The following is a 115,343-nucleotide window of genomic DNA, read 5'->3' as shown; positions in this document are numbered from 1 at the left end:
AATTAAAATGATTTTATTTTATAGCTGAAATATTGATTATTAACCTTTTTTCGCAATTAATTATATCGTTTTTAATTACTAACACAAGTCTGAATTTACTGAAGTTTCAATAAGTTCAGAATATATCTTCAATATCTAAAATTGTAATTTATGCAGTCTCATCATTATATCAGTTCAGCCATTTTAGATTTAGAAACTATTGAAGATATACTGGTAAATGATAAAAAATTAGCGCTTAGTGAAGAAGCTGAATCTAATATCCAGAAATCCAGAAAATACTTAAACAAAAAAATTACCGAAAGTAATACTCCAGTTTATGGAATAAATACCGGTTTTGGAGCTTTATGTAATGTAAAGATAAGTCCGGGTAAATTAACCGAACTTCAGGAAAACCTGGTGAAATCACACGCCTGTGGAACCGGCGATAAGGTGAATAAAGAGATTGTAAAATTGATGCTTCTGTTGAAAATTCAATCTTTAAGCTACGGGAATTCCGGCATTGCCCTGGAAACCGTTTTAAGGCTTATAGATTTTTACAACCAGGATATTTTGCCCATAGTTTATGAACAGGGTTCTTTAGGAGCTTCCGGAGATCTTGCGCCGCTTGCTCACCTGGCACTTCCTTTAATTGGGGAAGGAGAAGTTTGTATTGAAGGAGAAATTATTAGCGGTGCAGACTTGCTAAAACGCCAAAATTGGGAAGCTTTAAAACTGCAATCTAAAGAAGGTTTGGCTTTGCTTAATGGTACTCAATTTATGAGTGCCCACGCAGTTTACGCACTACTAAAATCTTATAAATTGTCTTACCTGGCCGATCTTATTGGTTCGGTTTCTATAGATGCTTTTGATTGTAATTTATCTCCTTTTGATGAACTGGTGCATATGGCAAGGCCACATCGCGGGCAGATAAAAACTGCTGAACGCATTCGTAGATTTTTAGATGATAGCCAGATTGCCCAAAGTGAGAAAGAAAATGTACAAGATCCTTATAGTTTTAGATGTATACCCCAGGTTCACGGCGCGAGTAAAGACACCTTGAGTTTTGTAAGAAAAACAATTAAAACTGAAATTAATTCGGTAACCGATAATCCCAATATTTTTATTGAAGAAGATAAGATCATTTCCGGGGGGAATTTTCACGGACAGCCTCTGGCTTTAGCAGTAGATTATTTAGCAATTGCGTTGGCAGAACTTGCTAATATTTCAGAAAGAAGAACTTATCAATTGGTTTCCGGGCTTCGCGGGTTGCCGGCATTTTTGGTTGAAAATCCCGGTTTAAATAGCGGTTTTATGATTCCGCAGTACACCGCAGCCAGTATTGTGAGCCAGAATAAACAACTTGCGGTTCCCGCTTCAGTAGATTCTATAGTTTCTTCCAATGGGCAGGAAGATCACGTGAGCATGGGCGCTAACGGCGCAACAAAACTTTTAAAAGTAGTAGAAAACTTAAATAGTGTTCTTGCTATCGAGTTATTTAATGCATCGCAGGCCATGCACTTTAGAGAGCCGGCAAAAACTTCGGCAATGTTAAATGATGTTTTAACCGAATTTAGAGAGGTAGTACCTATCTTACATAACGATGAGACAATGGCGCCACACATAAAAGCGGCAAAATCTTATTTGGCAAACTTTAGTTTTAAAGAAAATATTTTTGATTAAATTTTATATTTAATCCAATTTATTGCCTGGTCTAAATTGTCAAAAACCTCAAAAGAATTTGGGGCTTTATAAAACTGGCGTTCTACTTTATGTGCATTTAACCGAATAAGCTCATTTTCGCTTACCACTGCAATAGCTTTCAAATTTTGGGCCCGGGCAGATTCCCTATAAACCATAGGATCTACGGCATAAGAATTTTGACGCAAAGAAATGTAACCATAGGCTCTATCCTTAAACACCTCTTTTCCAATAGCTAATAATTCTTGATTATCTTCTGATGTGAACAGGACGCCTTCATTCAATTCGGCAATTAGGATATTTTGAAAAATGCGCACCCGCCCAAATTTCAATTCCATTTTATCAGTAGTCATTAATGTAGGGATTAATTCTTTGCAAACTTAATATATTTCAGGGAATATATTAAAAAAAGGCTATTTGAAATGAATCTTTCAAATAGCCTTTTATATTACTAATAATCCTTTAAAACTCTAAGATTCGGTTTCTTTAACCGCTTTATCGATTTTTATCGTTAATTCATTTTTTTCTTCATCGAGATCCATAAAAATCTTATCACCTTCAGCTAGTTTTGAAGTGATAATTTCTTCAGCCAACGCATCTTCAATATATTTCTGAATTGCTCTATTTAGTGGCCTTGCACCATATTGTTTATCAAATCCTTTTTCAGCAATAAAATCCTTGGCTTTATCACTTAAGGTCAAGTTGTAACCAAGACTTCCAATTCTACTAAATAATTTCACTAATTCAATATCAATAATCTTATGAATGTCTTCACGTTCAAGACTGTTAAAGATTACTACATCATCAATCCTGTTCAAGAACTCAGGGGCAAATGCTTTTTTAAGCGCGTTTTCAATTACACTTCTTGCATTTTCATCTACTTGAGAACGCTGTGAAGCGGTACCAAATCCAACTCCCTGTCCGAAATCTTTAAGTTTTCTTGCTCCTATATTGGAGGTCATGATGATAATCGTATTTCTAAAATCTATCTTTCTTCCTAAGCTATCGGTTAAATACCCATCATCCAGTACCTGAAGCAGCATATTGAAAACATCTGGATGCGCTTTTTCTACCTCATCGAGGAGAATAACCGCGTAAGGTTTTCTACGCACTTTTTCGGTAAGCTGGCCACCTTCTTCGTAACCAACATATCCCGGAGGCGCTCCAACCAATCTTGAGATGGCAAACTTCTCCATATATTCACTCATATCTATTCGAATAAGTGAATCGTCATTATCAAATAACTCACGGGCAAGTACTTTAGCCAGCTGTGTTTTTCCAACACCGGTTTGACCTAGAAATATAAATGACCCAATGGGTTTGTTGGGATCTTTAAGTCCGGCACGGTTTCTTTGAATGGCTTTTACTACTTTGCCTACTGCATCGTCCTGGCCAATTACTTTCCCTTTTATTTTATTAGGAAGTTCAACCAGTTTATTGCTTTCAGTTTGTGCAATTCTATTTACGGGTACCCCGGTCATCATAGAAACAACATCGGCAACACTATCTTCATCAACCGTTTCTTTATGTTTCTTAGATTCCTCTTCCCATTTTTCCTGGGCTATTTGCAATTCTTTTTCAAGGTTTTTCTCGTCATCCCTAAGTTTTGCAGCTTCTTCGTATTTCTGTTTTTTAACTACGGAATTTTTCTTTTCGCGTACTTCTTCCAATCTACGCTCCAAATCTAAAATTTGTTTTGGTACGTCTATGTTGGTGATATGTACACGGGCACCTGCTTCATCCAACGCATCAATTGCTTTATCTGGAAGAAAACGATCGGTTAAATACCTGTTGGTTAAATTCACACAGGCTTCAATCGCATCATCGGTGTAAGAAACATTATGGTGATCTTCGTATTTATCTTTAATATTATTCAAAATCTCAATAGTTTCCTCTACCGTAGTAGGTTCAACAATCACCTTTTGGAACCTTCTTTCTAAAGCACCATCTTTTTCAATATACTGCCTGTATTCATCTAAAGTAGTAGCACCAATACATTGAATTTCACCTCTGGCTAAGGCTGGTTTGAACATATTACTGGCATCCAGACTTCCTGTGGCGCCACCGGCACCTACAATGGTATGAATTTCATCTATAAAAAGAATAATATCATCATTCTTTTCAAGCTCATTCATTACAGCCTTCATACGTTCTTCAAACTGGCCGCGGTATTTTGTTCCTGCTACTAAACTCGCAAGATCCAAAGTAACCACGCGTTTATCAAACAGTATTCTTGAAACTTTACGCTGTATAATTCTAAGTGCTAAACCTTCAGCAATAGCCGATTTACCAACTCCGGGTTCACCGATTAGCAATGGGTTGTTTTTCTTTCTTCTACTCAGAATTTGCGAAACTCTTTCAATCTCTTTCTCACGTCCAACAACGGGATCCAGTTTATCATTCTCAGCCATCGCGGTTAGATCCCTTCCGAAGTTATCTAAAACAGGGGTTTTAGACTTTTTGGAAGTTTTTCCCGGGCCGCTACCACCTCCGCTAAACGGATTATCTTTAGTAGCGTCATCGGTACTGCTATCGTCGTCAGAAAATGATTCGGCCGTAGGACTATCCTGAAAATCAGTTTCGTCGCTGGCAATCATATATTTAAACTGGTCTTTAACCCCATCATAATCTATCTTAAGTTTATTAAGTAGTTTCGTAGTGGGATCGTTTTCATTTCGTAAAATACATAGCAATAGGTGCGCAGTATTTATATTAGAACTTTGAAAAAGCTTGGCTTCTAAAAAAGTTGTTTTTAAGGCCCGCTCTGCCTGGCGGGTAAGGTGCAAGTTTCTTTTTTCGTTAGAAACCGCAGTAGATTCGGGATTGGCCGGGCTAAGTATTTCTACTTTACGTCTTAAATGACTTAAATCTATATCTAATGCATTTAAAATATCTATGGCTTTACCATCTCCATCTCGCAGCAAACCAAGCATAAGGTGTTCAGTTCCAATAAAATCGTGACCTAAACGCAATGCTTCTTCTTTGCTATATGCAATTACATCTTTTACTCTTGGTGAAAAATTATCATCCATCTTTATCTTCCTTTCTCTCTTATTTATTCAGTACAAAACTTTCAAAAATTATACCTAATCCTATGATATTAGCTAATTGACAAAATTACTTTCAATATTCAAAGGGTAAAATAAGGAACTTATTAACGATAACCCACTAAATATTTGTTAATAAAATTTGGGCACAACCATCCGAAAGTTGAAAAATAAAATAGCCTGAGAATCCCTTATTTTTGTTTTGGACAAAAAAAATAATTTTTATGGGACTCTTCAGGCGCACTAAAAATACAAACAAACCTCTTCTTCGACAAATAATTGACCTATGTCCTCGCTGGATGCTCACGCGTTGTGCCGATGAGCACAATGGCGACAAGGGGTGCAGCAGATATAAGACCTACGATCAATTCGTTGCCCAAACTTTCGGACAGCTGAATAAATGCTACACTCTTAGTGACATTTCCACTGGTATCGGGGTCAGCGAAACATTTATTTCGGATTTGGGTCTTGAGCAGAGCCCAGCGCGTTCTACCATGAGCGATGGCAACAAAAAGAGGAGTTATAAAGTCTTCGAGAGCTTATATTACCGGTTGTTAGGGCACTATGGCCGACTATTGTCGAAGCACGGACAGTCTCATATAATCAAGGAAATCAAAGACCGTGACATAAAATTGATCGACAGCACCACGATCAGTCTATGTCTGTCCATGTTCGATTGGGCAAAGTTTCGGACAGCTAAAGGAGGTATAAAAATACATACCTGCTGGGACGATGCCATGATGATCCCCGATATGGTCAATATAACAGAGGCAAAGCTCCATGACAGCAAAGGACTGGCCCAATCCGTTTTCCGAAAGGGAACGGTCATCGTGGAGGACAGGGCGTACTTCGATTTTCTGTTGATGCGCCAGAGGATCGCGGCAGAAAATGTTTTTGTCACTCGCATCAAGATCAATACGGTCTATCAAACCTTGGAAGAACTGGAGCTCCCCGAAGGTAGCGATCAGGATATCCTAAAAGACGAGATCATCGTTTTACCAAGCAAGAAGGCCGTGGAAACAGGCATTGCGGAACACCCTCTCCGGTTGGTGCACGTTTATAAGCAGGACGAGAACAAAGTGATAGAAATAATCACCAACAACTTGGATTGGAGCGCCAGGACCATCGCGGACCTTTATAAAAAACGATGGGATATTGAACTTTTTTTTAAGGCGATAAAACAGAACCTCCAAATAAAGACCTTCCTTGGAACCAGTGAGAACGCCGTAAAATCACAAATATACATCGCGCTCATAACCTATTTGCTGCTCCAGATAATTGTGAGGACAATAGCCAAAAAAGAACATGCATTTTCCAATTTCGTGGAAAAGATCAGGATCTGTCTATGTTTTTATCTTACCCTCGATTATGCCTGCAATACCGTAGGAGAAGGGGCGAAAAGAATAAGGGGTCAGACCAAACTCCACTATAGGGTAGATCCAGACTTATTTTCTCCCATTAGCCCTAATTGAAGCCTGAAAATAGGGGTGGCCGAAGGTTTTAGGTTTAAAGTCAAAAACTTTCGGATGAGTGTGAAATTTGGGTAAACAATACGCCAAACAAGGCTTGAACATCTATAAAATACGTAAATTGGCACGTTAGATTAGAGAACTAAAATAAACTTTACAATATGGCTGAAGGAGAAAAGCTTATTCCTATAAATATTGAAGATGAAATGAAATCGGCTTACATTGATTATTCAATGTCGGTCATTGTGTCACGTGCTTTACCAGATGTTCGTGATGGCTTAAAACCGGTGCATCGCCGGGTATTATTTGGGATGTATGAACTTGGAGTACTCTCTAACCGGTCTTATAAAAAATCGGCCAGGATCGTAGGGGAAGTACTTGGTAAGTATCACCCTCACGGAGATTCTTCGGTTTACGATACCATGGTTAGGATGGCCCAACACTGGAGTATGCGTTATATGCTTGTAGACGGGCAGGGTAACTTTGGATCTGTAGATGGAGATAGTCCTGCGGCTATGCGTTATACCGAAGCCAGGATGCGAAAAATTAGTGAGGATATGCTCGCTGATATCGATAAGGAAACGGTAGATACCCAGCTAAACTTTGATGATTCTTTAAACGAGCCGGTAGTAATGCCAACTCGTATCCCAAACCTTTTGGTGAATGGTGCCAGCGGTATTGCCGTAGGTATGGCTACCAATATGGCACCTCACAATATATCTGAGGTAATAGACGGAACCATTGCCTATATTGAAAATAACGATATTGAGATAGAAGAATTGATGGAGCACATTAAAGCTCCCGATTTTCCTACCGGTGGAACTATTTATGGGTACGATGGGGTTCGTGAAGCTTTTAAAACCGGAAGAGGCCGTATTGTTATGCGCGCCAAATCTTCGTTAGAAGAGATTAACGGAAAAGAGTTTCTTGTCGTTACCGAAATTCCTTACCAGGTGAATAAGGCAGATATGATCAAGAAAACTGCCGATCTTGTTAACGAGAAGAAAATTGAAGGGATTAGTCTCATTAGGGATGAATCTGATAGAAACGGAATGCGTGTCGTTTACCAATTAAAACGTGACGCCATTCCAAACATAGTATTAAATACCTTATATAAACACACTGCTTTACAAACTTCCTTTAGTGTCAATAATATTGCGCTAGTAAAAGGAAGACCAGAGATGCTTAACCTAAAAGATATTATTTATCATTTTGTAGAGCACAGGCACGAAGTTGTGGTAAGAAGAACAGAATACGAACTTCGAAAAGCTGAAGATAGGGCTCATATCCTGGAAGGTTTAATTATCGCCTCAGATAATATAGATGAGGTTATTGCCTTAATTCGTTCTTCCAGCAATGCTGAAGAAGCCAGGAATAAATTAATTGAACGCTTTGAGTTAAGCGAGCTACAGGCCAAGGCCATTGTAGAAATGCGTTTACGCCAGCTTACTGGATTAGAGCAGGACAAACTGCGTGCAGAGTATGAAGAAATAATGAATACCATAGAAGACCTTAAAGACATTTTGGCGCGAAAAGAACGCCGTATGCAGGTTATTAAGGACGAGCTTCTAGAAATAAAAGAGAAATACGGAGACGAGAGACGTTCTACTATAGAATATGCCGGAGGTGATTTGAGTATTGAAGATATGATCCCCGATGAACGTGTGGTAATTACAATTTCTCACGCCGGATATATTAAAAGGACTTCCTTAACCGAATACAAAACTCAAAATAGGGGAGGAGTTGGCCAAAAAGGTTCTAATACAAGAAATGAAGATTTCCTTGAATATCTTTTCTCAGGAACCAATCACCAGTATATGTTGTTCTTTACCCAAAAAGGAAAATGTTTCTGGATGCGGGTTTACGAAATTCCGGAAGGCAGTAAAGCTTCAAAAGGAAGAGCTATTCAAAACCTTATTAATATTGATCCTGACGATCGCGTAAAAGCTTTTATCTGTACTCAGGATCTTAAGGATGAAGAGTATGTAAATAAGCATTACGTAATTATGGCCACTAAAAAAGGTCAGGTGAAGAAAACTTCACTAGAGCAGTATTCCAGACCCAGAACTAACGGGATAAATGCAATTACCATTAGAGAAGACGACGAACTACTGGAAGCAAAGTTAACCAATGGCGATAGCCAGGTAATGCTTGCGGTAAGAAGTGGTAAGGCAATTAGGTTTGAAGAGGGCAAAACCCGACCTATGGGTAGAAACGCTTCTGGTGTTAGAGGAATTACCCTAGCCGATGATAAAGATGAAGTTGTAGGGATGATTTCAGTAGAAGATTTCAATTCTGATATTCTTGTTGTTTCTGAAAATGGATACGGTAAAAGATCCAGTCTTGAAGACTATAGAATAACAAATAGGGGAGGAAAAGGAGTTAAAACAATTTCCATAACCGAAAAAACCGGTAGTCTTGTTACTATTAAAAATGTTTCAGATGATGAAGATATAATGATCATCAATAAATCTGGAATTGTAATTAGAATGGAAGTTGCAAATCTTCGAGTGATGGGACGTGCAACTCAGGGAGTTAGATTAATCAATCTTAAAGGGAATGATGCCATTGCCGCTGTTGCAAAAGTATTGCACGATGAAGACGATGTTGAATTGATGGAAGACCCTGAGAAGGCCGAAGACGCTGAAGAAAACCCGAATGGCACAACTATTGCAGACGATAGTGAAGAATAACTATAATAAAACCAAAACAAGATGAAAACTAATATTTTTACTGTTGCGTTGTCATTATTATCGGTGGCTGCCGTTGCACAAAAAGGTGAAATTAGAGATGCAGGCGATGCCGTAGAAGATGGCAACTATGCAGAAGCCAAAACTGAATTACAAACTGCCGAATCTATGCTTTCTGAAGCAAATGAGAAATGGACAGAGCGATTCTACCTTTATAAAGGTCAGGCATATTTAGGAAATGGAGAAAATGCTTCTCTGGAAGACCTGGAAGTAGCTGCCGAAGCTTTTAAGAAAGCCCAGGAAATGGGGAATGAGGATGAAGCAGTACAGGGTTTTGAACAGGTTAGAAACGCTTTGGTACAAAGTGCTATTAACGATCAAAATTCCGAAAATTATGAGAGCGCTTCAGATAAATTGCATTACAGCTACCAGTTAAATAAGCAGGATACACTTTATTTATACTATGCTGCTGCCAACTCATTAAACGCTCAGGATTATACTACCGCGTTGGGATACTATGAAGATCTAAAAGAATTAGGTTTTGACGGTTCTGGTGTAGAATATCTTGCCACCAATGTAGAAAGTGGTGAACAAGAAGTAATGCAGAAAGAGCAGCGGGATTTAATGATTAAAACCGGCGAGTACGAAGATCCTCAAGAACGTAAAATTCCTACTAAAAAAGGAGAGATTGCTAAAAATATTGCCTTAATCTATATCCAGGAAGGTGAAGATGAAAAAGCAATAGATGCTATTCAGGATGCTAAAGCTGAAAATCCTGACAATATTGCATTAATCCAGGCAGAAGCCGATGTTTATTACAGAATGGGTGATAAGGAAAAGTACAATGAACTGATGCAGGAAATTGTGAAGAAAAATCCTAATGATCCTAACGTTTATTATAATCTTGGCGTAACAGCTGCAGATTTAGGTAATAATGAACAGGCTATTGAGTATTATGAAAAAGCTCTTGAAATTGATCCTGAGATGACCAATGCAAGAATGAATATTGTGGTAGCCATCCTGGCAAAGGAACGTGACCTAATTGACCAGATGAATGAGCTTGGAATGAGTAAAGAAGATAACAAACGTTATGAGGAGCTTGAAGAAGAGCGTAAAGAGATTTATGAAGAAGCTGTTCCTTATCTTGAAAAGGTGATTGAAAATGATCCCGAGAATGTTAACGCGATAAGAACTACAATAAATATCTACACCCAATTAGGGGAAGAAGAGAAAGCTGCAGAGCTTAAAGCTCGCTTAGAGTAAATAAAGCTTCTTAATTTATAATTGAAACCACCGGAATTCCGGTGGTTTTTTTATGTCCTGTTTTTAAAATGAATTATCAAGAATAGAATTCAGGAAATTAAATTTCTGAATTTCCTTTAAAAGAATTTTGCAAACGTGGGGATTTTGAAATAATGATTTATTGCGATAATGTATTTTCTTCAATATGATTTTTTAAAAGAGATAAAAGCTCTAATTTATATTTAGTATTAATAATTTAATAACTTAGTTTTTAGCACAACTGTATTATCTCTAAACTACAACTTATAAAGCCTTGTAATATGCTATTAATCTTTACTATTAGCGCTTTAATTATTTTATCTGGCACCTTTTATAAAAAGCTGGAAAATCACTATATAACAGATTCTTTAATTGCATTAATTTTTGGGGTAGTACTTGGCCCCGAATTATTCAACTTCATATCGCTGGAGACTGGTAAATCTATGGATATTCTCAAAAAAGCTACAGAGTTTACAATGGCAGTTGCTCTTATGGCTACTGCATTACGAATTCCCACTAACTACTTCAGAAAGCATTTAAAAACACAGTCCATAGTTATTGTTTTAGGTATCCTTGCAATGTTTTTATGCAGTTCGATAATTTTATTTTGGTTGTTACCTTTGTCGCTGCTTGAAAGTTGCCTTATAGGAGCTATTATAACGCCTACAGATCCCGTAGTGGCATCTACCATTGTTTCTGGAGAGAATGCAAAGAAATTCTTACCGGCAAGAATACGAAATACAATTTCGCTTGAATCTGGTGTAAACGACGGGCTGGTTTATCCATTAATTCTCTTACTGCTTATTTTGATAACTAATGAACAAAATTTGCAAGATTGGTTTTTAAAAGATTTATTGTTTGCTACTGTTCTCTGTGGTTTTTTAGCATTCGGTTCAGGGAAATTATTCGGTAAACTTATGCATAAGGCTCACGTAAATGGGTGGATGACAACTAAAGCGGTGTTACCTTTTTCGTTGGCGCTCGCATTCTTACTCTTATCGGGTTTTAATGCTATAGGTATGAATGGAATTTTTAGTGTTTTTATAGGTGGTTTGGCATTTTCTTCTGAAATTTCTGAAAATGAAACAATTCAGGAAGAACGTATTCAGGAATCTATGGATCGTATTTTTACTATGCCTGTTTTCTTTATTTTTGGTTTACTCCTTCCCTGGAAAGAGTGGTTCGATTTAGGAATCTGGACTTCTTTAACCCTAATTCTGGCAATTATTTTATTCAGAAGGATTCCCGGTTTTCTATTGATTCTTAAAGCAGCTCCTCAATTTAAATCTAAATTTAAGGATCAGTTATTAATGGGCTGGTTTGGCCCCATTGGTGTGGCTGCACTCTATTATGCTGTATTAACTTTTGAAAAGACTAAAGATGAAAATGCATGGATTATTACCAGTTTGGTGGTAATGGCTTCTACAGTAATTCATGGCCTAAGCAGTTTAGCCTTTTCTAAATGGTATTATCAATTGGCTAACAATTCAGATGGAAAACAGCCTTAGTTTTTCACTGGCCGCCTAAAAATAGCTTAATATCTATAGCTGAAGAATAGCTTCAGATTTCCCGATTATTTGGCGGGTAATACCGTCTAATTCAGTAGCCGATTCATTTAAACCTGTAAATAAAAAATAGCGTTCATCCTGGTCTAACTCTTCCCATGAAGTTTCTTTTACAATACTAAGAATTTTAGCAACCGGCGCCCTAACTAAATGAGACTGGATCCAGGTTATATTTTTTAATTCTTCATTTTGCTTTTCAATGATTTGTTGGTGTGCAATTTCTTCAGTTATATCTGTGGCTACAATTATTGCAGCCCTCCGATTCATATAAGTGATTATTTTACTGTCAATTTTCACCTGAATCGCTGAACCATTTTGTTTTAAATGAGTAAAGATTCTATTTCCTTCTAACTTTTTTTCAGCTTTAAAATCTTTTAGAGAAGCCTCCATCATAGGAATTTCTTCTGGTGGACGTATATCTTTTATCGTCATATTTAAGAATTCTTCCTTAGAATATCCATAATGTTTTATAGCTTTCTCATTTACATCCAGAAACTTTAAAGTATCTAAATCGTAGACCCAGGTAGGCTGGGGATTAAACTCAAACAAATCGAAATATAGTTGCTGCGATTTTTTAATCAATAGAAGGTTTGCTTTTCGTTCAATACTGTAAATTATACTTTTATAGAGAATATCGGGGTTCAGGTTATCTTTAATTAAATAATCTGAAGCACCCAGGGAAATAGCATCTAACGCAAATTCTTCAAAAACTTCTCCTGTTAATACAATTATAGGAATTTCAGCGAATAGGTGGCATACTTTGTTTACCAGGTCGTTTCCTTTGTTATCGGGCAGGTTGAGATCAAGCAAAATGGCATCATATGGCACACTTAGTTCATTCTCTTTTAAATCTGAGAATTTACTATACCGGATGAGGGAATGCTGTGGTAATTTTTCTTTTAAGTAATCAGAGATTAAATAATAATCTCCATCATTATCCTCTATTAATAGGAAATGGTAGGGTTTATTCTTAAACATAGCTGGGGTAGGGATAGAGTTTCGATTTAATTTCCTGACAATTCACATGATTACTCGATAATCGAGATTTAAATGCTCCGAGGCTTGTCTCGAATCAAAATGTTTTTCTTATAAAATGCCTCGTGGGCTTGCCCCGAGGTAGTTTACTAATTATCAAATTTCCTTAAGCTTGTGATAGAAGTCAAATGACTTTCAAACCGGGAATATTTAAAATAGTAAGCCATTAAAAATAATAAATTTTAAATTAATGTATTCGTAATAGCGTCTAATTAAAAATGCGTTTGAATAATTTTGAATCCAGAAAAATGCTAAGGTCATAAAAATACTTTATGTCTACAAATTACTTACGTAAAAATACTTAGTTTTCTGTGTAATTTTATAAATTGTGTTTTCAAATAGAAGATTTTAGTTGAGAAAATTAATTCTTCAATTAGGATTTAGATTAATCGGAATATGATGAAAACACTAGTCAATATACCAAAATGTACAATTGTGGGTGCAGGTCCCGGAGATCCAGATTTACTAACTTTAAAAGCTGTAAAGGCATTAAATGAATGTGTCGTGGTTTTATATGACGCACTCATAAATCCTCAAATCCTGGAGCACGCTTCTCAGTCTGAGAAAATCTTTGTGGGGAAAAGAAAGGGTTGCCATGCTTATGCCCAGGATCAGATAAACGAACTTATCGTGAAATTTGCCCGGGAAAAAGGGCCTGTGGTGCGCTTAAAAGGCGGTGATCCATTTGTATTTGGACGCGGAAGTGAAGAGAAGAAATATGCTCGTGAGCACGGCGTAATAGTAGAAGTGGTGCCAGGGATTTCCTCGGCTATTTCGGTGCCGGCTTCGTTGGGAATTCCGGTTACCAAAAGACATATCGCCGAAAGTTTTTGGGTAATTACCGGGACTACTTCGGGACATAAACTTTCTAAGGATGTGGCCCTGGCTGCAAAAACATCTGCAACTGTCGTGATTTTAATGGGAATGGGTAAACTCGCTGAAATTGTAGCTTTATATAAGGAAGAAGCTAAGGAGAAATTACCCATTGCGATTATACAAAACGGTACCTGGAAAGAACAAAAGCTAATTGCCGGAAATATCAGTAATATCGAAAAACTGGTGCAAAAACACCAAATAGGAACACCGGCAGTTATCGTTATTGGAGAAGTGGTAAAAGAATGTGAGGCTTATAATGAAGACGTAAACACTGCAGAGATTGACGAATTTATCCTTCAGAATCTTAATTATTTCGATCTACCTATAACAGCATAATTATTCTCTTTAATACAATTTAAAACTAAGTAACATTCTCCTGAAGGCATTTTTTAAATTCTGACTTAGCAGCTTCACAAAGCGGGCAGACGTAGGTTGCCGGAAGATTTTCAAAGTGAGTTCCCGCAGGAATTTCCTGAGTAATGTCACCAAATTCTGCATCATAAATACTTAGACAGGCTTTACACTGCCAGATTTCTTTACTCAATTTTTCTTTTTTGGGTTCAGGCTCGGGCTTCTTTCTGGGCTTTTCTTTCTCTTTTCCCAATTGATTAAAGTACATTTTACTCAATTCCATAAGTAAACCTGGTAATTCAACTTTATCCACATCCTGCACGTGAATCACATAATCTTGTGTATTTGGATCAAAATTTTGAGCATAAAGTAGATTGTAAGTATCGCGTAGCGGAATCTCATTTAAGATTTTTTGTGTTTTATTTTTCTCAATTACCACGGCGGTAAAATAGTTGCTCCTTTTAGTTGAATCAAAAATTCCGAAAGTCAATCCATAGGTACTAATATCATTTTGGTCAAAATTGGAAACCAGGTATTTTTTTAGCTTCAATGCTTCTTCATTGTCTACCGGAATATGCCAGTTTAGCTCTAACATTGAGTGCCGCACGTTAATCCCTCTCTTTCCTAGAAATTTTTCCCACTCGAGTTTAGAGTTTGTAGGAATCCCTTTTATAATCAAAGATTTCCAGGGTGTAATTGAGATCTTCCCAATTTTAGATTCAGCGCATAAATCACACATTTCTTTGAGGAAGCTGGTGTAATATTTATTATTTCGCCAGTAAAGTCCCAGCCAATAACTATCCATCCCAATCTTATTCATTCCCTCGTAATACGGAAAAGGATGATATGGGATTTCAAGGGATTTGTCAATTGTTCTATTATTGGTTTCAATGGCGTCACTTAACAAATTAAAAATCATCTCTACCTCTTCGGGTTCTTCCTGAAGCATTTCTTCAATTCCATAGACAATATCGCCTACATCCCAGGTATAGATAAGCGCAGGATATACCTGCATTTTTTGCCATTCTGGTAGTCTGATGTACAGATACCAATAATCTTCGTGTTCTGATGCGATAAAATTTAGATGACCGGTAAATAAAGGAACCAAACGTTGTTTAGGATCTGTGATATTCACTTTTAAATTCGGGGGTAGCCTAAACTGTTCCAGTACATATAAATAACGGTCGCCGGTAAGCCAGTGCGTTCCCGGAAAAATATCTGCAGCCACATAAGAAGAAACAATATTTTCAGTCCCCTCAGTTTTGGGTGGAATTATTTGATATTTATTTTCAGCAGAAAAAGTTTCGGCATCAACTGCTTTGGTAATCAAAATATCCTGACGGGAGCCCAGCGAAATAGAATCTGAACCCGATGCTTCGGCCAGTTCTACAATTTCCTTTAATTCCGCAGGAGATAAAACGCCTCCTTTAATAATTATTCTTGAGAATGATTTTTCCATGATAATCTATTTAATTTAAACAGCAACCGTGAGCCGCGTGCAGACTACCCGGCAACCAAAAGCTCCCGAACTTCTGTTTTGCAACTTCCGCAACCCAAACCGGCTCCGGTTTCTTTACAGAGAGCTGTAAAATCTTTATTTCCATTTTTAATAGCTTCCTGTAAGTTTCCGGCACCTACCTGGCTGCAGGAGCAAACCAGTTTTCCCTTTACCGGTTTACTGTTTCCCGAACCGCGTAATAGGGTATCGCGCTTATCGGCCAGTTCCATTTTGCTTTCAATAAGAGTTTTAAATTGAGCAAATTCATTTTTATTACCCATTAAAATGGCCCCAACGAGCAGATCATTTTTTACAATGCATTTTTTATAATACCGCTTATTAACATCGGTAAAAATAATCTCTTCATAAGCAGGATCGTTGGCGGGAACATTAATATCTCCCACACTACAAAGGTCCAGGTTTTTAAATTTCAGGATGTTCATTAATATGGAGCCCTGGTAAATACTGCCTACATCGCCGGCCAAAAAGTTGGATAGCGTTTCGGCCTGTTCTTCGGCGGCAGAGGTGATGCCAAAAAGCTGACCTTTATATTCCGCAATTTCTCCAATTGCAAAAATATTAGGATTCGAGGTTTGTAAATGCTCGTTTACTTTTACACCTCTTCCACACGTGAGACCGCTTTCTTTAGCAATTTCAATATTTGGACGTGTCCCAATGGCATAAGCAATGGCGTGGGCGTTAAGGATTTTTCCACTTTTGAGACTAATATTTAGTTCTCCGGGATTTTCTTCATCATCAAAAACAGTACTTACTTCGTTATCAAAATAAATATTAATTCCCCGTTCCTGCACGTCCCTGGCCAGGAGCCTGCTGGAGAGGATATCAAGCTGGCGTTCCATAAGGCGGGATGAACGTTGTACTATGGTAATATTTACATTTTCTTTCTGTAGTGCCGCCGCAAGCTCTAAACCAAGCAGCCCGCCGCCTACAATCACCACGTGTTGTTCCGCGGGCGGAAGGCCAGTGTTTTCCAGGTAGGTTTTAAATTCATCTGCATCTGCTTTGCTTCTCATGGTAAATCTTCCCGGCGAATCCAGCTGGGCATCTTTAGGAACAAATGCCCGACTTCCAGTTGCAATAATCAATTTATTAAAATGATGTTTTCCACCCAGGTTGTCGGTTACCGATTTCTCTTTTTTATCTATTTTGGAAATAGAACAGCCTTTATGAAGCTGAAGATTTAATTTTCCCAATTCAACTTCCTTAATTTTTAAAAGTTTTTCCCAGCTGAGTTCTTCCGTAACATATTCCGGCAGTAAGACACGATTGTAAAAAGGATGTTCTTCTTCTGAAAATACGTGTAACTCATCATCCTTATTGTGCTCACGATAATTTTGAACAAACCGAAATGCTGCCGCTCCTGCACCGATAATTATTATTTTTTCTACCGGTTTTTTATATTTCGAAACCGAAACCCTGGTAAATTTGAAATCGGGTTCTTTTGATTGCGGATCAACGCGATTAAAGGTTAAGTTATTTGCCCGGTTAAGGTCACTTTGAAGTTGCTTTCCCCAGTGCATCGGTAAAAACAGAACGCCCGGCCTTACGTCTTTGGTGATTTTTGCGCGTATTCTAACATTTCCATTTTCACTTTTTACTTCCACGACTTCGCCGTTTTTAATAAAATTTTTAATCCCATCTACCGGACTAATCTCCAATACCGGTGAAGAATAATGGGTACGAAGCCGGGAAACTTTTCCGGTTTTTGTCATACTGTGCCATTGATCCCGAACCCTTCCCGTTGTTAGGATTAATGGAAAATCTTCATCGGGTTGCGTAGATGTATTATTAATTGATGCGGGTATATTGAAAATCGCTTTTTTAGAAGGTGTGTAAAACTGTTGGTTTTCAAACAACCTTTTAGTGCCGGGATGGCGATATTCAGGGACGGGCCATTGAATACTTCCTTCATTTTTGAGTCGGTCGTAATTTAGATGGGAAATATCAATATTGGTCCCTTTAGTCATTTCACAATATTCCGCATAAATCTCTTCTGTAGAATTATAGTTGAACTCAGGAAATCCCATTCTTTGGGCAAAATCACAAAAAATTTCCACATCGGCACGGGCTTCCCCAGGTGGGGTGAGCGCCTGTGGCAAATACGAAATTCGTCTTTCAGAATTAGTCATGGTCCCTTCCTTTTCCATCCATCCGGCAGCCGGTAAGACCAAATCGGCATGTTCCAGGGTGTCCGATTTATGTGAGATTTCCTGAACCACCACAAATTTGGCTTTTTTAAGTGCAGCTTCGGCTTTGCGGACATCGGGCATACTTACCAGCGGATTGGTACAGGCAATCCAAACCGCTTTTAATTTCCCGCTTTCCAGGGCATCAAACATCTCTGTAGCGGTATATCCCGGTTTTTCTGAAATTTTATCGACACCCCAAAAATCTGCAACTTCCTTTCTATGATCAGGGTTATTCAAGTTTTTATGAACTGCGAGTAAATTTGCCATTCCGCCAACTTCACGACCGCCCATTGCATTGGGCTGGCCGGTAAGCGAAAACGGGCCATTGCCGGGTTTTCCCACCCGTCCGGTTATTAGGGAAAGATTCAGCAACGCAAAATTTTTATCGGTACCCACAGCACTTTGATTGAGCCCCATAGCCCACATACTTATAAAGCCTTTGGAGCGGCCAATCATTTCAGCAGCTTCTTTAATTTCTTCTACAGGAACGCCACATTCTTTAGCTGCTTTTTTCAGGGAAAGTGAGTATGCCTGTTTTTTATAATCCGCAAAATTTTCAGTGTGTTCTTTTATAAAACTTTTATCGATATAAGCTCGTTCTATTAAACGGCGGCCAATAGCATTAAACAGAATAATATCGGTCCCCGGGATAAGTTGCAGATGCAGGTCTGCGAAGCGTGCAGAATCGGTTTTGCGAGGGTCTACCACAATTACTTTTACTTCTTCTGGATTTTCCTCTTTATGTTTTTCAAGTCTTCGGAAAAGGATAGGGTGGCACCAGGCCGGATTAGCACCAGCGATTAAAAAGCAATCGGCCATTTCAATATCATCATAAGAAACCGGTACTGAATCTTCCCCGAAAGTTTTTTTATAAGCTACTACTGCCGAGCTCATGCATAAACGGGAATTGGTATCGATATTATTTGTGCCAAGAAAGCCTTTGGTAAGTTTGTTAGCGATATAATACTCTTCAGTTAGGCATTGTCCCGAAACGTAGAAACCAACGCTATCGGGACCATGTTTTTGAATTAGGGTTTTAAAAACTCGGGCAGCACGATCAAGGCCCTGGTCCCAGCTTACCCGTTCCCTCGGGTGGGATTTGCTCCAACGCATTTCAGGATACAGGATCCTGTCAGATACATTATTCACTACATAATCAAGGTTCATGCCTTTAGAACAAAGCATTCCGCGGTTTACAGGATGCTCTTTATCACCTTTAACCGTGATTTTATTATCTGGGCTTTTTTGTGCTACGATACCACAGCCTACCCCACAATAGGAGCAGGTAGTTTTAATTTCTTCTTTTAGTATTTTCTTCATACAATCAGCGACAAAATATACTTAAACGCTGGTTATTAAGCGCTTATAATTTATTAAAAGAATGCGTTTTTTCTGCTAAATCCTTATAAAACTCAGGCGATTATTAAAGGATTTCTAAGCATTTTGGTGGCTTAATTCTAATGCAGCCTCTTTTTCATCTTCCTGGGAAAAACGAATTGCCAGGCTAACGAGGCCTGCGGCCAGAATACTGAAACCAATCCATAAAAATGCATCAGAAATTGCTGCAGAAGATGCCGAAGCCCTTGCTGCTTCAATAATTTCACTACTTCGCCCTTCGTTAGCAGCGATTGCTGCTTCTTCAGCAGCAACCGATTTAATTTTTAGGAATAAAGCTGCGAAAAATGCTCCTACATTTCCGCCAGCACCTACGATTCCTGAAATTGAACCTATAGCTTTTTTATTGATAAATGGGACTACGGCAAATGTTGCACCCTCTGCCATTTGTACTGCGAGACTGAATGCAGTGAGGAGTACAATGGCTATAATAAGGCTGCCGGCCATTGAGAATAGCGAAAGGATAACACCTTCAGCAATTAGAATTAAGGTAAGAAAGAATACGCGGCCCCTTAACCCGCCTTTTTCTCCCGATTTGTCTCCAAAATAACCGCCAAGGGTCCTGGCAAAAAGGTTCATAAGAGCGAAGGCCAAAATAATGTTTCCGGCCGTTACACGCTCCAGGTTAAAGGTGTTTTGCAGGTAGCTGTCCATTGTGCCATAAACGGTAAGTTCTATTCCAAAACAAACACCATAAACTACAAAGAGTATCCAGACCCGGTAATCTTTAATAGCGGTTAAAAATCCATTTTGATCCTTTTTAACAGGAATTCTTTTTCCCGATTTTTTTAAATCTGAAAAATTTCCTTCCGGGGTGTCCTGGGTGAAAAAATAATAAACAAAACCCATACTAAAACATACCAGCCCGGCTACTACCATGGCATACCGCCAAACTTCAGTTTCTGCCACGCCAAAAGCCACCAAACCGGCGGCGATTAAAGGCATTCCCAACCTATTTGCGCCACCACCCAGGTTGCCCCAACCGGCAGAGGTTGCGTTCGCCGTGCCTACTACGTTAGATGCAAACATTAAGGAAGTATGTACTTGCGTAATTACAAACGAAGCCCCGATAAAGCCCATAAATAAACGACAAAGCTGAAATTGCAATGGAGTTTGTACCAGCCCGCAAAGTATGGTGGGAATGGCCCCCAACATCAACAACCAGGTGTAGCAGAGCCTGGGGCCGTATTTATCGCATAATTTACCAATAAGAAGGCGGGCAAAAACGGTTCCCGATACTGCCAGTATTATAGCGTTCCATTTTTGGGAAGGGCTAAGTCCTAAATCTTTTTCTACCTGGGGCATAAATGGCACTATTCCAAACCAGGAAAAGAAACAGATAAAAAAGGCAATTGCCGAAATCCAAAATGTTCTTATTGGAATACTTCTAAAATTTCTTAAATCTAATTTTGTTGCTTTACCAGTGATCACATCTTTCATAATACTTAGTTTTATGTTTTAAAATTAAGTATAAATACTTAGAAAAATAAGTAAAAATGAATTAATGCGAAAATTAGAAAATAAGGCCTTTAGAATTCTAAATATTTAAATAACAGCAGGAATAAAATATTAATCTTCAGGTAAGAAAGGATTTCTGGTAGGAGGAGGGAAGTAAACTGTTTTAATTAAAGACCTGATTATAGGTGATTATGGGAGATTTTCTTAAATTAATTTTAGCTCAAGGGATTTATGGGTAAGTTCCATAAGATTTTTTACTTCTAATTTTTTCATCAAATTAAACCGGTGTGCTTCGGCAGTTCGTTTACTTATTTTAAGCCTATCGCCAATCTCCTGGTTATTTTTTCCTTCTAAAATAAGTTCTAAAATTTGTTTCTCTCTTTTGGTAAGTATGTTGAGCGCAGGATCTTGTTTTTGGGAGTTTTTATTAAGATGCTTTTCAGAATTTCCATTCACAAAATTGTTAACGATAATAGCAGAAATATCGCCACTAAAGTATTTTCCTCCGCCGGCAATCTTATTAATGGCTTTAAGAAATTCTTCCTTGCTGGATCCTTTTAGTAAATAACCATCTGCGCCTGCTTCTACGCATTGTACTACGTATTCGGTAGAATCGTGCATAGAAAGAACCAGTGTTTTTAAATCGGGAAAATCATTTTTTACTTTTTTTACTACTTCAATACCATTAAGCTTTGGCATTCTAATGTCTACAATAAGTAAATCGGGCTGGTCTTTTTCAATGATTTCAAGGGCTTCCATACCGTTGGCCGCTTCATTTACCACTGTAAGGTTTTCTTCGTTTTCCAGTAGGGCAATAATGCCATCACGAACTAATTCGTGGTCATCGGCTAAAAGAATTCTGGTTTGACCCATAATATTTCTGATTTTATACGTACGAAAATACGCATTTTTAAATAGAAGTTTAATCTTGTTGAAGTGGAAGATTCAGCGTTACCCTTGTGCCTTCCCCAGGAGAGGAATTAATAAACAATCGGCTGTCTATAAATTTCACACGCTCTTTCATAAAAGTAAGTCCCATCCCGCGATTACCGCTTTTTTCTGAAGCAATACTTTCTGGGTCAAAGCCTTGGCCATTATCTTCAATGCTAATACTTAAAATTTCCTTACTGTGGCTTACACTTACAATAATATGTGTAGAATCGGCATATTTTATCGCGTTGTTCACGGCTTCCTGAGTGATGCGATAAAGATTAATTTCAATAATATTTCCCAGGCGTTGGGAAAAACTGGTTTTATTAAATAAAATAATATTTTTTCCTGTTAATTTTGAAAGTTCTTCGGTTAGTTTCTGAAGCGCCGGTACTATCCCGTGATCAGTAAGTTCGGGCGGGGTTAGATTGAAGGTTGCGGCACGCACTCCCTTAATAATTTTTGTACTTAATTCCTTTAAACTTTCAATTTTGCTTTCAGCCTTTTCGGGATATTTAAAATCTATGCTCTCCAGGTTATATTTGAGCCCGGTGAGCATTTGGCCAATTCCGTCGTGAATATCTTTTGCAATTCGGTTTTGCTCGTTCTCCTGGTTTTCGATAATTTTTTTAGCAATCAAGCCCTGTTGCCGCATTTTTTCTTCGTAACTCCTTCTCGTAAGTTCTTCAATTGTTAGCTGGGCTTCTTTATTCTTGGTGATATCTACTCCAATAATAGTAAGTTCGGTTTTATCTTTTTCTGGTTGAAACGGAACTATGGATAGCTCCAGCCAAATATCTTTTTTATCTTTTGTAGAGGCTTTTACTTCGCCTTGCCAGCCCGATCTTTTATGGGCTGAAATGAGTTTTTCAATATTGAGTTGTTCATTTTTTTTGGGTGATAAGACTTCGGAGAATTTAGTCTCCATATTAAATTTTTTATACTGAAATAGCTTTGAAAATCGATCGCCTATATGCAAAATATCGCCATTTGGGGTAATTCGCGCAAAAAGTAAAATTTGATCCATTGCCTGGCCAAGTGCACGTAATTCTTTTACCGATTTTTCACGGGCTTCGCTTATGGCATCTGCATCACGTGCCATTTTTACGGCTCGGGATTCTGCGTGCATTAGGTTTTTAATATTGTTTTTAACCCCTCTAGCGGTTGGTAAGAAGATGAAGAAAAATTCCAGCAGTAGAATTGAAAGCGTAAAAATTGTTAAAAATAATTCCAGTTTTTGAAGTCGCTCTACCCGCGTATGGGCTTCCTCATCATATTGATTTACAATAGCATCCATAATTCCAAGAAAAGCGGCTTCATTTTCCTTGATTTGCATTATTTCAGCTGAAAAATCTTCTATAGGACGCCCTGGGTTTTCTTCTAATTTCAGCAATAAATTTTGTGATGCTTTCCTGATTTCATCAAAATAGGGCTGAATTTCATTGAATTTCTGCTTAATTTCATCACTTTGTGCTGAAGCGATATTTAAACTGTCGCTACCATTCTGTAAAACGTTGTGAGAATGCGTCCAACGTTTAAGGCTTGCTTCCAGGCTTTTTGCAATGTTTTGGCGTTCGTTTATATTTCCGGTTTCAGCTAGCAAAAGGCTCTCTTTGGTGATTTTCTGGCTTAGCATTCGCTGGCGCCCCGAGATATTGATAAGTTTTGAATCACCTTCCTGTTCTTCAAGAAACTTACCGATGAATAACTGACTTATAATTACCGAAAGCGCAATAGCTGTTAGCGCCAGAATATATAGCTTTCTAAGTTTTATAAATGTATGTTGGTCTAGAGAGCTATGCGACGCCATTATTTATTTTAAAGCTTCTTGTATTAAAGTTTCACTATGTGCGGAAAGGGGAAGTTTTAGGGCGGCTTTATGACCTTTGGGCGACATTTTAGCCCAGGTTTTCTTTACAATGTCTATTATTTTCTCATCATTATGTTTTGCCGCAAAAGCTTCAAAATAATGTTCAAGAAAAACCAGGCACACCACATCTTCCATAACTTGAGAACCTTCGTCTTTTTTAATCTGCTTTTTCTTGATTAAAAATGAAACTCGGTCACGAAAATCTTTATCATAGCCTACTTCTTCAAGAATTTCATCAGTGATTTCAGCGTGGGTTTTTTTAAGACCTTCGCGCCATTTTAAATATCCAATTCTATTTTTTGGATAGGTGTCTCGTGGAACTGTCCAGCGACAAATATGCTGCGCACGGACTGCAATTTGTAATTCTTCGGAAGCCTGCGGATGAAAATCCAGTAACTTATTTGTCATTCGTTGTGAATACAATAATTCTTTCGGAAATTCTTTTCCGTTTGCTATTTCCAAATTAGGATCTTGAGCATTTCTATTGTCTATTCGTTTTATGGCTTCCTGGAATTTACTCATTGGGAGGTGTCTTAATCTATAAAACCAATATAGACATTTTCTGCTTCAATTTTAACCGGATAGACTGCAATTTTGTAATCTTCACCATTAAGATTATTCCCGTCTTTTAAAGAAAAGGTTTTTTTGTGCATAGGGCAGGCCACTTTTGGAATTCCCTCTTTATCACCTATCATTCCCCGGGAGATAACCATTTCAAGTTTATGCGGACAAAGATTTTGGCAGGCATACCATGTTGCTTCGCGTGTGAAATTAAATACCGCAATTTGCTTGTTTTTATATTTTATACAGGCGCCACCATTTTTAGGAAAATCCTTAGCTTTCCCAACATTTATCCATTTAAGTACTTCTGGAGCCGTTACACTTTGGTATTGAGCTAATAATTCTTGCATTGTTTTTAAAGTTTGAAATTAGGAGTTGGTTTGAAAAAGGAAAACTTAGGTCCAGGCCTTAGGCATTTTTTGATCGCGAAGGGGTACATAACTAATATTATTGTCTCCTTCATCTGAATTGACAAAGTGTTTAAAACGCTTCATCATTTCAGGATCTTCAATTGCCTGTTTCCATTCACATTCGTAATTGGTAATTAAGCCCTGCATTTCTTTTTCCAGATCTTCGGCAATACCTAAAGAATCTTTAATCACTACTTTTTTAAGATGTTCAATACCACCGTCTAATTTCTCCAGCCAGGGCGCGGTACGCATTAATGGTGCAGCCGTACGGATATAATACATCAAAAATCTATCAAGGTATTTTATGGTGGTTTCATCGTCTAAACCTTCAGCGAGTAAAATGGCGTGTTTTGGGGTGGCGCCTCCATTTCCGCAGACGTATAGATTCCACCCAGATTCAACGGCAATGATACCAAAATCTTTTCCGCGGGCTTCAGCACATTCGCGAATGCAGCCAGAAACCCCACCTTTTAATTTATGCGGTGAACGCAGCCCTCGATAGCGTTCTTCAATTTGAATGGCAAAACTTACGCTTTCATGCATCCCAAAGCGGCACCAGGTAGAGCCCACGCAACTTTTAACTGTTCGTAGAGATTTTCCGTAAGCATGCCCACTTTCAAAGCCGGCATCAATTAATTCTTTCCAAATTAGGGGCAGTTGGTGTAGTTCGGCACCAAAAAGATCTATACGTTGCCCGCCGGTGATTTTAGTATAAAGGTCAAATTTCTTGGCGACGGCTCCTAAGGTCATTAATTTATCTGGGGTAATTTCACCGCCCGGTACACGTGGAACGATAGAATAAGTCCCGTTTCGTTGAATATTGGCCAAAAACCTGTCGTTACTATCCTGAATGGTAACCTGTTTATTGGCGGTTTCCATAGTAATACTTGCAAAAATTGAAGCCAAAACCGGCTTACATTTTTCACAACCATGACCTTTCCCAAAGAGGTTTAGCGCTTCATCAAAACCTTTGACTTTATTGATTTTCACCAAATCAAAAAGTTCCTGGCGGTTAAAATCAAAGTGTTCGCAAATCACCTCTTTTACTTCTTTTCCAAGGGATTTCATGGTAGTGTTAAAAAGATCTGTAACCATAGGTTTGCAACCACCACAACCCGTAGAGGCTTTTGTTCTGGCCACTACATCATCCATAGAGCAGCATTCCCCAGACTCTATGGGATTACAGATATCTCCTTTCGAAATGGCCTCACAAGAACAAATTTGTGCGGTATCTGGTAACTCGATTACTGAACCAACAGACGTATTTTCACCACCGCGACTGCCCAAAATAAGATCTTCAGGATTTTCAGGCAGTTTCATTTCGTTGATATATATCTGAAATAAATTCTGATAATCTGAAGCATCGCCCACAAGGATTCCACCAAGCAATTTTTTACCATCCAGGGATACGTTTATACGTTTATAAATCCCGCTTTGTTTATTTTCGTAGATAATAGCAGAAACTTCTTCATTTTCAATAAACGGATCGCCAAAACTAGCCACATCGGTGCCAATTAGTTTTAACTGGGTAGACATATCAATATGATCGGCCATAGTTTTATTTTCCCCACAAATTTGAGAAACGGCAACCTCGGCCATATTATATCCCGGGGCAACAAGACCGTAGATAGCGTTGTTGTAAAGCGCAGCCTCCCCAATGGCATAAACATCTTTTGCTGAAGTTTCCATCTTATTAGTAACGAATATTCCTCCACGCTCGCCAGTTTTAAGTCCGCCAGATTTTGCCAGTTCATCCCGAGGCCTAATTCCTGCAGAAATAATAAGCATATCGGTTTCGTGCCTGGAACCATCTGAAAATGTAAGCGCATCAATTTCCTCTTTACCACTTATTTCTGAAGTAGCTTTATTGGTCAAAATTTTTATACCTAAACTTTCAATTTTACGTATAAGGGTATTACTACCAGCTTCGTCTAACTGCCTTGGCATCAACCGTGGCGCGAATTCTACTACGCTGGTGTCCAAACCCAGTTCTTGGGCTGCATTGGCCGCTTCCAAGCCTAAAAGTCCGCCGCCCAGCACCGTGGCTTTTGATTTGTTTTTCTTCTGAAGTTTTTTCGCATAGGTTTTTATAGCATCCAGATCTTCTGTAGTACGATAAACAAAAACTCCTGTTTTTTCTGAACCTTTTATTGGTGGAATAAAAGCCGAAGAACCCGTTGCAAGTACAAGATAATCATAGATCACTTTTTCCCCTTTATAGGTAAGCACTTCTTTTTTATTTGTATTGATTTCTGAAATAAGAGAAGAAGTACGTAGTTTGATACCATGATCTTCATACCAACTTCTTGGAGCCAGGAGTAGATCGTTCTTTCCTTTCTCTGAGAAATATTCACTAAGGTGAACCCTATCGTAAGCTGGACTCGGTTCTTCTCCAAACACCTCTATTTGATAGTTTTCCCTATCTGGCCTGGCCATAAATTTCTCGCAGAATTTATAACCAACCATTCCATTTCCTACTACAACTACTTTTCTCATAACTACGTAAGTTTGATTCAAATTTAAGTAAAAATACGTATAAATACGTATGAAAATGAATTTTGTTCGTAGAAAAATGATATTGTGAAAAATAGAAGCTTATAAATAAAAAATCAGTATTTTTTGATAGCGAAAAAGAGTATTTTTTAAATTGACTTTTTTACTAGAAGATTTTATTTAGCCTTAAATCTAATTCTGGGAAATAAGAGAAAGGGCTTTTTTATACTTGAAAACAGCGATCTAAACGATTTTTTTTATACTTTAATAGCTCTTCAACTAAAACTAAAAAAGCATGGCGCAGTTTGATGTTAATATAAATGGCAAGAATCTATCGGTAGATGTAGAGCCAGATACCCCTTTACTATGGGTTTTGAGAGACAATTTAAAGCTTGTGGGCACAAAATATGGCTGTGGAATAGCACAATGTGGTGCCTGCACTGTTCATTTTAATGGCTCAGCAGTAAGATCCTGTCAGGTGGCAATTTCAGCGGTAAAAGATAATGAAATTACTACTATAGAAGGTCTTTCTAAAGAAGGTGATCATCCGGTGCAAAAAGCCTGGTTGGAACATGACGTGCCTCAATGCGGTTATTGCCAGGCCGGGCAGATTATGGCAGCCACCGCACTTCTAAAAAATAATCCCAGTCCCAGCGATAAAGAAATTGAAGATGTAATGAGCGGCAATATTTGCCGATGTGGTACATATACGAGGATAAAAGCGGCTATCAAATCAGCTTCCCAATCAGTTTAAATGTGATTACAATTAAATCCGGAAAAAATGAGTAAAGTAAAAACAGGAATAGGCAGACGATCTTTTATTAAAAGTATTTCTCTTGCCGGAGGTGGATTATTAATAGGTTTTAACTGGCTGGCTTGTAAACGTGCGGCAGAGCAAGGAACAGAAGAAATAGCGATGGAAATGCCAGATGAGTGGTTTGAACTTAATGGTTATTTAAAAATAGGAGATAATGGGATTGTTACTATTTATTCTCCAAATCCTGAAATAGGTCAAAATGTTAAGACTTCTATGCCTATGATCGTGGCCGAAGAACTTGATGTAGCCTGGAGTAATGTAATCGTAGAACAGGCACCTTTAAATCTTGATGTTTTTACCAGGCAATTGGCCGGCGGAAGCCAATCAATTCGCCAGGGATGGGAGCCTTTAAGAATGGCAGGTGCCACGGCTAAACAAATGTTAATTAGGGCAGCGGCAAATGAATGGGACGTACCGGTTTCTGAACTTTCTGTGGAAAATGGAATTATTAGTCATAAAGGAAGTGATAAATCTATAGGATACGGCGAGATAGCTAAAGCAGCCGGACAGCTTGAAGTGCCTGAGGAAGTTGAACTTAAAGAGAATAGTGATTTTAAAATAATAGGTACTTCACGTGAAAATGTAGACGCCAAAGAAATTGTTACAGGAAAACCTTTATATGGTATTGATATTCATCGTGATGATATGCTAATCGCTATGATTCTTCAGCCGCCGGCCTTCGGGATGGAGTTTAAATCTATGGATGCTGAAAAAGTAAAGGAAATGCCCGGAATAGTAGATGTTTTTACTATAGATACTTATCCGGAAGATATGGAAAGGGAATGGAGTGACGTAGCTGCGTTTTCTAAATTGGTGGTAGTTGTTGGGGAATCAACCTGGCAGGTAATGAAGGCAAAAAAAGCATTAAAAGTTGAATGGGATCTAAATCCTGAATTGACAAAACAAATTCAAATTTTAGAAAAATCCCCAGCTTTGGCAGATTCCGGTGGACTCGAAAACTCAGATATTCATTACTCTCTAATGAATCAGGCCGGTTCCACAAAATCTGAAGTTGTGAGAAAAGATGGCGAACCGGAAGCGGCTTTTAAAAATGCCTCGCGCGTAATTGAACGTTCTTATACCTGTCCTTTTCTTGCTCATAATTGTATGGAACCCATGAACTTTTTTGCCGATGTAACCGATGAGAAAGCAGAGTTGCTGGGGCCTATTCAAACTCCGGAGTTTGCTGAAAAGAGTGTAAATAAACGATTAGGGTTAGACCTTGAAAATATTGATATACAAATGACTCGTATGGGCGGTGGATTTGGTCGCCGGCTTTATGGAAATTTTTTGGTTGAAGCTGCAGTTATTTCCCATAAAATGGGAGCGCCAATAAAACTTGTATATAGTCGGGAAGATGATATGACCAATGGCGTTTATCGGCCTGCCTATCAGGTTACTTATAAGGCTGCACTAGATGGGAATAATAAGCTTACCGCCTTTCACGTGAATGCCGGTGGTATAACTGAAAGTCCGCTTTTTGCCAATCGTTTTCCGGCAGGAGCGGTAGATAACTATCTTGCCGAAAGCTGGACGGTAGAATCAAATATTTCTACAGGAGCATTTAGAGCACCCAGATCAAATTTTATTGCCGGGGCAGAACAATCGTTTTTAGATGAACTTGCTGAAGAAATGGGGCAGGATCCTATTCAGTTTCGTCTTGATATGCTTAAGAGAGCAAAAAGTGATCCCGTAGGAGAAAATAATGATTATGATCCCGCTCGTTATGCAGGAGTTTTAGAGTTGGTAAGAGATAAAGCCGGCTGGAATAGTAATGGCACTACCGCCAGCAGGGGAGTGGCAGCGTATTACTGCCATAATTCTTACGTTGCACAGATCCTGGACCTGAATTTAAAAGATAATGAACCAATAATAGATAAAGTTACCTGTGCGATAGACTGCGGAATTGTGGTAAATCCTGATGCCGCTAAAAATATGGTTGAAGGTGGAACTATTGATGGAATTGGACACGCTTTATATAGTGAGCTAACATTTAAAGATGGTGTTGTCCAACAAAACAATTTTGATTCTTACCGGCTTATTCGTCATCACGAAGCGCCGAAGCAAATTGATGTACATTTTGTTAAAAACGGCATAGACCCCACAGGGCTTGGGGAGCCACCATTTCCGCCGGTGCAGGGAGCATTGGCCAATGCGCTTTACAAGGCAAGCGGAAAAAGAATTTACAAGCAACCTTTTCTACCCGAAATAAATACTGAAAGCCGGGAAATAAAAACCTAAGCTGAAACAAAAATTAAGAAATCACTTAGTGAAACATCAAACTTTGCTTAAAGTGAAATAAATTGAAAGGGAATTTTTAAAGATCTTCCCTTTTACAATGGACCTCATTTTACATAGAAATTTCAAAGTAATGTCAGTAAAGAAGAAAATTTATTTGGATTATAATGCAACTACTCCTGTAGACAAAAGAGTGGTTGATGCTATGCTGCCATATTTTACTGAAAATTTTGGAAACGCCAATAGTGACCATGTTTATGGATGGGATGCCGGTGAAGCTGTTGAAAACTCCAGGGAGCAAATTGCCAAATTGTTAAACTGTAAACCTACAGAACTCACTTTCACCTCTGGTGCTACCGAAGCTGCTAATCTCGCCATATTCGGTTTTTGTGAGAGAAATAAGTTGAAAGGAAATCATATTATTACCTGCAAAACTGAGCATAAAGCCATTCTAGATACCATGCAAGTGCTTGAAAATAGGGGTTTTGAAGTTACTTACCTGGATGTAGATGCCGATGGGAATATTGATCTTCAGGAATTAGAGAATTCAATGAGTACCCAAACTATTTTGGTTTGTCTTATGCTGGCGAATAATGAAACAGGACTCATTCACCCAATGCAAAAAATTGAAAAAATAGTCCATTCAAAAGACACGAAATTGATGAGTGACATTACACAGGCTATCGGTAAAATTCCTGTTGATCTCAAAAAGCTGAATTTAGACCTGGCTATCTTTTCTTCCCATAAAATTTACGGGCCTAAAGGGGTTGGAGCCTTGTATATTAATAAAAGAAATAGACTTGAACTTGATCCATACTTTTTTGGTGGCGGACAAGAAAAAAGATTACGCCCCGGTACCCTAAACGTGCCGGGAATTGTTGGTTTTGGAAAAGCCGCTGAGGTTGCCCATTTAGAAACTGAAATTGAGTGTGAGAGAATTATAAACCTGAGGAATAAATTAGAAAGGAATTTAAGAAAAATTGAGGGAGCTGTAATTAATGCTGAAAAATGTAACCGACTTCCAAATACTACCAGTATCTCTTTTCGAGAGATAGATGGCAGCCTTTTATTAAGAAAACTGAATAGTCTCGCTATCTCACGTGGCTCAGCCTGTACCTCAAATACAATTTCAGCTTCCCATGTTTTAAAAGCAATGGGATTAAGTGATGAGCTCGCGCTTTCGTCTTTTCGTATTAGTTTAGGAAAGAAAACAACTCTTGCAGATATTGAATTTTCGGTTGAAGAGATAACTAATGGCATAGAGGAGTTTAAGCAGACAATGGTATGAGAGAACTGGATGTTATTATAGGGCAATATATACTTTTGAAGGCACAAAAGGTAGATTGCGTTCTTGCAACAGTGGTTCATGTGGAAGGTTCATCTTACCGAAGAGCTGGAGCACGAATGTTAATAGATGAATTCGGAAATCTTACGGGAGCAATTAGTGGCGGTTGTTTGGAAGGAGATGCATTGCGAAAAGCACTCCATGCATTGCATCAGCGAAAAAATAAACTGATTACCTATGATACCAGTGATGAAGATGATGCGGTAATTGGAGCTCAGTTAGGGTGCAATGGGATTATTCAGGTGTTGTTTGAACCGCTTAATTATCTAGATGAACTTAATCCCTGTGAGTTGCTAAAAAATGTAATTAATCTGAAGCATCCTTTGGCAATCGTGGTACAGTTTAATCTGAATAAATCAAAAGCACAACTGGGAACTAAAATGATAATTTCAGGTAAATCAGAAGTTATTGGCATAAGTCCGGAAGGGGAATTATTTAATCATATCCTTGCACAAGCACTTATAACGCTTAAAAATAATAATTCCCACTTCGCAGAATTTTTAATTGGGGATGAAACTCATCATATTTTTATAGAGAATTATCGGCCACCGGTGAAATTGATTATTGTTGGTGCCGGTAATGATGCTCAAATCCTGGCGAAACAGGCCGATTTATTGGGCTGGAAGGTAACGGTAACTGATGGCCGACCTACTCACGCCAGTAAAGACCGGTTTAATGCTTCCTGCAGAGTAATTGTTTCCAAACCTGAACAAACCCTGGAGAATATTGAAGTAGACCAACGAAGCTACTTTGTGTTGATGAGCCATAATTACAATTATGACCTGGCGGTTTTAAAGTTACTATTAGGGAAAAAGACAATCCCATATATTGGAATTCTTGGCCCACAGAAAAAGTATCGAAGAATGTTAGATGAACTGGAGGAAGAAGGATTTAATCTTACCCGTGAAGATTTTAATAAAATTTATGCTCCTGTAGGTTTGGAGATAGGGGCGGAGACGCCCGCAGAAATAGGACTTTCAATTTTGGCAGAAATTCAATCGGTTTTAACCGAAAAGAAGGGGAGACCCTTAAGAGAAAAATCGACACCTATTCACGAAAAAGAGAATACCCATTTTAAGCAGGTCCAGATTTGAAAGAAAATTCAAAAATTGGCGTGGTAATTCTGGCAGCAGGTTCTTCCAGTAGACTTGGTTATCCAAAACAACTGGTAAAATTCAGAAAAAAAACATTACTTCAGCATAGTATTGAGGTTGCAGAATCTTTCAATTTTGCCATCAATATTCTAGTTTTAGGAGCAAATGCAACGGAAATTGAAATGAAAACTGAGTGTAGGAATTTCCAAATCGTGTACAACCAGGAATGGGAAAAGGGAATGGGCACGAGCATAGGCAAAGGAATTTCTGAAGCTTTAAAACTCGAAAATGAGCTGGATTATATTCTTATCCTGCTTTCAGATCAACCCTTTGTAACTGCACAGAAAATTGAGGAATTAGTACAAGTACAACTCAATGGCGATAAACCGGCAACATTTTCAGAATATTCAGGCGAAACTGGTGTGCCGGCTATATTCTCCCAATCACTTTTTTCCGATTTAAAAATGCTAAAAGGGGACCAGGGAGCGAAAAAACTGCTCCATACTAAGAACCTGAAATTTGAAACTGTGCCTTTTGAAAATGCAAATTTTGATGTGGATACTGCTGCCGATGTTGAATTACTAAAGAAAATGGAAGAAAAATTTAATTAGGTTTATAGCACTTTATTACTACCTTTCACAAGAAATACTGAGCAAAACTCAGTTTTAATTTTATAATATTTATTCGTTTCTATTCCTAATTTTAATCCCAGTCCAGTAAGCGTTTTTCCCCTTCTATATTCTTAATATCGGTAATATCCTGTGACATTTCAATTACACCCTGGTAATTTTTTTGCGCGTCTCTAACAGCAAAATACCTAATGTAAATAAGGCGCCCTTTAAAATTAATCCAGAAAGATGATTCACTTTTGGTGCCTTTTTTAAATTCTTCCAGAATTTTTAAAACGGTCCCTACACTTCTTGGAGGATGACAAAATTTTACTTCCCGGCCAATGATGCCCGCGCTTCGGGGGAATACCCGTTCTTCTCCACGATTGTAAAATATAACTTTATCATTTTTATCTACATAAGTGAGGTCTAACGGCATAGTTTTAAGAAGCAGATTCACCTGTTCTACAGTCATATAACCCTCATCATAGTGAGCGGTATTCTCAAGGGAAAATGAATGTTCTCTTTTAGTAAAATCCTTACTGGGATGTATATATTCCTGATTAGGAAATGCCGGTGGAACCTGCGGTAGCATCCATCCTATTTCCTCTTCGCCGGCACGTACTTTTGTCCAGTCTTCTTCTGTCAATATTTTTAATGAGTTTGGAAAAAGCGTTGTTTCTTCAATTAATAGTAATCTAAAAATTCCGCTAATAAGATATTGTATATCCTTGTCTAATTCTTCTATTTCTTTTGCTTCAATTTTTTTTCTCAATAATCTAAACTGCTCCCTTAAAGTGTCGTGAAAAGACCACATTCCCTGCGAAGGACCATTCCAGCCTCTTTTTTCCAAAAAGGGGAATAGTTGATTCTCCTTCCGCTCAAAACGCCTTTCTATAGCTTGCAATTGATTAAAAATATTATAGAATTTCTGGTATTCAGAGGCTGGATCGGTAAGCTTTAGTTCTTCTGTAAGTATGGTGATCAATTCTTTTTCCTGGAAATATACGCTTACCGGATGTCCTGCGGGAAGTTGAGAAGTATCAATCGTTTCATTCATTTCTGTAAAATTTAATTTTTACAAAGAAAGATTTTCAGGTGTCTACAAATTTATGATCGCAATCACATTCTAATAATTTGTATAAATAACTGTAAACGTTGAATTTCTTAATACGGAAGAAAAATTCAGAATTTATAAGAACTTCTTTTTTCCTGATTAAGGTCATAAAACGCAGAGTAAAATCGCTTTAATTTTACTCCGATTGTATGTTTCTGAAAGTCTCAGAAGCTTAAGTTTTCTATAAATCCAGAACTCTTTTTTTATTAAAAATAATAATAATGAATATGTTAACGGAAAATAAACTATCACTGCAAGACGAGATTTCCATATTAAAAAAAGCAAAAAATGCCGTGATCCTGGCTCATTATTACCAGGAACCTGAAATCCAGGAGATCGCCGATTTTGTTGGAGATAGTTTAGAGTTGGCAAAAAAGGCGGCTGCAACCAATGCTGATATTATTGTTTTCGCCGGCGTGCATTTTATGGCTGAAACGGCCAAAATTCTTAATCCCTCTAAAAAAGTTCTTTTACCCGATCTTAACGCGGGTTGTTCTTTAGCTGAAAGTTGTCCTCCGGGAGCTTTTCAGAAATTAAAAGATCAATATCCAAATCACGTGGTGGTAACTTATATTAATTGTTCTGCTGAAATTAAAGCAATGAGTGATGTTGTTTGTACCTCTTCCAATGCTGAAAAGGTGATAAATTCTATTCCTTTAGATAAACCAATCATTTTTGCGCCAGATAAGAACCTGGGCCGTTATTTAATAGAAAAAACCGGCAGGAAAATGTTACTCTGGGATGGCGCGTGTGTTGTACACGAAGCTTTTTCTATAGATAAATTGCTGGAATTGTACGGGAAGTATCCTTCAGCTAAAATTATAGCTCATCCAGAATCAGAAGAGCATATTCTTAAGATTGCCAATTACATAGGCTCTACTTCAGGAATGCTCAATTTCGTTAAATCCAGTAAGCATGAAACTTTTATTGTAGCTACTGAAGCAGGAATTCTACACCAAATGCAAATGGATGTACCACATAAAACCTTGATTCCAGCACCGGCAAAAGAAGATAATACCTGCGCTTGCAGTGAATGTGCGTTTATGAAAATGAATACACTACAGAAATTATACACCTGCCTAAAGGAAGAATCTCCCGAAATAATACTCGAAGAAAGCCTGATGAAAAATGCTCACAGGCCAATAGCACGTATGATGGAATTGTAATTTATGAAAGCAGATGTTATAGTTATAGGTTCAGGAATTGCAGGTTTATCATTTGCAATTAAAGTTGCGGCAGCAAAACCCGAGGCAATTATTCTGGTACTAACAAAGAGTAATAATGAGGTAGGAAATACCACAAAAGCACAAGGGGGAATTGCGGTAGTACTCGATAAAGTAAGGGATAGTTTTGAACAACATATAGAGGATACAATGAAAGCCGGCAAGGGCCTTAGTGATCCCAAAGTTGTGAAAATGGTAATTTCGCAGGCCCCAGAGAGGTTGTATGAGCTTATTAATTGGGGCACCAGCTTTGATGCTAATGAACTGGGCGAGCTGAAACTTGGACTTGAAGGTGGCCATTCGCAAAAACGTATTGTACATCATCAGGATCTTACGGGAAAAGAGATGGAGACAAAGCTGCTTCAAAAAGCAGCATCTTATTCAAATATAATTTTTCACGATCATTATTTTGTAACCGATTTAATTCTGAAAAAAGAAGAATCTAGTACATCCTGTATAGGAGTAAAGGTGATAAACAGGCAAAAGAGTGAACTGGTAAATATTAGTTCCCGTATTACTTTTCTTGCCACCGGTGGAAGTGGCAGGATATTTCAAAACACCACCAATCCGTCAGTTGCAACAGGAGATGGGATAGCTATGGCGCATCGAGCCGGCGCGAAAATATCAAATATGAATTTTATTCAATTTCATCCTACCGCACTTTATACAAAAGACCAACATTCATTATTCCTTATTTCTGAAGCCGTTAGAGGTTTTGGGGCACACGTGGTGAACCATACCGGAAATAGATTTCTCTTTAAATATAATATTAAGGGAGAACTGGCCACGCGCGATATAGTTTCTGAAGCGATTATAAGAGAATTGAAACGATCAGGTAGAAATTCAGTGTTTCTGGATTGCCGTCATCTTCCTCCCGAAGCTTTCATAAGTAATTTTCCAACTATTGTACAACATTGTTTAGATTTAGGCATTAATTTTCAAGAAGATCTTCTCCCTATTGTGCCAGCCGCTCATTATCAATGTGGCGGAATTCAGGTAGATCAGTTCACAAGAACCAGCATTAATAAGTTGTATGCTTCGGGAGAATGTGCACACACCGGCTTACATGGGGCAAACAGGCTGGCTTCTAATTCTTTGTTGGAAGCACTGGTATTTTCTCACCAGGCTGCAAATAAGGTGGTAAGTGAATTAGATTCAATCCCGATTCAAGAGCTTCAGCAAGAAGTAGTTCATCAAAATAAAGAAACCGGAAAAGAAAGTGATATTCTAACGAATCTTGAAAAAGATTTAAACCGAATCATGAGTTATAATCTACTTTATACTTCCGAGGAAAAGAAAAAGAAAAAAGCACTGGTAAAATTGAGATTTTTAGAAGAAGAACTTGAAAAATTATCAGGGAACAAGAATCCGGAATTTTTTGAGCTGAAAAATATGATTCAAACAGCAATATTAGTTGTTCAACATGCGATTAAATACAAGTTTTTTAATAATAATGAAATTTTTAAGTATCCGGTATAACCAGGAAATATAACTTTTCTGATTTACTGATATCAAGCTTCATTTTTATAAGTTTTTACTCTACATATTTCCCTGGGTTAGATTATATAGGTTGTAGCCAAATAAAATAAGAATGGTAAGTAACGCAAGAATGGTAGGTATAGGAATATTATTTACATTCAAAGGAATATGAAAAGGGGCTTTTTTCTTATTTTTTCTGTTTTTATACCGAAAGATTAATAACGAAAAATTCACCATCCCAAAGACTATAAAAATAAAAATATTACTGATACTGGCTACCATTTTTAAATCTCCTATCAGCCCGAAGCCAATAGCCAGAAATGCTATGGCAATGATGGCGTAATTGGGGGCATTCCCTATTCCTGAAATGGTTGTAAACTTCTTCAGCCATTTTACCTCACTATCCCTGGCCATATCGTAAAGTAGGCGAGAGGTCCCCAGTATATTACTCAGTATTGTTTTACTTGTTGCAAAAAGAGCTACTATAACCAATCCAGTAGCACCAGCTGTACCTAATTTAGTTTCTATTACTGCCGCCAATGGCCCTTCTGATTCTGCAAGCTTTTCCCAGTCTAAAACACTCACAGAACTTATTGCAATGAGTACATACATTACCAACACGGCCAAACCACTTAAAAGAACACCTTTCGGCATATTTTTCTCGGGATTTTTAGTTTCTTCTGCCATTTTTACAAGATCTTCAAAACCTATATAACTAAAGAAAATTAATGCACCACCGGCTATAATACCATTCCAGCCAGCATCATTAAGTTGAGTAAGATCTGTAGAGCCAAACTCGGGAATACAAACGGCAATCACTACGCCCAGTCCTGCAAGAGTTATAATAGTTGCCACCGAGTTATAGTAAGAACTGTATTTGGCACCAAAAATATTGAATAAGGCCATTAACGCCACAACACCTATTACAATTATCCACGTGGAAAATTCCCATAATCTTGTGAGGTAACTGGCAAAGCTAATAGCAATGGCAGCTGCCGCTACCACGCCGGTAAATACCATAAAAATAGACATAAAAAAAAGCCGGCTTTTTGCCCAGACTTTGTTTAATATATTCAAAACTACCTCCGGAATCGGGAAATCGACTAACAAATTCGGCGTAAGATAAGCCGGATAAAAGCGCCACTGTTGCAGCAATAATAAAGCTTAGCCAAAGCATATTACCCCCAAGGGCTGCTGCTTCTCCAATAATTGCATATATCCCGGCGCCTACTATACCGCCAATTCCAAACATTAATATATCCCATAATCCCAGGGATCTTTTAAGTTTCTTTTTTCCCATAGCTACAATTTAAATTTTATGTTATGAATGGCTAAACTTTTAACTTCATCTAAATAAAAAATAACATTCTATTTGAATTTATGGAATTGTTGGATTGTTTCGATTTGCTTATTTTACTGGAAATTGATAATGGGAGGGTGATATTATTAAAGTCAACAGAGCTATATTCCAAAATCACCAAAAGCTTACATTAGTAGATTTCCCGTTTACAGTCATCGTGAATAGGCCTCTTTTAAAAAGAATGATTATATAATAAGATTTTTTTGAGTATAATGAACTTAGCTAACAGCGAAGATTCATAAATAGTAAGCTATTTTTGAAAATTAGAACAGTAGTTTCAGAATTTCTTCTTCTAACTTGTTGGGGTCAAATTTCACAGATTTCCATATAGTAAGATTAAGTTCTTAAAAAATGGTCTTTTCGCTTTGATAATAGTAAATAAGCACTTTAATTTGTGGCTTCAATTAAATAGATGACTTACTGAGTCATTAAATATTCAAAAGCATTGAAATTGAGCAGATACTATTAATCGGGATGTGGCGCAGTCTGGTAGCGTATACGCCTGGGGGGCGTGGGGTCGCAGGTTCAAATCCTGTCATCCCGACTTTTACAAGTTATATTTTAACATAAAAAAAGGGTAATTGTATGTTTTTCATATAATTACTCTTTTTTTTTGTGCTCAAAATTTAACAAATAGTGTTAAATTTTATGTGAGTTCACCGTGAGTTCACTGTGAATTTGTGAGTTTATCGTGAGTTATTTTTTAGTATTTTTAGCTTACCGATACTCCATAATTATGTCTTGGTAGTTTGACTTTCGCCTTAATTAATTGTTTCATTTAAACAACAAAGCTATGCGTACCAGTCAAACCTTTTCCATCTCTTTTATTATTCGCAAAAATAAAAAGCAACCTGAATTAGCTCTCCTCTATGCCCGAATTACCAAAAACACAATAAGATGCGTCGAGTTACCTATTGGAATTCCAAATTAAAACGAGCGAATTGGAGGACCGTTAATGGAAAAATCCCCCAACTATCTTCATTATTAATTTGATTCTTTCTTATTTTACAAAATTGGTGTGAACTTGGAAATATTAAAGCCTTATCCTATATCCAAATTTCTAAATAACCTACAGAATTATCCAAACTGAAATTACGCTGTTTATAATCTAGTAGAAGAATTTATCTTTGGGTAGAGACTGTATTTTCCTTAAAAATCAAACTAATTAAAGTTCCTTTATTTTGCTTACTTATAACTTGAATTTTCCCCCCGTGGAGTGTCATTATTTGTTTGGAAAGGCTTAATCCAATACCGCTGCCTTCTTTTTTTGTGGTGAAAAAAGGAACAAAAATTCGGTCTTTAATTTCCTCTGGAATTCCGGGGCCATTATCGGTAACCGAAATTACCACCTGCCCGTCAAATTTCTTTTGGGCTAAAACTTTTACTCTCGGGTTTGGGGTATTTTCACAAGCTTCGGTGGCATTAAGGATGAGGTTTATTAAAACCTGTTCCAACAAATAGGCATCAGCTTCCACCTTTAAATTGGAATCTTTTAATTCAAAATCCAATAGTATATTTTTTTCTTTCCCCGGTTTTAATAGGTTTTGCAAATTTTTAAACAATTCACTTAATTGAATTTGTTCTTTATCAATCTTGGTGACTTTACTCAAACTGCGATAGGTTTTTGCAAATTTCAGTAAGCCTTCACTTCGTTTTTCTATGCTAGATAAACCGGCATTAAGATCTTCAATATCTAGGCTATTTTCTTTCGGATTTTGTTGGTGCATCTCTGCCTGAAATTTTAGCGTACCAGCCAGCGAAGAAATAGGGGCGATGGAGTTCATAATTTCGTGCGTCATGACACTAAGCAATTTTTTCCAGGCTTCAGATTCTGTTTTATTCAGGGTGTCTTCAATATTATGGAGCACAATTAATTTAAATGATTTTTCTCCAACATTGAAAAGGGCATTCGATATTAAGACTTTAATGGTTTCTTTTTTAATCGGTATTTCCAGGGCGTTTGCTTCTGAATAAAAATTTTCAAAAAGGAGTTGATTCACTTCCTTATTTCTACTTTTCACAAAACTGATATTCTTAAAAGAAGGGAAATCCAATGAATTCTGAAAAGCTTCATTCGCCCACAAGACTTCACCATTTTTTGTGTTATAAGCGAGAATCCCAATATCAATAAGTTCGAGTATTTTTTGCAAATACAGGTATTGTGTTTCTTTTTCTGAATTTATTTCCCTTATCACTTTATTCACAGTATTAAAACCCTGATATAAAGATTGAATATCCGGGGATTTGTTCTTTTCCAGATAATGCCTGGAAAAATCACGGTATTTAATAGATTCAAAAAAATCTTTTATAATGTCAAAACGCCGACTTAGAAAACGGAAAAATTCATAAGTAATTAGTATTAATATAACCAGCGAAGCCGTTGCTAATAAATAATAGGTTTTAAGAACGGCAAACATTAAAATTCCAATGACGATAATCAAAAGAAAAATCCGAATAAAAACTCCGGTATGATAGCTTTTAAAGGTCATATTTCTCTAGTCTTCTATAAAGTGCGGCCCTTGTAATTCCCAGTTCTTTCGCAGATTTAGAAATATTCCCCCTGTTTTTATCGATAACCTTTAAGATGGTATTCTTTTCGACAGTTTCCAGGCGGGTATCTTCAATATCATTATTTTCTATTTTACTCTCTATTGCTGAAAATGAAAGGTCGTTTGCGGTAAGGAAAGAACCTTCTGTCATAATCACCGCCCGCTCGATTACAAATTGCAATTCCCGGATGTTACCCGGAAAGTTGTGATTTTTTAATTTACTTAAAAATCCTGGATCCAATTTAAACGGACCTTTGGCATACTTTTCAGAATAAAGCTCCAAAAAATACCTGGTGAGCAAGGTAATATCGGTGCCTCGCAATCGTAACGGTGGTACAATAATGTCTACCGTATTTATTCGGTAAATTAAATCTTTTCTGAATTTAGCTTCATTAGATAATTCTGAAATATCTAGGTTGGTGGCGCAAATCAGCCGAATATCTATCGGGATCACTTCATTAGATCCAAGCGGACTAATCTGCCGGTTTTGAAGTACAGTGAGTAATCTTGCCTGTTGGCTAAGACTTATATTCCCTATTTCATCAAGAAAAAGTGTACCGCCTTGAGCAGCTTCAAATCTACCTTTTCGGTCTTCTCTGGCATCGGTAAAAGCACCTTTTTTATACCCGAACAATTCACTCTCAAATAGGGTTGAAGTAAGCGCGCCCACATCAACTTTTACGAAAGCTTTATTTTTTCTGTTTGAGTTGTCGTGAATGGCTCTAGCCACCAGATCTTTTCCAGTACCGTTTTCTCCCAGGATTAAAATATTCGCATCGGTTGGTGCTACTTTCTGTATTTTTTGAAAAACCTCCCGAATTTCTGCGCTTTCACCTATTATTTTAGATCCGTTCGTATTGGTTTTTATAGATTTTCCTTTGCTTTTCCTGTTTTGAAGCATTTCCTGCAAAGACTCGATTACCTTTTTATTCTGCCAGGGTTTGACTATAAAATCTGAAGCACCTTCTTTTAAAGATCGTATGGCAAGATCAATATCACCGTAAGCCGTTATTAAAACTACATCGATATCTGGCGTAATTTCCTTAATCCTTTTAAGCCAAAAAATACCTTCATTTCCCGTATTTACGAGTCCGTTAAAGTTCATATCCAAAATCACCACATCAAAACGAGAAGCTGTAAGTAGGGAATTTATATTTCCGGGTTGTTTTTCAACAGTAATTTCAACAACAAAAGGTTTTAACAAAAGGCGAAGCGCAGTCAGTACGTCCTGATCATCGTCTATAATAAGTATTTTGGCATTCTTAAGTTGCATAGCTACAATATTACAATTTAATCAGAAGGCTTTAGAATTTCAACAAGACAAAAAACCACCACAACAAAATTGTATTATAAGCGAACACCAGGTGTTCGAAAATGAACACTTTTTATTCATTAAAAAACTATAAATATATGATTTATAAGCGCTTAAGTTTATGGCACTGTATTGTCTATAAACTAATAGGAAACAAATTATTTTATGGACATACCGCTTAAAAAGAAACGCTTTACCCCTAAAAAGATCGCCATAATTGGAGGATCGGTTTTAATCGTTGCACTAATCGTCTTTGTGTTAATTTCTTCTACAGGAAATTCCAAATTGAATGTTGAAAAAGAAAGGATAAGCATTAGTGAAGTAAAGAAAGGAAATTTTCAGGAGAATATACCAGTAAACGGAGCGGTGCTGCCAATAAAAACTATTTACCTGGATGCTATTGAAGGTGGGCGTGTAGAAGAAAAATTTGTGGAAGATGGAGCAATGATGGAGGAAGGTGAACCCATCCTAAGGCTTTCGAATACCGATTTGGAATTAAGCCTGGTCAATCAAGAAACCTCGGTGTACGATTTACTTACTCAAATGCAAATTTCGCAAACCGCAGCCAGGCAAAACACTATTAATCGATTAAACCAATTGACTGATGTTGAAAATAGCTTAAAGGAGGCAGACAGGGTTTATAAATTAAATAAACGATTATTGGAAAAAGGGGCTATCGGCAAACAGGAGTATCTGGAATCTAAGAATAATTACACGTATCAAAAGGAACGTATGAAGTTGGCAAAAGAGGTCATGGAGCAAGATTCTATCGCTACAAAACAGGAAATTACTCAGAGCAGGGAATCCTATCAGCGTACTCAAAAAGCGCTTGAATTGATGCGGAAAAAAGTAGAAGATTTGATGGTTAGAGCGCCAATAGATGGACAGCTTACCTCGCTAAATGCTGAAATTGGGGAATCTAAGACTAAAGGAGAACGTCTAGGGCAAATAGATGTGCTTAGCGGATACAAAATTAGGGCAGAAATAGACGAACATTATATTTCAAGAATCGTAACCGGGCAGGAGGGAACCTTTAATATTAATGGGGAAGAAGTCATTTTGGAGATCAAGAAAGTATATACTCAAGTAAATAATGGCCGCTTCCAGGTAGACATGGAATTTAAAGAGGAAGAGCCAAAGAACCTGCGCCGCGGACAAACGTTTCAGATTAGGCTGGCCCTAAGCCAGGAGAAAGAAGCGATATTAATTCCTAAGGGAGGATTTTTCCAGCAAACTGGTGGGAACTGGGTTTTTAAATTGAGTGAGGATGGAAAAACGGCGTATAAAGCTCCCATTCAATTAGGGAGTCAAAATACCGAATATTATGAAGTCCTTGAAGGGATTGAACCTGGAGATAGGGTAATTACTTCCAGTTATTCTAATTTTGGTGATATTGAAGAACTAGTTTTAGATTAAGAATATTAAAGAAAAAATTAAAAGATAAATCTGATCAAAATGATAAAAATTACCAATCTCGAGAAATATTATCAAACCGAAGAGGTACAAACCATAGCGCTGAATAAACTTTCGTTTGAAGTAAAGGAAGGAGAATTTGCGGCTATTATGGGGCCTTCCGGATGTGGGAAATCTACCCTGCTAAACATTCTTGGGCTTTTGGACGATCCTGATGGCGGGAGTTATCTATTTAATGGGATAGAAGTAGCTGGATATAACGAGAGAAAAAGGGCACAACTTAGAAAGCACAATATTGGGTTTGTGTTCCAGAGTTTTAATTTAATTGACGAGCTAAGCGTTTTTGAAAATGTGGAACTTCCGCTGATCTATACCGGGGTTAAACCAGCAGAACGTAAAGAAAGAGTGCACCAGGTTTTGGAGAAAATGGGAATTATGCACCGCAGAAAACATTTTCCACAGCAACTATCGGGTGGACAGCAGCAAAGGGTGGCTGTTGCCCGGGCTGTGGTGAACAATCCAAAACTCATTCTTGCTGATGAGCCCACCGGAAACCTTGATAGTAGCAACGGGAACGAGGTAATGGATTTGCTAACCGAACTCAACGAAGCGGGAACCACCATCATCATGGTTACCCACAGCGAACATGACGCCAAATTCAGCCATCGAATTATCAGGATGCTGGATGGTGAAAAAGTAACCGAAAATGTGTTGGTTTAAAACCGGGTCATTCATCAATCAATTATTAATTATGATCAGAAATTATTTTAAAATCGCGTGGCGGAATATCTCTAGAAATAAAGGCTATAGCGCCCTAAATATTTTTGGATTGGCTATAGGAATAACTTGTGCGAGCCTTATTCTACTTTGGGTAGAAGATGAGGTGAATTTTGATAAGGGAATTAAAGATAAAAATTTAGTCTTTAATGTTCCTACCAATCAAAAATATGATGGGGAGTGGCGTACTTTTTTTATGGCGACCCCGGGACCCTTAGCTTCAGTCTTAAAAGAGGAAATTCCGGAAGTAACAAAAGCTGCACGTCTGCGTGATGAAAATTTCCTTTTTAGTGTAGAAGATCACATAATAAACAGTAAAGGGGCTTATACCGATGAAGACCTCTTTGATATATTTGATCTTAATTTTATAGCGGGCAATCCAAATGAAGCCTTTAAAAATAAAAAAGGAATTATAATCACACAAAAGGTTGCATCTATCCTTTTTGGGAATAGCGAAAAAGTAATAGGTGAAACAATACAGGTTGATCAAAAAAATAATTATACAATAACTGGAATTATTGAAGATCTCCCTGAAAATACTACTTATTCTTTTTCCTGGTTAGTTCCCTTTGAAAATTTTACCGACGGTAAAGAATGGACCAAGGATTATGGAAGCAATTTCACAGACACCTTTGTAAAATTAGCGCCAACAGCCGATGTTGAAAAGGTAGATAAAAAAGTAAGGGCTGTTCTTCCCGCTAAAACTGGTGACAAAGAAACTGAAGCAATTCTGTTTTCGGCCAATGATTGGCATCTGCGTGCCTATTTTAAAGATGGCGAAATTGCTGGTGGACGAATTGAGTATGTGCGCCTGTTTAGCTTCATTGCGCTAATTATTTTAATCATAGCCTGTGTCAACTTTATGAATTTGGCAACCGCCAGGAGCGAAAAACGTGCTGGTGAAGTAGGTATGCGCAAAGCCCTTGGCTCTGGAAGAAAGCAGCTGATTTTTCAATTTACCACCGAGGCTATTTTGAATGCTGTACTGGCAGGAGTTTTAGGTGTTGTAGTTATAATAATAGTACTTCCAGAATTTAACTCTCTGGTAGATAAAAATCTAAGTTTAAACCTTAGCCTTCCTTGGCATATTCTCTCATTATTGGGCATATCGTTAGCTTGTGGGTTACTGGCGGGTTTGTATCCTGCCTTCTATCTGTCAAACTTCAAACCAATTGAAGTTCTGAAAGGAACTCGTAAAAAAGCGGGAAGTGCTTCCCTAATACGTAAATGTCTGGTTGTGGGACAGTTTTCGATTTCTGTAATCTTAATAGTGAGCACGATCGTAGTGTATGAGCAGGTTCATCATGTAAAGAACCGCAATATAGGTTTAGAAAAAGAAAATCTGATAGAAATACCAGCTGCCGGTGGTGAAATAATCAAAAATTTTGAATCGATTGTACAAGAACTAAAGTCTTCTGGAACGGTCGAGAGCGCAGGGCTTATGAATTCACAAATTTTGTCTGACGGGAATAATACTTCAAGTGTAAGATGGCCTGGACGACCAGATGATAAAGATATCTTGATTTCCTTTAGAACTATTACTCCTGAATTTTTAAATGCTACCGGAATGAAATTAAAGGAAGGAAGGGGTTTTGGTAAATCCCAAGCAGCCGATAGTAGTAAGGTATTGATATCTGAAACTTTCGCAAAACTAATGGTTGCTGAAAACCCAGTAGGTACTAAAATACAATGGCAGGAAGAAGAATTTACTGTCACGGGAATAGTTGAAGATTATTTATATGGCGATATGTATGGAAGTAGTGATCCAGTAATGTTCTATCATCAAGTTGAAGGGGCGGACTACTTATATGTGAAACCAAAAAACGGGATTGCCACGGGGAAAGTTTTAACGAAAATTGAAGATGTTCTACAAATACAGAATCCAGGTTTTCCTTTCGAGTACAGATTTGTTGATGATACTTTTAATGCCAGATTTAAAAGCGAACAGCTAGTCGGAAATTTATCTCAGATCTTTGCTATAATAGCAATAATCATTTCCTGTATGGGCCTTTTTGGACTTTCTGCCTATATGGCTGAGCAAAGAAGAAAGGAAATAGGTGTACGTAAAGTGTTAGGCTCTAGTGTGCTGAATATCGTCAAATTACTGTCTAAGGATTTTTTAGTATTAGTAATTATTGCACTTCTTTTTGCGATACCACTAGCCTGGTTTATTATGCATAACTGGTTACAAGATTATGCCTACAGGATAACTATTTCAGCCTGGATTTTTGCATTTGCCGGAGGAAGCGCAATTATAATTGCTTTATTAACAGTAAGTTTTCAAGCCATTAAAGCTGCAACTGCAAATCCCGTAAAAAGTTTAAGAACTGAGTAAGAAGTAAGTAGTTGGAAAGAATACCATTAATGAATAACAAATTACAATTAAGTTTTTCCAGATGATACGTAACCACTTTAAGATTGCCTTCCGTTATTTGTTCAAGAACAAATTGTACTCTATACTCAATATCGTGGGGCTAGCATTGGGTATTGCGGCATTTGTAATTATTACGCTCTATGTGGGTTACGAACGCAGTTATGATAAATTTGAGGGATCAGACGAGGTTTTTAGAATCTATATGGATTATGCCGAAGGAGAAAACTTTGTCCCCGGTGATGCACAGACTTATAACCTATCAGGGCCTACCTTGAAAAAAGAGTTTCCCGAGATTATTGAGCAGGTAAGACTATATCGTTTGGAAAAAATCACTTTTGTGAATGGGGACAAAGTTATACAGCAACCGAACGGCTCCCTGGCAGATGAGAGCTACTTCAGAATTTTCGACAATCCACTCATTTCGGGCACTCTAAGCGATTTTAAGAAGCCCAATACCATTATTTTAACAAAAACTTTGGCCGAGAAGCTTTTTGGAGAAGATCAGGCCGTTGGCAAAAGTTTATCTGTTTTTGATGGAAGTAGCACAACTATGGAAGTTGTGGGGGTTATCAAGGATATTCCGAAAAATACACATTATAAAACAAATTTTTTGATTTCCTATTCAACAATTACTACGTGGGATAGAATGGGAAACAATGCTAAACCTAATTGGAATGGGAATAACTTTTTTACCTATATAAAAGTTGCCCCTAAAACAAATACGGACGCTCTGCGGAAAAAAATAATGGCCAGCGATTTTGAAAAGGATCCAAATGAAAGACACAATATTGAGGCGGTTTCAGATATCCATCTTCATTCAGACAAACCTTACGAAGCCGAAGCAAATGGAAGTAGCAGTAGAGTCAGGTTTCTTTCGGCAATTGCTTTTATCATACTTATTCTTTCTTGGTTGAATTACGTGAATTTGGCCACAGCAAAATCGCTGGAACGCTGTAAAGAAGTAGGCATTCGCAAGGTTGCCGGGGCACCGCGATCGCAATTAATTATTCAGTCCCTGGGAGAATCATTTTTACTGAATCTATTTGCCTTACTACTGGGCGTTGGACTCGTTTATTTAATGCTTCCGTTATTTAATCGGTTTGTGGGGAAAGAACTCGTTCTGGGACTTTCGAATTTGAGCATCATAGTACCTTACCTAGGATTTATTTTCTTAGGAACTTTGCTCTCGAGTCTTTACCCAGCGATGGTAATTAGCGGTTTTTCTCCGATACGCGCTTTAAAGGGAAAAGTAATTGCGTCTCGGGACGGAATCAATATCCGCAAGGGATTGATAGGTTTGCAGTTTTGTGCAACCGTAGTGCTTATTGTTGGCACCTTGGTCGTATCAAAACAGATTCAATTCTTGCGCGAACAGCCACTTGGTGTTGATCTTGGACAGATTGTAGCGCTGAACGGTGAGATTTTAGAAACACAGAGCGACTCTCTTATGGGGCAAAAAGCTTCCGTGTTAGAATCTGAATTACTCAAGTTGCCCTTTGTAGATACCGTGTCACAGTCCAAAACCTATCCCGGAGATGGCTACGATAACCTGTCTTCTACCGTAGGTATCACATTCCCGGATGGGATAGAACGAGAGCGCCAGTTATTTTACCTCTATGGGGCAAAATCCACTTACTTTGATGTGATGAATTTTAAATTCATTGCGGGTAAAGGATACGAGCCGGTATTGGAAGGCACCAAAAATTTTGATATCGTTTTGAATGAAACCTTTGCTCGAAAAATGGGATTCACAAATGCCTCTGAGATCGTTGGCAAAACTGTCAAATTTTGGGGTGAGAATTTTAAGGTTACAGGTGTGATTGCAGATTACCATCATTTTGGTCTAAAGAATAAAATAGAACCTTTGATTATTGGGAATTTATATTGGGCTTATGGCGGAAGTATGGACAATGTTTTGGTGAAAATGAATACAGGCCTCTCATTAGCATCGATGGACGAAAACCTGGATCAAATTCAGCAAAAATGGAAGGATGTTTTTCCGCAGAGCACATTGAATTATACGTTTCTCGATAAAAAATTTGAAGCTCAATATTTAGAAGATACAAAGTTTGGCACTGCATTTCAGATTTTTACAGGTCTTGCCATATTTATCGCCGGGTTGGGACTTTTCGGTCTTACATCATATACTATTTTACAGCGTAAAAAGGAAATCGGTATTAGGAAGGTAAGTGGTGCTTCGGTACTACAAATTCTAACCTTGCTTAACAAAGATTTTCTCAAGTTGGTAGGTATTTCTTTTATCCTAGCAGTACCAATCGCCTGGTACTTTATGGATAAGTGGTTGCAGGAATTTGCATATCAAACCAAATTGAGTTGGTGGATCTTTATTATTGCAGGAACAGCTGCATTTACGGTGGCCCTGTTATCGGTAAGCTTTCAAGCCACCAAAGCTGCTATAGCGAATCCAGTAAAAAGTTTGAGAACAGAATAATAATCATCAATCAAGAAACGTGCAGTTATGATCAAAAACTATATAAAATCCGCGAAAAGAAACATTCTAAAGAACAAGGGCGTGTATGGGATTAATATCATTGGTCTTAGTCTGGGTTTGGCTTCCTGCCTGCTTATTCTTCTATTTATACTGGATGAGATAAGTTATGATCGGTATAACCAAAAAGCTGATGATATCGTCCGGATTGTTTTTAAGGCTGAAATTGGAGGAGAAGAAATTAGTGAGGCGGTGGTTATGCCACCGGTTGGTCCAACTTTAGAAAATGAATTTCCAGAAGTGGTGACTGCTGCACGTCTTAAACAAATGAACGATCCTTCACTTTCCTATAATAATAAGATTTACAGGGACTTTGATTTCGCGTATATAGACCCTGAATTTCTTGAAGTTTTTGATCTTAAAATAATAGATGGAAATAATACGAATCCTTTAGAAGATCCTAATGCGGTTATTTTAACGAAAAAGCAGGCAAAACGCTATTTCGGAACTGAAAACCCTATTGGTAAGCGCTTAAATTTTGAAATCTGGGATAAGCAATTTACGGTTACCGCGGTTATTGAAGAAATTCCCGAAAATTCCCATTTTGAATTTGGAATGTTCGCTTCTATGAACGGATATGAGTATGCGAACAGTACCTCCTGGGTGAATTCTGATTTTCATACCTACCTGCTCTTAAAAGATGGTGCCCAATTTAAAAACCTGGAAGCAAAATTACCGGGAATTATGGATAAATATATGGGGCCACAAATTCGCGAAGCTGTTGGCGTTTCCTATTCAGAGTTTAAAGATAAGAATAGGGTAGGACTATTTTTACAACCGCTAACCGATATTCACTTAAATCCCGATTTTGTAAGTAGTGGACATTTAAAGCCCGGAATGGATATTAAATACTTATATATTTTTGGTGCGGTGGCCATCTTTATGTTATTTATTGCCTGTATAAATTTTATGAATTTAGCTACAGCTGCAGCTTCAAAAAGAGCCAAAGAAGTTGGAATTAGAAAGGTATTAGGTTCAGGGCAAAAACAACTTATAAAACAATTTTTAACCGAATCCTTTCTAGCTACTTTAATTGCAGCCATCCTTGCCATCTTATTAGTGGTATTTTTTCTACCCACCTTTAATGATCTGGCCGGGAAATCATTACAAGTTATTGACCTGCTTCAGTTTCCAATTGTGTTATCTACGTTGGCACTTATTGTTTTAGTTGCATTTCTAGCCGGTGGATATCCTGCCTTTTTTCTTTCCTCCTTTAAGCCGATTCAGGTTTTAAAAAGCAGGTTTTCTGCTTCTGGAAAAAGTAATTTTAGAAACGGGCTTGTGGTATTTCAATTCATCATTTCAGCAGGACTTATTTTGGCTACCATTGTTGTTTACCAGCAAATGGCTTTTATTCAGAATAAAGATCTGGGTTACAATAAAGACCATATTCTGGTGCTAAGGGATGCGCAACTATTGGGCGAACAAAGCGATGCTTTTAAAAACCAGATATTAGACGATTCCAGGGTGAAATCGGTAAGTAATTCCTCATTTCTACCAGCCGGTGCTACCGATATCAATATGTCTGGGATTTTACTTGATGATGAGTACCAAAGAAGAATGTTTATCTACAATGTAGATGAAGCTTATATTCCCACCTTAGGTTTGGAGCTGGTAGCCGGAAGAAATTTTTCAAAGGAATTTGGTGCTGAAGAGCATAAAGTCATCATAAATGAAACCGCTGCAAATTCGTTAGGGTTTCATCAAGATCCTATTGGGAAAACCTTTACCAAGGATACAGATGAAGGTGGCCGTGAATTAACCATAGTTGGCGTGGTAAAAGACTTTCATTTTAAATCCTTACACCGGGAGATCGAACCTTTAATTTTGATGAATAATCCTTATGGCGGCTTAATTGTAAGAACCAACACCGCTGATGTCGCCTCACTGTTAAGTAATATTGAAAGCGAATGGCAAAAATTCAGTCTTAAAGAACCATTCAGTTATACTTTTTTAGATGAATCTTTCAATAAAACTTATCTCCGGGAGCAAAAGATGGGAACCATTCTCAGCATTTTTACCGGGCTGACCATATTTGTAGCCTGTATGGGTTTATTCGGCCTGGTAACATTTGCTGCAGAAAGAAGGGTGAGGGAAATTGGGATCAGGAAAGTTTTAGGCTCAAGTGTTCCAGAGATAATAAGTTTGCTTTCCAAAGATTTTATCAAGCTGATTTTAATATCGTTTATCATAGCCTTTCCACTTGGCTATTTTCTAATGGAACAATGGCTCCAGGATTTTGCTTATAGAATTCAAATAAAATGGTGGGTTTTTCTGCTTGCCGGATTCCTTACTACACTCATCGCACTTATCACCATCGGATTTAAAAGTTATAAGGCTGCATCAGCCAATCCCATTAAAAGTTTAAGAACAGAATAAACTGATATTCACAACTACAACTAAAACTAAATTATGCAAAATATCTGCTTCTATTTGACACTACTATTGTTTTCCATTTGTAATTCAGTAATTGCTCAGGAAAAAATTTCAATTGAGCACTTTGATAAAGTAATAATTAGCCCTCATATTCAGGTAAGCTTCATTGAAGGCAATGAAGAGGCAGTAACAATTGAGAAAAATACTGAGAGTGAAGAAAAACTGAATATTGAGGTCAAGAACAAAACTCTTCGGGTTTACCTGGACGATGCCAGAGAAATTACCAAAAATGAAAAGGTGAAAAAAAATGGCAGGGAAATGAAGAAACCGATCTACAAGGGAACAGTGGTTACGGCCATTATCACTTACAAAACCTTGAAGGAATTGTCACTTAGAGGCGAAGAAATTATAGTCTGCGAAAGTCCTTTAAAAGAGAAAAAATTTCGATTGAAGATATATGGGGAATCAAATGTCACTTTAAATAAAGTAGATATTGAAAGACTTCGAACTTCCATATATGGCGAAAGTATTTTAAATATTAAAGCTGGTGAAATTAAGGAACAGAAGATCAGAGCTTATGGAGCTAGTAAAGTGAATGCACTTGAAGCTAAAACCCAAACTACAAAAATAACAGCTTATGGGGAATCTGATTTCTTTATTAATGCTAGTGAAGAAATAAAAATCACAGCTTATGGAGAAGCTTCTCTGGAATATAAAGGAAATCCTGAGATAAAGAAGGGACTGGTTTTAGGAGGCTTAAAAGTCAACAGATCTAAATAAATATGTTTGACTTCAGCGATAAACACTAAAAAATAAGAAATAAATAATAAGAATAACCAATGATACAACTCAACCACATTTATAAATGGGTAAAAACAGAAGGAAGAAGAATTTTCCTGCTCAATGATTTAAGCCTGAATATTGAAAAGGGAGAATTTCTTTCTGTTATGGGGCCATCTGGTTCTGGAAAATCTACACTACTAAATGTAATTGCTATGCTGGATGGATTTGACGAGGGCGAATATTTTTTTGAAGAGGAAGCTATTCACGATTTAAAACCGAAGAGGAGAACTGCAATTTTCAATGAAAATATTGGATTTATTTTCCAGGCCTATCATCTTCTGGACGATCTAACGGTGTATGAAAATATTGAAACCCCATTGCTTTATAAGAAAGTAAAAAGTTCTGAACGAAAGGCATTGGTAGCTGATATGTTAGACCGATTCAATATTGTTGGTAAGAAAGATTTGTTTCCGCACCAACTTAGTGGAGGGCAGCAACAATTGGTTGGGATTGCCAGGGCGCTGATAATTAAACCCAAACTGATCCTTGCTGATGAACCTACTGGTAACCTAAATTCCAATCAGAGTGATGACATTATGCAACTTTTTAAGGAATTAAATAAGGAGGGAGTTACTATAATCCAAGCCACGCATTCAGAAAGTAACGCGGCTTATGGGACAAGGACTATCAAGCTTCTGGATGGAAGTATTTCAAAAAAATAAAATCAGTATGTTTCAAAAATTTACTTGCCTACTATTTCTTGTTTTTTCTATTTCAGGAAACGCTCAGGATTCAGAATTACAATTAAACCTGGACGAAGCTATCGAAATTGCTTTAGATAATAATCTGGATGTCAAAAGTTCGGTGTTTAGAGAAAGAACTTCTGAATTACAATTTAAACAAACCCGTAATAGTAGATTGCCAGATCTCAATGCTACTTATAGCTATGGACTAAATAATGGGAGAAGTATAGATCCATTTACCAATACCTATATAGATGAAGAATTAACCTTTTCTAATGCAGGAATAGACCTGGGGGCGACTCTTTTTAATGGTTTTCAGATCAAAAACAGAATTCAGCGTGATCGTTTAAATTTACAGGCTGCGGAGATGGAAGTTCAGGAAGCCCGGCAAGAAATGGTTTTAAATGTTACGCTCGCTTATTTCCAGGTTTTAAATAATAAAGATCTGTTGGAACTGGCAAAAACAAGACGCGTGGCTACCGAGGATCAGGTAGAGCGTTTAAAAAACCTCAATGAGGAAGGGGAGGGAAGCCCGGCGAATTATACCGACATCCGGGGACAATTAGCCAATGATAAAGCTATTATTGCCGACGCTGAAAACAATTTAAAAGCCTCAAAACTTGAACTGAAAAGGCTGTTGAATATTGAAGTAGGAATTGATGTTACCCCTGAATACTTAACAACTGAACCAATTGAATACAGGCTTACCGCAGATGAAGTTTTTAAGGAATCCCTGGAAAACCTGGCTACTTTTAAAGCTGGGGAGTTGAGAATTGAAGCTGCAAAAGAAGATGTACAGGTTTCCAGAAGTTTATATTCACCTGAAATTTCCTTTTTCGCCCAATTAAACACCAATTATTCCAGTCTTGCCAGGCTCTTTAATGAAACCGGAGCGGCTATTGTTGAAACTGGACAATTTGTTCGGGTAGGTGATAATAACTTTTCGGTATTAGAGGAGCAAACAAATTTCGTAGCAGAAGAAATCCCATATCAGGATCAATTGATCAATAATCTAAACTCCAATGTGGGTGTAGCGGTTAGCATTCCTATTTTTAATGGTTTTAGGGCAAGAAATACAGTAGCGCTTCAAAAAATAGCCCTTGAAGAAAGGGAAGTAGAATTTGAACGAACAAGAAATGAATTCGAGCAGGCTATTCGGGAAGCTCATAACGATATGCAAACTGCATTTAACCGCTATGGAATTTATAAAGAACAGGTAGCTGCTTATTCAGAATCTTTTAGGGTTAATGAAATTCGTTTTAATAGTGGGGTTTCTAATATTGTTGATTATGTCATCAGTAAAAACAACCTGGATAATGCTAAAATAAATCTAGCCAACGCGCGCTATGAATACATTTTCAGAACTAAGATCCTGGATTATTATAGGGGTTTTTCCATATAACAAGAATGGGTAGATTAACTATTGCTATCTCTAATTTAGTTTATACGGATTTGATTCCTAAATAAAAGCTACTTCAAAGGCTATTCGAGGGTGTAATCTCAAGTCTGTCTAGACTTTGAAAATTAAATTAAAATTTTTAGACTAGATTATGACACAAGAAGAGATTAAGGAATTAAAGGAAAAAGCATTAAAACAATTTTTATCAGGAGAATCCCTAACCGGCAAAAACGGCGCTTTTGCTCCAATGCTTAGGGAGTTTATGGAAGAGGCCCTGGAAGCAGAAATGTCTTCGCACCTTTCCGATGAAGAAAAAGGCTCAAAAGCAGGTAATAAGCGTAATGGCAAAGGCAAAAAGACCCTAAAGAGCAGCCAAGGGGACGTCACCATTAACACGCCCCAGGATCGTAACAGTACCTTTGAGCCGGAGATCGTAGCGAAACGCCAGCGTATCCTGGCCGATAATTTAGAAAAGCAGATTATAGGCATGTACGGGATGGGCAATAGCCTGCGGGATATCTCAGCTCATATAGAGGAAATGTATGATTCCAAGATATCCACACACGTTCTAAGTGATATTACGGACCGGGTGATTCCCAAGGTTAAGGAATGGCAGGATCGCCCCTTGGAGCCGGTATATTGCATCCTATGGCTCGACGCGATGCACTTCAAGGTACGCGAAGAAGGCAAAGTAAAGCACAAGGCCTTGTATAATATTTTAGGAATAAATAAAGCTGGAAGAAAGGAAGTGCTGGGTATGTATATCTCGGAAAGTGAAGGGGCCAATTTTTGGCTTCAGGTGCTGACCCAATTAAACAACCGTGGCTTAAAAGATATTCTGATTGCCTGTACGGATAATCTTACGGGCTTTAGTGAAGCCATTCATTCTGTTTATCCCAAGACTGATATTCAGCTATGTATTGTCCACCAGATCCGCAATAGTATGAAGTATGTGGCCAGTAAGGATCAAAAAGATTTTATGAAAGACCTTAAACTGGTGTACAAGGCTGACACCAAAGACCAGGCTGAATCGGCTTTACTGGATCTGGAAGAAAAATGGGGCAAAAGATATCCCATAGTGATCCGTTCCTGGAATGATAACTGGGACCGATTGAGTGCTTATTTTGAATATACCGCACCCATTAGAAAACTCATATACACCACAAATGCCGTAGAGGCTTTTCACCGGCAGGTAAGAAAAGTAACCAAGACCAAAGGCGCTTTTACCAATGATATGGCACTATTGAAGCTGGTTTACCTAGCTACCAGAAGAATTGAAAAGAAATGGAACGCCCCACTGCAGAACTGGGGTTTGGTAGTTCAACAATTAGCTATTAAATTTGAAGGTCGGCTAGAGTTGGACTTAGCCACCAATGAAACGAAAAACTAAAATTTTCTTCTCCCGGGGGTACCCCCGGGAGAAGAAGCAGACAGAGTTGAGCTAACACTCCCGGCTATTCAATTCTTTAACGCTCCAAAGTTTTATTAAATACAAGAATCTCATCATTCTCTACAGAACTAAAATGAATGGTATAGTTCCCGGGGGATAAAGAAAATAAAATAGGTTCTTGCGATTGCTTTTTTAAAGTTGCTTGTAAAGGAACACTACCATTCTTATAAATATCGTATTCAGATTTCTTAAAAATTTTTATGAGTATTTCATCAGCATTTAAATCTGCAAACCGCCGAGGCTCGATTGTGAAATCCTGAGTTTTCATTTCCTGATCTATACTTTCTTGACGATTGGACTCCATGTTATTAATTACAAAAAAATCAACTGGCTTATCTAATTTTTCAAAGGAGCTTACCATACTCGTAGGTATTAAAGACAATTCATTTTGGGAGTTTCCTATCATATCAGACTGGTTTATGGTAAGAGGATTTAATTTTGTTAGTTCTTTAAAATATGCGGCCATTCGCTTACCTGATTTGGTTTCTTCTTCAAGAATATGATCCAGCCCGGCATAGACAAAGATTTTATGATTCGGATCCTCTTCTAAGATATGCTGGAGATTTTGGGCCTGTCCTAGCTCTCTATTGATCTCCTGATTTTGATTTTCATAGCCCACTAATATAAAACCCAATTCTTTGGCCTTGCGAATTAACTTACCAAAATTAGGTTCTCTTATATAAAACCCTGCATTTAAAGTAGGAAAGCCTCTTTCATTTATTTTTCGATCCTGGTTAGGGAATAGTGCTTCTAAAGCCAGGTGGGTATATCCGTTCTCTTTTAATTTTTTAAATAGTTGTATTGCAAATACACGGTGTTTTGGATACCAATGATTTTCATTAAGCATTACCACCCGCGTATCTTTGGCCAATTCAGAAATTTCATCGAGAACTCCTTTATTCACTTTGACCTCTGGGTTTTGTAATAGGGTATCGAGGATTGGTTTCAATTGATTTTTACGATTAGCCTCGAAATTCTCAATTTGATCTTTATAGTCTTCGTTATTTGAAAAAAAGGAATTTATGGTTGCCAGATATTGAAATTGCATCCACTCATTGGCATCAGTTTTTTCTACAGGCGCTGTATTTAATTCCTTTCTCGCTTTTAGGTAATTCGGAGAATCTTTAACTGCATTGAATACTTTATTATAAGTAAGTTCTTCTTTTACTTCAGCACCTATTGAAAGTGAATTTATGATGGATTCCCCGTCTTTGACGAGGGAGTTTAAACTATTATTATTGTTTTTCGCTTTGATATATAAATATGCGGTTTTATCATGGTTTACTTTTCTAAATAGTACCGTTCTGGATATAGTATCCTTTGAAATCAAAGTTCCTTTAATAGCATCAAGTTTTTTGTTGTTTTCCTGAATAAATAGAAAGACCTCGTATTCTGGATTTACATTGGTGGTACCGTAAGCTAATAGATCTTTAGCCTTTACTTCTTCTACATTTTGAATTTTTCGTTTGATTTTTCTGGATTTCAGATCGCTTAAGGATTTTAACTGAATATCACCGAAGTATTGCACCTGAAGCTCTAGTGGTTCATTATAGAGCTTACTTTGATTATAGTAATTGTGTTTGCTTAATGGATGATATGATTGACAAGAGCCTAGAAGGAGTAGGATTGATAAAAGAAGTAATAATTTTTTCATAGATTTTGAAAGCTAAGAATTTCGATAGAATGCAATATAAAACTAATTTGTTAGTTAAATAATTTTAAAAGCTATTTAATTTAGCATTATTGGAATTATAGAGGCAGTAGATGAAGATAGGGTAAAGTGAGATTTAATAATCTAAATTAGCTATACTTAATATCTAATCCATCCTAATGACAGCCCTTTACATTGTTTTTCAAGGTTTACATTAAGTTGAGGTAATAAAAAAAGGTTGTTGAAAAAGCTTAATTACTTTTTCAACAACCTTCTATATCTTAATTAAATACCTCTTTACTCGATAATCACGACTAATTACTTCGAGATATTTTTATTGAATATTTTCCTGAATCTTTTCAATGGCATTCTGTATAGATTTATCGGGTTCTATAATATTATTACTTCCCCAAAATTGTAGATCGGTAAAACCGGAAATATCATCGGCCATCACTACTCTTTTGTTTAAAAAGTTATCCCCTTTCTTAATTCTATCTTCGCTTTGTGGTTGCCAGTTGGTAACTGCCATTTCAGAATCTACCAGGTATCTTGAATTAAATAATTTTTTCTTCCAATTTACCACAAAAAGAAGTTGCGCGTTTGAATAACCAAAATACCATTTTCCGTCCTGCTGATGGTAATCTATATCATACATCACTTCAATTGGATAAACTTTGGTGCCTCCAGGTTTTTTATTTACAAACATATTGGTGGCTGCGCGCCGGTTATCCACATTCATATTTAATCTTGCTCTTACCAGACTTTGGGTTTCGGCATCAATAAAAAGCGTTCCAAAGAACCAGGGCATATCTTTATTCATATCTTCAAAGCTCACCACATATAAGTATCTATTATCGATTTGAGTGGGTTCTTCAAAACTGAATTCATAATTATCAAGGTCTCGCTCATAAAAAAGATAATCTGGATACTTCATCACATCAATAAACAAGGTATTAAATGGGCCGCCACGCAATTTTAAAGCCAGGGTATCTAAACGTTCATAATCGGCAGTTTTTCGGGCTTTAATAAGTTCTATGTCTTCTTCGCCATAATCACTGTATGGTTTTTTGTGAATTTTTACCACAGCTTCACTCAAAGAAACATTTCTATTGCCCTTACTTATACTTTCTCTATAAAAAGCAGTCATTTGGGTAGGGTCGTCAATATAATTATCTCCTCGATTATCCAGCATACTACGTACTAATCTCCGGGCATCCCCGGCTTCATAAACTTTTACTTCAGAAAGTTCTTCTACCACGGGCTCCAGATAAATAATTGTACCCTGAGATTTAAAATAACTCAGAGGTAAGTTTTTGCTCTGGTACCCCAAATAAGAAATATTTACCGTGGCAGGTCTCGTTCCTGCGGGTACTTTTAGAGAAAATTTTCCTTCGGAATTCGTAACCGTTGAGATATTGGTTTCATTTACCGACAAATGGGCGTTCACGATCACATCTTCATTATTCGAGTTGATCACTTCACCTTTATATTCTACATAATCCTGATCAGAATCCTGTAAAAATGGCAAAGCATTTAGAGGAGTATAGCAAATTAGCATACCCACTAAAAAAAGCATTAGGGATTTTAAATTTTTCACAGCTATAAGTTTTTGATATTCATCCTAATATACGAAATTTTGATGATAATTAATAGTGAAAATTTAAGCTGAACACAATATTTTTCATTTAAAATGAAGAAAATTTATAAATACACTAAAATTGATTAATTTCGAGGTGAAAAGCAATTCACTTAGTTTTCCTAAAGTATGGGCCACCATCATCATAAGAATTCTTCTGAAAAAAATCTCAGACTTGTATTTTTCCTCAATCTCGGATTTACCATTATTGAATTTATTGGCGGAATTTATGTGAATAGTATTGCTATTATCTCAGATGCGGTACACGATCTTGGTGATAGTCTTTCGTTGGGAACCTCCTGGTACCTGGATCATAAATCACAGCAGAAAAGCGACTCCAAATTTTCTTTTGGATACCGGAGATTCTCTCTTTTAGGGGCATTACTTAATAGTTTAATTCTTATTGCAGGTTCTGTTTATGTAATTTATGAAGCGGTGGGCAGGCTTATGGCCCCTGAACATTCTGATGCCGAAGGAATGATGATTTTTGCTTTTATTGGGGTAGCGGTTAACGGATTTGCCGCCTGGAAATTGAGCAGTGGTAAAACCTTAAACGAAAAAGTGATTTCCTGGCACCTAATGGAAGATGTTCTGGGATGGGCTTCGATCCTCGTTGTGGCTATTATTTTGCAATTTAAAGATATCCATTACCTTGATCCGGCTTTATCTTTGGTAATCACACTCTATATTTTATGGAATGTTTTTAAAAGATTAAAAGAAACACTTTTTATTTTTCTGCAGGGCACACCTTCTGATATTAATCTGGAGGAAGTAAAACAACAAATTGAAGAAATCCCCGGGGTAGCTTCATCACATCATGTACATATTTGGTCACAAGAGGGAGAGCATCATGTGTTTACCGCGCACGTAAAATTGCAAAATGTCAATAGTGTTGACGAATACCTAAATCTTAAATCTGAAGTATTAGATTCTTTGAAAACATATAATTTTGAACACTTTACCATCCAGTTTGAGCTGGATTCTGAAACCTGCAGTTTAGAGTAGTTATAGTTTTGACTTTTTATTTTTAATCAGCAACCCGCAACCCGCAACTCTAAATTCTATTTCACCACCAAACTACTATATCCCTGTCCATTTCTGGTAAGTTGAATTTGGGTTCCAATACGCTCTTTTAACGAAGCTACGTGACTTATAATCCCGATGGTTTTACCCGATTCTGCCTGGAGTTTTTCTAAAGTGTCCAGGGTTTGATCTAAAGTTTCAGGGTCTAAAGTTCCAAAACCTTCATCGATAAAAAGACTGTTTATTTCTACATTTCTGGAAGCGAGATCAGATAAAGCCAGTGCGAGAGATAAACTCAATAGAAAAGTTTCTCCACCAGAAAGCGTTTTAACCGATCGTCTTTGCCCGCCCATATCCTCGTCTATCGCTACCAGGCCATCGTCTTCGCCATCTATAGCTTTATCTATTTTGTAACGTTCACTTAAATCTTTTAGCCTAATATTGGCCAAATAGATAAGCTGTGATAAAGTAAGGTCTTGCGCAAAATCATTGAATTTCTTTCCCTGCCTGTCTCCAATAAGTGTATTTAAAAGTCGCCAGCGTTTGCATTCCTTTTCCTTTTCTGCAATTTGATTTTCAAGGTTTTTTAGGCGAGAAATGTATTCCGTATTGTTGCCAAGTTTTCTTCTTAATTCTTCGCAATTTGACTGCGTTGATAGAAAATCTTCCTGCTTCTGTTTTTGCTCTGTCGTTAAGTCATCTATAGAACGTTTACTTTCATTTTCTTTTATCTCTTTTAATTGTTTTCTAAGGGTAGAAATTTCTGTCTCAACAATGCTTTTTTGCTTTAAAAAATCATCTTTCTGCTTTTTTAAGTCAAAGAATTTATTTCCGGGTAATAGCGAATGGTATGCATTTTCAAGGCATTCAAAATTTTTATTTAAGACCTGCTGTTCCAGTTTTTCCCGTAATTCATTATAAATCTTAGATTTTTGCTGAAGTTGTTCTTTTTGCTCCTTTTCCTGTTCCTGTAGATATTTTTTTTCCTGGTTTAATGAATTCCAGCGATCCATTAATTGCTGACTATCCTCACCAATATTTTTTCCCGAATATTGCTCCTGAAGTTGCTGCTGCAGTAATTTTCCGCGTTGAAGTATTTTTTCTAATTCTTCTAAAATAGGGTAGCCGCTTTCTATTGCTTTTAATTGCTGATTTATAGTTTCAAAAAATTCTAAATTCTCAATGTTAGTATTAAGCCTGGAAATGTGAGTTTCCCAATTTATGGCTTCCGGCTTTTCAAAACCGGGATATTTTTGTTTAAAATCCTTTTCGTTTTTAGTAATCTCGGCCTCAATTTCACCTAATTGCTTTTGGTATTTTTTCAATGATTCTTCTAAATGCAAAAGTTTAGATTTCACCTGGGTAAGTTTTGTATTATGTTGATCTATTTCTGAATTTTTTGCTGAAATTTTCACCGCAAGATCATCTTCAAAATCGGGAAGGTGTTCAGAATAGGGGTGATCATGAGATCCACAGAGCGGGCAGGCTTCTCCCGTTTTAAGTGAATTCCTAAGGTCTTCTAATTGCGCAGTTTTTAACTGATTATCTTTTTTTAACTGAAGGATCTCCAAATCCTTTTTCAAAGAAATAAGCAAAGTTTCTTCTTCCTGAACAATTTTAGGCAAACTTTCCAATTCCGGTTGAAGCGATTGTATTTCCTTTTTTAGATCTAATTGGTTCTGTTTTTGCTGCAGATTTTTCTCTGAAAAACTCCTGGCTACATGGCTTTTTTCTAATTCAGTTTTTAACCGGTTTTTTTCTGAAGCTAGATTTTGTTTGTCTATTTCTTTTAAATCAACCTCTAACTGCTTTTTTTGTTGTGTTTTTTCTGCTTTAAGATTTCTAAAAATCTCTTTTCCAAGTTTTAAATCATTCTCTGGAAATTCCAGGTTTAATTCACGCGTTTCGGTTTTAAATAACTGCAGTTTACTTTTATAATCACGTCCCAGGGAAGTTTTTTCTTCCTGGAGTTTTCTTATTTTCTCTGTAAAATCGCTTAATTTTTCCTTAAGATTTTCTGCAGAAACTTCTTCGTGAACAAAACTTTTTACCTGCTGAATAAAATTGATCGTGTTTTCTTTATTCGACTCAATTTTTTCTGAAGTCTTACCTAAACCGGATTTTAAATCTTCTAATTCCTGTTTAAATCTTTTCCAGGTATGTAATTCTTCAGCTATTGGTTGTAGTTTTTCGTGCTGTTTCAGGCTTTCGCCGTATTCGTTTTCAAATTCTTTTAGCTGCTCATGTAGTTTTATTTCTTTTTCATTTAAACTACTAATTTCCTTCTCCTGGTTTTTAATGCTTTGCTTTAATTCCAGTTGTTTATCAATCAACTTTAAATTCTTCTGTAAACTTTCCGTTTTAGCTGTTTTTTCCTTTAGATCTTTATTGAAAATTTCTAAATCTTCTTTAGAAAGCAAATACGAGCTAATCAATTTTATCTCGTTTTGCTGCTTTTCAATTTCCGAAGTCTCGGCTTTAAATCGTTCAAAAGCCAATATTCCCAACTGCCGATAAATTCCGGTGCCGGTAATTTTTTCCAGCAATTCTCCACGTTCCTCTTTTTTAGCCGAAAGAAATTTGGCAAAATCACCCTGCGCCAGTAAAACCGATTTAATAAACTGGTCGTAATTTAACCCGATTAAATCTTCGTTTTTCGCCGGGACTTCAGATTTCTTGAGATCTAAAATCGAGTTATCCTGAAGATTCGCAATCTCCATATTATAATCGTTAAGGTTTCCATTTCGGTTCACCTCAATGCTCCAGGAAGAAGTGAAACGGCCGGCATTGGTTTGGTAAGTAACTTTGGCGTATGCTTCTTTCTGGTTTCTGGTAAGAATCGCGCCTTTTTCCCTGATTTCCTTTTTGCTGATTTTCCCCAATCGCGGCACTTGATTAAATAACGCCAGCGAGATCACATCCAGAATGCTGCTTTTTCCGCTTCCCGTGGGACCGGTGATGGCAAACAGCGTATTTCCCGAAAAAGGAGCAGCTTCAAAATCAATAAAATTTTCACCCTTCAGGGAGTTGATATTTTTAAAAGCTATGCTTAGGATCTTCATTGTTTAAACTCTTTTTGATTGATGCACTTCTTCTAGAATTTCATTAAAAGCGCTCAATAATTCTTTACGAGTATCTTCATCTTCTTCCTGCTTATCTACTAATTTTTGAAAAACATCTAAAGGCTGAAGATCTTCCAATTGCTGTTTTTGCTCATAAAGTTCGCCACTACCGCTTATTTTATTTTCAAAAGTTGCGCGGTGTTTTACGATTTCATAACCTTCCACCTTAAAATTATCAACTAGCTGGTCCAACTCATAAATTTTATTAGAATCAAAATTCGCTTCTTTCAATTCAATTTCAATTAAAGAAGCAAGTCCATCACGAGCTTGCAGCTCCAATAATTTTTGCTGAAGGATTTCCAGGGTACCGGTGATTTTTAGCAACTTCCTAAAAACTGGAATTTCTATATTCTGCGGTTCCCAACCTGTTTCGGTATCTAAAAGTAAAATGCGGTTCTTATTGCTGCGCTCGCTAAAGGATAGCGGAATAGGGGATCCGCTGTAAAAAGTAGGGGTTTGAGCGTTTACCCTTTGTGGTTTATGAATATGGCCCAATGCGATATAATTAAAATACTTTCCAAATTGAAGCGCATTAAAAGCCGCCTGGTTTCCGATTTGGATATCGCGTTCGCTTTCTGAAGTTTCGGCACCGGCGGCAAAAAGATGTCCCATAGCGATTGTGGGACTGCCTGGATATTCGGTTTCACAAAATTCAGCAGCATCTAAAAAGGTTTGCTTAATTCCCTTTCGCAAAGCATCTAAACGATCTTCATAAGAATTACCCTGGCTGGCAGTTCTTAAATCGGCATCCCGCAAATAGGGGAGGGCAGCGACGAGCAATTCGGTTTGATTTTCTTTATTTTTTATAGGAATAATACATTCCGAAATTTCATCTGGCAAACCTCCAATAATGTGAATATCCAGTTCGCGCAAAACTTCTTGTGGAGCGTTTAGCATGGCGGGAGAGTCGTGATTGCCACCGGTAAGAATAATCTTGCAGTCTAAACGCTTCAACTTCATTAAAGCTTTAAAATATTGCTGCCTGGCTTCCGAAGAAGGATTAGCAAGATCAAAAACATCACCCGAGACCAATAATACTTCCACTTTATTTTCAGCAATACACTGGCAAAGCCAATCTATAAAAAGATCAAAATCTGGGTGCAGACTGTGTTTATGCAATTTTTTACCAATATGCCAGTCGGCGGTATGCAAGATTTTCATAGGAGTCGGTTAAGTATTTGTGCCGGTGTGAAAGCCCGAAAGTAATAAAAATTGCCTGTTTAAAATATTAGAATTAAGCCTGAATATCTTTAATTTTATATCGTTAACGTTCCTGCGAGGTTTTTAACCTTGTATAGTGGTTAGTAGATTATAAGATTTTTTGTAGATAATAATTTTACGTCTAAAACTTTGTAAAAAAATGCCTTTTAACCAATACGAACCTTTCGAAGAAAAATTAAATGTGATCTCACATGCTTTTGGTTTTGCCTTAAGCATATTAGGTCTTGTTCTATTAATAGTAAGGGCCAACGAACTTGGTGAAGTGGTGCACCTTGTGAGCTTTAGTATTTTTGGTGCGAGTATGATCTTACTCTATGCGGCTTCTACCTTATATCACTCTGCCACGAATAAAAATTGGCGTTACCGGTTAAATATTCTGGATCACGCTTCTATTTATGTGCTCATTGCCGGAAGCTATACGCCTTTTGCACTGGTTACTTTAGAAGGTTGGGTAGGTTGGACTATTTTTGGAGTTGTTTGGGGTTGTGCCCTTACCGGCATTATTCTTAAACTTTTTTACATCGGAAAATATCAAACCCTGTCTACAATAATGTATGTAGTCATGGGCTGGATTATTGTATTTGCAATTAAGCCTTTGTATGATAATTTAAGTTCTGAAGGTTTATGGTGGCTAATAGGCGGCGGGCTCTCTTACACCATTGGCGCTGTATTATTTAGTTTAGATAAGGTGAAATTTAATCACGCCATCTTTCATATTTTTGTGCTTTTCGGTACGTTTTGCCATTATCTTTCCATTTATTTTTATGTATTGCCGGGATAGACTTTCGGTTGAAAATGTCTAATTTTAAATTCTGAAGAAAATGATTTTTCAGAATTTATAAATAGGACAGCCAATATTTTATGCTAGAGGAATTAAAAGAAGCCTACGGATTTATTTTTGAAGACGAACTCATTGAAGAAATTGCCCAGGTAGGTAGTTTACAGAGAATTAATGCCGGTGAAAAAATCATTGAAATTGGTGATTACGTAAAAATGATGCCTCTATTAATGGAAGGGGCTATTAAAGTTATGCGCGAAGATAAAGATGGAGACGAACTTCTCCTGTATTTTCTTGAACGTGGCGATACCTGCGCAATGACGCTTTCCTGTTGTCTTGGCCAAACCAAAAGTGAAATTAGGGCTATAGCCGAACGCGATACAAAATTGATTATGATTCCCATTGAAAAAATGGAAGAATGGACCTCCAAATATAAATCCTGGCGCGATTTTGTTTTTGAAAGTTATCACGCCCGGCTCAACGAAATGCTGGAAACCATAGATACCATCGCTTTTATGAATATGGATCAGCGTTTAATGAAATATCTTCAGGATAAGGCGAAAATCAATCAAAACGAAATAATTGCAGCTACCCATCAACAAATTGCTTACGATTTGCATACTTCGAGGGTAGTGATTTCCAGGTTATTAAAAAAACTGGAAATTGACGGTAAGATAAAACTTCAACGTAACAGCATAGAAATAATGGAACTTTAATTCTTTGTAACCCTTGTTACTGTACAACACCCATATTGCAGGTAATTTTGCATCGAAATAAAATTATAATATGGAAATACTTGAAATACTGGGTTACGTTGGGGCATTGGTGATTGGTATTGTTTTAGGCCTTATTGGTGGCGGGGGTTCTATCTTAACGGTTCCCGTGCTGGTTTATCTACTGGCAATAAATCCGGTGACAGCCACGGCGTATTCGCTTTTTGTAGTTGGAGCATCTTCTTTAGTGGGCGCTTTTAAAAATATGCAGAAGAAACTGGTAGATTTTAGAACTGCCATTGTTTTTTCTATTCCTGCGTTTATTGCGGTTTATGCTACTCGAAAATGGATGGTACCCGCTATTCCAGAATCTCTTTTTAGTATCGGGCAATTTGAGATTACCAAGAACATTGGGATAATGCTGTTTTTCGCAATTATAATGATTCTGGCTTCGGTCTCTATGATTAGGGAAAACGGAAAGCAAAAAACTAAAGATGAAGCAATTCGCTATAATTATCCGCTAATTATTATTGAAGGAATTGTAGTTGGAGTTTTAACCGGAATTGTTGGTGCAGGCGGTGGATTCCTAATAATTCCTGCATTAGTGCTTTTAGCGAAACTACCAATGAAAAAAGCAGTGGCTACTTCATTATTAATCATCGCAATCAAATCGCTAATCGGTTTTATTGGTGATGTTCAAAATATGAATATTGAATGGCTGTTTTTAGCAATTTTCACCGGACTTTCCATGATAGGAATGTTTATAGGAATTTATCTGAATAAATTTATAGACGGAAATAAATTGAAAAAAGGTTTCGGCTGGTTTGTACTAATAATGGGTATTTACATTATTTGGGCTGAAATTTCGTAAATTCCAATCAGGAAAACTGATGCGATACCTTTTAAAAACTACTTTTATGTCGGGATGCAATTTTTGCTTTTTATAGCCTGGCTATTTGAAATTGAAACTTTAGAATTTAACCGGTTGGAACTGTTTCAACCGGTTTTATTAGTTTTAAGCTGAATAGGTTTTTTAATTGTTTTAACTGCAATCCTTCAACTCAACACCAATCTTTCCCCTTTTCCTAAACCAAAAGAAAATGCCAGTTTAATTACCACAGGAATTTTTAAATATATAAGGCATCCCATTTACTCCGGAATTCTAATTTTCCTATTCTTTCTCTCGTTATATTTTGCATCCACTTATAAGATAGGAATCACGGTCTTATTGCTAATTTTATTCTTGTTTAAATCAGTATACGAAGAAGAACAATTATGGTTAAAATATCCAAATTATCGCGATTACCGGCAGCACACCGGCAGATTTTTCCCTAAATTTATTCGTTGAAAAATATATTGATTTTTCACAAAAAATACTACCAATCAATTAAATCAATTTGATGGAGAATTTAGATTACGCACGCCTGCAAATGGCCTTTACTCTAGGCTTTCATATCATTTTTGCCTGTATAGGGATGGTGATGCCGTTTTTTATGGTTGTTTCGCACCACAAATGGTTAAAAACCAGAAATCCTATTTATAAAAGATTAACTATGGCCTGGTTAAAAGGAGTAGCAATTTTCTTTGTTACCGGTGCGGTTTCGGGAACAGCACTTTCTTTTGAACTTGGAATGCTATGGCCCGAATTTATGAAACACGCCGGGCCTATCATTGGGATGCCCTTTTCGCTAGAAGGCGCCGCCTTTTTTGTAGAAGCCATCGCTCTCGGTTTTTATCTATACGGCTGGAATAAACTTCCCGAAAAATTTCACTGGTTCACCGGAGTGATAATTGGAGTCGCAGGGGTAGCTTCCGGAATACTGGTGGTTTCTGCCAACGGCTGGATGAATGCGCCCTCGGGTTTTGATTATATAAATGGAGAATTCACCAATATAGATCCTGTTGCAGCATTATTAAATCCGGCCTGGTTTACACAGGCTTTGCATATGACTTTAGCTGCATTCGTTGCCACCAGTTTTGGGGTGGCCGGGATTCATGCTTTTCAAATTTTCCGCAAAAGAAATGTAGAATTGCATACTAAAGCCTTTAAAATTGCTATTGTTTTTGGAGCGGTTGCCGCTTTTCTACAACCTATTAGCGGTGATCTTTCAGCAAAAGATGTGGCAGAGCGCCAACCGGTAAAACTCGCTGCCATGGAGGCGCATTACGAAACATCTAAAGGAGCTCCGCTTTATATTGGTGGAATTGTAGATGAAGAAAATAGAACGGTTTCTAATAAGATTGAAATTCCAAAAGCACTATCCTTTCTGGCTTTTGGAGATTTTGATGCTGAAGTAAAAGGTTTAAACGATTTCCCTGATGATGAACTGCCACCGGTAGCGATTGTACATTATGCCTTTCAAACTATGGTTGGAATAGGGACTTTATTAATGTTTGCGGGATTAATCTATTTTATAAGTTTAAGAAAGAAAAACTGGCTTAAAAATAAATATTACTGGTTGTTGTTTATAGTAGTTGCGCCGCTTGGTTTTGTGGCGATAGAAGCCGGTTGGATAGTTACCGAAGTTGGAAGACAACCCTGGATTATCCATCAAATTATGAGAACTGAAGATGCCGTAACCCCAATGCCAGGGATGAAATATAGTTTCTTCTATTATCTTTTTCTTTATACCGTTCTCGCCCTAACCGTAACCTGGTTGATGAATCGTCAAATAAAATCGCTAAACCAGGAACCTGAAGAGGCTAAATCCACAGAAAATGATTCAAAAATGAAATCATTTGATCGCGATCAGGCCCGTAAAAATAAACCCAGTAATATGAATAAAACTGAAGATTAATTATGCTGTATATTGTTCTGTTTTTTCTGTTGTTTTCGCTTTTATTATACGTTTTACTCGGTGGCGCCGATTTTGGTGCCGGTATCGTTGAGTTATTTTCTTCGGCTAAAAATAAAGAGCAAACACGCGATACAATTTACCGGGTAATGGGCCCAATTTGGGAGGCAAATCATATTTGGCTAATCATTATGCTGGTGATTTTATGGGTGGCGTTTCCGGCTTATTTTAATGTGATGATTATTTACCTGCACATTCCGTTAAGCCTTGTTTTATTAGGAATTACCCTTCGGGGTGTTGCTTTTGTGTTTCGGCATTATGATGCCGTTTTAGATAAATCTCAGTTTTGGTACAATTGGCTTTTTAGAATTGGAAGTTTTGTTACTCCGGTTTTCCTGGGAATGTCTTTTGGAGCGTTAATTGGCGGCGAAATAATTATTACCGAAGATTATGAAACTTTCGGTTTCTACGATCTTTTTATGCAGCATTGGTTGAATATTTTCAGTTTACTGGTAGGTTTGTTTTATGCCGCGCTTTGTGCCTTTTTAGCCTCAACTTTATTAATTGGGGAAGCCGATGGAAAAGCACGTAAACACTACGCTAAAAACTCGGCTTTTTTTACGGTTGTATTGGTGGTGCTTGGCTTTATCCTTATCAGTTATGGATACTTCAGCGGGATAAAATTTGCTGAAGATTTTATTCATAATCCTATTTCCCTGGCCTGTGTTGGATTATCAGGAATTCTCTTATTTCCGCTTTGGAAATTTATTAAAAAAGAATATCGAATTGCCAGTAGATATTTAGCAGGATTCCAGGTGGTTTTAATACTTTTTGCGGCACTTTATGCACATTTTCCTTATATTATAATCACTGCCGAAAAAGAGATAAGTCTGTTAGAAAATCTGGCGCCAGAATCTACCATAAGTAATTTGGCTATCATGCTTTTAATTGGAGGATTTATTATTTTACCGGGACTTTTTCATTTAATGAAATCTTTTAATATGATTAAAGTGCTGGAAAAAAATGAGAAGGAATACGAATAATTTTTCCTGAATCAATAATTGCTGAATTTGGTAATTTCATTCAAAAAATAGCTAATGATCTTAAAAAGATTTGGAAAAGAACCTACAGGTAAAAGGTTGGAACGAATAAATAATGCCGAAAATTCACAAAACGGCACGTTTCAAAATATCGAACCTACCGCGGTGCAGCCAGAAGATGTTTCTATGTTTAAAATAATGAAACAGATGCTAAATCGACCAAAAACGGTTCGGCCTTCAGCAGAAATTCCTCATAAAAAAGCCGATTTATTAAATATAAATACCAAAAAACCGGCAGTGGTATGGTTTGGGCATTCTTCTTATCTACTAAGTTTTAAAGGTTATAATATTTTGGTAGATCCCGTTTTTAGCGGATTTGCTTCACCTTTTAAATTCTTCGGAAAATCCTTTCCCGGAACCGATTTATATCAAGCCGAGGATTTTCCGAAAATTGATCTGCTAATCCTTACCCACGATCATTATGACCATTTGGATTATAAATTTTTAAAACAATTAAGGTCAAAAGTTTTAAAAATAGTTACTTCCCTGGGAGTAGCAGAACATTTGGAATATACAACCTGGTATAATCACCGAACTTAACTGGAATGAAAGTGAGGAAGTACACCAAAATTTAAAAGTTACCGCTGTGCCTTCCCGTCATTTTTCGGGTAGAAATGTAAAAAGAAACACGAGTTTATGGGCTTCTTTCGCTTTAGAATGGGAGGGTTTTAAAATATATATTGGTAGTGATTCGGGTTACAGTACACAGTTTAAAGAAATTGGAGAAAAATTTAAAGAATTTGACCTGGCTTTCCTGGAATGTGGACAGTATGGTAAATATTGGCCGCAAATACATATGTTTCCTGAGGAAACCGTGAAAGCTGCGAAAGATATAAATGCTAAAATTTTATTTCCCGTGCATTGGGGGAAATTTGTGCTTTCTGTACATCCCTGGAACGAACCTATTAGGAGGTTAATGGCAGAAGCCAAAATGCAAGAGCAAGAAGTAGTCTCGCCAAAAATTGGTGAAGCTTATGTTTTAGGAGAACAATTTTCACAGGAAAAATGGTGGAATTTTGAAGAAAATAATTGAATTATGAAGGAAACAAAATCACATTGGGAAGAAGTTTACCATAAAAAATCTTATGAAGATGCCAGTTGGTACCAGGAAAAACCGGAGACCTCTTTAAAGTTTATTGAAGAACTGGAATTATCTGAATGTTCAAAAATTATAGACGTTGGGGGAGGAGATTCAAATCTTGTAGACTATTTGTTAAAAGAGGAATATCGGGATGTTTCTGTTTTGGATATTTCTGAAAAAGCCCTGGAAAAATCTCAAAAACGTCTAAATGAAGATGCGGAAAAGGTTAACTGGATCGTTGCTGATGCTTCAGAATTTGAAGTGACACAGGTTTATCATCTATGGCACGATCGTGCTGCGTTTCATTTTTTAACCGAAGATGATCAAATTGAAAATTATTTAAGAACCTTAGAGAACGCGGTGGCTTCAGGAGGATATGTTATTCTTGCAACCTTTTCAAAAAACGGTCCCGAAAAATGTAGTGGAAGAACAGTTAAGCAATATTCAAAAGAAGATCTTCAGCAGTTATTGCAGGAAAAATTTGATCTTTTGAAATGTGAAAATATAGATCATAAAACTCCATCTGGGGCGATTCAGAATTTTACCTTTTGCTGTTTTAAGAAAAAATAAAAGTTTATGAAAGATTTTTGGAATGAACGCTACGCTGATAAAGATTATGTTTACGGCCAGGCACCGAACGAATATTTTAAAGAGAAAATTGATGAAATGCGGCCCGGTAAAATTTTATTGCCGGCAGAAGGAGAAGGTCGAAATGCAGTTTATGCTGCGCTCCAGCAGTGGGAGGTTTCTGCGTTTGATATTAGTGAAAAAGGTAAGGAAAAAGCTTTAAACCTGGCTAATAATCAAAGCGTAGAAATTGATTACAAAGTAGGTGACCTGCCAGAGCTTGATTATAAAGACGAGCAATTTGATGTGATTGCTTTGATTTTCGCTCATTTTTCAGAAGAAGAAAAAACTATCTTAAGAACTTTAAAAAGTTACTGAAACGCGGTGGAGTAATTATTTTTGAAGCTTTTAGTAAAGAACAAATAGATATTCAGAAAGAGAATCCAAAATCTGGCGGACCTAAGAATGCTGAAATGTTATTTTCAAAAGAAGAATTACAAACCAGCTTTAGCGGATTTAAATTCGAGGAATTTGAAGATAAATTAATAGAACTTTCTGAAGGAAAATACCATAATGGCAAAGCAGCGGTAATTCGTTTTGTAGCTACAAAGCCGTGATTTATAAAATAAACCTCACAAGCTATTTCTTCACTTGTGAGGTTTGTTTTATCTAGTGGAATTCATAATCGGTTCCGGGAACCGTTGAAAAAGATTTTTCACCTAAATGTTCGCAATAAGAACGTCCATCCAGTGTAGGTGAAACCGGGGAGTGTTTTTGCAGGTATTCTTCTACCACTTCGTGAATAGTATAATCTTGCACTTCTACATCTTTTACGTTCGGCATTCGGCAAAGATTGTCAATTGGGTCACCGGGCCGCACACAGGCAGAAATGGTATAATATTCATCATCCTGGATTTTCTCTCCATTTACCTTAACCGATTTTATACGTTTACCTTTTTCATTCTGAGAATTAAAATCTACTTCCATTCCAGAAAATCTAACCATCCAGCCGCCAAAACGCTCGGTTGGAGTTTGGGCAAAGGCATTGTGCATCTCACTTTCCAGCCAGTCTTTTATCTGCTTTCCGGTAGCCTTTCCGGTTTTTACTTTTTCATTTACAGGGAGCAAGTTCCACAAATTAGCTCGGGTTATAGGCGCCGGTTTTCCATTCTCAGGAACTATGGGATTTCCGAAGCGAAATCCGTTAGAGATAGAAATATCGGCACCGGTTTTCCACTTGGCAGCATCGGTGATCATATTGTCCATTGGATTTTCCACCGTTAAATAGCGGTAAAGTGGCGTTTCGGTATAACCAATCACGGTCTCCAAATGCTCTTTATAAGGTTCCTTTGCTTTATCGACTAGTTTAGCAATTTTAGGATTGGCCGGGTATTTTTTTGGATCAACCTCTATCAGCTCATACTCCTCATCTACAATTTCTCCATTTTTAAAATACAAGTTCAGTTTTCCTACAAAAGAGCCAAAAGCTCCGGGTTCGGTAACTTTCGCATACTTCCCTTTTATAGGTTCCCGAACGCGTTCATGAGTATCGTTTCCGAAGATATAATCTACATCTTTAGCAATTGGATTGTTAGCCAATTCTACCTGCTTAAAAATTCCAAAATGGGTCACCAAAAACAGCGCGTCAACTTTCTCTTCCTTTTTTACTTTCTGAATGAGTTCTTCCACGCCCTCGTCTAAGCCGCTAAAGTCAATGCCTTCACTAAAAATAGGATTTTGACGAACAGGAACATCAGGATCGTTTATCCCGATAAAACCGAGTTTTACACCTTCGATTTCTTTGGTCCAGTAAGGTGGGAAAAGTTCTTTTTTATCTTTCTCGTGAAACATATTCTGAACAATTACAGGAGTTTCAAAACCCTGTAGAACATCCATCATTACTTTCTTGCCATAGACTACTTCCCAATTTCCCGGCACTAGAAGATCGTAATCCATATTCTTTATAATTTCGGGGAAAATTTTTCCTTCAGAAAGTGCGGCATAGCCACTTCCCTGGATAAGATCACCGCCATCAAAAATTACCGTATTAGGGTTTTTGGCGCGCTCTTCTTCAAATAGGGTTTGAATATGCGCTAGGCCACCACGTTCTTTAAAAACTATTTCTTCATCTTCCCAAAATAATTCGGGATGAGAATCAAGTTGCCCGTGAATATCGGCCGTTTGTAAAATGGTAATTTTAGTGGTTTTATCTTTATTTTTGTCCGGGTTTTTACCATTTGCATTATTGCAAGAGGTATATAAACCAATGGTAGCAATGCCTGAAAACAGGATTAATGCTGTCTTTAAACTAATTTTCATAGATTATCTTTTATAGTTCTATACTGTAATAGTTCTTATTCTTTTGTAATTGTAAAAGATGCGTAAAGGCGTGGTCTACTACCTTTACGTCGGGATGTAAATCTTTTTTATCAAGTTTCAAATAGTTTATAGAGAGTTTACAAACCTTGATCTCTACGCCCGCAGCTTTAGCTTTTTTTACGTAGTTTTTCATCTTCTCTTTATCTGTAAGCTCCTTAACATTTCGTCCATAAAGGACTATTTGAAAATCACCAAATTTGTGACCATCTTCTTGTTTTAATGCTTCAGCAGTAAGGATTATTGGCTCTAACTGTGGAATTTTGGAAGTAGACACTACATAATTTTTCTTCTCAATTCCTGTTTTTGTTTGAGCAAAACCTGAAACGCCTAGCATAAAGACTAAGATTAGAATTCCTATTTTTTTCATTATCTTGATACTTTATATGATTTAGAATGATTTTTTTAAAGATCTATACTGAAATATCCCTTTTTCTGAAGTTGAAAATCATACAGGATACCATTCTCAACAACTTCCATTTCTGAAGGAATTTCTTTAGGATCTACACCAAATTTATTGAGGGAAAATCCGCAGGCTTTAAGGGCAACATTGGCTTTTTTGGCTCGCTGAATAAACTTTTGCATTTGTTCTTTATCGGTTAAGCCTTTTACGGTCTGGCCGCAAACAATAACCTGGAAATCGCCAAAATGATGTCCATCTTCCTTTTTCAACTCTTCTGCAGTAATTAAAATTGGCTGTAACTGCGGAATTTTCTTTGTTAAAACCACATAATTATTCTTTTCAGGATTGTGATTTTGAGCATTTGTTGTTATTGAAAACAGCATTATAAAAGCTGTAAATACTAAAATTGAATTTTTCATTTTTTTGAATTTTTATGGCTGAAACAGCCGGTTATATTTTTGTTGTTTGTTGATCTTTAAAATCGTTTAGGATAAAAAACAGGAGTCCGCCAGAAATCGCAATATTTTTAAAAAGCGGCCCCAGCGTGGTAATTTGACCTACCTGTACCGTTAAGGTTATCGGGATTAACACTGCGAGTAAAACCGCTGCTGCCCAGCGTGTTTTGAAACCGATAAGTAACGCAATCCCGGCGATAAGCATAACAACTCCTGAGAGCATTACCAGCAACTCCGGATTTCCGAAGAAATAGGCGATTCCTTTAAATTTTGCCTGGTCTATTCGATTTACCGTTTTTTCAATATTGAGTAAATGATTTAAACTGGCCACGAGAAATATCCCGCTGAGCATCACCCGTAACAATTGTATAGAGCGACGACTCACTAAAATGTTTGTATTCATTGAAGTTTAGAGTTATTAAACTACCTCGGAGCAAAATCACAAGGCATTCAGAGAAATAATATTTTAATATCGAGAAAAGCCTAGGCATTTAAATCTCGATTATCGAGTTAATAAAATCGCTTATCGGCATGGACGCCGAATAACTAAAATTTATTATGCTACTAATTCTTTTGGAGGAGGATAGTTTTTGGCGAAATAGGTTGAAATTACCGCAGGATTGAGGTAACTGTAATCTTGAAAATTTGTTGTTGTTTCGGTTTCGAACCAGGCTATTTTTGCGAGGTTAAAGGCCGGGTTGCATACAGCATCACTGCTAACCACCAGGACTAAAGAATCCTGCGTAAAAGTCTTATTATCTACCGATTTTTGGACTTTTTTCTTACAAAACGGGTTTACCAGCGCAATTCCTTCAGAATCCAAAATACTATTCAGCACTTTTGCGTCTAGCATCAGGAATTTTCCGAAGAAAATCACGGTTAGGAAAATCGCTATGTAAGCTTTGATTTGCATTATTCGGGAAGATAGAGTTTTAAATTATTTGCATCAAACTCAAGCTGGTCCAGGTGCCCCATCTGCTTTTCATCCTCGGTAATTAAATGAAGATGCATATAAGTATTGTGATGCGTAAAAACCGCCTGGTGTTTACGAGAGAAAAATCCGAGAATTTCTATCTCTTTATCTTCTAAAGTATAATTTGTAAGTCCTTCGTGAGCTTCTTTTGGAGAACTCACTTTTCGGCCTTGCGGTAGATTTACAATATGAATTTTAGCTGAATTGATTTTTCCCTTTAGTCGAAATGGAAAAGCTTCAGCACTTTCAGGCGTCATTTCATTTAGAAAATTTTCTAACCTCTCCAATGAATTCAATGAGTTTGGAAGAGAAACCGATTTCCACTTTTCAACTTCAGCATAAACAAAAAATGGCGCTTTTACAGCACTTGTTTTTTCAACTTGCATTGAATTTTTATTCTCAACAGATGATTTAAAAACTTCTCCGTCTAAAATAAGCAGTTCACCACTTAGGAATTCGACGGGACCAAGTCCGTAAACACCTTTTTTAGCTACAGAATCCAGTGAAATTGTACCATGAAGTTCTCCTTTTTTCATCACATTTTTCATTGCTCCAGCTACATTTACGCTGCTATTTTGAGCCATAGTTGAAAAGCCTGTAAGAAAGCCAAGAAGTAATAGTGTTGGAGGTATTCCCTTCATATTTCGCAAAAGTAATTAGAAAATTTTAATAATAGCGTGACTAATGTTACAAAGCAATTTTGTTTAAAGTAACCCTTGTTACTGCAACAGTCTCAAAGAATAGAGACTTTTGCAATCTGAATCTGAAAATCTTAAATGTTGAAAGTCCTAAAATTCCTTCCCTTGCTTGTATCGCTGGTTTTAAGTCTTAATCTCAAGGCTCAACATACGGAGTTCTTAAAAGATGAACAGCCCCAACTTAGAGATATGTTTGACAACGCAGCCTTTCATGGCCATATTCGGAATTTCTATATGAATACCATAAACCGGGGCGATCTAAAGGATTATTATACCAATGCAACCGGCGGTGCCCTTGGATTTACTACCGGAAATTTTAAAGGTTTTGAGATTGGAGTAAAGGGAATTTTTACCTACAAGACATTTGGCAGTGATTTGGGTGTTGAGGATGCGGTAACGGGAAAAAATGCTAAATGGGAGTACGAACTTTATGATGTACTTAATAAAGGAAATTTTAAGGATCTCGATAGGTTGGAAGAGCTGTTTATAAGGTATCGGTTTGGGAATTCATATTTAAGTTATGGTAAGCTCGAAACCGAATTCACGCCACTTTTAAACCATAGCGATGGAAGGATGAAACCTTTTGCGCATAGGGGTGGCTGGGCACATTTAAATTTCAATTCAAAACACGAGGTCAATTTGGGCTGGATTGATGGGGTTTCGCCTCGCTCAACCACCGAGTGGTTTGCTATGGATGAGACGCTTGGACTTTTCTATAACGGATTTCAACCGAATGGAGAAATGGCTGATAATCATGAATTTTATCCTTCATCAGGAATTGGGATTTTAAACTACAATTTCAGAAAGGATAATCTTCAGCTTAATTTTTATGATTTTTACCACGATAAAGTAATGAATACAATTTGGGCAGAAATAGGGTATGACCTGGCCAATTTTAACTTTGGCGTTCAATATGTTTACCAGCATCCTTTTTCCTATTCTGAAGATCTGGCTTATGTGAATAGATATGTGCAACCTGGGGAAAACGGACAGATACTGAGTTCTCAGCTGAGCTGGAAAAAATCGGGTTTCAATTTCGCTTTTGCCTATACCCACGCTTTTGATACCGGCCGGTTTTTATTTCCGAAGGAATTAGGGCGGGATCGCTTTTTTACTTCCATTCCCAGATCACGCCTGGAAGGCTTGGGAAATGCAGATGTTTTTACCTTTAAAGCAGAATATCATTTACCAAAACCCGATTTTCATATTGGAATAGAAATGCAACAATTACAAGGTCCCGAAACCGGTAAGTTTACATTTAATAAATATAATGTAGATGAATCCTTTCAGATAAATAGTCATTTAAGTTATCATCCACACGGGTTTTTGGAAGGTTTGAATTTTGATATTTTATGGATTTACAGGAGAAATCAAAACCACACCGATGCCCAAAGTATTTTTAATAAGAGTAATTTTAATCAGTTAAATTTTGTTACCAACTTCAATTTTTAAAGTTATAAAACACGAATGGAAAATATAAAATTAGGATTAAAAGAGAACTGGAAACAATTTAGTTTATTGGTATTGGTAAATGCCTTTGTTGGCGGAATGGTAGGGCTGGAACGAAGTATTTTGCCTGAAATTGCCGAAAAAGAATTTGGTATTGCGGCAACCAGTGCCATTTTATCTTTTATTGTAGTTTTTGGAGTGGTAAAGGCGATTTCCAATTATTACGCCGGGGCATTGGCAAATAGGTTTGGAAGGAAAAACTTGTTGGTTTTGGGATGGATTTTTGCTATTCCCATTCCTTTTATCCTCATTTATGCTGAAAACTGGAACTGGATAATCGCCGCCAATGTCTTACTCGGAATAAACCAGGGATTGGCCTGGAGTAGTACCGTAGTGATGAAAATTGACCTGGTGGGTGAAAAACAGCGTGGTTTTGCAATGGGTTTAAATGAATTTGCCGGATATTTTGCAGTAGCTGTTGTAGCCTTTCTTACGGGCTGGATCGCTTCAGAATATGGCGTTAGGCCTTATCCATTCTACCTGGGAATTGGACTTATGATTCTGGGTTTACTCTTTAGTATTTTTCTAATTAAAGATACGCGACATCACGTGGCCAAAGAAGAGGGAAGCAGCGATATGTTGCGATTGAAAAATATTTTCTGGGATACTACCTGGAAAGATAAAAACCTTGGTTCTGTTAGTCAGGCGGGGCTAATCAATAATTTAAATGATGGAATGGCCTGGGGATTATTTCCTATTTTACTTTCCGGAAAAGGTTTTAATCTTGAACAAATAGGAATTGTTACTGCACTTTATCCCGCAGTTTGGGGAATAGGTCAACTGCTTACCGGAAGAATGGCCGATATTTTCAGTAAAAAAGATATGCTGTTTATTGGGATGCTCTTACAGGCAATAGTTTTGGTAATTTTAGTTTGGGCTGAAACAATGACGCATTTTGTGATACTTTCTTCTTTACTGGGCTGGGGAACCGCAATGGTTTACCCGACTTTCCTGGCAACTATTGCCGATAACACACATCCGCAGGATCGGGCAAAAAGTATTGGTATTTTCAGACTTTGGCGTGACCTGGGATATGCGATAGGAGCTATCTTAACTGGGGTAATTGCAGATTTGGTGAGTATTGAAGCAGCGATTATGTTAATTGGAATTCTAACTTTAATTTCAGCCGGAATTATTTTTCTTCGAATGGATTATAATGACAATAAAGCTGTGAAATTACTTAAATTTGAAAAATAATTTTAATATCGGATAGGTTTTATATAACTTCAACCGATATTTTATATCTTTGTGGTATGTGGGACGTAGATGTAAGATATAGAGAAGAGATGCAAAGCACTTTTGAGCGCTTGTTCGAAAAGAAAGCAATGCTGGAAAAAGCCAGGCCGTTGCCCAATATCGCTTTGAAAAAAATGAAAGAAGTTCTTTCTATAGAATGGACTTATAATTCAAATAGTATAGAAGGAAATACCCTCACCCTTAGGGAAACTCAAATGGTTTTGCAAGAAGGAATTACCGTAAAGGGAAAGTCACTGCGAGAGCATTTTGAAGCCAAAAATCACGAAACCGCTTTAGATTATTTGTATACCCTTGTCAAAACGGGTTATCAACTAAATGGTAAAGATATTCTCAAATTACACGAGTTGGGTTTAAGAAGTATAGAAGATGATTTTGCCGGGAGGTTAAGAAATTCTGGTGTGCGTATCGCTGGTGCTAATTTTGTGCCACCCAATGCCCAAAAGGTTTCAGGGTTATTTGATGATTTAGTGAATTTTGTAAATGAAAATAAGCAGCAGTTAAATGTAATTGAACTGGCTATGGTTTTTCATCATAAATTTGTTTGGATTCATCCTTTTTTCGATGGAAATGGAAGAACGGTGCGCTTGGCGATGAACCTTATTTTAATGAATGCAGGTTTTCCACCGGCTATTATTCTACGTAACGATCGCAAAAAATATTATGCCGCATTAAATGCTGCAAATAAGGGAGATTATAACAAACTTGCGCTATTAATGTGCCAGGCATTAGAACGTACTTTGAATATTTATATTCAGGCGCTGCCAGATAATGATGCTAATTATACTGAAATTTCTAACCTGGTAGAGGAGGAGCAATTGCCATATGGCCAGGAATATATTAGTTTACTGGCAAGGCAGGGAAAAATTGATGCCTATAAAGAAGGCAGAAATTGGCTTACTACTAAGGAAGCAATTCAGGATTATATTAAAAACAGAAAAAGGAAGCGCTAGTTTGTTCTTCTTCTCTGATGGTGAAAACAATTAGGCAGTCCCTGTTTTGGTGGACAATTTTCTATAAATACGACCTCTCTGAGGCTATAAATTGATAAGCCACGAATTCATGAATTATTTATTATTCGTGAATTCGGGGCTTTATTTTTTAAGCAGGTACTTCAGCTTTTTGATCAATAAGATTTTCGGCTTTTAGTTCTTCCCAGAATTCCGAAGGGATTTTTATTTCCAGTGCTTTTACATTTTCCTGAACTTGTTCTGGTTTACTGGCTCCAGCCAATACAGTACCTGCAGCTTTGGGGGCTAAAGAAAACTGAAGCGATGCTGCCACGAGGTTTACCTTATGTTTTTCCGCAATTTTCAATATTTTTTTATATCGATCTGAAATATCATTGGGCATTTCACCAGCATAATTATAACGCTTTTGCCCGGCAAGTAAGCCTGCATTAAATGGCGCAGCATTTATTAAACTTGCTTCGCTTTTTTCTATAGCCGGTAATAAACGCTCTAATGCTTCTTTATGGTGAACCAAAGAATATTGAATAGCCGAAAGAAAGACATCTGGTTTTGCAACTTCCAAAGTTTTTAAAATAGGTTCTATGGTGTTTACTCCCAATCCCCAGGCTTTGATGAGACCTTCTTCTTTCATTTTTTCAAGCTCTGGCATGGCACCCTTTTTGGCGACTTCAAAATGATCTTCCCAGGTGGTTCCTTCTTCATATTCATCATTATGATCTGGGGAAAGATCGTGAATAAAAGCATAATCTATACTTTCTACGCCTAAGCGCTGCAGGCTATCTTCTACAGAGCGGCGAACAGCTTCAGCTGAATAATCATATTTATAATCAAAGGGTGCAGGATTATTCCACATTGTTTCAGGAACATTTTTCGTGGCTTTTAAAACCCGGCCAACTTTGGTGGAAAGCACGTAATCTTCTCGTTTTTTATTATGCAGAAAATGTCCAAATCTTCTTTCGCTTAAGCCTAATCCATACCAGGGCGAGGTGTCATAATATCTCACGCCGGCTTCCCAGGCTCCTTCCAGTGTTTTTTCAGCCTCAGTATCGCTTAATTGCTTAAATCCGTTACCAATGGCGACTCCGCCTAATCCGAATTTATGTTGTAATTTAAACTGACTCATAATTTTATAATTTTCAAGTTGATTTCTTTATCATTTTCAGTCTTAAAATTAAATAGAAAACCCTGAACTTTTCGCCATTTAACAAAGACTAACATTTTATGTCCGCCCTTTGTTAAGAACCACTTAATTTCTAAAAACGAGTAGCATTTGATTACTGTAACAAAAGTTACTGCCCTAAGTGTAGGATTATTATATTTTTGCCTTGTAAAACTTAAAAAAACGGTTGGAAAAGTACTTAGACATAATCGCCGATTCTTTTACCGGGTATTTTAATTACCTGGTGAATGAGATTAGCAATCCTTCCTGGACCAATTATTTTTATTGGTTAATTGGACTGTCGCTTTTAGTTTGGGTGCTGGAAATTTTAATCCCCTGGAGAAAAGAGCAAAAGATATTTCGAAAGGATTTTTGGCTGGATACGTTCTATATTTTATTTAATTTTTTCCTGTTTTCGCTGGTTGGTTATAATGCGATTTCGAATGTAGCAGTAGAATTATTCAACGATTTCCTCGGCTTTTTTGGAGTTACAAATATAGTTGCCCTGGAAGTTAAGGATTTCCCGATTTGGGTGCAACTGCTAATAATGTTTGTAATTGCAGATTTTATCCAGTGGAATGTTCACCGGCAGTTGCATAAACAGCCGTGGCTTTGGGAATTTCATAAAGTGCACCACAGCGTTAAGGAAATGGGTTTTGCTGCACAGTTTAGGTTTCATTTTATGGAAACCATTGTTTATAAAACCTTACAGTACATTCCCCTGGCAATGATAGGTTTTGGGATTCAGCAATTTTTTGTGGTACATATGTTTGCTGTATTTATTGGTCATTTAAACCATGCAAATGTTGGCTGGAACTACGGAATTTTTGGATACCTTTTAAATAATCCTAAGATGCATATCTGGCATCATTCAAAAGAACTTCCGCAAAACAGGCCTTATGGAATGAATTTCGGTTTAAGTCTAAGCATTTGGGACTATTTATTCGGCACAGCATATATTCCGCAGGAAGGTAAAGATATAGAATTAGGTTTTCAAGGAGACGAGGATTTTCCTGAAGATTTTAAAAATCAAATGGCATTTCCATTTAGAAAAAAGAATACACAAAAAAACAGTTTATAATTTAAAAGAGTAAAAAAATGAAGATAAAACAATTTAAGGACGATCCTTTAGCGCATTATTCTTACGCTCTTGTAAGTGATGGAGAAATGGCCCTGGTAGATCCAAGCCGTAATCCTATGCAATATTATAAATATGCCGAGGAAAACAATGCTAAAATTGTAGCGGTTTTTGAAACACACCCGCACGCCGATTTCGTGAGCGGACATTTACAAATTCAGCAAGAGACAGGATCTACCATTTATATTAGTAAAAATGTTGGTGTAGAATATACACATACTCCATTTGATGAAGGTGACGAAGTGAAAATTGGAGATGCCAGTATAAAGGCTATTCATACTCCCGGTCACTCACCAGATAGTTTAACATTTATAGCTGAAGAAAACGGCGAAACCATTATGTTTAGTGGAGATACACTTTTTATAGGCGATGTTGGAAGGCCAGATTTACGTGAAAAAGCTGGAAATATGAAAGCAAAACGTGTAGAATTGGCGAAGCAAATGTACAATACCATGCAAACCAAATTTAACGAATTGCCAGATGATACCATAATCTATCCGGCTCACGGTGCAGGTTCGCTTTGCGGAAAAAATATGAGTGATGCTTCTTCAAGTACTCTTGGAAATGAACGCCAGGGAAACTGGGCGTTTAAAGACCAAACCGAAGAGGAGTTTGTAGAAGAAATTTTAAAAGACCAGCCTTTTATTCCTGCCTATTTTGGTTTTAGTGTAGAGTTAAACCGAAAAGGAGCTTTAAATGTTCAAAAAGCGAAATACGAAGTTCCGGTAAAACTTTATGTAGATTCGGTAGAGAAAGAAGGAATCACTGTAGTAGATACTCGTGATGGGGATGCTTATAAAAAGGGACATTTACCCAATAGTATTAATATCATGGCCCGTTCAGAAAGTGATAAATATGAAACCTGGCTGGGTGCTATTATTGAGCCTGAAGAGGAATTTTATCTTGTTGCTGAAAGCGTAGATCAAATTGATGATTTACTGGAAAGAACTGCGAAAATCGGTTATGAAAAGCAAATGAAAGGGGTAGTGACTTTATCTGAAAAAGTTTCAAAATCCTCAGATGAATTTAATCTCGAAGATTTTAAAGCCAATAAAGATAAATACACTATTGTAGATATTAGAAATGAAAGTGAGATTGCAGAAGGTAAGATCTTTGATGATGCCAAAGCAATCCCGTTGAATGAGCTTAGAAACCGGACAGATGAATTGCCAGGTGATAAGCCGTTTATGGTTCATTGTGCCGGAGGATATCGTTCTGCCGCAGGAAGCAGTATTCTTGAAAATAAATTTAAAAATACCAAAGTTTATGATCTAAGTGAAGCGATTAAAGAGTTTTCATAAAAGATTACATAGATAGAGTGAATAGAAAAATAACAGGGGTCGCGACCCCTGTTATTTTTTGTCTAATTTTAAATTTTACATCTTATGAAAAAAGCAGATTTATTTAAGATGTATTTTGAAGCAGTTCTAAAATGGTGAATTTAAAAGCTTATTTCTCAGTAATCCTGAACTAAAACTTCTGTCGGAATGTGAAGCGTAGTGTTCAACTTCCTTATCATATTCAAAGTCAATTTTCGTTTTTTATTTAAAACCTCACTTACCCTGCTTTTAAATCCAACAATCTCTGCTAAATCTTTTTGTTTCATTCCCATCTGTTCCATTCGGAATTTGATGGCCTCAATAGGATCGGGCATTCCAATCGGAAAATTCTCATTCTCATATCGGTCGATTAAAATGGAAAGAATTTCTAACTCATCCCCTTGTTCAGTTCCTTTTTTTGCATCAAAAATCACCTCAAGTCGGTCGAGTGCTTTTTGATAGTCTTTTTCATTCCTTATCGGTGCGATATTCATAATCAGATATTATTTGCGTCTATTTTGTTATAATCTGCGTGAGTACCAATAAATCTTATCCAGCAAATCTGAAATTCAAAGTTGAATTTTACAATTAATCGGTAATTGTTTCCTTTAATATTGTAAACAATTCGGTTATTTTTTAAAATACTTGCACTTGGATATGCACTTTTTAATTCATTAATATTTTTCCATTCAGATCTTTCTGTTTCTCTATACCAGGATTTTAATTGATCTTCACAGTCAGCGTGACTTTCCCAAAAATCTCGTAAAGTTCGTTTCGAAATTATTCTCACACTGTAACTGTTTGAAGCAAATATACTAAAAAGTTACCATAATGGGAATATTCTATCGGCTTGGAAGTACATTCTCTTAATCTAAATTTTGAACTCATAAGTAATTGCTCTAAACTTTTTCTATATTTACAATACAAGCTTCAAATTAGATTTGAAAACTACGAAATATGGAAAAAAAATATAAGGTTAAGGTGAATAATTCATTTGAATTTGAATTTACCAAAGACCAGATCACCGCTTTAGATACGCAGGAAATTGCCGATAAGCATTACCACCTATTAAAAGAAAATCGCAGTTTTAAGGCTGAGGTTCTAACCGAAAACTTTCTTCAACGCAAGTACGATATTAAGATCAATTCAAATACTTATAAAGTAGCTATTTCCAATGAGCTGGATTTACTTATTGAAGAAATGGGACTTTCCCTGGGAACTGCGCAAATGATAAATGATATAAAAGCGCCAATGCCCGGGTTAATTCTGGAAGTTAATGTTGACGAAGGTGCTAAAGTAAAGGAAGGCGATTTCTTGCTGGTTTTAGAAGCTATGAAAATGGAAAATACACTTACTGCACCCAGGGATGGTGTGGTAAAATCTGTCTCTGTTAAAACCGGGCAAACTGTTGAAAAGAACCAGTTATTAATTGAAATGGAATAAGTCCTTAATCTTCAAAAAGGAAATAATTAGAATTCAAAAGAAATAAAATGAAGAAAATATTAGTAGCCAATAGGGGAGAAATTGCTTTACGGGTAATGAAAACCATTCAAAAAATGGGAATCAAGACCGTTGCAGTTTTTTCTAAAGCCGATAGAAACGCGCCCCACGTAAAGTTTGCCGACGAGGCGGTTTGCATAGGAGAAGCACCTTCTAACGAATCTTACCTAAAAGGCGATAAAATTATTGAAGTGGCTAAAGAACTTGGTGTAGACGGGATTCATCCCGGTTATGGATTTTTAAGTGAAAATGCCGGTTTTGCCGAGAATGTTGAGAAGAACAGAATTACCTGGATAGGCCCTGGATCTAAAGCTATCAAGATAATGGGAAGTAAACTGGCTGCTAAAGATGCGGTTAAAGATTACGATATTCCAATGGTTCCGGGAATTGATGAGGCGATTACCGATCCCGAAAAAGCCAGGAAAATAGCTAAAGAAATAGGTTTTCCTATTTTAATAAAAGCTTCTGCCGGTGGCGGTGGTAAGGGAATGCGTATTGTTGAAAACGAAAAAGACCTGGAAGACCAGATGAAACGTGCCATTAGCGAAGCTGAATCTGCTTTTGGAGATGGCTCGGTTTTTATAGAGAAATACGTTTCTTCACCAAGACATATTGAAATCCAGGTTTTAGCTGATTCCCACGGGAATTATATTCATCTTTTTGAGCGGGAATGCAGCATTCAGCGTAGGCACCAAAAAGTGGTGGAAGAGGCTCCATCGGTTGTTTTAGATTCCAAACTTAGGAAACAAATGGGAAAAGCTGCCGTAAAAGTGGCTAAAGCTTGCGATTATGTAGGAGCAGGGACTGTTGAATTTTTATTTGATGAAAGTCAGAATTTCTATTTCCTGGAGATGAATACTCGTTTGCAGGTTGAGCATCCCGTAACCGAATATATTACCGGTGTAGACCTGGTAGAACAACAGATTAGGATTGCCCGAGGTGAAAAATTGAGATTGCTTCAGGAGGATTTAAAAATAAAGGGGCACGCAGTAGAACTTAGGGTTTATGCCGAAGATCCTATGGATAATTTTATGCCTAGTGTAGGAAAGCTTGAAAAATACAGTATTCCGAAAGGTGAAAATATTCGTGTAGATAACGGGTTTGAAGAAGGAATGGAGGTTCCTATTTATTACGACCCGATGCTGGCAAAATTAATTACTTATGGAAAAACCCGCGAGGAGGCAATTCAATTAATGCTCAAGGCGATAAAGCAATATGAAGTTGAGGGCGTAATGACCACACTTCCGTTTGGAAAATTTGTTTTTGAACACGAGGCTTTTAGAAGTGGAAATTTTGATACACATTTTGTAAAGAATTATTATTCCGCTAAAAAACTGGAAAATGAAATTGAAGAAGAAGCAAAATTAGCGGCAATTGTAGCTTTAAAACAATACCTCAAAGATCAACATGAGTTGAGGTTACCGGCTAATTAAAGTTTGAAATACAATATTAAGACGGGAAATAAAACAGATGGCAGTAAAGCTTGTTTGGTATTAATAGAAGCAACCGTAATTTCGAGGCAAGCCTTAAAATATTTAATCTCGATTATCGAGTAAAAAATTAATTAATGAGTCAGAATATAGAAAAGTTAAACGATAAAATTAAGCAAGCGCACCTTGGTGGCGGTGAGAAACGTATTGCGAAGCAGCACGAAAAAAAGAAACTTACCGCACGGGAACGTGTAGATTATTTAATGGACGAAGGTTCTTTTGAAGAAATTGGCATCCTGGTTACCCACAGGACCACCGGTTTTGGAATGGAAGATCAAAAAATCTATGGAGACGGTGTCGTAACCGGCTATGGTACAATTAACGGAAAACTGGTCTATATTTTTGCCCAGGATTTTACCGTTTTTGGTGGGTCGCTCTCAGAAACTCACGCCGAAAAAATTTGTAAAATAATGGACCTGGCTGTAAAAGTTGGAGCACCAATGATTGGGCTTAACGATTCAGGTGGGGCAAGGATTCAGGAAGGCGTAAAATCGCTTGGCGGTTATGCCGATATTTTTCATAGAAATGTAAAGGCTTCTGGGGTTATTCCGCAGATTTCTGCCATCATGGGACCTTGCGCCGGTGGAGCGGTTTATTCTCCGGCAATGACAGATTTTACACTTATGGTTCAGGATACCAGTTATATGTTTGTAACCGGTCCAAACGTGGTGAAAACGGTAACTAATGAAGAGGTAACTTCCGAAGAATTGGGTGGGGCTTCTACCCACGCCACAAAATCTGGTGTAACGCATATCACTTCTTTTAACGATATCGCCTGCCTGGAAGATATCAAAAAACTGGTGAGCTACATGCCTCAGAACAATAAAAAAGCGCCAGAAAAACTTCCGTATAAATTAGGGGATGAAATTAGGGAAGAATTGGATTCCTTGATTCCCGATAGTTCCAATAAACCTTATGATATGCACGAGGTGATTAGCGGAATTATAGATAAGGATTCTTTTTTTGAAATTCATAAAGATTACGCCGATAATATTATTGTCGGTTTTGCGCGTTTAGGCGGAAGAAGTGTGGGGATTGTTGCTAATCAGCCAATGAGCCTTGCCGGAGTTTTAGATGTAGACTCATCTAAAAAGGCGGCGCGTTTTACCCGTTTTTGCGATTGTTTTAATATCCCGTTGTTGGTGTTGGTAGATGTACCCGGATTTTTACCTGGAACCGATCAGGAATGGAATGGAATTATTCTTAACGGCGCAAAATTACTTTATGCGCTTAGCGAAGCCACAGTGCCAAAAGTAACCGTGATTACCCGTAAAGCCTATGGTGGCGCTTACGATGTGATGAATTCCAAACACATTGGAGCCGATCTTAATTATGCCTGGCCAACAGCTGAAATTGCCGTAATGGGAGCCAAGGGAGCGAGTGAAATTATTTTTAGAAAGGAAATCCAGGAAGCTGAAGATAGCGAAGCGAAACTAGCTGAAAAAGAGGCCGAATATGCTGAAACTTTTGCAAATCCGTTTGAAGCTGCGCAACGCGGATTTATTGATGAGGTAATTATGCCACGCGATACCAGAAGAAAATTATTGAAAGCTTTTAGTATGCTGGAAAATAAGAAAGTGCTTAGACCCAAGCGAAAGCACGGGAATATTCCTCTATAGTTTTTAGACCTTTAAAACCCTTATTCTACTGCATTTAACAAGTTTGACGTAAATATGTCGCAAGGCTGTCGCAATATTTTTTTAAACCTCACTGTAGATTTGCTGAAACATATAAACTTATAATTATGGAGAACAATGAATTAGCAAACAGGGTAATTGAGCTAAGGAATAGAAAGGGATTTTCTCAAGAATTTTTAGCCGAGGAATCTGGAGTTAGCCTTAGAACTATTCAAAGAGTGGAAAATGGAGAAACCCAGCCAAGAGGAGATACTTTACAGCGAATTGCCAAAGGGCTTGGCGTAACTTCTGAAGAACTTATTGATTGGAAATTAGAGAAAAATAATAGTTATCTCGCATTACTGAATAGTTCAGCATTAAGTTTTCTTTTCTTTCCAGTATTAGGGATTTTAGTTCCATTAGTGATGTGGATATCTAAGAAAAATGAAATTCATAATATTAATAAAACAAGCAAAGAAATATTGAATTTTGAGATTACCTGGTGTATTCTGTTGTTTTTTACTTGTATAGGGTTTATTAGTATTAATTTTTACCGTGTACAAACAGCCTCGTATATTACTCCATCTTTACTGCTTAATCCTATAATATTTTGGTTGATAATCTGTTTTCTTTACCTGTTTAATTTAGTCATCGTTCTTTATAATTCATTTCGATTGAAGGCTGAAAAGAATGTTTTATATTTTTTTAGAATACCATTTTTAAGGTAGGTTTGTAGTATATGTTGCTAAAAATAATATATGAAATTCAATAAAATTGTTTGTGTAGACCATACAAAATTAGAAGACTGGGCCATAGAAGAACTCCAGGAATTTAGCGAAGCTAAAGTAAAGGTTTATAAAGAAAGTCCTGATTCAGAAAAAGAGCTCATTGAACGAATTGGCGATGCAGAAGCGGTAATAGTTTCTTGGAAAACGCAAATCCCTGAAAATGTTATAAAAGAATGTAGCAACCTTAAATATATTGGGATGGCCTGCAGCCTTTATGATGATGAATCGGCTAATGTTGCTGTAGATTTTGCCAGGAAGCAAGAAATTACCGTGAAAGGTATTTTCGATTATGGCGATCCCGGGGTGATAGAATTTATCGTTTCAGAATTAATAAGATTGCTACATGGATTTGGAGAGCAACAGTGGCGAAAAATGCCGGTGGAACTTACCGATAAAAAGATTGGAATTATCGGGCTGGGGACTACCGGGAAAATGCTGGCTGAAGCTTTATTGCCGCTTGGAGCCGATCTTTATTATTTTAGTAGAAGCAGAAAAAAGGAATGGGAGACCAAAGGGCTTCAGTATTTATCTTTAGAAGAATTGCTGAAAACTTCGGAAATCATTTCGCTACATCTTCCAAAGAATACAAAAATCCTGGGAGAAGAAGAATTTAAAACTTTTGGTGCAGGAAAAATATTAATCAATACTTCGCTGGGCCTTCCGTTTGAGGAAGGAGCTTTTGAAAATTGGATAAAATCTGAAGGTAATTTTGGGATTTTTGATGGTGACGGCGGTGCTTCGCTATCTAAAGAAACAAAAGGTTTAAATCGAGTGATTTCGCATAAAAAAAGTGCTGGTTGGAGTGCTGAAACTCAGCGTAGATTATCTGAAAAAGTGCTGGAGAATTTAAAGGATTATTTTAAATAAATCTTTTTGTATAGGAATATAGACCTCACCTCTTGAAAACCTGTGAGGTCTTTTTTTGCTGTAACATTTGTTACAGTCCTCTTTTGTATATTCTATTTAATTTGCACTTCATAAAAAATAAAAACTATGGAATGGATTTTTGAGCCCTGGCCCTGGTATATATCGGGTCCGCTTATAGCTTTAATAATGTTTTTACTCATCTTTATTGGTAAAAGTTTTGGAATGTCTTCTAACCTTAGAACCATGTGCACAATGTGTGGTGCCGATTCTAAAGCCGATTTTTTTAATTTCGATTGGAAATCTCAACGCTGGAATCTTATTGTGGTAGTAGGAGCAATTATTGGCGGATTTATTGGAGCAAATTTATTAAGCAACGATCTTTCGGTAGCTATAAATCCTGATACGATTACTATTTTGGAAGACCTGGGCTTTAATAGTGCCGGTGAAGCCTACCTACCAACCGAAATTTATAGTTGGGAAGCAGTTGGCGGAATTAAAGCGCTTATCATTCTATTGGTTGGCGGGATCTTGATTGGTTTTGGTGCACGCTACGCCGGTGGGTGTACATCTGGACACGCTATTTCTGGACTTAGTAATTTGCAATTGCCTTCTTTAATCGCCGTTATCGGTTTTTTTATAGGTGGTTTGGTGATGGTGCATTTGTTATTTCCTCTAATATTTTAAATTGAATTATGAGAAGTATAGGATATTTATTGATAGGTATATTTTTTGGAATCGTAATGTTTAAATCTGAAGCCGCTTCCTGGTTTAGGATTTATGAAATGTTCCAGTTCCAGTCGTTTCATATGTATGGAATTATGGGTTCGGCCTTGCTTTTAGGAGTTATTGGCGTTCAAATTATAAAACGAAAAAACCTAAAATCTTTTTTTGGCGAACGTATTTCATTTATTCCGAAAGAGAAAAGTTTTAGCCGCTATATGTATGGGGGAATTATCTTTGGATTAGGTTGGGCGCTTGCTGGTGCCTGCCCGGGACCAATTTTCACCTTAATTGGTGCAGGATTTTTACCAATTTTAATCGTATTTATAGGTGCACTTTTAGGAACTTTCTTATACGGATTGCTTCGGAAGAAGTTACCGCATTAAGGAGCTTTATTCAACTTCAGAAAACAAAAATCAATTGTTTTTTTCCGAAGAAATATAGAAATAGGGTAGTGAGATATGATATTTCACAACAATAAGTCTAATTGAAATTACCATAAGCGTTGTGGTTAGGTAAATGATATCGCGGTTTACGCCAAGCTCGTGCATTATAACAAAAACGAGTCCGCCAAAGATACAGGCGGTGGCGTAAATTTCCTTTCTAAAAATTACTGGGATTTCGTTACAGAGAATATCGCGAATTACACCACCAAAAGTACCTGTCATAGTACCAAGGGCAATACAAATAATGGGGTCAAGCCCGTTTCTAATACCAATTTCAACACCGGTGATGGTAAAAACTCCCAGGCCAATGGTATCAAAAAGGAAGAGGGATTTTTTAAGATAATTAATTTTATTCCTAAAAATAATGGCAAGAATGGTTACGGCACCAATAAGGTAAATATAAATGGTATTTTCCATCCAGGTCACGGGAGTATTTCCTATTAAAGTATCGCGTAATGTGCCACCGCCAATGGCAGTTACAAAACCAATAATAAAAATACCAAAAAGGTCAAGCCTACGGTCCATAGCTGCCAATGCGCCAGAAATAGCGAAGGCAATGGTCCCGAGGAGGTCTAGAATATTAAATAAAGTAAGTTCCATTTACTCGGTAATCGAGATTTAAAAATTTCGAGGCTTTCCGCCGAAATTAAAATGTTTTAAATGAATGCCCCACGGTCTTGCTGCGAGGTAATTTTTAGACAAAGGTATAGTTAAATTTTGGGAAGCCGTTAATTTTTATTTCCTGAATGGAATCTATACCTTCAAATTATTACTGAATAGTAAAACTTAATTAGATTAGTGTAAGTTTATAGTGAAAGTTACTACTTTTGTAAGACAGAAAAACAAGATAAAATGAGCGATAAAATAGAAAGAATTAAAACCTTAATTATAGGATCTGGACCGGCAGGATATACTGCAGCAATTTACGCGGCAAGAGCCGATCTTAAACCCGTTATGTATACAGGAATGGAACCCGGTGGGCAGTTAACCACAACTACTGAAGTGGATAACTTTCCCGGTTATGCCGATGGAGTAGATGGGCCTAAAATGATGATGGATCTGCAAAAGCAGGCCGAACGTTTTGGTACCGAAGTGAGAATGGGGATGGTAACTGAAGTTGAATTTATCGATAAACCCGGCGGAATTCATAAGGCCTGTGTAGATAATGCTACCTGGGTGGAAGCCGAAACGATTATTATATCTACCGGTGCTACCGCTAAATACCTTGGATTGCCAAGTGAACAACGTTTGCGTGGTGGTGGAGTTTCAGCATGCGCGGTTTGTGACGGATTTTTCTATAAAGGCCAGGATGTGGCGATAGTTGGTGGTGGCGACACGGCTGCTGAAGAAGCTACCTATCTAGCCAATATCTGTAAAAAAGTAACAATGCTGGTAAGAGGTGACCAGATGCGGGCTTCTAAAGCGATGCAACATCGAGTAAACAGTACTAAAAATATAGATGTTAAATTTAATACTGAAGTAGATGAAGTTATTGGCGAACAGGTAGTAGAAGGACTAAGAATGCTGAATAAAGAAACCGGTGAAAAAGAGCAAATCGAGATTACCGGATTATTTATTGCCATTGGTCACAAACCAAATACCGATATTTTTAAAGGTACATTAACGATGGATGATACCGGGTATTTAATTACCGAAGGGAAATCTACTAAAACCAATATTCCGGGAGTTTTTGCTTCGGGTGATGTACAGGATAAGATTTATCGCCAGGCGGTTACTGCAGCAGGAACCGGTTGTATGGCTGCTTTGGATGCAGAACGCTATTTAGCTGAAATAGAAAGTGAAGAAGGAGAAGAAGTAAAAACTACGAAGAAAGTAGAAGCTTAATTTCTTAAAATTTAATAGTTAAAAAACCTCACAGGTCTCGAAGACTTGTGAGGTTTTTCTGTTTTCTGAAATATATGTCGCTCCGCTGGAGCTCAGAATCAGTATTACTGATAATTTTCTATAAATATTTCGCTCTTCCAGAGCTCCCAGAATTTTAAGCAAATGATTCTATTGTGTAGATTTAGCAGATTTTTGAAACCTGGGAGATCTTCTGGGTTTTCAAGAACTTGGATTGAGCCCAATAGAGGCGATATTTTTGTAGAAATAAGATATAGAGAATAAAGGAGCTCCAGCGGAGCGGCATTTTAATATTCCAAACTAATTTCTCTCCTAACCTTATCCAGCAACTCAATTAATTGCAGACTTTTTTCGAAGGTCATTTCGGTGCTTTCGGTTTTGCCTTGCAGTAGCATTTTTTGAACGTGTTCTGCTTCAAAATTATATCCGTTGGAATTCACTTTAAACTCTTTGGTTTCTTCACCTTCTGGTGTTTGTATGATAATGCTTGTAGGTTCGTGAAACCTGGTGTTTAGGGTAAGCGTAGCTTTTTGAAACTGAATAATTGCTGCGGTAGGTGTTTGTTTTATAATAGAACTCCCTAATTCTGCTTCTACACCATTTTTATATTTAAAAACAATATCACAATCTTCGTCGACTCCGGTGTTGTGAAAACTGGCTTTTGCCTGAATTCTCTCTGGAACTCCCAAAGCACTCATCGCCATAAAGATAGGGTAGATGCCAATATCCAGCAAGCTACCGCCACCCAGGTTTTTATTATAAAGGCGTTTATCTAAATCTACCGGCGCCGGAAAACCAAAATCGGCTTTTAGGTTTTTGATTTTACCGTATTTTTCAGATTTAACTTGTTCGATTACAAACTTAAAATGCGGTAGAAACTGCGTCCACATCGCTTCCATTAGAAAAACATTTTCCTTTTTGGCTTTAGCGATCATTTCTTCCACCTGCTTTTTGTTCATCGCAAAAGGTTTTTCGCACAAAACTGCTTTTTTATGATCAAGGCAAAGAAGGGTTTGTTGATGATGAAAAACGTGAGGCGTAGCGATATAAACCACGTCTAATTCTTCATCTTTCAGCATTGCTTCGTAGCTAGAAAACAATTTAGTGGCGTTATGTTCTTTTGCAAAAGTTTCAGCTTTGGTTTTAGATCTACTGGCAACCGCATAAAGTTCGGCGCCTTCAACATCTTTTAATCCCGTCGCGAATTTTCCGGCAATTTTTCCGAGGCCCAGAATGCCCCATTTTATTTTTTTCATTTTAAATAATTTATATTTTCAATCTCTAATAGACGCCCATTAGCCTGAACGAAACTAGCAGTTTATGTGCTCCTTTTAATTTTATGTTCCGGGGTTTTTATAAATAGTTCCAGGATTAGAGCGAGTGCCATTACAAGTAAACATCCTGCTAAATTGAGCCACAAATAAGGCATCACATCGAATTTATAGAGGATTATTATTATAATTTGTGTGATTATTGCGGCTACAAAAACCGAATTACTGTTTACAATTTTAATAAAAAATGCCAGTAAAAATATTCCCAAAACATTTCCGTAGAAAATGGAACCGATAATATTTACCAGCTGAATAAGATTATCGAACAAATTAGCAAAACTAGCAAATGCAATGGCAATGGCTCCCCAAAGTAGTGTAAACCATTTTGAAGCTTTTACGTAATGTTCATCAGACATTTCAGTTTTTCTGCTTCTTTTGTATAGGTCTATTGAAGTTGTTGAGGATAGCGCATTTAATTCGGAAGCGGTAGAAGACATTGCTGCAGATAAGATTACCGCCAGTAATAAACCGATTAAACCGCGCGGAAGATTATTTAGTATAAAATGGATAAATACATAATCTTTATCGTTGCTCTCCGCATCTTTGTCTGATGCGTCTATTAACTTCCTTGCTTTTTGCCGGGTTTCATTTTCTGAAGCATTTAAAGTGGCGAGGTTTTCGCGATAAGTTGAATTATTTTCTGGGGTGAAATTATTGTTTTCGGCAAATTGTAAATGTAGATTCTGTTTTTCTTGTTGTATCGCATCGTGCTCCAGCATTAAATCTTCATATTGATGTCCGTAATCGGAATTCAAAACAGTTTCAGTAGCAGCAGGATTAAAATTTAAAGGGGCGTTGTTAAATTGGTAGAATACAAAAACCAGGACCCCTACGAGCAAAATAAAGAACTGTAACGGCACTTTAAGCATTCCGTTCATAATCATTCCCATTCTACTTTCGTTAACCGATCTTCCGCTTAAATAACGCTGTACCTGGCTTTGATCTGTCCCAAAATAGGATAGGGCCAAAAAACTACCCCCAATAATTCCGCTCCAAAAAGTATATCGGTTTTCAAAATCAAAAGAGAAATCCAGAATATCCATTTTTCCGCTGGCGCCGGCAATTTCAAGCGCGTTGCTAAAATTTATATTTTCGGGTAAATAGCTTAAAATAATAAAAAATGCGGCAAACATGCCGGTAAGGATTACTGCCATTTGTTGCTTGTGCGTTACACTCACGGCTTTTGTTCCGCCGGCAACCGTGTAAATAATAACTAAAGAACCAATAAGAATTGTTAACCCAGAGAGGTTCCAGCCTAAAACAGCCGAAAGGATAATGGCCGGGGCAAAAATAGTTAAGCCCGCTGCGAGACCACGCTGAATTAAAAATAGGACTGCAGTTAATGTCCTGGTTTTTCTATCGAACCTGGATTCCAAATATTCGTAGGCGGTATAAACGTTGAGCCTGCGATAAATGGGAATAAAAAACATACAAATAACCACCATAGCAATGGGTAGCCCAAAATAGAATTGTACAAAACCCATCCCATCGTGAAAAGCCTGGCCTGGTGTAGAAAGAAATGTGATGGCACTGGCTTGAGTTGCCATTGTAGAAAGCCCAATTGTCCACCAACGGGTTTCACTACCACCGCGAATATAATCTTGTGCGCCCTTGTTATTTCGGGTTTTGTAAACACCGTAGGTAACTATAAAAGCAAGCGTACCAAGAAGTACAATCCAGTCTATTAATTGCATATTAGGTGAATTGGGACATTATAAAATAAAACACAATTATGTAAGCTGCGTTGGCTAAAAGAACGAAAGTATATGATTTCTTCCAGGTAAATTTTTCGGGTTCCTTCATTGTTTTCCTATTGAAATCATATTAGCGAAAAGCCTGTAAGCACCGGGAACTCCTACTGGAAACTGCCTAAAGAAGCTTAAACCGGTGTAAATAAAATATCCTTCTCCATATTTTGCGACCATTAAACTTCCATTTTTGGGAGTTTCATTTTTATCGTTCATAGATAGAATTGGCGTAAATTCTTCACTCCAGGAATCGGGAAAATAAAGTCCACGTTCCTGCACCCAATTTTCAAAATCTTTTTCGGTGATTTTATTGGGTGAATTTAAAATTGGATGCTCTTCAGCTAAAAACCGAACCTCGGCGGTTTCATCGGTTACTCTGTCTCGAGACAATTCCAGCGGAAAAGGAGAAGTATTTTCAGTCACCAATCCGCGATTGGTATTGTATTGCACGATGAGATTCCCGCCATTCTTCACATAATCAAAAAGCGCCTGTTGCTTAAATTTTAGTGCATCCACCGTATTTAACGCACGAATTCCCAGTACCACGGCATCATATTTTTGCAGTGAAGCCTGTGAAATTGAAGCCACATTTAATTTGTTAACTCGATATCCAATTTGCTCAAGACTTTCTGGAACCACATCGCCAGCGCCTTCTATATAACCAATAAGTTCTCCTTTTCTCTCGAGTTCTAATCTCGCAACTTTTAATTTTGAAGGAACTACCAGGTTTTGCTTCGGAATGTGTTTGTAATCTATACTGATGAGTTTTTCTGAAAATTCCTCTCCATTTATCGTTGCGGTTGGAATAATAAAAGTTTCCTCCTGATCTTTAGGAGGATTAACCTCAAAAGTGACCGTTACTGAACTACCTTTTTGCTGAAGCTGGAATTTATGATTATCTGGTTTAATGTTCCAATTTTTGCCTGCTGAAAGGCTAATTTCTCCCTGCACATTCGCTTTTCCGGAGGTAAGTTTTACTGAAACTTTTTTAGATTTCTCATTTTCAAAAATGATGACATCGTCTTCAAAAGCGAGGGAAATTTCAGGAATAATCTCAAAAGGCTGGTAGGTTTCGCCAAAAACCGCATCGTTATATTTATAAATTATAGGTTTTTCAAAGCTTAGGGAAACCTCACTAAATTTAAGATGAAAAATAGCTTTGGTAAGCATTGGTGTTTCCGGTAGGCCAATTAGTTCCCTATTTTTTACAATATACATTCCGTTATTAGACTCTTCTTCTAACCAATATGGAGTAGTATAAGGCGTTTCTTTTGGAACTTTTAAAACTATTTCATTTTGCCAGTCTTCATTATTTTTCAGTTCTGCTTCTGCCTTAATTTTAGAATTATTCGGACTTAGTTCTACAGAACTTAAGCTTACGGGGAAATCACTTCGGTTAATAGCTTCCAGGTTTATTGATACGCTATCTTTTGGCGTAGCTGAAGCTTGTGATGCTACTGCTTCCAAAAATAAGCCTGTGCTGGCGTAAATAATATTTTTAATTTCTTTTGTCTTTAATTCCCGCCAATGCTCATTTGGTAATTTCTGTATTAATTTATAGGCCTCAAGGAGTTTGGGTATACTTGCTGCAGGATCTGTAAAACTGTAATTTTCTTCAACTTCATTTAGAATTTCACCAATTTTAGCGCCGTCTTTTAATTTTTTCCAGGATGTATCTATGCCCTTAAAAATATCTTGTGAGCGTATGGTATCCCCTTTAATTGGTTCTAAATATTCCATTTGCCGACCGCGCGAACCGGTACTGCCAAAACCCTGCGATTGGTGCTGACTGCGGCTTAAAGATGAAATTTCGGGATTTGAAAGTCCGAGTAACGGAAAATAAACTCCCGTATCAAAACTTATAAACCTGTCTTTACTGGCTTCTTGAAAAGCTTCTTCGCCACCATAAAACCAGGGAGAAGTATTAAAATAAGCACGTTTTGTTTGGTGTGTTTCGGTAAAATTTAATTGATCGGGAAATTTATTGGAATTAGCAGCGGCATCAAAAGCTTCCAGGCTTAATAGGGCAGAAGAAGTATGGTGACCGTGAGTACTGCCAGCAGTGCGATGATCAAACCGATTTATAATTACATCTGGTTTAAAGTTTCTAATTATCCATACCACATCGCTTAGCACTTTTTCTTTATCCCAAATTTCAAGGGTTTCTTCAGGGGTTTTAGAGTAGCCAAAATCGTTAGCGCGCGTAAAGAACTGTTCCCCGCCGTCTATACGCCTTGCCGCGAGCAATTCCTGGGTTCTAATAAGTCCCAATTGCTCTCTTAATTCGGGACCAATTAAGTTCTGGCCACCATCGCCACGGGTTAGCGATAAATAGGCTGTTCTGGCATTTTTTTCGTTAGAAAAATAAGAGATTAACCGGGTGTTTTCATCGTCGGGATGGGCGCCAATGTATAAAACCGAGCCCAGGAAATTCAGCTTTTTTATTTCCTGAAATATTTCAGTAGCATTTAATTTTTCGGGTTCCTGTGCGTGTAAACTCAACAGGAAAAAACAGAAAAGTAAACTAAATAGTTTGCGCATAAATTTCAAAGCGATTAATAAGACATCCAAATATAAAAACTTTAGCCGCCTGAAGATAGAAAAATTAACTGCTTTTACTCAATAAGGAAGATTAAAATGCCTCAAAGTTTATTTCGAAATTAAAATAATCCAATGTAAAGGTCCTTTAAATTACGCCGGGCAACTACTTTTAAAGGCTGCTTTTGTCCCCATCAAGGTAAACATCTTTTGCTACAAGCGAAACCGCTTTTTGTAAAATCAAGTTATTAGGATAGGTAATTAGTTCTCCTTCTAAAGTCCTGATATGTAAATGAAAAGCCTTTATATCTTCAATAATAGCTTCAATAGGCATGTCTTTATCATGGATTTTTATTTTATCTCCAATTTTATAAGGAAATGAAAAGAAAAGAATTACTCCTGAAGTGATATTACTAAGAATAGACCAAATGGCAAATAGTGCAACGCCAAGTACTGCAAAAACCGAAGAAAAGATAAGGGAAAGCTCGGTAAGTCCCATTCCCCAGGCAATAGCTAATAAGAAAACAGCAATAAATAGAATAAGTATATTGATGTATTTAAACATGAGTCGTGTTCTGGTGAAGTCTATTTCACTGCGTTTCCCAACCCTGTGCGCTGCTTTTTTTAATAAAAACTGAACAATTAATAATGCAAATATCGTAACTACCGTGTAGATAATTTCAGTTTTATATTGGGTAAAAACTTCATACATTTTGGAGAAATATTTTTATATAAAGGTAATTTTTAATAGCTATTATCAAATAAAAAACATCGACTTATTTAAAAAAATTATTCATTATTTTAATATAATCTAAAACTTTAATTAGTTGTCTTTAAAACACATTAAGTCATATGTTTATATTTAAAAATTATGAGAGATCAATTAGTTCATTGTAAACCAAATGTGTAGGAAGGCCAACTACATTAAAGTAGCTTCCTTCAATATTGGTAATTCCAATAAGGCCAATCCATTCCTGGATGGCATAACCTCCTGCTTTGTCAAAGGGTTTAAAGTTTTCTACGTAGTAATTAATCTCACCGTTGGTAAGGTCTTTAAAAGTTACTTTTGTTTCGCAGTTTACTGTAGATTGACGATTGTGTGTAGTAAAACACACTGATGTGAAAACACTATGGGTTTTGCCTGATAATGATTTAAGCATTTCTTTAGCTTCAGCGGCTGTTCCAGGTTTTCCCATTGCTTTCTCTTCATTATAAACAATGGTATCGCTGGTGATTAAAATTTGATCCTGTTTTAATTCTTGCTGAAAAGCTTCGGCTTTTAATTGTGCAAGGAAATCGGTTATTTCTTCCTTTTTGAGGTAATCGGGGCAGACTTCCTTAACCGGTCTTACATCGGTTTTAAAAGGTATGTCCAGATCTTTAAAAAATTGGTGACGCCTGGGTGATCCTGAAGCGAGGATTATTTCTTTATTTTTTAAAAGTTCTTTCAGCATAATTATTTTATTAAAATCTCTGTAAGTTAATATTATTTGTAGAATCTTGTTCTTGAACAAGAACCAACATTAAATGCTATGCAGTAAGTATAAATTGATAAAAGCCTATAGATATAAGTCCGAAAAACAAGATAATTTTCAGCAATAAACTCAATAGTGAGTAGTTTTTTTTCTTTTTAGCTTCCCAAATCCGAACCTGAAAATAGAGTAGTGGTGCAAGGATAAAAACCAGTGTGTAAATTACCAGAAAGGTATTCTCAAACAAATAATTGTACGTATAATAAACGATGGCAGCTACCGGTAAAATCCCAATTGCAAAAATTATTTTATTTGTACGGCTATGGCCAAGAATAATGGGTAAGGTTTGTATTCCCGAGTTGTAATCTCCTTTTACATCTTCCTGATCTTTTACCATTTCCCGTAATAGATTGATTAAAAAGGCGAAAATTGCATAATCCAATAAAATTGAAAATAATAAAGATTGAATCTGTTTATTTTGAATATTAATTGCCGGAAAAAGATCAAAAACTGAAGGTAAAAGGACCACAAAAGCCACAAGCAAACTAATTAAAACATTCCCGAGCACCGGGATTTGTTTTAAGTAACTGGCATACAAATAAAGTAAAGCAGAGGAGAAAATAAAGATGGCAACAAAACCAGGTTTACCGAGTAAATTGGCTAAATAGAAACCAATTCCTACGGCTATAATATTAAGAATGATAAATAAGTTATTCGCTTTTTGTTCTGAGATTTTATTGCCTATAATCAGCTTTTCCGGCTTGTTAATTTTATCGGCCTGGACGTCATAAATATCATTAATAATGTAGCCTGAAGCCGCGATACAAAGTGTAGCCAGGATTAGTAAAGCATACCCAAAGCTGTTGAGCGTAATAGCCGCACCAAATTCCTCAAAAAATGAAAATTTAATCAGGATTAAGGTGAGTGCAATAAAAATAAGGTTGGGCCACCTTATTAGTTTTAGGTATGCTATCATATTTTATTTATTCAGAAACAAATTTTAAACCTATAATGGAAATGATTAGGGTGCTTAAGAAAAAGATACGCCAGAAATGTGCAGGTTCTTTAAATATAAAAATACCCAGCAAAACGGTGCCCACGGCTCCAATACCCGTCCAAACCGCGTAAGCCGTTCCAATTGGTAAGGTTTGGGTGGCTTTATAAAGAAGAATCATACTTAAAGTAAGCGAAACTAAAAAACCAATAAACCACAGCGTTGAAGTATTCCCCGAGCTTACTTTCATTTTTCCCAAACAAAAAGCGAATCCGACTTCAAAAAGCCCTGCGAGTATAAGTATTATCCAGTTCATTTATTCTTTCTCAATCCATTTTCCCTGCACTTTCATTACCTGCTCAATTACATCACGAACACAGCCTTTCCCGCCTTTTTTATGCGAAACGTATTTAGAGATCTCCTTTACTTCGGCCACAGCGTCTTGTGGGCAACAAGGCAAGCCAACGAGTTTCATAGGGTAATAATCGGGAATATCGTCTCCCATATATAGCACGTCCTCGGCCTTGATTTCATAAATATCCAAGAACTCATCCATTTGTTCTACTTTATCGTGAATGCCAAGATATATATCGTTTATACCCAGGTCTCTAAGCCGTTTACGAACGCCTTCATTTTTCCCTCCAGAAATAATACAAACCGTATAACCGGCATTTTTTGCCGCTTTAAGCGCATAACCATCTTTAATATTCATAGTGCGAAGTAGTTCTCCCGTCGTACTAATTTGAATGCTACCATCGGTAAGCACGCCGTCTACATCAAAAACAAACGTGTTAATTTGGTTTAGATATTCTTTATAATTTTTTTCCATGGAAATCCTGAATAGATTGGGTTAAAAGGTTGTAAATAGCCTTGTGATTTTTTGATAAAAGTGCTAAATGCGCTTCAATTGTTTGTTGGTCGTTTCTTAAAGCCGGGCCGGTTTGTGCATCCTGTGGCGATAAACTTTCAATTTTTGAAGCGGTTTCTCTAATAAGTGGTTTCAAAATGCTAAAATCTACCTGGTGTTTTTCACAAATTTCAGCCCCGATAGTATATAAATGATTGCTGAAATTATTTACAAAAACTGCCGCGAGGTGCAAAGCTTTGCGTTGTTCAGAATTAATTGCCCGCACGTCTTTTGAGATTTCTGCAGCCAATTTTTTAATTTTTTTCAAATTTTCAGCTGAATTTGCTTCAATACAAACAGGTATTTCAGCAAAATCTACCGTTTTGTTTTTAGAAAAAGTTTGTAGCGGATAAAAAACTCCCGAATTTTTCACACTATCCAGCGCATTTAAATTCACCGCGCCCGAGGTATGTAGCACCATACCTGTTTTATCTTTTAGATTGTGAGTAATTTCAGAAATCACGTCATCTTTTAAAGCGAGTAGATAAAAATCAGCTTGTTTTAAGTCGCTGATATTGCTTGTGGTATCGGTGAGATTTTTAAAATCCTTCAGGCTCTCTTCCCGGTGATTATACACCTGAATTACCCTGGTATTTTCCGCTTCAGAAAATGCCCTAAAAAGATGAAATGCAACATTCCCTGCACCTAAAATTACCACTTCTGTCATTCGGCTAAATTATTAAAAATAATGAGGCAATAAAATTAACATTCATGTAGGAGAATGTCTTGTTTTTTACTGTTTCAAACCGTTAAAATTCCCTAAATTTGCAGGCTTAAAAGAGTTACTTCATGCAGAATAAAATAGCCTCTGTCATATTTTCTACACGTATAATGGCAGTCTTGTTTGTGGTCTTTCCAGTAGCCATGGCGTTCGGAACATTTATAGAAAGTTGGTATAGTATTGAAACAGCGAGAGTGTTAATTTATAACACCTGGTGGTTTGAGGGTATTATGGTGTTTTTTGTGATTAATTTCGCCGGGAATATAAAACGTTATAAACTACATAAACGCGAGAAATGGTCTTCTCTTCTAATCCATTTATCTTTTTTGTTAATTCTGGTTGGTGCCTTTATTACCCGTTATATTAGTTATGAAGGTGTAATGCCTATTACAGAGGGCGAAACCACTAATATCATGCTTTCTCAAAAGACTTACTTTACCGCTTTTATAGACGGTGAAATTGAGGGGGAACCCCGCCGCAGGGTTTTGGAAGAGCCAGTACTTTTTGCTCCGGAAACCGAAAATGATTACATACTTAATACCGATTACAATGGGCAACCCGTTACGATTGAAGCTACCAATTTTATTTATGGGGCGAAAGAAGAATTAGTCCCAGCTGAAGATGGAGAAAATCATCTTAAACTGGTGGAAGCCGGAGGTGGCGGTCGCCACGATCATTATTTAAAAGAGGGGGAAGTTCAAAATATTCATAATGTATTGTTTGCGCTAAATGAACCTACCGAGGGCGCGATTAATATAACATATACCGAAGAAACCGGAAAATACACCATAAATTCTCCCTTTGAAGGCGATTATATGCGAATGGCCGACCAGGAGAAAGGAGGTTTAGCTAAAGATTCTACCCAAAATTTGATGCTGCGTTCTCTTTATAATATAGGGACAATGCAATTTGTAATTCCTGAGCCGGTGGTTAAAGGAAAGTATGATATTATAAAAACACCTGAAAAGACTGATGGCCAAAGCGATGCGTTAACGTTAAAAGTTTCTTCAGAAGGTGAATCTGAGACCGTTACTATAATGGGTGGCCAGGGAATTCCCAGCGAACCTCAAAAAGTAGAACTCGCCGGACTCGAATTTTATCTGAATTACGGTAGTAAAGAAATAGAATTACCTTTTGCTCTAAAACTCAACGATTTTATCGCAAATAGATATCCCGGAACTGAAAACAGTTATTCTTCATTTAAAAGTAAAGTAGAAATTGTGGAAGAAGGAAAAGAAAATGTTCCTTACGAAATTTATATGAATCACGTTTTAGATCACAAAGGCTTTAGGTTTTTCCAGGCCAGTTTTATGCCAGATGAAAGCGGAACAGTGCTTTCTGTAAATCACGATTTCTGGGGCACCTGGGTGACTTATATAGGCTATTTTCTGCTTTATTTAGGCTTGATGCTAATTTTATTTGATAAGGGTTCCCGCTTTGGAAACCTTAAAGATATGCTTGAAAAAGTGAAGGACAAAAAGAAAAAGTTAAGCACGGTGCTTATTTTCTTTATGGCAACCGGTTCTATGTTTGCACAAATACCGGGAGACGAGCACGAACACGCTGAATCGGCCAAAAGGGAAGTAGATTCTATTATTAAAAGCAACGCCATAAGCGAAGAGCACGCTGCTAAATTTGGCCGCCTGGTAATCCAGGATGCCGGCGGAAGAATGAAACCCGCTAACACCTATTCCTCAGAATTACTTCGGAAATTGAGTAAATCTGATGAATATGAAGGTTTAAGTTCAGACCAGGTTTTGGTATCACTTACGCAAAACCCAATGATCTGGTATAATGTGCCAGTTATTTATGTTGAAAAAAATAATGATAGTTTACATAATCTTCTTGGCGTAGAACAAGGGGAAAAATACCTTACGCTAAGTAGTTTCTTTGACGAAATGGGGAATTATAAACTCTCACCACAGTTGGAAGATGCCTACCAGGCGGCGGTTCCTAATAAATTTCAGAAAGATTTTATTAATACCGATAAAAAGGTAAATTTATTATATCGCGCGCTTCAGGGGAAGATTTTGAGAATTTTTCCTATTCCAGAGGACGAAAATAATAAATGGGTTTCTTATCCTGAATTAGAAGATGAAGGCGTAGTGTTTAAAGGAATGGATTCGGTGTATACCAAACAAATCCTTCCGCTTTATATGACTTCCCTGTCGGATGCTACTGAAACCGGAGATTATACAAAAGCGAATCAGTTTCTGGAAAGTATTAAAGGATTTCAGAAAAAATTCGGGTCAGAAGTTTTGCCTTCAGAAGATAAAATTAACGCAGAGATCGCGTATAACAAATACGATATTTTCAGGAATCTTTTCTGGATGTATATGGTAGCCGGATTATTTATGCTGGTTATTGTGATTGTAAAGATTTTTAAAGAAAATAATCTTACTAAATGGCTGGTTAAGATAAGTGCTGGCGTGATTATAATCCTTTTTGTCTTACATACTTTAGGTTTAATTGGTAGGTGGTATATTTCTGGACACGCGCCCTGGAGTGACGCCTACGAGTCTATGATTTACGTGGGCTGGGCTACAATGTTCTTTGGTTTAGCTTTTGGAAGAAAAAGTACCCTAACCATTGCCTCTACAGCTTTTGTAACCTCAATGATTCTAATGATCGCACATTGGAACTGGATGGATCCTTCTATAGCCAATTTACAGCCCGTGTTAGATTCGTATTGGTTAATGATTCACGTTTCGGTAATTGTAGGAAGTTATGGTCCTTTCACCCTGGGAATGATCCTGGGCGCTGTGGCATTGCTTTTAATGATTTTTACTACAGAAAAAAATAAAAAGAAAATGGATCTCAATATTAAAGAGATTACCATTATTACTGAAATGGCTTTAACCGTAGGATTAGTAATGTTAACCATTGGTAACTTCCTTGGAGGCCAGTGGGCCAACGAAAGCTGGGGACGCTACTGGGGCTGGGATCCCAAAGAAACCTGGGCTTTAATTAGTATTATGGTTTATGCTTTTGTAATACATATGCGTTTGGTTCCCGGTTTACGAAGTAGATGGTTCTTTAACCTCATGGCTGTAGTATCTTTTGCCAGTATTATGATGACTTATTTTGGGGTGAACTTCTACCTGGCAGGTTTACACTCTTATGCAAGTGGAGATAAAGTAATTACACCTACTTTTATTTACTATGCAATTGCAGTAGTGGCATTGTTAGGAGCGGTATCTTACTGGAGGTTCCAGAAGTTTTATGCCAAGAAACCTAAAAAGAAGATTGAGAAATAGGTTTGAATATAATGGAAAAAGGGTTGTTTGAAAGGTTTTCAAAATCGTCATCCTGAACTTGTTTCAGGATCTAAGTTGTTGTTATCTAAACATATTAGAAGCTGAAATAAATTCAGCTTGACCAATAAAAACAAAAGCCTGTCTAAAATTTTTAGACAGGCTTTTCTGAGTTTATACAAATGAATCAATTATTTAATATTCCCAACCATATCTTTAGGTTGTACCCACTCATCAAATTGCTCTTCGGTAAGGTGGCCTAATTCAACGGCAGCTTGTTTAAGTGTAGTTCCATCTTCGTGTGCTTTATTGGCAATTTCAGCGGCTTTGTAATATCCAATTTTGGTATTTAAAGCGGTAACCAACATCAGGGAATTGTTTAAGTGTTCTTTGATTCTTGGAGTGTTCGCTTCAATTCCGCGGGCGCAGTTAACATCAAAAGATACACAGGCGTCCCCAATAAGTTCTGCACTATGTAACAAATTAGCAGCCATTACCGGTTTAAAAACATTTAATTCAAACTGGCCCTGCATTCCACCCACGCCAATAGCTACATCGTTACCCATTACCTGGGCGCAAACCATAGTTAAAGCTTCACATTGCGTAGGATTCACTTTACCGGGCATAATAGAAGATCCCGGCTCGTTTGCAGGAATATTAATTTCTCCAATCCCACTTCTTGGACCTGAAGAAAGCATTCTAATATCATTTCCTATTTTATTAAGAGAAACGGCCAATTGTTTTAAGGCGCCGTGAGTTTCAACAAAAGCATCGTGTGCTGCAAGTGCCTCAAATTTATTTCCAGCTGAAATAAATGGTAATTCAGTGAATTTTGCAATGAATTCAGATACACGTTTTGAATATCCTTTTGGGGTGTTTAATCCGGTTCCTACGGCGGTACCACCAAGTGCCAATTCGGCTAAATGCGGAAGCGTATTTTCCAGAGCATGAATTCCGTGGTCCAGTTGAGAAACATACCCACTAAATTCCTGACCAAGGGTTAGGGGAGTGGCATCCATAAAATGTGTACGCCCAATTTTCACCACTTCTTTAAATTCTTCAGATTTTTTCTTTAACGTATCACGAAGTTGTTTTACACCCGGAAGTGTAACTTTCGTGATTTTTTGATAAGCAGCGATATGCATTCCGGTAGGAAAGGTATCGTTAGAAGATTGTGATTTATTTACATCATCGTTTGGCTGCAAGGTTTTGTCACCTTCACCTAAAGTCTTACCGGCAAGTTGGTGTGCACGATTTGCAATAACTTCATTTACGTTCATATTGCTTTGGGTGCCGCTTCCAGTTTGCCAAATTACCAGAGGAAATTGGTCGTCATGTTTCCTATCAAGAATTTCATCACAAACCTGGGCAATATAATCTCTTTTATCTACCGGTAAAACACCTAATTCGCAGTTGGTATAAGCTGCAGCTTTTTTAAGGTAGGCAAATCCATAAACTATTTCCAGAGGCATACTTCCAGCAGGACCAATTTTAAAATTATTCCGGGAGCGTTCAGTTTGTGCACCCCAGAGTTTATTGGCCGGAACCTTCACTTCTCCAATAGTATCTTTTTCTATTCTATAGTCCATAATTAATTTATTAGTTGTGGTTACAAATTTACAAGTTAGTGCCTTTTTTAAAGGCATAAAAACAAAGAATTTAGCCTGTAAATTTGTGATTTTCATCAGCAGGTTGTGAATTTCTCACAATTTAATTGTGATAAGCGGGCAAAGCTTACTATATTTGACCAGATCAAAAAATTTTGATATTATGTTCGAATTCGATCAATACCTCGGTTTTCTAGCTTTCCTGGTTATTTTAACTATGGGATTCTGGCTTATGATTTTCCTAATGGCTATCTTACCCTATTGGATAGGCGGTTCGGTTACTGAATTGCTTAAAGAAAAGAAAGAGGCAAGAAGAAAAGCTAAAGAAGAAAAAGCATAAAAGAAGGGACAGATAATGTCCCTTTTTTTATGCTTTAGTTTTAAATAAACAAGTAAAACCGGCCCATACAAGCCGGTTTTATTTGTTTTGAATTATCCTTCAAATCCCGGATCATCAAAATCTTCATCACCACCACGTCGTTGTTCGCGCTTTTGCTGATTAAATCTATAAATTACTGAAAAATTAATTTGACGCTGTCTCCACTGGAATTCGCTTTCACGATTAAAGAACTCGGTAGAAGTAAATGATTTTCTTTTTCTTGAGTTTAATAAATCTCTTACGTTTAATGAAAGCGTAACACTTTCATTTAAAATTTCTTTACTCAATGCAAGGTCTAGAGAGAATATTCCTTCGTTTTTTGTTTGGGCATTTTCCTGGGGCCCGCGGTAAAAAGCATTGGTTTGCCAGTCTATAGCACCCGGAAGTGTTACTTTAGAGCTAAATCTTGCAAACCAGCTCGTGTTTTTTGCTCCATAATCCACTCCATTAAACTCACCCTCGGTTTCAAATTGGAAGAAATTAAAACTACTGTTTAATCTTAACCAATCTGCAGGATTGTAAAGAATCCCAAGTTCAGCGCCGGTTCTTTTATTGGTAGCAAGGTTAATAGGAATAGTTCTAATAATATCAATACCATCGGTAGTTTCCTGACCGGTATTTTCTTCAACTCTTTCAAAAGAATCTGTTTCGTGCTGATAATATACCGAAGAAGTGAAGGTTAATTTTTCCCAACGTTTTAAGTAGCCAATATCAAAAGCACTGGCAAAAGCCGGTTGTAGGTTAGGATTTCCCTGAAATACATTGGTACGACTTGAACGTGATGGGAATGGATTAATATACCAACCTCTTGGACGGTTAATTCTTCTATTATATCCAACAGTTATATTTTCTTCTTCGCCACCATCACTTGATAATTCGTAAATTAAATTAACCGTAGGGAACAAGCCTAAATAATTATTATCAAATTCGGTTTGAATAGGGAATCCAAAAGCTTCTACAAGTTCTTCATCACTTAATCTTGAATTTATATCACCTTTAAGTTGGGTGTTTTCTAATCTAAGACCTAAAAGGAACGAGAATTTGCCAAATTTTGTTCCATATTGAGAATACAGCGCATTTACATTTTCAGAATAGTCAAAAATATTGGTAAGAGTATCGTTCGTAACAAGGTTTCCTGTAGCAAGATCTTCTTGTTGTAAACGGTAATCTGTGATTTCATTTTCAAAATTACCACGGTAACCGGCTTCAAATCTAGCGTCTTCACCAAGCGGTAATACATAATCGGCCTGGATTAAATACTCTTTTTGATCTTCTTCTGTATATACTTCTTCTCGTTGAAAAGCATTAGGATTTTCCTGATTTGTAGAAATATAATCTTCGTTTATAAAAGTATTTTGAACTTCTGCATCATTTTCAAATTGAAAATCGGCGGTAAGTTCGTGACCTTCGTCATTAAATTTATTCTGGTAGTTTATCGAAATCTGGTAGCTATTATCTTCTTCACTTTGCAACTCTCGTCTTAAAGTTTCTTCAACTAAATTGCCACCAATATAGCGGTCACTATTATTTAAGGTTTCATCTTCATCTTCACCGTAGCGATAAAATATACTGGCTGTAAGCGAAGATTGCTCGGTAAGGAAATATTCAATTCCAAAATTACCGTTGTAGTTTCTGTTTAAACGCTCTGTTTCTCGTTCCTCACGAATTCTATCATATTCGGGTCTAACAATTTCTCCATCAGAATTAAATCGTCTTAGATACTCGGTATCACTAAAGTTATTTTGAGGAGCATCAAAATAGCGCCAGCCAATGTTGGTAAATATATTGAAGTCATTTGTTCTGTAATTCAAATTAGCTGAAAGTCCTGCATTATCGGGATGTCCTAAATTTAAATTTACAGAGCCGTTAAATCCTAAAGTTTCTTTTTGCCTAAGAATAATATTTAGAATACCTGCTGTACCTTCTGCATCATATCTTGCAGATGGTGAAGTAATAACTTCTACACGCTCAATAGCCTCAGCCGGAAGCTGGCTCAACACGTTGGTATCTCCAAAACCAGCCATTGCTGAAGGTTTTCCATTTATAAGAATTCTTACATTTTGGTTTCCTCTAAGGCTAATCCCGCCTTCAATATCTACAGAAACTGAAGGAACATTATTAAGGGCATCACTAACAGTACCTCCTGCGGTGGTAAGGTCTTTACCTATATTATAAATCTTTTTATCAAGTTGAACGCTAACCTGTGTAGTTTCAGCCTGGACTAAAACCTCATCAAGACTATCTGAATCGAGTCCCAGGGTGATAGTTCCTAAATTAAGATCTGAATCTACATAGCGATCATTAAATTTTTTAGTTTCGTAAGAGATAAATTCAACAATAACATTATAGGTACCTTCTGGTACTTCTATAGAGAAATTTCCCTGTGAATTTGTTACGACTCCTGTAACATCTGCAGGTTCGTTAGCATTAACTACAGAAACGGTTGCAAATTCAAGAGGAGCATTCATCTCCTCATCCATTACTTTTCCGGAAATTTTATGGGGTCCCGATTGGGCGAAGCCGTTAAAGCTGAAAAAAAGAAAAAACGCTGCGCTGAGCGTACTCAAGATTTTGGTGGTCATAGAAAATTTTTATTCTTTGACCCCAATTTTAAGAGATGGTTTAATGGAAATAGGGTTAAACTCGCGTTAAATACGAGTTTTAAATGTTAAAAGCACCTTTATCGCTGTACCTCAATACTTAAGACTTCCGGCTAATTTTCTTATTTAATTCAAGATATTTTTGAAACTGTCTTTCGCTCATTAATTTTTGCAGTTTTCTATGTTCAGCTTTCTGAATTCCTTTTAATTTAAAGATTATTTCATCTTCGGTTAGCGCCATGGTATTCAGGATTTCATTTTTCTTAAGGGTATACTCTATAATAAGATCCTCGAGTTTACCTGTTTGTTCAAAATCCAGTTCTAATTCTTTTTTCCAGGTATAGGCAAGTTCCCTTGCAATTTCAAGGAGTTCTTTTCTGCTTTTTCTATGCAGGTAAAAATGGGAGAAAACAAATCCCGCCACTAGAAATCCGGCGACCCCAATTATAGCTATTTTATGTTGAGTTTTCATTTTTTACTGGTTTGAATTACCAAAACTTTTATTGTAATAAATCTTCAATTTTAGAACCCGGGCGACCTACAACTGCATTGTTTTTGGTTTCTACAATAGGCCTTTCAATTAATTTTGGGTTCTTAACCATAACAGTAATTAGTTCTTTATCGCTAAGATCTTTATTTTTATATTCTTCTTTCCAGATCTTTTCGTTAGTTCTAATTAACTGCATAGGATAAAAACTTAATTTATCCAGAATCTGTTTTAATTCTGCTTCAGAAAGTGGTTCTTTTAAATATTCTCTAACCTTATATTCTTTTCCAGAATTCTTAACGATTTCTAATCCTTCACGAGATTTTTTACATCGGGCATTATGGTAAACTGTAATCATTATTTTTTGATTTTGGCTTCCTTAAAATAAACAATAAATTTTAAATCTAAAATATATGGGCAAAAACTTATCAATCTTCCTGCCGTTGTCCCATCATCATTAAAAAAGCTTTTAAAAACATATCAATATCACCATTCATTACGGCATCTACATTTCCGGTTTCTTCTGCAGTTCGTACATCTTTGACCAATTTATAAGGATGCATTACATAATTTCTTATTTGCGAACCCCATTCAATCTTCATTTTAGAATCTTCAATTTCTCTGCGTTGTGCTTGTTGCTTCTGAAGTTCTATCTCGTATAACTGGCTTTTTAAAAGCTGCATCGCCTTGGTTTTATTTTCCAGCTGCGATCGCGTTTCAGAATTTTCAACAACAATCCCAGTAGGGGCGTGACGCAACCTAACCGCAGTTTCCACTTTGTTTACATTTTGCCCTCCGGCCCCGGAAGAACGCATTGTTTCCCAGGAAATTTCAGAAGGATTTATGTCTATCTCAATAGAATCATCGGCTAACGGATAAACATAAACCGAAGCGAACGAGGTATGCCTTTTTGCATTACTATCAAATGGGGAAATTCTTACCAGCCTGTGCACGCCATTTTCACCTTTTAGCCATCCAAAACCAAAATCACCTTCAATTTCCAGGGTAACTGTTTTAATTCCGGCAACATCGCCGGCCTGGTAATTCAGTTCTTTTATTTTGTATTTGCGCTTTTCGGCCCACATAAGGTACATACGCATCAGCATCTCGGCCCAGTCGCAACTTTCTGTACCGCCAGCGCCTGCCGTAATTTGTAATACCGCACTTAATTTATCGCCTTCTTCCGAAAGCATATTTTTAAACTCAAGGTCTTCTATAAGGTCTACAGCTTGCTTATTTTTTTCTTCCACATCTTCTTGCGTAGCTTCATCTTCCTTATAAAATTCATACAAAACCTCTAAATCTTCAACGAGGGTTTGTCCTTTTTCAAAATTATCTACCCATTGCTTTTCAGCATTGAGATCGCGCATTAGTGCCTCAGCTTTTTTAGGATCGTCCCAAAAATCTGGAGCAAAGGTTTTTTCTTCCTGATTGGAAATTTCTATTTTTTTGGCATCAATGTCAAAGATACCTCCTTAACGCACCAAGGCGCTCTCTGAGATCTTTGATCTGCTCAGTTGTAATCATATCTTAATTTTATAAGGTAAAAATAGAATTTAAGACTGCGACGAGAAAGTATTTAACGATATTTTTATAGTTTTAGACTTCCTATAAAACACCGTTAATGAAGCGATTTTTACTTATTTTGCTGTTAGTCAGTTTCTCCGTTCCGGGAATGGCTCAATTTCTTTCTGAAAAAGAGAATCTTCAGGATTATGAAGGCTTTTTCAATTTTCATTATAATGAAGAAAAAGATGAAATTTATCTTGAAGTAGATAAGCTTGAAACCGAATTTTTATACGTGCACGCCTTAACCAGCGGACTTGGTTCTAATGATATTGGACTTGACCGGGGGCAGTTGGGAAATGAAGCTGTTGTGAAATTTGAGAAAGCAGGGAATAAGTTATTACTGGTTCAACCGAATCAAAAGTATAGAGCTGAAACAGAAAATGTATTGGAGAAGCGAAGCGTGGAGCAGGCTTTTGCAAAATCGGTGATTTACGGTTTCGAAATTAAGGAAGAAAAAGATTCGGTTTACATCATAGATTTTACACCGTTTTTAATGGAAGACGCGCACGATGTTGCCGGCCGACTCAAAAAAGGAGAGTACGGAACTTACAAACTAGACAAATCTAAAAGTGCCTTATCATTAGAGCGCACCAAAGCTTTTCCTGAAAATGTAGAATTTGAAGCTTTATTGACGTTTGAAGGGGAACCCAAAGGGAGAACCTTGCAAAGTGTGGCGCCAAATGCTAAAAAACTCAGTGTAATTCAGCATCATTCTTTTGTAAAATTACCCGATGATAATTATGAAAAACGACTTTTTGATCCACGCAGCGGTGCGATTTCAATCTCTTATTTAGATTACTCCATGCCGGTTTACGAACCTATTGAAAAGAAATTCGCCATTCGTCACCGTTTAAAAAAGAAAGATCCCGAAGCTGAAATTAGTGAAGCCCAGGAGCGTATTATCTATTATTTAGACCCGGGAACGCCAGAACCAGTAAAATCAGCTTTGTTGGAAGGCGCCGGCTGGTGGAATGAAGCTTTCGAAGAAATTGGCTATAAAGATGCTTTTCAGGTGAAAATGCTACCCGAAGATGCCGATCCTTTAGATACACGTTATAATATGATACAGTGGGTGCACCGCTCAACCCGTGGCTGGAGCTATGGTGCAAGTGTGGTAGATCCCAGAACCGGAGAAATTATTAAAGGTCACGTGAGTTTAGGAAGTTTGAGAATTCGCCAGGATTTTATGATTGCCCAGGCTTTAATGAACAAACCGTTTGCTGAAAATGATAAAGATCACGAAAAGATGATGGAGATGGCAGTAGCTCGAATTCGTCAACTTTCAGCGCACGAAGTTGGCCACACCATTGGTTTCGCTCATAATTTTGCGGCGAGTGCAAATAATAATGCCTCGGTAATGGATTATCCGCATCCAAAATTCAGTTTGGAAAATGACGAAATTAGTATTGACAATGCTTACGACACCGGGATTGGTGATTGGGATAAAGTAACTGTGAAATATTCTTATGCCGATATTCTTGAAAACACTTCGGAGAGGGAATTTTTAAATTCGGTTTTAGAAGAAGCACAACAGGCGGGTCACCAATTTATATCAGACGCTGATGCCAGGGCGCAAGGTGGAGCACATATTAATGCCCATTTGTGGGATAATGGAAAAAACCCGACCCAGGAACTTGAAGAAATATTAAAAATTAGAAGAATAGGGATTGAAAATTTTTCCGAAGATAACATTAGGACCAACGAGCCCTATTCGGTTTTGGAAGATATTTTTGTGCCTTTGTATTTTTTACATCGCTACCAGGTGGAGGCCGCGGTTAAGATAATAGGCGGGCTAGATTATAATTACGCAGTAAAAGGAGGAAAAGATAAGTTATGGGAAAGAGCCGACCCCAATATGCAGGAGAATGCGCTAAATTCAATTTTAAAAACCTTAGATGCAGAAATAATTGCAATTCCGCAGAAAAAACTCGAATTATTTCCACCTAGAGCTTTTGGCTATAATCGCAGTCGGGAATCTTTTAAAAGCAATACCGGCGTAGCTTTTGATGCGCTTGGGGCACCGTTGACTTCTGCAAATTTATCGCTTTCCTTATTATTGCATCCCGAAAGAATGGCGAGGTTGGTTCAGCAAAAAGCATTGGATAAAAAACAATTGGGACCGCAAGAAGTTTTGGGGCAATTAATTAGCGAAACGATAAAGAAATCCCACCGGGACGATTATTTAAATGAAGTACAACAAGCGGTAAATTACCAGGTTTTGCTGCATTTAATAAAATTAGCCGAAAATGAATCGGCTACGGCAAAAGTAAAGGCGTTTGCCAATGCACAAATTGATGAATTAAAAAATTGGCTAAGTAATAAAGATGAAGTTTTACATCGGGAAATGTTTAGAGAAATTGAGAATTACAGGGAAAATCCCGGTGAGTATAAAACCAAATTAAATGTTCCTAAAATTCCTGATGGAAGTCCTATTGGAAGTTTTAGATGTGAGGGAATGGATTTTAGTAAATAATAAATTCCACCTGAGCGGAAAATACGAGAAGAGAAATAATAGATTTCCTCCTACGAGGAAATGACAAAGAATAACAGAGATTTCCGCCTTTACTGAAATAAATTCAGCACAGGCTGCGGAAATGACGAAAGAAGAAAATAATAAAAAGATTTCCGCCTTCGCGGAAATGACAAAGAATTATTTATGAAAGAAATAGATTTAAGAAGTGATACGGTAACCCGCCCAACGAGTGGAATGTTGAAAGCAATA

General features: G+C 37.2%; 93 protein-coding genes, 1 tRNA gene and 1 pseudogene (1 of these 95 cut by a window edge). 52 read left to right on the top strand and 43 right to left on the bottom strand.

Translation table 11 applies throughout. The features are described 5' to 3' along the window. The first annotated feature begins 150 nt into the window (after window positions 1-150). On the top strand, window positions 151-1,659 hold the full coding sequence (gene hutH, locus B5488_RS09765) for a histidine ammonia-lyase (RefSeq protein ID WP_079735092.1): 1,509 nt from the start codon (window positions 151-153) through the stop codon (window positions 1,657-1,659). Here hutH and B5488_RS09760 read toward each other — a convergent pair. Together B5488_RS09760 and B5488_RS09755 are read right to left on the bottom strand one after the other, a co-directional pair. Beyond that, window positions 1,656-2,030: a hypothetical protein gene (locus tag B5488_RS09760; RefSeq protein WP_079735091.1), complete on the bottom strand. Its 375-nt coding sequence runs from the start codon at window positions 2,028-2,030 to the stop codon at window positions 1,656-1,658. The genes hutH and B5488_RS09760 overlap by 4 nt on opposite strands. A 117-nt stretch (window positions 2,031-2,147) precedes the next feature. Beyond that, window positions 2,148-4,709 carry an ATP-dependent Clp protease ATP-binding subunit gene (locus B5488_RS09755; RefSeq protein WP_079735090.1) on the bottom strand — a complete coding sequence of 854 codons (2,562 nt, stop codon included), beginning with the start codon at window positions 4,707-4,709 and terminating at the stop codon, window positions 2,148-2,150. A 239-nt stretch (window positions 4,710-4,948) separates the two neighbouring features. Here B5488_RS09755 and B5488_RS09750 point away from each other — a divergent pair, with 239 nt between their 5' ends. The 4 genes from B5488_RS09750 (at window position 4,949) to B5488_RS09735 (ending at window position 11,672) form a co-directional block, all read left to right on the top strand. Beyond that, a complete protein-coding gene (locus tag B5488_RS09750) occupies window positions 4,949-6,196 on the top strand; it encodes an IS4 family transposase (RefSeq protein ID WP_079736478.1) in 1,248 nt (415 codons plus the stop codon). Between the two features lie 158 nt (window positions 6,197-6,354). After that, window positions 6,355-8,886: a DNA gyrase subunit A gene (gene gyrA, locus B5488_RS09745; RefSeq protein WP_079735089.1), complete on the top strand. Its 2,532-nt coding sequence runs from the start codon at window positions 6,355-6,357 to the stop codon at window positions 8,884-8,886. 21 nt (window positions 8,887-8,907) lie between these two features. Further along, entirely contained in the window at window positions 8,908-10,146 is a 1,239-nt protein-coding gene (locus B5488_RS09740) for a tetratricopeptide repeat protein (protein ID WP_079735088.1), read from the top strand. Window positions 10,147-10,445: 299 nt separating this feature from the next. Further along, entirely contained in the window at window positions 10,446-11,672 is a 1,227-nt protein-coding gene (locus B5488_RS09735) for a cation:proton antiporter domain-containing protein (RefSeq protein WP_079735087.1), read from the top strand. A gap of 33 nt (window positions 11,673-11,705) precedes the next feature. Here B5488_RS09735 and B5488_RS09730 read toward each other — a convergent pair whose 3' ends face one another. Beyond that, window positions 11,706-12,707 (bottom strand): PAS domain S-box protein, encoded by a 1,002-nt coding sequence (locus B5488_RS09730; RefSeq protein ID WP_079735086.1) that lies wholly within the window; start codon window positions 12,705-12,707, stop codon window positions 11,706-11,708. A 453-nt stretch (window positions 12,708-13,160) separates the two neighbouring features. Here B5488_RS09730 and cobA point away from each other — a divergent pair, with 453 nt between their 5' ends. Further along, on the top strand, window positions 13,161-13,976 hold the full coding sequence (gene cobA, locus B5488_RS09725; protein ID WP_407690206.1) for a uroporphyrinogen-III C-methyltransferase: 816 nt from the start codon (window positions 13,161-13,163) through the stop codon (window positions 13,974-13,976). A gap of 25 nt (window positions 13,977-14,001) precedes the next feature. Here the strand turns inward: cobA and B5488_RS09720 are convergent, their stop codons facing one another. The 8 genes from B5488_RS09720 to nirB form a co-directional block, all read right to left on the bottom strand. Then, window positions 14,002-15,450 (bottom strand): rubredoxin domain-containing protein, encoded by a 1,449-nt coding sequence (locus B5488_RS09720; protein WP_079735084.1) that lies wholly within the window; start codon window positions 15,448-15,450, stop codon window positions 14,002-14,004. Between the two features lie 44 nt (window positions 15,451-15,494). Then, the gene (locus B5488_RS09715) at window positions 15,495-19,019 is read right to left on the bottom strand and encodes a nitrate reductase (protein WP_079735083.1); all 3,525 of its coding nucleotides are present in this window, start codon (window positions 19,017-19,019) and stop codon (window positions 15,495-15,497) included. A gap of 114 nt (window positions 19,020-19,133) precedes the next feature. Beyond that, the gene (locus B5488_RS09710; RefSeq protein ID WP_079735082.1) at window positions 19,134-20,534 is read right to left on the bottom strand and encodes an MFS transporter; all 1,401 of its coding nucleotides are present in this window, start codon (window positions 20,532-20,534) and stop codon (window positions 19,134-19,136) included. A 222-nt stretch (window positions 20,535-20,756) separates the two neighbouring features. Continuing rightward, window positions 20,757-21,425: a response regulator transcription factor gene (locus tag B5488_RS09705; protein WP_172839998.1), complete on the bottom strand. Its 669-nt coding sequence runs from the start codon at window positions 21,423-21,425 to the stop codon at window positions 20,757-20,759. A 49-nt stretch (window positions 21,426-21,474) separates the two neighbouring features. Then, window positions 21,475-23,292 carry a sensor histidine kinase gene (locus tag B5488_RS09700; protein WP_079735080.1) on the bottom strand — a complete coding sequence of 606 codons (1,818 nt, stop codon included), beginning with the start codon at window positions 23,290-23,292 and terminating at the stop codon, window positions 21,475-21,477. Between the two features lie 3 nt (window positions 23,293-23,295). Further along, window positions 23,296-23,874: a DUF4202 domain-containing protein gene (locus B5488_RS09695; RefSeq protein WP_079735079.1), complete on the bottom strand. Its 579-nt coding sequence runs from the start codon at window positions 23,872-23,874 to the stop codon at window positions 23,296-23,298. 11 nt (window positions 23,875-23,885) lie between these two features. Then, window positions 23,886-24,263: a nitrite reductase small subunit NirD gene (nirD, locus tag B5488_RS09690; protein ID WP_079735078.1), complete on the bottom strand. Its 378-nt coding sequence runs from the start codon at window positions 24,261-24,263 to the stop codon at window positions 23,886-23,888. 45 nt (window positions 24,264-24,308) lie between these two features. After that, window positions 24,309-26,819: a nitrite reductase large subunit NirB gene (gene nirB / locus B5488_RS09685; RefSeq protein WP_079735077.1), complete on the bottom strand. Its 2,511-nt coding sequence runs from the start codon at window positions 26,817-26,819 to the stop codon at window positions 24,309-24,311. Between the two features lie 292 nt (window positions 26,820-27,111). Between nirB and B5488_RS09680 the strand changes: the two genes are divergently transcribed. The 5 genes from B5488_RS09680 to B5488_RS09660 all read left to right on the top strand — a co-directional run bounded on the left by B5488_RS09680 (window position 27,112) and on the right by B5488_RS09660 (window position 32,921). Further along, window positions 27,112-27,570 carry a (2Fe-2S)-binding protein gene (locus B5488_RS09680; RefSeq protein ID WP_079735076.1) on the top strand — a complete coding sequence of 153 codons (459 nt, stop codon included), beginning with the start codon at window positions 27,112-27,114 and terminating at the stop codon, window positions 27,568-27,570. A gap of 27 nt (window positions 27,571-27,597) precedes the next feature. Beyond that, window positions 27,598-29,874: a xanthine dehydrogenase family protein molybdopterin-binding subunit gene (locus tag B5488_RS09675; protein WP_079735075.1), complete on the top strand. Its 2,277-nt coding sequence runs from the start codon at window positions 27,598-27,600 to the stop codon at window positions 29,872-29,874. 130 nt (window positions 29,875-30,004) lie between these two features. Further along, window positions 30,005-31,159 carry a cysteine desulfurase family protein gene (locus B5488_RS09670; RefSeq protein ID WP_079735074.1) on the top strand — a complete coding sequence of 385 codons (1,155 nt, stop codon included), beginning with the start codon at window positions 30,005-30,007 and terminating at the stop codon, window positions 31,157-31,159. Next, on the top strand, window positions 31,156-32,310 hold the full coding sequence (locus B5488_RS09665; protein ID WP_079735073.1) for an XdhC family protein: 1,155 nt from the start codon (window positions 31,156-31,158) through the stop codon (window positions 32,308-32,310). The genes B5488_RS09670 and B5488_RS09665 overlap by 4 nt, the downstream gene beginning before the upstream one ends. Next, window positions 32,307-32,921: a nucleotidyltransferase family protein gene (locus B5488_RS09660; RefSeq protein ID WP_079735072.1), complete on the top strand. Its 615-nt coding sequence runs from the start codon at window positions 32,307-32,309 to the stop codon at window positions 32,919-32,921. Before B5488_RS09665 ends, B5488_RS09660 begins: the two co-directional genes overlap by 4 nt. Window positions 32,922-33,012: 91 nt before the next feature. Here the strand turns inward: B5488_RS09660 and B5488_RS09655 are convergent, their stop codons facing one another. Then, entirely contained in the window at window positions 33,013-33,978 is a 966-nt protein-coding gene (locus B5488_RS09655; RefSeq protein WP_079735071.1) for a DUF438 domain-containing protein, read from the bottom strand. A gap of 278 nt (window positions 33,979-34,256) precedes the next feature. On the opposite strand from B5488_RS09655, the gene nadA reads away from it, so the two are divergent. Together nadA and nadB are read left to right on the top strand one after the other, a co-directional pair. After that, window positions 34,257-35,201 (top strand): quinolinate synthase NadA, encoded by a 945-nt coding sequence (gene nadA, locus B5488_RS09650; RefSeq protein ID WP_170065310.1) that lies wholly within the window; start codon window positions 34,257-34,259, stop codon window positions 35,199-35,201. Window positions 35,202-35,204: 3 nt separating this feature from the next. Then, entirely contained in the window at window positions 35,205-36,737 is a 1,533-nt protein-coding gene (gene nadB / locus B5488_RS09645) for an L-aspartate oxidase (RefSeq protein ID WP_079735070.1), read from the top strand. A gap of 60 nt (window positions 36,738-36,797) precedes the next feature. Here the strand turns inward: nadB and B5488_RS09640 are convergent. Then, window positions 36,798-38,037, bottom strand: a pseudogene (locus B5488_RS09640) (APC family permease). 530 nt (window positions 38,038-38,567) lie between these two features. On the opposite strand from B5488_RS09640, the gene B5488_RS09630 reads away from it, so the two are divergent. Beyond that, window positions 38,568-38,641, top strand: a tRNA-Pro gene (locus B5488_RS09630). Window positions 38,642-39,218: 577 nt separating this feature from the next. Here B5488_RS09630 and B5488_RS09625 read toward each other — a convergent pair. Both B5488_RS09625 and B5488_RS09620 read right to left on the bottom strand, forming a co-directional pair. Continuing rightward, the gene (locus B5488_RS09625; RefSeq protein ID WP_079735067.1) at window positions 39,219-40,586 is read right to left on the bottom strand and encodes a sensor histidine kinase; all 1,368 of its coding nucleotides are present in this window, start codon (window positions 40,584-40,586) and stop codon (window positions 39,219-39,221) included. Continuing rightward, window positions 40,576-41,919 carry a sigma-54-dependent transcriptional regulator gene (locus tag B5488_RS09620; protein ID WP_079735066.1) on the bottom strand — a complete coding sequence of 448 codons (1,344 nt, stop codon included), beginning with the start codon at window positions 41,917-41,919 and terminating at the stop codon, window positions 40,576-40,578. Before B5488_RS09620 ends, B5488_RS09625 begins: the two co-directional genes overlap by 11 nt. A gap of 204 nt (window positions 41,920-42,123) precedes the next feature. On the opposite strand from B5488_RS09620, the gene B5488_RS09615 reads away from it, so the two are divergent. The 9 genes from B5488_RS09615 to B5488_RS09575 all read left to right on the top strand — a co-directional run bounded on the left by B5488_RS09615 (window position 42,124) and on the right by B5488_RS09575 (window position 55,722). Further along, the gene (locus B5488_RS09615) at window positions 42,124-43,374 is read left to right on the top strand and encodes an efflux RND transporter periplasmic adaptor subunit (RefSeq protein WP_079735065.1); all 1,251 of its coding nucleotides are present in this window, start codon (window positions 42,124-42,126) and stop codon (window positions 43,372-43,374) included. A 39-nt stretch (window positions 43,375-43,413) separates the two neighbouring features. After that, window positions 43,414-44,091 carry an ABC transporter ATP-binding protein gene (locus B5488_RS09610; RefSeq protein WP_075327454.1) on the top strand — a complete coding sequence of 226 codons (678 nt, stop codon included), beginning with the start codon at window positions 43,414-43,416 and terminating at the stop codon, window positions 44,089-44,091. A 31-nt stretch (window positions 44,092-44,122) separates the two neighbouring features. Next, window positions 44,123-46,483, top strand: a complete 2,361-nt coding sequence (locus tag B5488_RS09605) for an ABC transporter permease (protein WP_079735064.1) — start codon at window positions 44,123-44,125, stop codon at window positions 46,481-46,483. A gap of 61 nt (window positions 46,484-46,544) precedes the next feature. After that, complete coding sequence (locus B5488_RS09600) at window positions 46,545-48,974, top strand: ABC transporter permease (RefSeq protein ID WP_079735063.1); 2,430 nt, start codon at window positions 46,545-46,547, stop codon at window positions 48,972-48,974. Window positions 48,975-49,001: 27 nt separating this feature from the next. After that, a complete protein-coding gene (locus tag B5488_RS09595; protein WP_079735062.1) occupies window positions 49,002-51,410 on the top strand; it encodes an ABC transporter permease in 2,409 nt (802 codons plus the stop codon). Between the two features lie 33 nt (window positions 51,411-51,443). After that, complete coding sequence (locus tag B5488_RS09590) at window positions 51,444-52,187, top strand: head GIN domain-containing protein (protein WP_079735061.1); 744 nt, start codon at window positions 51,444-51,446, stop codon at window positions 52,185-52,187. 59 nt (window positions 52,188-52,246) lie between these two features. Beyond that, window positions 52,247-52,912, top strand: coding sequence for an ABC transporter ATP-binding protein (locus tag B5488_RS09585; RefSeq protein WP_079735060.1), 666 nt, complete (start codon window positions 52,247-52,249; stop codon window positions 52,910-52,912). A gap of 7 nt (window positions 52,913-52,919) precedes the next feature. Continuing rightward, a complete protein-coding gene (locus B5488_RS09580; protein WP_079736573.1) occupies window positions 52,920-54,335 on the top strand; it encodes a TolC family protein in 1,416 nt (471 codons plus the stop codon). Between the two features lie 148 nt (window positions 54,336-54,483). Continuing rightward, window positions 54,484-55,722, top strand: a complete 1,239-nt coding sequence (locus tag B5488_RS09575; RefSeq protein WP_079733433.1) for an IS256 family transposase — start codon at window positions 54,484-54,486, stop codon at window positions 55,720-55,722. Between the two features lie 76 nt (window positions 55,723-55,798). On the opposite strand, the gene B5488_RS09570 is transcribed toward B5488_RS09575, so the two are convergent. Together B5488_RS09570 and B5488_RS09565 are read right to left on the bottom strand one after the other, a co-directional pair. After that, complete coding sequence (locus tag B5488_RS09570) at window positions 55,799-57,436, bottom strand: hypothetical protein (protein WP_079735059.1); 1,638 nt, start codon at window positions 57,434-57,436, stop codon at window positions 55,799-55,801. 331 nt (window positions 57,437-57,767) lie between these two features. Beyond that, entirely contained in the window at window positions 57,768-59,030 is a 1,263-nt protein-coding gene (locus B5488_RS09565) for a carboxypeptidase-like regulatory domain-containing protein (protein WP_146128738.1), read from the bottom strand. 168 nt (window positions 59,031-59,198) lie between these two features. Here B5488_RS09565 and B5488_RS09560 point away from each other — a divergent pair, with 168 nt between their 5' ends. Continuing rightward, complete coding sequence (locus B5488_RS09560) at window positions 59,199-60,074, top strand: cation diffusion facilitator family transporter (RefSeq protein ID WP_079735057.1); 876 nt, start codon at window positions 59,199-59,201, stop codon at window positions 60,072-60,074. A gap of 56 nt (window positions 60,075-60,130) precedes the next feature. On the opposite strand, the gene B5488_RS09555 is transcribed toward B5488_RS09560, so the two are convergent. Together B5488_RS09555 and B5488_RS09550 are read right to left on the bottom strand one after the other, a co-directional pair. Beyond that, window positions 60,131-63,154 (bottom strand): SbcC/MukB-like Walker B domain-containing protein, encoded by a 3,024-nt coding sequence (locus B5488_RS09555; protein ID WP_079735056.1) that lies wholly within the window; start codon window positions 63,152-63,154, stop codon window positions 60,131-60,133. A gap of 3 nt (window positions 63,155-63,157) precedes the next feature. Further along, window positions 63,158-64,375: an exonuclease SbcCD subunit D C-terminal domain-containing protein gene (locus tag B5488_RS09550; protein WP_079735055.1), complete on the bottom strand. Its 1,218-nt coding sequence runs from the start codon at window positions 64,373-64,375 to the stop codon at window positions 63,158-63,160. A 199-nt stretch (window positions 64,376-64,574) separates the two neighbouring features. On the opposite strand from B5488_RS09550, the gene trhA reads away from it, so the two are divergent. The 11 genes from trhA to B5488_RS18350 all read left to right on the top strand — a co-directional run bounded on the left by trhA (window position 64,575) and on the right by B5488_RS18350 (window position 72,086). Then, window positions 64,575-65,216, top strand: a complete 642-nt coding sequence (gene trhA, locus B5488_RS09545; RefSeq protein ID WP_079735054.1) for a PAQR family membrane homeostasis protein TrhA — start codon at window positions 64,575-64,577, stop codon at window positions 65,214-65,216. An 80-nt stretch (window positions 65,217-65,296) separates the two neighbouring features. Beyond that, window positions 65,297-65,929 carry a Crp/Fnr family transcriptional regulator gene (locus B5488_RS09540; RefSeq protein WP_079735053.1) on the top strand — a complete coding sequence of 211 codons (633 nt, stop codon included), beginning with the start codon at window positions 65,297-65,299 and terminating at the stop codon, window positions 65,927-65,929. Between the two features lie 70 nt (window positions 65,930-65,999). After that, window positions 66,000-66,797 (top strand): sulfite exporter TauE/SafE family protein, encoded by a 798-nt coding sequence (locus B5488_RS09535; protein WP_079735052.1) that lies wholly within the window; start codon window positions 66,000-66,002, stop codon window positions 66,795-66,797. Between the two features lie 153 nt (window positions 66,798-66,950). After that, window positions 66,951-67,274: a methyltransferase family protein gene (locus B5488_RS18405; protein WP_079735051.1), complete on the top strand. Its 324-nt coding sequence runs from the start codon at window positions 66,951-66,953 to the stop codon at window positions 67,272-67,274. Window positions 67,275-67,326: 52 nt separating this feature from the next. Further along, window positions 67,327-68,724: a cytochrome ubiquinol oxidase subunit I gene (locus B5488_RS09525; protein ID WP_079735050.1), complete on the top strand. Its 1,398-nt coding sequence runs from the start codon at window positions 67,327-67,329 to the stop codon at window positions 68,722-68,724. 2 nt (window positions 68,725-68,726) lie between these two features. Further along, window positions 68,727-69,764: a cytochrome d ubiquinol oxidase subunit II gene (locus B5488_RS09520; protein WP_079735049.1), complete on the top strand. Its 1,038-nt coding sequence runs from the start codon at window positions 68,727-68,729 to the stop codon at window positions 69,762-69,764. 54 nt (window positions 69,765-69,818) lie between these two features. Beyond that, on the top strand, window positions 69,819-70,361 hold the full coding sequence (locus tag B5488_RS18285; protein ID WP_197686247.1) for an MBL fold metallo-hydrolase: 543 nt from the start codon (window positions 69,819-69,821) through the stop codon (window positions 70,359-70,361). A 46-nt stretch (window positions 70,362-70,407) separates the two neighbouring features. Beyond that, complete coding sequence (locus B5488_RS18280) at window positions 70,408-70,854, top strand: MBL fold metallo-hydrolase (RefSeq protein ID WP_262507318.1); 447 nt, start codon at window positions 70,408-70,410, stop codon at window positions 70,852-70,854. Window positions 70,855-70,857: 3 nt separating this feature from the next. Then, window positions 70,858-71,472 carry a class I SAM-dependent methyltransferase gene (locus tag B5488_RS09510; protein ID WP_079735048.1) on the top strand — a complete coding sequence of 205 codons (615 nt, stop codon included), beginning with the start codon at window positions 70,858-70,860 and terminating at the stop codon, window positions 71,470-71,472. Between the two features lie 6 nt (window positions 71,473-71,478). Beyond that, window positions 71,479-71,847, top strand: a complete 369-nt coding sequence (locus B5488_RS18355; RefSeq protein WP_317041927.1) for a class I SAM-dependent methyltransferase — start codon at window positions 71,479-71,481, stop codon at window positions 71,845-71,847. Window positions 71,848-71,942: 95 nt separating this feature from the next. Further along, window positions 71,943-72,086: a hypothetical protein gene (locus tag B5488_RS18350; protein ID WP_317041926.1), complete on the top strand. Its 144-nt coding sequence runs from the start codon at window positions 71,943-71,945 to the stop codon at window positions 72,084-72,086. 52 nt (window positions 72,087-72,138) lie between these two features. Here the strand turns inward: B5488_RS18350 and B5488_RS09500 are convergent, their stop codons facing one another. The 6 genes from B5488_RS09500 to B5488_RS09475 form a co-directional block, all read right to left on the bottom strand. Further along, the gene (locus B5488_RS09500; RefSeq protein ID WP_079735047.1) at window positions 72,139-73,788 is read right to left on the bottom strand and encodes a bifunctional metallophosphatase/5'-nucleotidase; all 1,650 of its coding nucleotides are present in this window, start codon (window positions 73,786-73,788) and stop codon (window positions 72,139-72,141) included. Window positions 73,789-73,798: 10 nt separating this feature from the next. Then, window positions 73,799-74,215 carry a DsrE family protein gene (locus B5488_RS09495; protein ID WP_079735046.1) on the bottom strand — a complete coding sequence of 139 codons (417 nt, stop codon included), beginning with the start codon at window positions 74,213-74,215 and terminating at the stop codon, window positions 73,799-73,801. Window positions 74,216-74,250: 35 nt separating this feature from the next. Then, window positions 74,251-74,667, bottom strand: a complete 417-nt coding sequence (locus B5488_RS09490) for a DsrE family protein (RefSeq protein WP_079735045.1) — start codon at window positions 74,665-74,667, stop codon at window positions 74,251-74,253. Window positions 74,668-74,698: 31 nt separating this feature from the next. Further along, on the bottom strand, window positions 74,699-75,106 hold the full coding sequence (locus tag B5488_RS09485; RefSeq protein ID WP_079735044.1) for a DoxX family protein: 408 nt from the start codon (window positions 75,104-75,106) through the stop codon (window positions 74,699-74,701). 153 nt (window positions 75,107-75,259) lie between these two features. After that, the gene (locus B5488_RS09480; protein ID WP_079735043.1) at window positions 75,260-75,616 is read right to left on the bottom strand and encodes a hypothetical protein; all 357 of its coding nucleotides are present in this window, start codon (window positions 75,614-75,616) and stop codon (window positions 75,260-75,262) included. Further along, window positions 75,616-76,317, bottom strand: a complete 702-nt coding sequence (locus tag B5488_RS09475) for an acetolactate decarboxylase (protein ID WP_231919719.1) — start codon at window positions 76,315-76,317, stop codon at window positions 75,616-75,618. Before B5488_RS09475 ends, B5488_RS09480 begins: the two co-directional genes overlap by 1 nt. A 135-nt stretch (window positions 76,318-76,452) precedes the next feature. On the opposite strand from B5488_RS09475, the gene B5488_RS09470 reads away from it, so the two are divergent. The 3 genes from B5488_RS09470 to B5488_RS09460 are packed head-to-tail and all read left to right on the top strand — an operon-like array spanning window position 76,453 to window position 80,090. Then, on the top strand, window positions 76,453-77,826 hold the full coding sequence (locus B5488_RS09470; RefSeq protein WP_079735042.1) for a hypothetical protein: 1,374 nt from the start codon (window positions 76,453-76,455) through the stop codon (window positions 77,824-77,826). A gap of 15 nt (window positions 77,827-77,841) precedes the next feature. Beyond that, window positions 77,842-79,080 (top strand): MFS transporter, encoded by a 1,239-nt coding sequence (locus B5488_RS09465; RefSeq protein ID WP_079735041.1) that lies wholly within the window; start codon window positions 77,842-77,844, stop codon window positions 79,078-79,080. 56 nt (window positions 79,081-79,136) lie between these two features. Next, a complete protein-coding gene (locus B5488_RS09460; RefSeq protein WP_079735040.1) occupies window positions 79,137-80,090 on the top strand; it encodes a Fic family protein in 954 nt (317 codons plus the stop codon). A gap of 148 nt (window positions 80,091-80,238) precedes the next feature. Here the strand turns inward: B5488_RS09460 and B5488_RS09455 are convergent, their stop codons facing one another. Then, on the bottom strand, window positions 80,239-81,231 hold the full coding sequence (locus B5488_RS09455; RefSeq protein WP_106197096.1) for an aldo/keto reductase: 993 nt from the start codon (window positions 81,229-81,231) through the stop codon (window positions 80,239-80,241). 223 nt (window positions 81,232-81,454) lie between these two features. On the opposite strand from B5488_RS09455, the gene B5488_RS09450 reads away from it, so the two are divergent. Together B5488_RS09450 and B5488_RS09445 are read left to right on the top strand one after the other, a co-directional pair. Further along, window positions 81,455-82,348 carry a sterol desaturase family protein gene (locus B5488_RS09450; protein ID WP_079735038.1) on the top strand — a complete coding sequence of 298 codons (894 nt, stop codon included), beginning with the start codon at window positions 81,455-81,457 and terminating at the stop codon, window positions 82,346-82,348. Window positions 82,349-82,365: 17 nt separating this feature from the next. Further along, window positions 82,366-83,706: an MBL fold metallo-hydrolase gene (locus B5488_RS09445; protein WP_079735037.1), complete on the top strand. Its 1,341-nt coding sequence runs from the start codon at window positions 82,366-82,368 to the stop codon at window positions 83,704-83,706. A 155-nt stretch (window positions 83,707-83,861) separates the two neighbouring features. Here B5488_RS09445 and B5488_RS09440 read toward each other — a convergent pair whose 3' ends face one another. Together B5488_RS09440 and B5488_RS09435 are read right to left on the bottom strand one after the other, a co-directional pair. Then, on the bottom strand, window positions 83,862-84,218 hold the full coding sequence (locus tag B5488_RS09440; protein ID WP_079735036.1) for a helix-turn-helix domain-containing protein: 357 nt from the start codon (window positions 84,216-84,218) through the stop codon (window positions 83,862-83,864). 2 nt (window positions 84,219-84,220) lie between these two features. Beyond that, entirely contained in the window at window positions 84,221-84,514 is a 294-nt protein-coding gene (locus B5488_RS09435; RefSeq protein WP_079735035.1) for a type II toxin-antitoxin system HigB family toxin, read from the bottom strand. A 167-nt stretch (window positions 84,515-84,681) separates the two neighbouring features. On the opposite strand from B5488_RS09435, the gene B5488_RS09430 reads away from it, so the two are divergent. The 7 genes from B5488_RS09430 (at window position 84,682) to B5488_RS09400 (ending at window position 91,091) form a co-directional block, all read left to right on the top strand. After that, the gene (locus tag B5488_RS09430; RefSeq protein WP_079735034.1) at window positions 84,682-85,167 is read left to right on the top strand and encodes an acetyl-CoA carboxylase biotin carboxyl carrier protein subunit; all 486 of its coding nucleotides are present in this window, start codon (window positions 84,682-84,684) and stop codon (window positions 85,165-85,167) included. Between the two features lie 47 nt (window positions 85,168-85,214). Further along, window positions 85,215-86,657, top strand: a complete 1,443-nt coding sequence (gene accC, locus B5488_RS09425) for an acetyl-CoA carboxylase biotin carboxylase subunit (protein ID WP_079735033.1) — start codon at window positions 85,215-85,217, stop codon at window positions 86,655-86,657. Between the two features lie 134 nt (window positions 86,658-86,791). Then, window positions 86,792-88,333, top strand: coding sequence for an acyl-CoA carboxylase subunit beta (locus B5488_RS09420; protein WP_079735032.1), 1,542 nt, complete (start codon window positions 86,792-86,794; stop codon window positions 88,331-88,333). A 125-nt stretch (window positions 88,334-88,458) separates the two neighbouring features. Next, window positions 88,459-89,058: a helix-turn-helix domain-containing protein gene (locus B5488_RS09415; RefSeq protein ID WP_079735031.1), complete on the top strand. Its 600-nt coding sequence runs from the start codon at window positions 88,459-88,461 to the stop codon at window positions 89,056-89,058. A gap of 30 nt (window positions 89,059-89,088) precedes the next feature. Further along, on the top strand, window positions 89,089-89,985 hold the full coding sequence (locus tag B5488_RS09410; protein WP_079735030.1) for an NAD(P)-dependent oxidoreductase: 897 nt from the start codon (window positions 89,089-89,091) through the stop codon (window positions 89,983-89,985). Window positions 89,986-90,111: 126 nt separating this feature from the next. Further along, complete coding sequence (locus tag B5488_RS09405) at window positions 90,112-90,669, top strand: YeeE/YedE family protein (RefSeq protein ID WP_079735029.1); 558 nt, start codon at window positions 90,112-90,114, stop codon at window positions 90,667-90,669. An 8-nt stretch (window positions 90,670-90,677) separates the two neighbouring features. Then, on the top strand, window positions 90,678-91,091 hold the full coding sequence (locus tag B5488_RS09400) for a YeeE/YedE family protein (protein WP_079735028.1): 414 nt from the start codon (window positions 90,678-90,680) through the stop codon (window positions 91,089-91,091). Window positions 91,092-91,121: 30 nt separating this feature from the next. Here the strand turns inward: B5488_RS09400 and B5488_RS09395 are convergent, their stop codons facing one another. Continuing rightward, window positions 91,122-91,751, bottom strand: coding sequence for a trimeric intracellular cation channel family protein (locus B5488_RS09395; protein WP_079735027.1), 630 nt, complete (start codon window positions 91,749-91,751; stop codon window positions 91,122-91,124). A gap of 252 nt (window positions 91,752-92,003) precedes the next feature. Here B5488_RS09395 and trxB point away from each other — a divergent pair, with 252 nt between their 5' ends. Continuing rightward, window positions 92,004-92,996: a thioredoxin-disulfide reductase gene (trxB, locus tag B5488_RS09390; RefSeq protein WP_079735026.1), complete on the top strand. Its 993-nt coding sequence runs from the start codon at window positions 92,004-92,006 to the stop codon at window positions 92,994-92,996. Between the two features lie 305 nt (window positions 92,997-93,301). Here the strand turns inward: trxB and B5488_RS09385 are convergent, their stop codons facing one another. The 9 genes from B5488_RS09385 to B5488_RS09345 all read right to left on the bottom strand — a co-directional run bounded on the left by B5488_RS09385 (window position 93,302) and on the right by B5488_RS09345 (window position 102,671). Then, window positions 93,302-94,270, bottom strand: coding sequence for a Gfo/Idh/MocA family protein (locus tag B5488_RS09385; RefSeq protein ID WP_079735025.1), 969 nt, complete (start codon window positions 94,268-94,270; stop codon window positions 93,302-93,304). Between the two features lie 62 nt (window positions 94,271-94,332). Beyond that, window positions 94,333-96,039: a sodium:solute symporter gene (locus tag B5488_RS09380; RefSeq protein WP_079735024.1), complete on the bottom strand. Its 1,707-nt coding sequence runs from the start codon at window positions 96,037-96,039 to the stop codon at window positions 94,333-94,335. Between the two features lie 105 nt (window positions 96,040-96,144). Then, window positions 96,145-98,634 carry a PIG-L family deacetylase gene (locus B5488_RS09375; protein ID WP_079735023.1) on the bottom strand — a complete coding sequence of 830 codons (2,490 nt, stop codon included), beginning with the start codon at window positions 98,632-98,634 and terminating at the stop codon, window positions 96,145-96,147. A gap of 169 nt (window positions 98,635-98,803) precedes the next feature. After that, window positions 98,804-99,343 carry a mechanosensitive ion channel domain-containing protein gene (locus B5488_RS09370; RefSeq protein ID WP_079735022.1) on the bottom strand — a complete coding sequence of 180 codons (540 nt, stop codon included), beginning with the start codon at window positions 99,341-99,343 and terminating at the stop codon, window positions 98,804-98,806. 157 nt (window positions 99,344-99,500) lie between these two features. After that, window positions 99,501-100,085, bottom strand: a complete 585-nt coding sequence (locus B5488_RS09365) for a Maf-like protein (RefSeq protein ID WP_079735021.1) — start codon at window positions 100,083-100,085, stop codon at window positions 99,501-99,503. 76 nt (window positions 100,086-100,161) lie between these two features. After that, window positions 100,162-101,079 carry a geranylgeranylglycerol-phosphate geranylgeranyltransferase gene (locus B5488_RS09360; RefSeq protein ID WP_079735020.1) on the bottom strand — a complete coding sequence of 306 codons (918 nt, stop codon included), beginning with the start codon at window positions 101,077-101,079 and terminating at the stop codon, window positions 100,162-100,164. 7 nt (window positions 101,080-101,086) lie between these two features. After that, window positions 101,087-101,413, bottom strand: coding sequence for a DMT family transporter (locus B5488_RS09355; RefSeq protein ID WP_079735019.1), 327 nt, complete (start codon window positions 101,411-101,413; stop codon window positions 101,087-101,089). After that, a complete protein-coding gene (locus B5488_RS09350; protein WP_079735018.1) occupies window positions 101,414-101,926 on the bottom strand; it encodes a KdsC family phosphatase in 513 nt (170 codons plus the stop codon). It lies immediately after the preceding gene. Then, window positions 101,910-102,671 (bottom strand): Rossmann-like and DUF2520 domain-containing protein, encoded by a 762-nt coding sequence (locus B5488_RS09345; protein ID WP_079735017.1) that lies wholly within the window; start codon window positions 102,669-102,671, stop codon window positions 101,910-101,912. Before B5488_RS09345 ends, B5488_RS09350 begins: the two co-directional genes overlap by 17 nt. A 122-nt stretch (window positions 102,672-102,793) precedes the next feature. On the opposite strand from B5488_RS09345, the gene ccsA reads away from it, so the two are divergent. Then, window positions 102,794-105,982: a cytochrome c biogenesis protein CcsA gene (gene ccsA, locus B5488_RS09340; protein ID WP_079735016.1), complete on the top strand. Its 3,189-nt coding sequence runs from the start codon at window positions 102,794-102,796 to the stop codon at window positions 105,980-105,982. Between the two features lie 188 nt (window positions 105,983-106,170). Here ccsA and fumC read toward each other — a convergent pair whose 3' ends face one another. Beyond that, on the bottom strand, window positions 106,171-107,568 hold the full coding sequence (gene fumC / locus B5488_RS09335) for a class II fumarate hydratase (protein ID WP_079736571.1): 1,398 nt from the start codon (window positions 107,566-107,568) through the stop codon (window positions 106,171-106,173). Between the two features lie 181 nt (window positions 107,569-107,749). On the opposite strand from fumC, the gene B5488_RS17980 reads away from it, so the two are divergent. Continuing rightward, the gene (locus tag B5488_RS17980) at window positions 107,750-107,926 is read left to right on the top strand and encodes a hypothetical protein (RefSeq protein ID WP_170065276.1); all 177 of its coding nucleotides are present in this window, start codon (window positions 107,750-107,752) and stop codon (window positions 107,924-107,926) included. A 92-nt stretch (window positions 107,927-108,018) separates the two neighbouring features. Here the strand turns inward: B5488_RS17980 and B5488_RS09330 are convergent, their stop codons facing one another. The 4 genes from B5488_RS09330 to prfB all read right to left on the bottom strand — a co-directional run bounded on the left by B5488_RS09330 (window position 108,019) and on the right by prfB (window position 112,579). After that, the gene (locus B5488_RS09330) at window positions 108,019-110,547 is read right to left on the bottom strand and encodes a TonB-dependent receptor domain-containing protein (RefSeq protein ID WP_079735015.1); all 2,529 of its coding nucleotides are present in this window, start codon (window positions 110,545-110,547) and stop codon (window positions 108,019-108,021) included. A 118-nt stretch (window positions 110,548-110,665) separates the two neighbouring features. Continuing rightward, complete coding sequence (locus tag B5488_RS09325) at window positions 110,666-111,037, bottom strand: hypothetical protein (protein ID WP_079735014.1); 372 nt, start codon at window positions 111,035-111,037, stop codon at window positions 110,666-110,668. Between the two features lie 28 nt (window positions 111,038-111,065). Next, window positions 111,066-111,410 carry an arsenate reductase (glutaredoxin) gene (gene arsC / locus B5488_RS09320; protein WP_079735013.1) on the bottom strand — a complete coding sequence of 115 codons (345 nt, stop codon included), beginning with the start codon at window positions 111,408-111,410 and terminating at the stop codon, window positions 111,066-111,068. A 70-nt stretch (window positions 111,411-111,480) separates the two neighbouring features. Beyond that, window positions 111,481-112,579 (bottom strand): peptide chain release factor 2 gene (prfB, locus tag B5488_RS09315; RefSeq protein WP_146128737.1). Its coding sequence is split into 2 segments (ribosomal slippage): window positions 111,481-112,515 and window positions 112,517-112,579, totalling 1,098 coding nucleotides; the frame shifts between segments, so codons are not numbered across the junction. A 97-nt stretch (window positions 112,580-112,676) separates the two neighbouring features. Here prfB and B5488_RS09310 point away from each other — a divergent pair. After that, window positions 112,677-115,094, top strand: a complete 2,418-nt coding sequence (locus B5488_RS09310) for a zinc-dependent metalloprotease (RefSeq protein WP_079735011.1) — start codon at window positions 112,677-112,679, stop codon at window positions 115,092-115,094. A 183-nt stretch (window positions 115,095-115,277) separates the two neighbouring features. Then, window positions 115,278-115,343, top strand: partial view of a threonine aldolase family protein gene (locus tag B5488_RS09305; RefSeq protein WP_079735010.1) — the 5' end (the start) only. Its footprint extends 963 nt past the window's final position; the window shows 66 of its 1,029 coding nt (coding positions 1-66); its start codon is at window positions 115,278-115,280; the stop codon falls past the right edge of the window.

It is taken from the genome of Salegentibacter salegens (genome assembly GCF_900142975.1).
GTDB classification, from domain to species: Bacteria; Bacteroidota; Bacteroidia; order Flavobacteriales; family Flavobacteriaceae; genus Salegentibacter; species Salegentibacter salegens.
This window is presented reverse-complemented; position numbering and strand designations above follow the sequence as displayed.

Excerpts from the sequence above, each read along its gene's own strand:
- hutH (WP_079735092.1), top strand. The coding sequence starts at position 151 with ATGCAGTCTCATCATTATATCAGTTCAGCCATTTTAGATTTAGAAACT.
- B5488_RS09760 (WP_079735091.1), bottom strand. The coding sequence starts at position 2,030 with ATGACTACTGATAAAATGGAATTGAAATTTGGGCGGGTGCGCATTTTT.
- B5488_RS09755 (WP_079735090.1), bottom strand. The coding sequence starts at position 4,709 with ATGGATGATAATTTTTCACCAAGAGTAAAAGATGTAATTGCATATAGC.
- B5488_RS09750 (WP_079736478.1), top strand. The coding sequence starts at position 4,949 with ATGGGACTCTTCAGGCGCACTAAAAATACAAACAAACCTCTTCTTCGA.
- gyrA (WP_079735089.1), top strand. The coding sequence starts at position 6,355 with ATGGCTGAAGGAGAAAAGCTTATTCCTATAAATATTGAAGATGAAATG.
- B5488_RS09740 (WP_079735088.1), top strand. The coding sequence starts at position 8,908 with ATGAAAACTAATATTTTTACTGTTGCGTTGTCATTATTATCGGTGGCT.
- B5488_RS09735 (WP_079735087.1), top strand. The coding sequence starts at position 10,446 with ATGCTATTAATCTTTACTATTAGCGCTTTAATTATTTTATCTGGCACC.
- B5488_RS09730 (WP_079735086.1), bottom strand. The coding sequence starts at position 12,707 with ATGTTTAAGAATAAACCCTACCATTTCCTATTAATAGAGGATAATGAT.
- cobA (WP_407690206.1), top strand. The coding sequence starts at position 13,161 with ATGATGAAAACACTAGTCAATATACCAAAATGTACAATTGTGGGTGCA.
- B5488_RS09720 (WP_079735084.1), bottom strand. The coding sequence starts at position 15,450 with ATGGAAAAATCATTCTCAAGAATAATTATTAAAGGAGGCGTTTTATCT.
- B5488_RS09715 (WP_079735083.1), bottom strand. The coding sequence starts at position 19,019 with ATGAAGAAAATACTAAAAGAAGAAATTAAAACTACCTGCTCCTATTGT.
- B5488_RS09710 (WP_079735082.1), bottom strand. The coding sequence starts at position 20,534 with ATGAAAGATGTGATCACTGGTAAAGCAACAAAATTAGATTTAAGAAAT.
- B5488_RS09705 (WP_172839998.1), bottom strand. The coding sequence starts at position 21,425 with ATGGGTCAAACCAGAATTCTTTTAGCCGATGACCACGAATTAGTTCGT.
- B5488_RS09700 (WP_079735080.1), bottom strand. The coding sequence starts at position 23,292 with ATGGCGTCGCATAGCTCTCTAGACCAACATACATTTATAAAACTTAGA.
- B5488_RS09695 (WP_079735079.1), bottom strand. The coding sequence starts at position 23,874 with ATGAGTAAATTCCAGGAAGCCATAAAACGAATAGACAATAGAAATGCT.
- nirD (WP_079735078.1), bottom strand. The coding sequence starts at position 24,263 with ATGCAAGAATTATTAGCTCAATACCAAAGTGTAACGGCTCCAGAAGTA.
- nirB (WP_079735077.1), bottom strand. The coding sequence starts at position 26,819 with ATGAGAAAAGTAGTTGTAGTAGGAAATGGAATGGTTGGTTATAAATTC.
- B5488_RS09680 (WP_079735076.1), top strand. The coding sequence starts at position 27,112 with ATGGCGCAGTTTGATGTTAATATAAATGGCAAGAATCTATCGGTAGAT.
- B5488_RS09675 (WP_079735075.1), top strand. The coding sequence starts at position 27,598 with ATGAGTAAAGTAAAAACAGGAATAGGCAGACGATCTTTTATTAAAAGT.
- B5488_RS09670 (WP_079735074.1), top strand. The coding sequence starts at position 30,005 with ATGTCAGTAAAGAAGAAAATTTATTTGGATTATAATGCAACTACTCCT.
- B5488_RS09665 (WP_079735073.1), top strand. The coding sequence starts at position 31,156 with ATGAGAGAACTGGATGTTATTATAGGGCAATATATACTTTTGAAGGCA.
- B5488_RS09655 (WP_079735071.1), bottom strand. The coding sequence starts at position 33,978 with ATGAATGAAACGATTGATACTTCTCAACTTCCCGCAGGACATCCGGTA.
- nadA (WP_170065310.1), top strand. The coding sequence starts at position 34,257 with ATGAATATGTTAACGGAAAATAAACTATCACTGCAAGACGAGATTTCC.
- nadB (WP_079735070.1), top strand. The coding sequence starts at position 35,205 with ATGAAAGCAGATGTTATAGTTATAGGTTCAGGAATTGCAGGTTTATCA.
- B5488_RS09625 (WP_079735067.1), bottom strand. The coding sequence starts at position 40,586 with ATGACCTTTAAAAGCTATCATACCGGAGTTTTTATTCGGATTTTTCTT.
- B5488_RS09620 (WP_079735066.1), bottom strand. The coding sequence starts at position 41,919 with ATGCAACTTAAGAATGCCAAAATACTTATTATAGACGATGATCAGGAC.
- B5488_RS09615 (WP_079735065.1), top strand. The coding sequence starts at position 42,124 with ATGGACATACCGCTTAAAAAGAAACGCTTTACCCCTAAAAAGATCGCC.
- B5488_RS09610 (WP_075327454.1), top strand. The coding sequence starts at position 43,414 with ATGATAAAAATTACCAATCTCGAGAAATATTATCAAACCGAAGAGGTA.
- B5488_RS09605 (WP_079735064.1), top strand. The coding sequence starts at position 44,123 with ATGATCAGAAATTATTTTAAAATCGCGTGGCGGAATATCTCTAGAAAT.
- B5488_RS09600 (WP_079735063.1), top strand. The coding sequence starts at position 46,545 with ATGATACGTAACCACTTTAAGATTGCCTTCCGTTATTTGTTCAAGAAC.
- B5488_RS09595 (WP_079735062.1), top strand. The coding sequence starts at position 49,002 with ATGATCAAAAACTATATAAAATCCGCGAAAAGAAACATTCTAAAGAAC.
- B5488_RS09590 (WP_079735061.1), top strand. The coding sequence starts at position 51,444 with ATGCAAAATATCTGCTTCTATTTGACACTACTATTGTTTTCCATTTGT.
- B5488_RS09585 (WP_079735060.1), top strand. The coding sequence starts at position 52,247 with ATGATACAACTCAACCACATTTATAAATGGGTAAAAACAGAAGGAAGA.
- B5488_RS09580 (WP_079736573.1), top strand. The coding sequence starts at position 52,920 with ATGTTTCAAAAATTTACTTGCCTACTATTTCTTGTTTTTTCTATTTCA.
- B5488_RS09575 (WP_079733433.1), top strand. The coding sequence starts at position 54,484 with ATGACACAAGAAGAGATTAAGGAATTAAAGGAAAAAGCATTAAAACAA.
- B5488_RS09570 (WP_079735059.1), bottom strand. The coding sequence starts at position 57,436 with ATGAAAAAATTATTACTTCTTTTATCAATCCTACTCCTTCTAGGCTCT.
- B5488_RS09560 (WP_079735057.1), top strand. The coding sequence starts at position 59,199 with ATGGGCCACCATCATCATAAGAATTCTTCTGAAAAAAATCTCAGACTT.
- B5488_RS09555 (WP_079735056.1), bottom strand. The coding sequence starts at position 63,154 with ATGAAGATCCTAAGCATAGCTTTTAAAAATATCAACTCCCTGAAGGGT.
- B5488_RS09550 (WP_079735055.1), bottom strand. The coding sequence starts at position 64,375 with ATGAAAATCTTGCATACCGCCGACTGGCATATTGGTAAAAAATTGCAT.
- trhA (WP_079735054.1), top strand. The coding sequence starts at position 64,575 with ATGCCTTTTAACCAATACGAACCTTTCGAAGAAAAATTAAATGTGATC.
- B5488_RS09540 (WP_079735053.1), top strand. The coding sequence starts at position 65,297 with ATGCTAGAGGAATTAAAAGAAGCCTACGGATTTATTTTTGAAGACGAA.
- B5488_RS09535 (WP_079735052.1), top strand. The coding sequence starts at position 66,000 with ATGGAAATACTTGAAATACTGGGTTACGTTGGGGCATTGGTGATTGGT.
- B5488_RS09525 (WP_079735050.1), top strand. The coding sequence starts at position 67,327 with ATGGAGAATTTAGATTACGCACGCCTGCAAATGGCCTTTACTCTAGGC.
- B5488_RS09520 (WP_079735049.1), top strand. The coding sequence starts at position 68,727 with ATGCTGTATATTGTTCTGTTTTTTCTGTTGTTTTCGCTTTTATTATAC.
- B5488_RS18285 (WP_197686247.1), top strand. The coding sequence starts at position 69,819 with ATGATCTTAAAAAGATTTGGAAAAGAACCTACAGGTAAAAGGTTGGAA.
- B5488_RS09510 (WP_079735048.1), top strand. The coding sequence starts at position 70,858 with ATGAAGGAAACAAAATCACATTGGGAAGAAGTTTACCATAAAAAATCT.
- B5488_RS18355 (WP_317041927.1), top strand. The coding sequence starts at position 71,479 with ATGAAAGATTTTTGGAATGAACGCTACGCTGATAAAGATTATGTTTAC.
- B5488_RS18350 (WP_317041926.1), top strand. The coding sequence starts at position 71,943 with ATGTTATTTTCAAAAGAAGAATTACAAACCAGCTTTAGCGGATTTAAA.
- B5488_RS09500 (WP_079735047.1), bottom strand. The coding sequence starts at position 73,788 with ATGAAAATTAGTTTAAAGACAGCATTAATCCTGTTTTCAGGCATTGCT.
- B5488_RS09495 (WP_079735046.1), bottom strand. The coding sequence starts at position 74,215 with ATGAAAAAAATAGGAATTCTAATCTTAGTCTTTATGCTAGGCGTTTCA.
- B5488_RS09490 (WP_079735045.1), bottom strand. The coding sequence starts at position 74,667 with ATGAAAAATTCAATTTTAGTATTTACAGCTTTTATAATGCTGTTTTCA.
- B5488_RS09485 (WP_079735044.1), bottom strand. The coding sequence starts at position 75,106 with ATGAATACAAACATTTTAGTGAGTCGTCGCTCTATACAATTGTTACGG.
- B5488_RS09480 (WP_079735043.1), bottom strand. The coding sequence starts at position 75,616 with ATGCAAATCAAAGCTTACATAGCGATTTTCCTAACCGTGATTTTCTTC.
- B5488_RS09475 (WP_231919719.1), bottom strand. The coding sequence starts at position 76,317 with ATGAAGGGAATACCTCCAACACTATTACTTCTTGGCTTTCTTACAGGC.
- B5488_RS09470 (WP_079735042.1), top strand. The coding sequence starts at position 76,453 with ATGTTGAAAGTCCTAAAATTCCTTCCCTTGCTTGTATCGCTGGTTTTA.
- B5488_RS09465 (WP_079735041.1), top strand. The coding sequence starts at position 77,842 with ATGGAAAATATAAAATTAGGATTAAAAGAGAACTGGAAACAATTTAGT.
- B5488_RS09460 (WP_079735040.1), top strand. The coding sequence starts at position 79,137 with ATGTGGGACGTAGATGTAAGATATAGAGAAGAGATGCAAAGCACTTTT.
- B5488_RS09455 (WP_106197096.1), bottom strand. The coding sequence starts at position 81,231 with ATGAGTCAGTTTAAATTACAACATAAATTCGGATTAGGCGGAGTCGCC.
- B5488_RS09445 (WP_079735037.1), top strand. The coding sequence starts at position 82,366 with ATGAAGATAAAACAATTTAAGGACGATCCTTTAGCGCATTATTCTTAC.
- B5488_RS09440 (WP_079735036.1), bottom strand. The coding sequence starts at position 84,218 with ATGAATATCGCACCGATAAGGAATGAAAAAGACTATCAAAAAGCACTC.
- B5488_RS09430 (WP_079735034.1), top strand. The coding sequence starts at position 84,682 with ATGGAAAAAAAATATAAGGTTAAGGTGAATAATTCATTTGAATTTGAA.
- accC (WP_079735033.1), top strand. The coding sequence starts at position 85,215 with ATGAAGAAAATATTAGTAGCCAATAGGGGAGAAATTGCTTTACGGGTA.
- B5488_RS09420 (WP_079735032.1), top strand. The coding sequence starts at position 86,792 with ATGAGTCAGAATATAGAAAAGTTAAACGATAAAATTAAGCAAGCGCAC.
- B5488_RS09415 (WP_079735031.1), top strand. The coding sequence starts at position 88,459 with ATGGAGAACAATGAATTAGCAAACAGGGTAATTGAGCTAAGGAATAGA.
- B5488_RS09410 (WP_079735030.1), top strand. The coding sequence starts at position 89,089 with ATGAAATTCAATAAAATTGTTTGTGTAGACCATACAAAATTAGAAGAC.
- B5488_RS09405 (WP_079735029.1), top strand. The coding sequence starts at position 90,112 with ATGGAATGGATTTTTGAGCCCTGGCCCTGGTATATATCGGGTCCGCTT.
- B5488_RS09400 (WP_079735028.1), top strand. The coding sequence starts at position 90,678 with ATGAGAAGTATAGGATATTTATTGATAGGTATATTTTTTGGAATCGTA.
- B5488_RS09395 (WP_079735027.1), bottom strand. The coding sequence starts at position 91,751 with ATGGAACTTACTTTATTTAATATTCTAGACCTCCTCGGGACCATTGCC.
- trxB (WP_079735026.1), top strand. The coding sequence starts at position 92,004 with ATGAGCGATAAAATAGAAAGAATTAAAACCTTAATTATAGGATCTGGA.
- B5488_RS09385 (WP_079735025.1), bottom strand. The coding sequence starts at position 94,270 with ATGAAAAAAATAAAATGGGGCATTCTGGGCCTCGGAAAAATTGCCGGA.
- B5488_RS09380 (WP_079735024.1), bottom strand. The coding sequence starts at position 96,039 with ATGCAATTAATAGACTGGATTGTACTTCTTGGTACGCTTGCTTTTATA.
- B5488_RS09375 (WP_079735023.1), bottom strand. The coding sequence starts at position 98,634 with ATGCGCAAACTATTTAGTTTACTTTTCTGTTTTTTCCTGTTGAGTTTA.
- B5488_RS09370 (WP_079735022.1), bottom strand. The coding sequence starts at position 99,343 with ATGTATGAAGTTTTTACCCAATATAAAACTGAAATTATCTACACGGTA.
- B5488_RS09365 (WP_079735021.1), bottom strand. The coding sequence starts at position 100,085 with ATGCTGAAAGAACTTTTAAAAAATAAAGAAATAATCCTCGCTTCAGGA.
- B5488_RS09360 (WP_079735020.1), bottom strand. The coding sequence starts at position 101,079 with ATGATAGCATACCTAAAACTAATAAGGTGGCCCAACCTTATTTTTATT.
- B5488_RS09355 (WP_079735019.1), bottom strand. The coding sequence starts at position 101,413 with ATGAACTGGATAATACTTATACTCGCAGGGCTTTTTGAAGTCGGATTC.
- B5488_RS09350 (WP_079735018.1), bottom strand. The coding sequence starts at position 101,926 with ATGGAAAAAAATTATAAAGAATATCTAAACCAAATTAACACGTTTGTT.
- B5488_RS09345 (WP_079735017.1), bottom strand. The coding sequence starts at position 102,671 with ATGACAGAAGTGGTAATTTTAGGTGCAGGGAATGTTGCATTTCATCTT.
- ccsA (WP_079735016.1), top strand. The coding sequence starts at position 102,794 with ATGCAGAATAAAATAGCCTCTGTCATATTTTCTACACGTATAATGGCA.
- fumC (WP_079736571.1), bottom strand. The coding sequence starts at position 107,568 with ATGGACTATAGAATAGAAAAAGATACTATTGGAGAAGTGAAGGTTCCG.
- B5488_RS17980 (WP_170065276.1), top strand. The coding sequence starts at position 107,750 with ATGTTCGAATTCGATCAATACCTCGGTTTTCTAGCTTTCCTGGTTATT.
- B5488_RS09330 (WP_079735015.1), bottom strand. The coding sequence starts at position 110,547 with ATGACCACCAAAATCTTGAGTACGCTCAGCGCAGCGTTTTTTCTTTTT.
- B5488_RS09325 (WP_079735014.1), bottom strand. The coding sequence starts at position 111,037 with ATGAAAACTCAACATAAAATAGCTATAATTGGGGTCGCCGGATTTCTA.
- arsC (WP_079735013.1), bottom strand. The coding sequence starts at position 111,410 with ATGATTACAGTTTACCATAATGCCCGATGTAAAAAATCTCGTGAAGGA.
- B5488_RS09310 (WP_079735011.1), top strand. The coding sequence starts at position 112,677 with ATGAAGCGATTTTTACTTATTTTGCTGTTAGTCAGTTTCTCCGTTCCG.